The organism is Pseudomonas sp. Pmew2 (genome assembly GCF_058129885.1).
Genome location: NZ_CM176702.1, coordinates 4,276,749 through 4,387,918, shown reverse-complemented (window position 1 = coordinate 4,387,918; position 111,170 = coordinate 4,276,749). Strand labels below are relative to the sequence as shown.

Genomic DNA, 111,170 nt, shown 5'->3' with positions numbered 1-111,170 from the left:
CGTGAGGTCTTTGCCTTTGCCATCGCCTTGCAGAACCTTATGTGGGGTCTGGCGCAGCCGTTCGCCGGGGCGCTGGCAGATCGATTTGGAGCGGCCAAAGTCGTCTTCGTTGGCGGTGTGCTGTATGCGGCAGGGCTGTTGTGCATGAGTATGGCTGATTCGTCTCTGAGTCTTTCCCTTAGTGCTGGTTTGCTGATCGGTATTGGTCTGTCCGGCACGTCTTTTTCGGTCATTCTGGGTGTCGTCGGGCGCGCGCTGCCTGCGGAAAAACGCAGCATGGGCATGGGGATCGCCAGCGCGGCGGGTTCATTCGGCCAGTTCGCCATGTTGCCCGGCACACTGGGTTTGATCAGCTGGTTGGGCTGGTCCGGTGCCTTGCTGGTGCTGGGCGTAATGGTGGCGCTGATCCTGCCCTTGGTAGGCATGCTCAAGGATACGCCGAGCGTGTCTACCGGTATCGAGCTGACGCTGGGCGAGGCGCTGCGTGAAGCCTGCTCGCATTCGGGGTTCTGGCTGCTGGCACTGGGTTTCTTCGTCTGTGGCTTTCAAGTGGTGTTCATCGGCGTGCACCTGCCAGCCTATCTGGTGGATCAACACTTGCCCGCCAAGGTCGGTACAACGGTGCTGGCCTTGATCGGGTTGTTCAATATCTTTGGCACCTACACCGCTGGCTGGTTGGGCGGGCGCATGTCCAAACCTCGACTGTTGACCGCGCTTTATCTGTTGCGCGCTGTGGTGATCGTGTTGTTTCTCTGGATTCCGCTGAGCCAGACCACTGCCTATCTGTTCGGCGTAGCAATGGGCCTGCTGTGGCTGTCGACTGTGCCGCTGACCAACGGCACGGTCGCGACACTGTTTGGTGTGCGTAACCTGTCGATGCTGGGCGGTATCGTCTTTCTGTTTCACCAGTTAGGTGCATTCCTTGGCGGCTGGCTCGGCGGGCTGGTGTATGACCGCACCGGCAACTACGACCTCGTCTGGCAAGTCTCGATACTGCTGAGTCTGCTGGCCGCCGCGTTGAACTGGCCGGTGCGTGAGCGCCCGGTGGCCAGGTTGCAGGCGCAGGGTAGCCTGGCATGAGCCGTCGCTGGCCCCTACTGGCGGCGGTGCTCGCAGGCGCGGTGTGGTCTGGTGGGCCTGGCAGCACGTTGGGCTGGCTGCGTTGCAACTGGGAATGGGCGCTTGCTAGGCAGACAGCCTGGCATGGGGTAGCGTGTCGACAAACGACAACATTATCCAGGGCCGCCATGATGAACATTCGCTTTGTTTCGATACCTCTTCTGCTGCTGGCCATGAGTGGCGCTGCAATGGCTGCCGACTGTCCGCCGCTGCTGCAGGGCGAGTTGCCCAAGCTGCGCGCCAAGGAAAACATCGACCTGTGCAAACGCTTTGCCGGCAAGCCGCTGGTGGTGGTCAACACCGCCAGTTTCTGTGGCTTTGCCCCAGTTCAAAGGGCTTGAAGAGCTGAGTCAGCGCTACAAGGGGCAGGGGCTTGAGGTGTTGGGCGTGCCGTCCAATGACTTCAAACAGGAAGCCAAGGATGGTGAGGAGACCGCCAAGGTCTGCTACGTCAATTACGGCGTGACTTTCACCATGACCGAGCCGCAGGCCGTGCGCGGCGATGATGCGACCCATTTGTTCAAGGTGCTGGCCGAGCAAAGCAGTGCGCCGCGCTGGAATTTTTACAAGTACGTGGTTGATCGCCAGGGTAAGGTCATTGCCAACTTCTCCAGCATGACCAAGCCGGATGATCCTGAGCTGATCGCAGCCATTGAAAAGGCGATTGCGTCGAAGCCTTAGGGCGGGCTTGAGTGTTGTCTGAATCTGCCTGACATCGTAGAAGCCTTGTGTGACGCTGAGCGCCACAAAGAGGACGCAGAGCGTCCAGAACTGCATGCCGACGCGGAGCGTCGGCACGATAGTCAGTCATGAGGCAGAGCATCTGTACGGTAGCCAGTCAATGACGCGGAGTATCTGTACGGCAGTCAATCAATGCGGGTCTGAGCGCACCAGGCACGCAATAAAAAGCCCGTAACCATTACTGGTTGCGGGCTTTTTTCAGCCTGGCAGTTGCTATCAGAAGCGATAGGTAACCGAAGTGCCCAGGCCGTGAGCGGTGTTGCGGTAGTCAGCGCTGTACGAACCTTTGGTCGCGCTGGAGTCGCGGATCTTGGTTTCGTCTTCACGCAGGTACGAGTACGCCACGTCGATGGTCAGGTCGTCGGTCGGGCTCCAGCCTGCGCCGAAACTGATGATCTTGCGATCGCCAGTCGGGATGCGTGGGGAGCGGTTGACGTTGTTGGTCGGCGACTGATCAACGGAGAAACCTGTGCGCAGGGTCCACTCTTTATTGACCTTGTACGAGGCACCGATGGCGTGCGCCCAGGTGTCGTGCCAGTTCTGTTCTTCGGTGATGGTGCCGATTGGGCCGGCAGAACCGCCCAGCAGAGCAGGGACGCCATCGTTGTTGACGGTGATGTCCTGCAGGCGGCTCCAGCGAGTCCAGGTACTGCCTGCGTAAACAGTCCAGTTCTCGTCGAGTTGCTGGGTGATAGAGAAGTCCACCGACTCAGGCGTGGAGATGTCCAGCGAAGCATCGTACTTCTGGCCGCCGAACGGGCCGAAGCCCGAGCCTTCGATCTTGGTCTTGCCCTTGAGCTTGTAATCGACCTTGGAGTGGTAAGTCAGGCCCAGACGAGTGGTGTCGGTAGCCTGCACCAGGATGCCGGCATTGAAGCCGATTGCGGTGTCATCGCCTTCGATCTTCACCTTGCCGTCATTACGGCCCGGTGTTGCGGCGTTCAATGTTGCCGAGGTCAGTTCACCGTCGATGCGGTTGATGGTCGGGCCGAAACCGATGGAAACCTTGTCATTGAATGCATAGCTGACAGTTGGCTGGAAGGTCACGATCTGGACGTGACTCTTGTCGCCCCAGTAGCGGCCGGCGAAGCCTTTTTCGTAATCAGTGACCAGGCCGAACGGGACGTACACGCCCAGACCAAATGCCCAGTGATCATCGATAGGTTTGACGTAATAGCCCATTGGCACGCCGACCACCGGAACCATGTCACCGTCGTTGCTGCCGCCGAATGTGCCGCGACCGTTGTCGATGTCGGTCTTGGCAATCACGGCTGCGGCGCCGACGCTGATTTGTTCGCGTTTGATTCGGGACATGCCGGCAGGGTTGCCGAATACGGTGCTTGCATCATCGGCTGACGAGGAGCGACCTGCAAAGCCTGTGCCCATGCCGCTGATGCTTTGTTCGTTTAGGGCAAAACCGGCTGCAAGCAGTTGAGAAGAAGCCAGACCCAGGGCGAGTCCAAGTGTTGTCCGGTTCAGTGTTTTTGTCATTATTTTCATTATTAGAACTCCTTGTTGTTCACCGGTCGAAAATTACCAACATTTTCGATGGCGCGCTATAGGCTGAGGAGCCCGATTTAGAGCTATTCTTGTAGGACAATCTTGATAAAGCCGTGGGAATTGCAATTTAGACGAAGTCTCAGTGCTGCACATTGGTCAATGTCGTCAATTCAATATAGAGCGGGCATAAAAAAGCCCCGCTTTGCAGGGCGGGGCTTTTGGCGAGCGGTGAATCGTTTGCGTCAGGCGATGAGTGCTTGACGAGTACGCTCGATCACGGCTTGCAGCGGTTCGGCGCTTGCGTACTGATCGGGGTACAGGCGTTCGCTGTGACGGGCGATGCCGTGTTCGTTGACGATTGTAAAACTGAAACAGCCTTTGCGAGCGGCCATGATCAGGCAGTTCATCGGGGCAAAAGCATTGGTCAATGTGTGAATTGCGTGTTGGGTTTGAGTATTCATATTCAAGGTGTTTCCTGAAACAACACGGAACAATACCGTGCATAAATAAAGATTCCAGTAAACGCGGGCCGACATTTGATACAAAAGCCTGGCTGGGCGGAGAACCTGACTGGAACAAAGACAGGCAGTTGAAGCGCGCTTTATCGTATGGCGCTCTGGCTGACCGGTAGGTACTTAGGAGGGCAGGCAACACAACAGGAGCAAAGGTTCTACGCTCCGGGTGAAGATCCTGATCAATTGCAGGCTGGTTGAAGCAGACCATGAGAGCCATGACTGCACTGTCACCCCAAATGGTGCATCAGCGCGAAAGGTTCATGTCTGGAAACCATCGAGGTGGTCGATCCCTTGTTGCCAACATTCTCGTCGCATGGAGGAGTGTCTGTCGGGGGACTTGTCGACCGGAATTGATTTTCAGCTTGGTACTAACGGTCGTCATGCTACCCGCCATTTCGAAGTATTGCAAGCGTCGGTAAATAAAATTCACCAGTGCCCGACCATACGGTAGATCAGCACGGTCACGGATGCGACCATTGAGCACCCGAGCAGGTAGGCAGCGATGGTCAGCCGCAGGGACTTGCGGCCTTCGATGGCGCGCATGATGTCGCCTGTCTTGTTGATACGTCCATTGCTCAGGTCGCTGCAGATGATCAGCAGCAGGGCAATTGCAGACAACAGCACGCTGTAGGCGAAGACGCCGCCGTCCGGCGGTGGCAGGACAATACTGGTGGCCAGGGCGACGATGCAGACGGCCATCAGCAGCAGGAAGAACTTCACTATCTCCTTCATGGGGCCTTCACTGAATCCTTGGTGGCTGATATTTGGTCTTTTTTGGCAGTGCTTGGACAGCGAGATGCATGATTTGTCGCCTGCATTGTTTTCAAGACGTCTGGTGAGGTGTGGACTGCGTCGGCGACAGGTCGATCCCAGTGGTTGAAAGGCTGCTGAAAGCCACGTATTCATTGAGAATAAGATGCAATCGAGCAACAATCATATGATGCCCGAAATGGCTGAAAAGAGCCCCGGCAGGGAGTTGTGCACATTAGCTGAACAAGCTGCCATATCACTGTCACAAGCGTTGCTAAGAGTTTGATTTATGATGGTGAATTATTAAGTCAATGAAAAACATCGTTTTTTTAGTTGGTGAAAAAATCGTCAGTTTGAGCGCAGGCCGCATCCTGCTTGCGTTTGCGGAAGTTAAAGGGGGGTTGTCCACTGAGTTATCCACAGCTTCTGTGGATTGTCCCGGCTGAAATGTCCCCGAAATGGGGGCTGTGCGCGTTGCTGAAAGCGCGTATAATCCTTTCCCCCGATTTGCCCCCGCCTGTTGATCTTGCCTCGCCCTAGACGACGTTTCTGCTGCACTATCACGCGCTTACCCACACTGCCGCTGGCGATGATTCAGCCTGCATGGAGTCTTTATGGCACTGGACCTGAACAGCCTGTTACTGGGGCTTGCTGCAGCTGCTGTGCCCTTGTTGGCATTGCTCTGGCAGTTGCAGCGTCGTCTGGCACTTCGTCAGGCCGAGAGCGCGCTGCTGGACGAGCGCCTGAGCATGGCGCAGATGGCGCAGGAAGGCCTCAATGCGCAACTGGATGCCTGCCGCGACGAGGTGAGTGACCTCAGCCAGGCCAATGCGGCCAAACAGGCCGACCTTGCAGCGCTGCGGCGCGAGGTCGAGTTGCTGCGTCAGGAAGGCGATAGCGCTCGCGAAACGGCGCATGCCTGGAATCATGAACGTGCCGGCAGAGAAGCCGAGTTGCGTCGTCTGGATGCGCAGTGCGCGGCATTGAATGCCGAGTTGCGTGAACAGCAGGACAGCCATCAGCAGCGCCTGAATGATCTGCAGGGTTCCCGGGATGAGCTGCGCGCGCAGTTCGCCGAGTTGGCAGGCAAGATCTTTGATGAGCGTGAGCAGCGTTTTGCCGAAACCAGCCAGCAGCAACTGGGGCAATTGCTCACACCGCTCAAGGAGCGCATCCAGTCGTTCGAAAAGCGCGTCGAGGAAAGTTATCAGAACGAAGCCCGCGAACGTTTTTCGCTGGCGAAGGAGCTGGAGCGTCTGCAGCAGTTGAATCAACGTTTGAGCGATGAAGCCACCAACCTGACGCGCGCCTTGAAAGGGCAGAAGACCCAGGGTAACTGGGGTGAACTGATTCTTGAGCGGGTGCTGGAGCATGCCGGGCTTGAAAAGGGCCGTGAATACCAGACGCAAATAAGCCTCAAGGGGCCGGATGGCGAGCGCTTTCAGCCTGATGTGCTGATCATGCTGCCCGGTGACAAACAAGTGGTGGTCGATGCCAAGGTCAGCCTGACGGCTTATCAGCAGTACGTATCGGCTGATGACGACGTTATCGGTCAGGCTGCGCTCAAGCAACATGTGCTGTCGCTGCGCAATCACGTCAAAGGCCTCTCGGGCAAGGATTACAAGCGTCTTGAGGGGCTTCACAGTCTGGATTTCGTTCTACTCTTCGTGCCTATCGAAGCGGCTTTTTCTGCAGCCTTGCAGGCGGAGCCGAATCTGTTTCAGGAAGCTTTTGATCGCAACATCGTGATTGTCAGCCCCACCACACTGCTGGCCACCTTGCGGGTCATCGACAGCCTGTGGAAGCAGGAACGTCAGAGCCAGAACGCGCGCGAGATTGCCGAGCGGGCAGGTTGGCTGTACGACAAGTTTGTGTTGTTCATTCAGGATCTGGACGAGGTAGGCAACCGTCTGCAGCAACTGGACAAGGCCTACTCGGCGGCGCGCAACAAGCTGACGGAGGGGCGCGGCAACCTGATAAGCCGTAGCGAGCAACTCAAGCTGCTGGGTGCGCGTGCCAGCAAGAGTCTGCCCGCGGACTTGCTCGAACGGGCTATGACTGACAATGACGGCCTGATCAGTCCGCCTGAATGATCAGTTTGGCTCGTCGGCGCAACGTTCAGTAACAGGCCGTCCGTCGCAAAGACTAGAAGCGAGCCTGTACAAATGTCACATTGGCTCTATCGGAAAATTGTTTTCCGTAGCACTCGGCTAACGGTTCATTTGCTTCTATGATCTCTAGTGAGTGATGTGTACAGATTGACTGCCGGGTATTTCCCTCAAGGGGGCTCTATGAATAGCAAACTGCAAGAATGGCTCCATGACGCAGGCGTTGCATTGGGTCTTATAGAACGACCAAAACTGCAGCCCATTCCGGTTCGTGCCGATGATGATCGTCGTCGCCAACGCCGGTAAACCTCTCGCCTGACCCTCTTCGCTGGGCAGAGCGCATATTGAATCTGGTCGGGACGCACAGGAGTGTCCCGATACAAGGGCTGGCATTCAATGCCGATGTCCGGGTTTTATCCTGGTTTTGTTGCCTTCGTTTCCCATCAACAGAATTAGCTCGATGATCATGTGCAGGGAAAAGTCCTCGGGCTTTGTGATGGCCTGTTCCTTGATCTGGTCAGGAAACGCGAAGTTGAAGATGTCCCCCAGCGCCGCGAACAGACACTCTATGTCATCGTCCTCAAAAGCCAGGTCGATGAAGGTGGCACCTTCGTGAATCATGCTTTTATCCACTAGAATGATGCCTAGCGCGTCAAACACCTTCTGTTTGATTTCTTCGCGATTCATGAAAGCCCCTGAGGTTGATCTTGTCAGATTCAGCAGGCGTACTTCATTTCACCAGCCCAGACCTCAAGGCTAGCTCAAATCGCTGTTGCAGCTACGGTTCACCCCCGTGCAATGGGGGCTATCCGGTTAAACTGCGCCGCAGTTCGACAGGCGGTTGTGATGAGCTCAAGGTCATGGCGCAGCGCGGCATGTTTTAACCTTTTTGGATTGTCCGAGTAAGAACCGATGCCCCGCGCCCGCTGTAAACGTTGCCTGCGTCCCGTCCCGCACTGTCTCTGCGCCTTGATTCCGCAATTGGACAGCCGCACGCGAGTGTTGATCCTGCAGCATCCCGATGAAGCCGGCCATGCGTTGAATACGGCGCGACTGGCCGCACTGGGTCTGGTCAATGCGCAGTTGCGGGTGGGGGAAGTGTTCGATGATCTGCAAACGCTTTTGAACCCGCCCGGCTATCAGGCGCGGTTGCTGTTTCCGGGTGACGCTGCCGAGACGTTGCTGCCCTATGTGCAGAACTCGCTGCCCATGTTGCTGGTCGTGCCGGATGGCACCTGGCGCAAGGCGCGCAAACTGCTGCACCTCAACCCCTTGTTGGCGGGCCTGCCAAGGGTCACACCAGGCATTGTGCCAGTTTCGCGTTATCGCTTGCGCAAAGCGCCGGGTCCGGATGCCTTATCGACGCTTGAGGCTATCGTTCATACGTTGCAGACGCTGGAAGCGCCACGCTCTTTCGAGGCGCTGCTGAAGCCTTTCGACGCCTTGATCGAAGGTCAGATTCAGGCAATGGGCAGCGAGACGTATCAGCGCAATCACGGCGGTCAGGGGTAAAGAACACAATTGGCGGCGTTAACTGCGCCCAGCTGTAACTGTTGCTTTGCAGATCAGCGCCTAGAATGAGCAACTGGTTCTATCTCTTGCGGAAGGTTCAATGCACATCTCGTCTGGTCGCTGGGTCTATGGCCTTTGTCTGTCGCTGTTGACTGCGTTGCTCTGGGGCATTCTGCCAATCAAGCTCAAGCAGGTCCTGCAGGTGATGGACCCTGTCACTGTGACCTGGTTTCGCCTGGCTGTTTCCGGCGCGCTGTTGTTCATCTGGCTGGCGTCGGTCAAGCGCCTGCCCAGCTTCAAGGTGCTGGGACGCAAGGGTCAGGTACTGGTGGGGCTGGCGGTATTCGGCCTGGTCGGCAACTACGTGCTGTACCTCATCGGCTTGCGGCTGCTGAGCCCCGGTACCACGCAATTACTGGTTCAGGTCGGCCCGATCTTCCTGTTGATCAGCAGTATCTTTTTGTTCAAGGAACGTTTCAGTCTGGGGCAGGGCATTGGTCTGGCCGTCTTGCTGATCGGTTTCGGCTTCTTTTTCAATCAGCGTCTGGTGGAGCTGTTCACCTCGTTGGGCGATTACACCCTTGGTGTGCTGGTGGTGCTCCTGGCCTCGACCATCTGGACGTTCTATGGATTGAGCCAGAAGCAGCTCCTGACCGTGTGGAATTCGCTGCAGGTGATGATGGTGATTTACCTGTTCTGTGCGCTGTTGCTAACGCCTTGGGCGCACCCCGCCGAGGCGTTATTGTTGAGCCCGTTGCAGGGCTGGCTGCTACTCGCCTGCTGTCTGAATACACTGGTGGCCTATGGTGCTTTCGCTGAGGCGCTGGCGCATTGGGAGGCATCACGGGTCAGCGCGACGCTTGCGATGACGCCGCTGGTTACGCTGACCGCCGTGGCTGCCGCAGCGTGGCTATGGCCTGATTATGTGCAGGCAGAGGAATTGAACGTGATGGGTTACGGCGGCGCGCTGCTGGTGGTGACGGGGTCGGCGCTGACCGCGCTTGGTCCTTCACTGGTCGCTGGCCTCAGAGCGCGCAAGGCAAGGCTCGCACAGGCCTGAATTCACCGCTCGGACAGATCAGCGCTTGCCCAGTGCCTGCGCCTGGAGAATCCATTCCTGGCGTTGCTGTTCGCTGGCACTGTGCACCGGGGCAAATTCGCTAAGGCGTTTGGTTTTTATCCCGCAAAAGCCCAATATCGTCCGCACCATCTGCCGGTGAGCCGGCGCGCCGTAAATCCATTGAAAATAGCGTGGCGGCGTGTCCATGGCGACCAGCAGCTCCGCAGTGCGGCCTCGGAGCAGCTCATTGGAGGAATGCTTGCGGCCGTGGGTCTTGAACGCAAAACCGGGCGTCAGTACCCGGTCGAAAAAGCCTGTCAGTAGTGCCGGCAAGCCGCCCCACCAGACGGGATAGACGAATACCAGATGCTCGGCCCAGTGAATCTGGCGCTGGGCGTCAAGCAGGTCCGGTTCAAGTGTCTGGGTCTGATCGTAGCCATTGTGCAGAATGGGGTCGAAATCCAGCTCGCCCAGCTTGAGTTCCCGCACCACATGCCCTTCACTGCGCGCAGCCTGTGCATAGGCTTCGCCAAGGGCATGGCAGAGGCTGATGGCTTTCGGCGTACCGTAAACCATCAGAATCCGTTTGCCGTTACCTTCCAGTGGCGTTGCGCCGCTTCTGGCATCAGCCATTACTGCCTGCCTCGAGCATTTTGTCCGGACGCACCCAGGCGTCGAACTCCTCATCGGTCAGATAACCCAGCGCCAATGCGGCTTCACGCAGGGTCAGGCCTTCGGTGTAAGCCTTCTTGGCAATCTGCGCCGATTTGTCATAACCGATATGCGGATTGAGTGCAGTAACCAGCATCAGTCCGCGCTCCAGGTGCTCAGCCATTTTTTCAGCATCCGGCTGCATGCCTGCAATGCAGTGTTCATTGAAATTGCTGCAGCCATCGGCCAGCAAGCGGATCGATTGCAGCACATTGTGAATGATCACCGGCTTGTAGACGTTCAGTTGCAGGTGGCCCTGGCTGGCGGCGAAGCCGATGGTCACGTCGTTGCCCATGACCTGGCAGGCGAGCATCGACAAGGCCTCGCACTGGGTCGGGTTGACCTTGCCGGGCATGATCGAACTGCCGGGCTCGTTGGCTGGCAGCCTGACTTCGGCCAGCCCGGCACGCGGGCCGGAACCCAGCAGGCGCAGGTCGTTGGCGATTTTCATCAGGGTTCCGGCCAGGGTCTTCAGTGCGCCGGAAAGTGCTGCAAGCGGCTCGTGACCGGCCAGTGCGGCGAACTTGTTGGGCGCAGTGACGAACGGCAGCCCGGACAGTGCAGCCAGCTCTGCTGCGATGGCCTCGGCGAAGCCTTTCGGCGAGTTGAGCCCGGTACCGACCGCAGTACCGCCCTGAGCCAGCTCATAGACGGCGGGAAGCGCAGCGCGAATGGCCTTTTCTGCGTAATCCACCAGTTGCGCGACAAACCCCGACAGCTCCTGGCCAAAGGTGATAGGCGTCGCGTCCATCATGTGCGTGCGCCCGGTCTTGACCAGTTTCATGTGCCGCGCAGCCTGTTCGGCAAGCCCGCTGGAAAGCTCGGCGATGGCGGGCAGCAGCTGTTCCTTGACCGCTTGGGCAGTGGCGATGTGCATGGCTGTCGGGAAGCAATCGTTGGAGCTTTGCGAGCGGTTGACGTGATCGTTGGGGTGAACTGGTGATTTACCGCCACGGCCCTGACCTGCCAGTTCGTTAGCTCGGCCTGCGATCACTTCGTTGACGTTCATGTTGCTTTGCGTGCCGCTGCCGGTCTGCCAGACCACCAGCGGGAATTGCGCGTCGTGCTGACCGTCGAGCACCTCATCGGCGGCCTGTTCGATCAGGCGGGCAATGTCGGCGGGCAGATCGCCGTTACGGTCGTTGACGCGTGCCGCGGCTTTCTTGATCAGGGTCAGCGCGTGCAGAACGGGCAGTGGCATACGCTGATCGCCAATCGCAAAATTGATCAGTGAGCGTTGGGTCTGCGCGCCCCAGTAGGCATCTTCGGGGACTTCGATCGGGCCAATGCTGTCGGTTTCGGTGCGGCTCACTGTTCTTACTCCTTTAAGTGCGTTGCAGGGTTAGGTGTCCATATGCCTACAGGGTTCCCGCGCAGTGCTTTTTAACCGCTGGGTGAACCGGGGGTTGAGCCAAAAGCCCAGATAAGCGCAGAATGGTCGGCCCTGGGGTAATGCCTCGTTTGCTAGATAAGGAAACTCGATGACCCGTCTTCGTGCCATTTGTACCGCGGTAGCCCTGGTCTGTGCCAGCGGCCAGGTCTTCGCCGACACCGCCAGTCACAACGCGAGCGCCGAAACGTTCCTGAAACTTGCCAACGCCGATCGCCTGGGCGCTCCGGTCTATGCGCAGGTTCAGCAGATGTTCGCTCAGCGTTTTGCTGAAACCAAGGCACCTGCATCGAAAAAAGCCCTGCTTGAAACCTATCAGGCCAAGGCCAACACCGCTCTGGACCAAGCCATTGGCTGGAACAAGCTCAAGCCTGAGATGGTCAAGCTGTACACCGCCAACTTCACCGAAAGCGAGCTGAAGGACCTGGTTGCGTTCTACCAGTCTCCGCTGGGCAAGAAAGTGATGACCAAAATGCCTGAGCTGGCTCAGCAATCGGCCCAACTGACCCAAAGCAAGCTGGAAAGCGCAGTGCCGGTCGTCAACAAGCTTCTGGCTGACATGACTGCCGAACTGGAACCTGCCAAGGCAGCCGCTCCAGCTCCTGCCAAAAAGCCCTGACAGGCGATTGCTGCCATGACCATGCAACAACGAATCGAGTCGGCGCTTGCGCTGCTGCAACCGCACCATCTGCAAGTGCTCGACGAGAGCCACATGCACAGTCGTGGTCAGCAGACCCATTACAAGGCTGTTCTGGTCAGTGATCAGTTTCAGGGCCTGAATTCGGTCAAGCGGCACCAGAAGGTTTACGCCACGCTGGGTGCCCTGATGGGCGAGTTTCATGCGCTGGCGTTGCACACTTACACGCCTGAAGAATGGTCGAAGGTCGGTGCAGCGCCTGCTTCACCGACCTGTGCTGGCGGTCACTGATCAGGGTTTTTGGCTGATTTGCGCCCTTTTACCGGGGCTATTGATCCGCTGACCTGCCTGCTGCACTCCGGTTTTTGCTAGAATCCGCACCGCGCCGACTGGCCGGTGCTTTTTTTTGTCCGCACATTTTTACCCGGTAGGCCCTTTGCGAGGGTCGCCACTGGAGAGATACATGACTCAAGAGCCGATGACTCAGCCGATCGTCGTGGCCGCGCTGTACAAGTTCGTCACCCTCAGCGATTACGTGGAACTGCGCGAGCCCCTGTTGCAGGCGATGGTCGACAACGGCATCAAGGGCACACTGTTGATCGCCGATGAAGGCATCAACGGCACGGTGTCCGGCAGCCGCGAAGGCATCGACGGCCTGATGGCCTGGTTGAAGAGCGATCCGCGCCTGATCGACATCGATCACAAGGAATCCTACTGCGACGAGCAGCCGTTCTATCGCACCAAGGTCAAGCTCAAGAAAGAGATCGTGACCCTGGGCGTAGAGGGTGTCGACCCCAACAAGAGCGTCGGCACGTACGTCGAGCCCAAGGATTGGAACGCCCTGACCACTGACCCTGAAGTGCTGTTGATCGATACCCGCAACGACTACGAAGTCTCGATTGGCACCTTCGAGGGCGCCATCGATCCGAAGACGACGTCTTTTCGCGAGTTTCCGGAATACATCAAGGCGCATTTCGACCCGGCGGTGCACAAGAAGGTCGCCATGTTCTGTACCGGTGGCATTCGCTGCGAAAAAGCCTCCAGTTACATGCTGGGCGAGGGTTTTGAAGAGGTCTATCACCTCAAGGGCGGGATTCTCAAATATCTGGAAGAAGTCCCTGAGCAGGAAAGTCAGTGGCGCGGCGAGTGTTTCGTGTTCGACAACCGGGTTACGGTGCGCCACGACCTGACCGAAGGCGATTATGATCAATGCCATGCCTGCCGCACGCCGATCAGTGCCGAGGATCGCGCCAGCGAGCATTACTCACCGGGTGTCAGCTGCCCGCATTGTTGGGATTCGCTGAGCGAGAAGACTCGTCGCAGCGCCATCGACCGGCAAAAACAGATCGAACTGGCCAAGGCACGTAACCAGCCCCATCCGATTGGTCGCAACTATCGTTTGCCCTCCGAGGCCTGAGCCATGTCTGCCCGCCTGATCTATGTCATGGACCCTATGTGCTCCTGGTGCTGGGGCTTCGCTCCAGTTGCCGACGCGTTGGTGCAACAGGCTCGGGCAGCGGGCGTGCCGCTGCATCTGGTCATGGGCGGTCTGCGCTCTGAGGGTGCAGCGCTGGAGCCGGCCAAGCGTCGTTACATTATCGAGCACTGGCAGGCGGTCGAAGATGCCACCGGCCAGCCGTTTCTTCGCGAGGGTGCGCTGCCGGAAGGGTTTGTCTACGACACCACGCCTGCCTGTCTGGCCGTCACTGCGGCACGGCAGTTGGACCCGGACCGCGCCTGGGAACTGGTCGGGCTGATTCAGCGGGCTTTCTATAGCGAAGGTCGTGACGTAACACGCCCTTCATTGCTGGCCGAACTGGCCGAGCAGGCGGGGCTGTCGCGTCAGGCATTTGCCGATGAATTCGAGAGTAAGGAGCGGCAAGCTGCCACGGCAGCTGATTTCGCCTGGGCGCAGGATCTGGGCATCGCCGGTTTTCCGACCCTGCTTGCCGAGCGTAACGGCCAGTTGGCGCTGTTGACCAACGGTTATCAGCCGTTGAGCAGCCTTTCGCCCTTGCTGGGTCGATGGCTGGAGCGTGCAGCCAGTGCGTGATGAATCGCCCGATGCCGCCCGGCGGTCGCAAGCCAAGCATGGCGATGCGTTGAGTTGGGCCGAGATCCGGCGTCTTGCGTTGCGTCATAAAAAAGCCCTGTGGCTGGCCAATGGTGTCGCGGTTCTGGCGACACTGTGCAGCGTGCCGATCCCGTTGTTGTTGCCGTTGCTGGTTGACGAAGTGCTGTTGGGGCGCGGCGATGCGGCACTGAAAGTCATGAATCACTTGCTGCCTGACGGCCTGCAAAAGGCGGCGGGCTACATCGGCCTGATGCTCTTGCTGACTCTGGTGCTGCGTGTCGGAGCGCTGGTGTTCAACGTTCTGCAGGCGCGGCTGTTTGCCGGGCTGGCCAAGGATATCGTCTACCGTATCCGGCTACGTTTGATCGAACGGCTCAAGCGCATTTCCCTGCGTGAGTACGAAAGCCTGGGCAGCGGCACGGTGACTACGCATCTGGTGACCGACCTGGACACGCTGGACAAGTTTGTCGGCGAAACCCTCAGCCGACTGCCGGTAGCCACGCTGACCCTGGCAGGCACGGCGGGCATTCTGATGTGGATGCACTGGAAGCTGGCGCTGCTGATCATGCTGTTCAACCCGCTGGTGATTCTGCTCACGGTGAAGCTGGGCAAGCGGGTCAAGCATCTCAAGAAGCTGGAAAACGACAGCACGTCGCGTTTTACCCAGGCGCTGAGTGAAACACTGGATGCGATTCAGGAAGTCAGGGCGGGTAATCGACAGGGTTTCTTCCTTGGTCGGCTGGGCATGCGGGCGCAGGAAGTGCGTGATTACGCCATCAATTCGCAATGGAAAAGCGACGCCTCGGGGCGTGCCAGCGGGCTGCTGTTCCAGTTCGGTATCGATATCTTTCGTGCCGCCGCAATGCTCACGGTGTTGTTCTCGGACCTGTCGATCGGGCAGATGCTCGCGGTGTTCAGCTACCTTTGGTTCATGATGACGCCGGTTGAGCAACTGTTGAATCTGCAATACGCCTATTACGCGGCGGGTGGTGCTCTGACGCGTATCAACGAGCTGCTGGCGCGTGCCGATGAGCCGCAATATGTCGGCGGCACTGACCCTTTCGCAGGGCGCGAGACCGTGGGGGTCGAGGTGCGTGGCCTGAGTTTCGGTTATGGCGAAGACCTGGTGCTGGATCAGTTGAACCTGAGCATCGCGCCGGGTGAAAAGGTCGCCATCGTCGGTGCCAGTGGTGGCGGCAAGAGCACCTTGGTGCAGTTGCTGCTGGGCTTGTACACGGCCCGCACCGGAGTGATCCGTTTTGGCGGCGTCAGTCAGCAGGATATCGGTCTTGACACTGTGCGCGAGAACGTTGCCGTGGTACTGCAGCATCCCGCCCTGTTCAATGACACGGTGCGCGCCAACCTGACCATCGGTCGTGACTGCAGCGACGAAGCCTGCTGGCGTGCGCTGGAAGTTGCGCAACTCGATTCTGCGATCCTCGATCTGCCACAAGGTCTGGACAGCGTGGTAGGGCGCTCCGGGGTCAGAATGTCGGGTGGCCAGCGTCAGCGCATGGCCATCGCACGCATGGTATTGTCCGACCCTAAAGTGGTTATCCTCGATGAAGCTACCTCTGCACTGGACGCGGCTACCGAGTACAACCTGCATCAGGCCCTCGCACGTTTTCTGCGCAGTCGCACAACGCTGATCATCGCGCACCGCCTGTCGGCCGTGAAGCAGGCTGACCGGGTGCTGGTGTTTGATGGCGGGCGGATTGTCGAAGACGGCGGACACCAACAGTTGATTGCCGATGGAGGTCTTTACGCAAAGCTGTACGGACACTTGCAACAAATCTGATGTGCGATGCCTCGATCAGCGCACAGGTTGGCTCGATTGCGGGAGAATCACCTGCCATCATTTACGAATTTAGCCTAGGGTCTGTTCCCGTTTCGACGTAACCCATTGATCTCTATGAGAACAGGCCCGTATTGTTGGAGTTCTCACACAACACCAATACGAGCCTGCAATGCCCCGATTAATGCTCAGTGATGAGCACTGGCCGAAGCTTCGAGAAATTTTGCTGCACGAATCGATCTACAACAAGCGAGATTTGCGCACCACGGTTGAAGGCATGCTGTACCGCATGCGTGTGGGTTGCCCTTGGCGAGACCTGCCGAAAGCGTTTGGAAACTGGAGCAAGGTCTACAAGCGGTTCAATGCCTGGTCTGCTTCAGGCAAGTGGGTCAAGGTGCTTGAGGTGCTGATGACCGATCCTGACATGGAGTGGGTTTTCATTGATGGCAGTTATGTAAAGGCTCATCAGCACAGTGCAGGTGCTGCCAGCACGCAGGACCAGGCCATCGGAAAAAGCCGAGCCGGTAACACCAGCAAGATTCACCTGGCTGTAGACGCTTGTGGGCTGCCCATTGCATTTGACGTGACCGGAGGCCAGACCAATGATTGTTCGCAGGCGGCCTCGTTGATTGCCAAGATGCCCAATGCAGAAGTGATCATTGCGGACAAGGGCTACGACACTGAAGCGATACGCGCTCAGGTCGAGCAGCAAGGCAGCAAAGTGGTGATTCCACGAAAGCGCAATTCTCTGAAAGGGAACGCAGATCTGGACAAAGGGTTATATCGCAATCGACATCTCGTAGAAAACGCCTTTGCCCGGTTGAAGCATTTCCGGGCGGCGGCTTCTCGGTTCGACAAACTCAAGAGAAACTATGAAAGCGTCATAGCAATGGCCTGCGCTTTTCTGTGGCTGCCAATGTGAAACGGGAACAGACCCTAGTCTCTGCGCTAGACGTTTATTCAGGCATGTGGTGAGGTGAAACCCATGAATCAACCATGGACCTTCTCCAAGCCCCGTCTGTTGGGCATCGTATGGCCATTCATTGCCGTCGCGCTGTTTCAGGCGTTGCTGGGGTGTGTCAGTCTCTACACCATGTCTGCGGTGCGCAGCTATGTGGCGGGCGAGAGTCTCTGGTCCAAGGGCCAGAAAGACGCCATCCATTACCTGAGCCTATACGCCATCACGCATGATGAGCGTGACTATCTGAAGTATCAAAACGCCTTTTCCGTCCCTCAGGGCGGCCACGCCTTGCGCAAGGCGCTCGATCAGCCTATTCCGTCCATGGCGGATGCCAGGGCCGGGATCATTCAGGGCGGCAATCACCCCGATGACGCGAACGGCATCATCTGGATGTACCTGAACTTCCATAACTTCAGCTTCATGAAGCAGGCCATTCACTTTTGGGAGGTGGGTGATGGCTACCTCATGCAGCTCAATGAACTTGCGCGGAATATTCACGACCGGGTCGGTGAGGGTGAGGTGACTGCCGCCGAGGTCAATCAGTGGCGAGTGCAGATCAATGTCATCAATGAAGGGGTAACGCCCGCAGCGCGGGCGTTCAGTGATGCGCTGGGCGAGGGGTCCCGGTTCATCCTCAACCTGCTGATTGCGGTCAATCTGGTCACTGCCGTTTTACTGATTCTTCTGGCGCTGCTGCGTGTGCGTCGTCTGATTGTCCAGCGGCGCGTGTTTGCTGATGCTCTGCAACTTGAGAAAGAGCGCGCCCAGATTACCCTGGAGTCCATCGGCGACGGAGTGATCACCATCGACGTGGCCGGGGCCATTGTCTACATGAACCCCGCAGCCGAGGGCCTGACGCACTGGAAAAGCACCCAGGCCAGCGGGCTTCCGCTGACAGCGCTGTTCAATCTGCTGGATGAAAACGATCAGAAGGACACCTCGACGCTGGTCGAGCAGATCGTCACCGGCAAGCTCAAGGGCGGCAGCGCCAACAGCAAGCTTATCCAGCGGCTGGATGGCAGTACGGTCTCGGTAGCACTGGTCGGTACGCCGATCTACAACGAGGGCGTGGTCAGCGGGGCGGTGCTGGTGCTGCATGACATGACACAGGAGCGTCAGTACATCGCCGATCTGTCATGGCAGGCCGCCCATGATCCGCTGACCGGGCTGGTCAATCGCAGTGAATTCGAGCATCGCCTGCAGCGGGTACTGGATGGTATTGACGATCAGGCGAGCAGCCACTGTCTGATGTTTCTTGATCTGGATCAGTTCAAACTGGTCAATGACACCGGTGGTCATGCGGCGGGCGATGAGCTGCTGCGCCAGCTTTGCCGGGCATTGCCGCAGGGCTTGCGCGACGGTGACACACTGGCCCGGTTGGGAGGTGACGAGTTCGGCGTGTTGCTGGTCGATTGCCCTGCCGACACGGCCCTCGATATAGCCGAGGGGTTGCGCGAGATCGTGCAGACCCTGCATTTCATGTGGAAAGGTCGGCCATTCATGACTACCGTAAGTATCGGTCTGGTGCAGCTCGGCGATACACCCGCCACGCTTGAAGGGTCGTTGTCTGCTGCCGACATGGCCTGTTATATGGCCAAGGAGAGAGGCCGCAACCGGGTTCAGGTCTACAGTGTTGACGACCTGACCCTGTCGATGCGGTTCGGCGAGATGGCCTGGATACAACGTCTGCACATGGCAATGGATGAAAATCGCTTTTGCCTTTATGCGCAGGAAATCGCTTCGATCAAAGGTGAAGGCGGTGAGGTACGGCACATAGAAATCCTCCTGCGCCTGCGTGATGAGTCCGGACGAATGGTGGTTCCGGACAACTTTATCCCGGCTGCGGAGCGCTACGGTCTTATGACGACGCTGGATCGTTGGGTGGTGCACAATGTCTTCAAAGTGATCGCCCAATGCCAGAGTGATGATCGGCATCAGGCACCGCAGGCGCTATGTGCTATAAATTTGTCAGGTTCAAGTATCGGCGATGATACGTTCCTCGAATACCTGAAACAGCAGTTCAAGGCATTTGCCGTATCGCCCGGAATGATCTGTTTCGAGATCACTGAAACCAGTGCCATTGCAGACCTGGACAGCGCGATTCGCTTTATCAACGAGTTGAAGGGGCTGGGCTGTCAGTTTTCCCTTGATGATTTCTGTTCGGGCATGTCGTCCTTTGCCTATCTCAAACACTTGCCTGTGGATTTTCTGAAAATCGATGGCAGTTTTGTAAAGGACATGCTCGACAATCCGATCAACAAGGCTATGGTCGAGGTCATCAACAATATTGGTCATGTGATGGGCAAACGCACCATTGCCGAGTACGTAGAAACGCCGCAGATAGAGTTTGCGTTGCAGGAAATGGGCGTGGATTTTGCACAAGGGTATCTGATATCACGCCCTGAATTGTTCACTTGCGAGAGTCTGTACATTCAGCCCGTACGGCCTGACCCCCTGATGTTCGGCGCGCCAGGAACGCTACGTTAATCAGTTGAAATCCTATAAGGAGATACCCATTGATCGACACTTTCGAGAGAACCGGTCCGCTCATGGAAGCCAGCAGTTATCCGGCCTGGGCGCAGCAGTTGATCAAGGATTGCAGCGCTGCAAAGGCACGGGTGGTCGAGCACGAGTTGTACCAGCAGATGCGCGACGCGAAGCTGAGTCCGCAGATCATGCGCCATTACCTGATTGGCGGTTGGCCGGTTGTCGAGCAGTTCGCGGTGTACATGGCCAAGAACCTCACCAAGACCCGCTTTGGTCGTCATCCTGGCGAAGACATGGCGCGCCGCTGGCTGATGCGCAATATTCGCGTCGAACTCAATCATGCTGACTACTGGGTGAACTGGTGTGCAGCGCACGATGTGACGCTTGAAGACCTCCACGATCAACGGGTTGCGCCTGAGCTGCACGCACTGAGCCACTGGTGCTGGCAGACCAGCTCTTCGGACTCACTGGCTGTTGCGATGGCGGCCACCAACTATGCCATTGAAGGAGCGACGGGCGAGTGGTCGGCAGTGGTCTGTTCCAATGGTGCGTACGCCGAAGCATTCCCTGAAGAAACCCGCAAGAAAGCCATGAAATGGCTCAAGATGCATGCACAGTACGACGACGCGCACCCTTGGGAGGCGCTCGAGATCATTTGCACGTTGGTGGGTAATAAACCGAGCCTGCAGCTGCAAGCTGAGCTGCGTCAGGCCGTTATCAAGAGTTACGATTACATGCATTTGTTCCTGGAGCGCTGCATGCAGCTGGACAAGGTCAAGCCTGCGCGTGGGCGTGTTGCCGCGCTGGAAGTTTAGAGGCTGGGCGAGAAAGGCAGGAAAGAGTGCTAGCTGGCCATGGCAAGACGGTTGCGACCTTCGCGTTTAGCAACATACAGGGCGTTGTCGGCCCTGCGCAGCAGGCTGTCGGCGGTTTCTGCCGGCAGCAGTGTTGAGCATCCCAGGCTGACGGTCATGGTCAGGGCTGGGTCAAGCTCGCGAAACTCGAGGTTCCGCACGGCCTGACGCAGGCGTTCGCCGATCAGTTCAGCCGAACTGGCTCCGGTGTTGGAAAGAATCACCACGAACTCTTCACCGCCATAGCGGAACACACGATCGATATTGCGCAGTTGCGCTTTCAGGCTTTGCGCAACGGTTTTCAGTACATCATCGCCAGTATGATGGCCGTACTCATCGTTCACTTTCTTGAAATGATCGATATCCAGCATCAGCAATGAAAGCGGTTGCTTGTGACGACGCGATATCTCTATCTCGCGAGCCAGGCCCTGATCCATTGCGATACGGTTACCGGTACTGGTCAAAGGGTCGCGCAACGCCGTCTGTGTCGCAATGCGATACAGCAGGGCGTTCAGCAGCGGGTACACCAGACAGACCAGCAGCGATTCAAGGTCGCTCAGCTGCCGGGTATCAAATGGCTTGGCGCCTTGAAACTCCAGCTCACCGATGCACTTGCCCTCGTGACGCAGGTGAAAGGTGGCGCTGTCGGATGACATCTCGCCCAGACGCAGATTCAGGTCGCTTTCGATATGTCGATAGGCCAGACCACTCAATGGCAGGAACCGTTGCACACCCTGAAAAAACAGGGTCAGTATCCGCTCGGCTTCCAGGCTGGTCTGCAATTGTCGCCCAAGCTGATAAACCAGCTCGGGCAGTGACGGGGGTGGAAGTATGGCGTCGGGTCGATTTCGAAAACCCAGGCGTTGCAGTTCAGCCGTATCGAAATCGATTGCATGGGTCTGGGTAGGAAAATTCATCTCTTCGCTCCTCAGCACATATTGCTGGCTTGGCTGGGTTAGAGGGGATGTCGTGCCATTCGGTTCATTTTTGCCCGGACTTATTAAAATCAGTGGTTTAGCTGACGCCATCTCTCTGACAGTGAGGGCGAGTCGGCAATTCCTTGACTTAAAATGCCGCTAAAAACGCCTGCCGTGACAGTTTTCCGTCACGGCAATGTCTGGTTATTTTTGCTCACTGAGCATTCAGCGCCTGCCCGTTTATGCCCTTACTGTCCGGTCCCATCAAGTACAGGTAGACCGGCATGATGTCTTCGGGCGCGGGATTGTTCTGCGGGTTTTCGTCAGGGTAGGCCTGCGCACGCATACCGGTGCGGGTAGCGCCCGGGTTGATGCTGTTGGCCCGCACACTGGTGACGCCTTCAAGCTCGTCGGCGAGAGTTTGCATCAGGCCTTCGGTAGCAAATTTCGATACCCCGTACGCGCCCCATTGCGCGCGGCCTTTGCGACCAACGCTGCTGGAAGTGAAGGCCACCGATGCATCAGTCGAGCGCCGAAGCAGTGGCAGCAATGCCTGGGTGAGCATGAAGGTGGCATTGACGTTGACGTGCATGACCTGCATGAAGTCTTCGCCTGGCAGGTGTTCCACTGAAGTGCGCGGTCCGATGATCGAGGCGTTGTGCAGCAGCCCGTCAAGACGGCCGACTTTGCGCTCGATCATGGTCGCCAGGTCGTGATACTGCGCGGGGTCGGTGCTTTCCAGGTTGAAGGGTATGACCAACGGCAGCAGATGACCTGCTGCCTGTATCTCGTCATGGACCTGAGCCAGGCTGGCTTCAGTTCTGCCCAGCAGCAGAACAGTCGCGCCATGCGCTGCGTAGGTTTTTGCGGCTGCAGCACCGATGCCGCGAGCGGCACCGGTGACCAGAATGATCCGGCCCTTGAGCAGTTCCGGGTGCGCGGAGTAGTCAAACATGTAAAACCTCGTTCAGCATCTGCACAGTGCGTTATCCAGCACCTTGCGCAGTTCCAGCGGATGATCGACCACCACGTCGGCACCCCAGTGGTCAGGATTGTCGTCGGGGTGGATGTAGCCGTAGCGCACGGCAGCAGTCTTGGTGCCTGCGTCGCGACCGGACTCAATGTCGCGCAGATCGTCGCCTACGAACAGGACGCTGGCCGGGTCGAGGTCGAGCATCTTGCAGGCCAGAATCATCGGCTCGGGGTGTGGCTTGCTGTGCGTGACGTGGTCCGGGCAGATCAGTACGGCGGAGCGTTCGGCCAGGCCGAGCTGTTCCATTATCGGCTGAGCGAAGCGCACCGGCTTGTTTGTCACCACGCCCCAGATCAGGCCGGCCTTCTCGATGTCGACCAGCAACTCGCCCATGCCATCGAACAGTCTGCTGTGGACGGCGCAGTCACGCTGATAGCGCTCCAGGAACTCGAGGCGCAATGCTTCGAATTGCGGCGCTTGCGGCGACATCGCGAAGGTCGCTGCCACCATGGCCCTGGCGCCACCTGAAACTTCATCGCGGATCAGTTTGTCCGGTACGGGGGGAAGGCCGCGGTCGGCCAGCATCGCCTGAGCAATGGCGATGAAGTCCGGTGCGGTGTCGAGCAGGGTGCCGTCCATGTCGAATAAAACCGCTCTCAAACGCATGTCTCACGCCTCCCGCAGAGTCTGGATCATGTAGTTGACGTCGACGTCGGAGGCCAGCTTGTAATGCTTGGTCAGCGGATTGTAGGTCAGACCGATGATGTCCTTGACCTGCAAGCCTGCATCGCGGCTCCAGGCACCCAGTTCGGAAGGGCGGATGAATTTTTTGAAGTCGTGGGTCCCGCGTGGCAGCAGGTTGAGGATGTATTCGGCACCGACCACGGCGAACAGATAAGCTTTCGGGTTGCGGTTGATGGTCGAGAAAAACACCTGACCGCCCGGCTTGACCATGCGATAGCAGGCGCGGATCACCGACGATGGGTCCGGTACGTGCTCAAGCATTTCCAGGCACGTCACCACATCGAACTGCTCGGGCATCTCTTCGGCCATGTCCTCGGCGGTGATCTGCCGATACTCGACGCTGACGCCTGATTCAAGCTGATGCAGTTGTGCGACGGCCAGCGGCGCTTCGCCCATGTCGATGCCGGTGACCGTTGCGCCGCGCAGGGCCATCGCCTCGCTGAGAATGCCGCCGCCGCAGCCGACGTCGAGCACCTTCTTGCCTGCCAGGCCGACACGCTCGTCGATCCAGTTGACGCGCAGCGGATTGATGTCATGCAGCGGCTTGAATTCGCTTTCGCGGTCCCACCAGCGATGGGCCAAGGCCTCGAATTTAGCGATTTCTGCGCGGTCGACGTTGCTCATGGGTGTCCCTCTTGAACTCAAAATTCTTTTTCATCAGTCAGGCTTATAGATAAGCCTGACTGGCATGTGTTCGGTCCGAATCGAATTATTCGGCTTTACCGGAAATACGCTGGCCCCACGCAATCGCGGTGTCGCGCAGTGCGGGTTCATCCATGCGAGTCAGCCGGCGAGCGTCGAGCAATTGCTTGCCGGCCACCCAGACATGGCTTACGCAATCGCGGCCAGTGGCATATATAAGCTGCGACACCGGGTCGTAGATCGGTTGCTGGGCCAGGCCCGACAGGTCGAAAGCGACCATGTCTGCCGCCTTGCCGATCTCCAGCGAGCCGGTCTCTGCCTGAATACCCAGGGCGCGAGCGCCATTCAGCGTCGCCATGCGCAGCGCACGGTGTGCATCCAGTGCTGTGGCCGAACCGGCAACAGCCTTGGCCAGCAAGGCGGCGGTGCGGGTTTCGCCGAGCAGGTCCAGGTCATTGTTGCTGGCGGCACCGTCGGTGCCCACCGCAACATTCACTCCGGCCTGCCACAGCCGTTCGACCGGGCAGAAACCGCTGGCCAGCTTGAGATTGGATTCTGGGCAATGAATCACGCTGGTATTGCTTTCCACCAGCAGGGCCAGATCGTCGTCGTTGATCTGTGTCATGTGCACGGCCTGGAAGCGCGGGCCGAGCATGCCCAGCCGATTCAAGCGGGCGAGAGGGCGCTCCTGGCGCTGTTCGACAGCCTGTTCGACTTCGAATGCGGTCTCATGGACATGCATCTGAATCATGGCGTCCAGTTCATCGGCGATAACCCGGACCTTCTCCAGATTCTCGTCGCCCACGGTGTAGGGCGCATGCGGGCCAAAGGCGATCTTGATGCGTGGATGATGGGCGAGGTCGTTGAATAGCTCGATACCGTTGTGCAGTGCTTCATCCGTTGTGTGAGCCCCCGGAATCGGGAAATCCAGTACCGGAACGGTGATCTGCGCGCGCATGCCGCTGGCGTGGACGCGCTCGGCAGCCACCTTGGGGTAGAAATACATGTCCGAGAAGCAGGTGATGCCGCCCTTGAGCTGCTCGGCGATGGCCAGGTCGGTGCCATCGCGAACGAAGTCTTCGTTGACCCATTTGCCTTCGGCGGGCCAGATATGGTCCTGCAGCCAGGTCATCAGTGGCAGGTCATCGGCCAGCCCGCGAAACAGTGTCATGGCTGCATGACCGTGGGCGTTGATCAGGCCTGGGCTGAGCAGCATGCCGGGAAGCTCCTGCACCTGCACTGCGTTTTGCCTCAATGCCTCGGTCCGCGGCCCTATATAGACGATACAGCCGTCGCGCACGCCGATACCGTGGTCCTTGAGCACCACGCCTGCGGGCTCGACCGGCACCAGCCAGGCGGGCAGGAGCAAAAGGTCGAGCGGTGCTGTAGCGTTCGGCATGAGAAGGTTTCCATCGTTTATTACGTTGATGGCGAAGTATACCCGAGCGTCTTCGCAGGCGGCTCGCTATAATCAGCGGCTTTTGATGCTGGGTTTCGGATGTTCAAGATGGAGTTGGCGATGCGCGATCGACTGTTGGCTGCAGAGAAAGTTAAGGCCATCGATTGGCGAGACGACGCTCTGTACCTGCTGGACCAGCGGGTACTGCCGTTCGAGGAAGTCTGGCACCGCTATACCACCGCCGAGGGAGTCGCCGAGGCGATTCGCACGATGGTCGTGCGCGGGGCACCGGCCATCGGTATCAGTGCCGCCTACGGTGCGGTGCTGGGCGCACGTGCGCGCATTGCCCAAGGCGAAGACTGGTATCCGGCGCTGGAAGAAGACATGCAGTTGCTGGCCGACTCACGCCCGACCGCCGTGAACCTGTTCTGGGCGCTGAACCGGATGCGTGATCGTCTGATGCGTGTGAAGGACGGTGACGATCCGCTCGTGGCCCTTGAGGCAGAAGCCGTGGCGATTCACTTGAGTGATCGCGAGGCCAATCTGACCATGGCGCAACTGGGCGCCGACCTGATCCGCAGGCATCAAGGCAACTTGCAGACGGTGCTCACCCACTGCAATACCGGAGCGCTGGCCACCGGTGGGTTCGGGACTGCGCTGGGCGTGATCCGCGCAGCGCATCTGGAAGGCATGATCGAGCGGGTCTATGCCGATGAAACCCGGCCCTGGCTGCAGGGGTCGCGGCTTACCGCCTGGGAGCTGGCCAATGAAGGCATCCCGGTCACCCTGAATGCAGACTCCGCCGCTGCGCACCTGATGCGTACCAAGGGCATTACCTGGGTCATCGTCGGGGCTGATCGCATCACCGCCAATGGCGATGTTGCGAACAAGATCGGCACCTATCAGCTTGCCGTAGCCGCGATGCACCACGGGGTGCGCTTCATGGTGGTGGCACCGAGTTCGACCATCGATATGGAGATGGCCAGCGGCGACGACATCATCATTGAAGAGCGCGACGGCCGTGAGCTGCTTGAAGTGGGCGGTCAGCGGGTCGGTGCACAGGTCGAGGCCTTCAATCCGGTGTTCGATGTGACACCGGCAGACCTGATCGATGCGATTGTGACCGAGAAGGGCATTGTCGAGCGTCCCGATACAGCCCGGATGGCGCAATTGATGAGCCGTAAACACCTTCACTGATGCGGTCGGGCTCGAGCCGTTGCCGCTGTGCAATGCGGCTGGGCGGGCCTGTAAGCGTTTCTCAGGCGTCTTGCACGCCGGTGGCTCGTTTTCAGCGCCTGCAAAGGATGTGAGCGCCTCGGCGATTGTGGTAATATCCGGAGGTTATCGGGGACACTGATTGTAGTCGCCCACGCTGCGTAGATTCATGGCATAACTCGTTGATTTGTCGTAAGTCGCTGCCCTGCACATGCTGGCAGCGGCGAGCTTCGTATACCCCGAATGGGTTTGCGAGGTTTCACCAGAAAAAGGAATCAGGCTTCTCATGGGCGAACTGGCCAAAGAAATCCTCCCGGTCAATATCGAAGACGAGCTGAAGCAGTCCTACCTCGACTACGCGATGAGCGTAATCGTCGGTCGAGCACTGCCCGATGCGCGCGACGGCTTGAAGCCCGTGCACCGGCGCGTGTTGTTCGCAATGAGCGAGCTGGGTAACGACTGGAACAAGCCGTACAAGAAATCCGCCCGTGTGGTTGGTGACGTGATCGGTAAGTATCACCCGCACGGCGATACGGCCGTGTACGACACCATCGTTCGTATGGCTCAGCCATTCTCGCTGCGCTACCTGCTGGTAGACGGTCAGGGCAACTTCGGTTCGGTCGATGGCGACAACGCTGCGGCCATGCGATACACCGAAGTGCGCATGACCAAGCTGGCGCACGAGCTGCTGGCCGACCTGCACAAGGAAACCGTGGACTGGGTGCCGAACTACGACGGCACCGAAATGATCCCCGCGGTCATGCCGACCCGTATTCCCAACCTGCTGGTCAACGGTTCCAGCGGTATCGCCGTGGGCATGGCGACCAACATTCCGCCGCACAACCTCGGTGAAGTCATCGATGGTTGCCTGGCACTGATCGACAACCCAGAGTTGACGGTCGACGAACTGATGCAGTACATCCCCGGCCCGGATTTCCCGACAGCGGCGATCATCAACGGCCGTGCGGGTATCATCGAAGCCTATCGCACGGGTCGTGGACGCATTTACATGCGTGCCCGCTCCATCGTCGAAGACATCGACAAGGTCGGCGGACGTCAGCAGATCGTCATCACCGAGCTGCCTTACCAGCTGAACAAGGCACGTCTGATCGAGAAGATCGCCGAGCTGGTCAAGGAAAAGAAACTCGAAGGCATTACCGAGCTGCGCGACGAGTCCGACAAGGACGGTATGCGCGTGGTCATCGAGCTGCGTCGTGGCGAAGTGCCAGAGGTTGTTCTCAACAACCTTTATGCCCAAACCCAGCTGCAAAGCGTTTTCGGTATCAACATCGTTGCCCTGATTGACGGCCGTCCACGCATCCTGAACCTCAAGGACCTGCTGGAAGCCTTTGTTCGTCACCGTCGCGAAGTGGTTACCCGCCGTACCGTATTCGAGCTGCGCAAGGCGCGTGAGCGTGGCCATATCCTTGAAGGTCAGGCTGTTGCGTTGTCCAACATCGACCCGGTCATCGCCCTCATCAAGGCCTCTCCGACACCTGCAGAAGCCAAGGAAGCGTTGATCAAGACGCCTTGGGAATCAAGCGCAGTGGTCGAAATGGTCGAGCGTGCAGGTGCCGATTCGTGCCGCCCTGAGAACCTGGACCCGCAATACGGTCTGCGTGAAGGCAAGTATTTCCTGTCACCGGAACAGGCTCAGGCCATTCTGGAACTGCGTCTGCATCGCCTGACCGGTCTGGAACACGAGAAGCTGCTGGGCGAGTACCAGGAAATCCTTAACCAGATCGGCGAGCTGATCCGCATCCTCAACAGCGCAACGCGCCTGATGGAAGTGATCCGCGAAGAGCTGGAAGTGATCCGCTCCGAGTACGGCGATGCCCGTCGTACCGAGATTCTCGATGCACGTCTGGACCTGACCCTGGGTGACCTGATCACCGAAGAAGAGCGTGTGGTCACCATCTCCCATGGCGGCTATGCCAAGACCCAGCCATTGGCGGTCTATCAGGCTCAGCGTCGTGGCGGCAAGGGCAAGTCGGCCACCGGCATCAAGGATGAGGATTACATTGCTCACCTGCTGGTCGCCAACAGCCACACCACGCTGCTGATGTTCTCCAGCAAGGGCAAGGTGTACTGGCTCAAGACCTATGAGATCCCGGAAGCGTCCCGCGCTGCCCGTGGTCGTCCGTTGGTCAACCTGTTGCCGCTGAGCGACGGCGAATACATCACCACCATGCTGCCGGTTGACCTCGAAGCCATGCGCAAGCGTGCCGACGAAGAAGGCGAAGCCCTTGAGGGCGAGCTGGACGACGCGGAAAACAGCAGCGAGACCGAAGAAGAGCGCAAGGTCCGTATCAAGGCCGCCGACAAGAAGAAGGCTCCGTTCATCTTCATGTCCACCGCCAACGGTACAGTCAAGAAGACCCCGCTGGTTGCATTCAGCCGTCAACGCAGCTCGGGCCTCATTGCCCTTGAGCTGGACGAGGGCGACATCCTGATCTCCGCTGCCATTACCGATGGCGAACAGGAAATCATGCTGTTCTCCGATGGCGGCAAAGTGACCCGCTTCAAGGAATCCGATGTGCGCGCCATGGGGCGTACCGCTCGTGGCGTGCGTGGCATGCGTCTGCCAGAAGGGCAAAAGCTCATTTCGATGCTGATCCCGGAAGAAGGCAGCCAGATCCTCACCGCTTCCGAGCGCGGCTACGGCAAGCGTACGGCCATTTCCGAGTTCCCCGAGTACAAGCGTGGTGGTCAGGGTGTCATCGCCATGGTCAGCAATGAGCGTAACGGCCGTCTGGTTGGCGCAGTTCAGGTGCTTGATGGCGAAGAAATCATGCTGATTTCCGATCAGGGCACGCTGGTGCGTACCCGGGTGGGCGAAGTGTCCAGTCTGGGCCGTAACACTCAGGGCGTGACCCTGATCAAGCTGGCCAGCGACGAGAAACTGGTCGGTCTGGAGCGTGTTCAGGAGCCGTCGGAAGTCGAAGGCGAAGAGCTTGAAGGTGAAGAGGTTATTGACGGCGTGATCGTCGATGCCGCTGAAGTGGAAGTGGACGATGCCGGTGAAGACCTGCAAGCGGACGCTGCGCCAGATGAAGACGAACCGCAGAACTAAGCTGTAACGTAAATCAGGTAAGGGCTGGCTCGTCTGTGAGTGCATGTGCATTCCAGGCAAGTCCAGCCCTTGCGGCATTCGGCCAGCCCTGCAGCCGGATCAGAATTTCAGCAAGGAGCTGCCAGTCGCTGCGGCGTCTGTCTGCTCGTGGCAAGCAACCAGAAACAAGCGCGTACAGACCCAACGTATTTGACGAGAGTGGATATGAGCAAGCGAGCCTTTAACTTCTGCGCAGGTCCTGCTGCGCTTCCTGAAGCTGTTCTGCTGCGTGCCCAGGCGGAACTCCTCGACTGGCACGGCAAAGGCCTTTCCGTCATGGAAATGAGCCACCGCAGTGACGAGTTCGTCTCCATTGCCACCAAGGCCGAGCAGGATCTGCGCGATCTGCTGTCCATCCCCTCCAATTACAAAGTGCTGTTCCTGCAAGGCGGCGCGAGCCAGCAGTTCGCGCAGATTGCGCTGAACCTGCTGCCGGAAAACGGCAAGGCCGACTACATCGATACCGGCATCTGGTCGCAGAAGGCTATCGACGAGGCATCGCGCTACGGCACGGTCAACGTCGCCGCCAGCGCCAAGCCTTACGACTACTTTGCCATTCCCGGTCAGAACGAGTGGAAGCTGTCCAAGGATGCTGCCTACGTTCACTACGCGCCAAACGAAACCATTGGTGGTCTGGAATTCAACTGGATTCCCGAAACCGGCGACGTGCCGCTGGTTGCCGACATGTCTTCGGACATCCTCTCGCGCCCGGTGGACATCTCGCGTTTCGGCATGATCTACGCTGGCGCCCAGAAGAACATCGGCCCCAGCGGCATCGTGGTGGTGATCATTCGTGAAGACCTGCTGGGCCGCGCACGTTCGCTGTGCCCGACCATGCTCGACTACAAAGTCGCTGCCGACAATGGCTCGATGTACAACACGCCGCCGACCCTGGCCTGGTACCTGTCGGGGCTGGTCTTCGAATGGCTCAAAGAGCAGGGCGGTGTAGAGGCAATCGGCAAGCGCAACGAAATCAAACAGCGCACGCTGTATGACTTTATCGACGCCAGCGAGCTGTACAGCAACCCGATCAACAAGCCCGATCGTTCGTGGATGAACGTGCCGTTCCGTCTGGCTGACGATCGTCTCGACAAGCCGTTCCTGGCCGGTGCCGATGCAAACGGTCTGCTCAACCTCAAGGGCCATCGCTCGGTGGGCGGCATGCGTGCATCCATCTACAACGCAATCGATATCAACGCTATCAACGCGTTGGTGGCCTACATGAAAGACTTCGAGAAGGAGCACGGCTGATGTCCGAGCAAGAACTCAAGGCGCTTCGCGTCCGTATCGACAGCCTCGATGAGAAAGTTCTGGAGCTGATCAGCGAGCGTGCCCGCTGTGCCCAGGAAGTGGCCAGGGTCAAGATGTCCTCGCTGGCCGAAGGTGAAGTGCCTGTGTTCTATCGCCCGGAGCGCGAAGCTGCAGTGCTTCGGCGAGTCATGGAACGCAATCGTGGTCCGTTGAGCAACGAAGAGATGGCGCGGCTGTTCCGCGAAATCATGTCTTCCTGCCTCGCGCTTGAACAGCCGCTCAAGGTCGCCTATCTCGGCCCTGAGGGTACGTTTACCCAGGCCGCCGCGATGAAGCATTTCGGGCATGCAGTCATCAGTCTGCCGATGGCTGCGATTGACGAAGTGTTTCGTGAAGTGGTTGCCGGTGCCGTGAATTTTGGCGTGGTCCCGGTGGAAAACTCCACCGAAGGCGCGGTCAACCACACGCTCGACAGCTTTCTTGAACACGACATGGTCATCTGTGGCGAAGTCGAGCTGCGTATCCACCACCATTTGCTGGTGGGCGAAAGCACCAAGACGCAAAGCATCACGCGCATCTATTCCCACGCTCAGTCGCTGGCCCAGTGCCGCAAATGGCTCGATGCTCATTACCCGAATGTCGAACGTGTGGCCGTTGCCAGCAACGCCGAAGCCGCCAAGCGGGTCAAGGGCGAGTGGAATTCGGCGGCTATCGCTGGCGATATGGCGGCAGGCCTGTATGGTCTGACGCGTCTTGCGGAAAAGATCGAAGATCGCCCGGACAACTCCACGCGCTTCCTCATCATCGGCAACCAGGAAGTCCCGCCGACCGGCGATGACAAGACCTCGATCATTGTGTCGATGAGCAATAAGCCGGGTGCGCTGCACGAGCTGCTGGTGCCGTTTCACGAGAGCGGTCTGGACCTGACACGCATCGAAACCCGCCCGTCGCGCAGTGGCAAGTGGACTTACGTGTTTTTCATCGACTTTGTCGGCCATCACCAGGACCCGCTGGTCAAGGCCGTGCTGGAAAAAATCAGCAGTGAAGCCGTTGCCTTGAAGGTGCTGGGTTCCTACCCGAAAGCGGTTCTTTGAGGGCGTTGTGCATGATCCGTTTGTTTGTTGTCTTGTCGGGCTGTCAGGTGTGTTCGCGTGGTTGATGTAATTTCTGAACAACCGGCCCGGCCGTTGATCGGTCGTCTGGTGGTCGTGGGGCTTGGGCTGATCGGCGGCTCCTTTGCCAAGGGCGTGCGCGAAAGCGGCCTGTGTCGCGAAGTCGTCGGCGTCGATCTTGATCCGCAGTCGCGAAAGCTGGCTGTCGAACTGGGGGTAGTGGATCGCTGTGAGGCCGATCTTGCCGTGGCCTGTCATGGTGCCGACGTGATTCAGTTGGCGGTGCCGATTCTGGCTATGGAAAAGCTCCTCGCGCTGCTTGCGCCGCTGGATCTGGGTAACGCAATTCTCACCGATGTCGGCAGTGCCAAAGGCAACGTGGTCAGCGCTGCGCGCCAGGCATTCGGCCATATGCCGACACGTTTTGTGCCCGGGCATCCGATTGCCGGGTCCGAGCAGAGCGGCGTTGAAGCATCCAACGCGGCGCTGTTCAGGCGTCATAAAGTCATTCTGACCCCGCTGGCTGAGACCGATCCTCAAGCGGTGGCGATTGTCGACCGGTTGTGGTCTGTCTTGGGCGCCGATGTCGAGCACATGCAGGTCGAGCGTCACGATGAGGTGTTGGCTGCAACCAGCCATCTGCCGCATTTGCTGGCATTCGGTCTGGTCGACTCACTGGCCAAGCGTAATGAAAACCTGGACATATTCAGGTATGCCGCTGGCGGTTTCCGTGATTTCACGCGTATTGCAGGCAGCGATCCGACCATGTGGCACGACATCTTCATGGCCAATCGGCAAGCAGTACTGCGCACGCTGGACAGCTTTCGTACGGATCTCGATGCCTTGCGCGATGCGGTAGACGCTGGCGATGGCGCACAACTGAAGGATGTGTTCACCCGCGCTCGCGCAGCCAGGGAGCACTTCGGCAGAATTCTGGCCAGTCGTGCCCGGGTCGATACAGCGTCTGGCGACCATCGTGAGGTTCGCGGCGGGCCTACGGATGGCGTGAGCCACCACATCAAAGGGCCGGTGGATGTCATGTCTGCGGTGCTGTTCATGGTGGCAACGTCGATCAGCGAAGGGTGCGACTTGCTGCTCGAGGACGTTCCGGTCAGTTCCCTTGGTGAGGGGGCGATCGATATCCTGCGCCTGATGGGCGGCGACATCGTGCTGCAAAATATCCGCAAACTGGCGAGCGGGACGCTCGCAGGCCTGCATGTCCGCTCCGCCCGGCTGAAAGGGGCTGATATTCCTGAAGCGCTGGTGCCATTGGCGATCAATACATTTCCGGTGCTGCTTGTTGCCGCAGCGTGTGCAGAAGGGCGTACCATTCTGCGCGGCGCACAGGCGCTGCAAGCCGACGAGTCAGAGTGCGTCAGGCTGATGGCCGATGGTCTGCTGGCTCTGGGTATCGAGGCCGAGCCTGTGCTGGATGGCATTATTATCGAAGGCGGTGTGCCAGGTGGCGGCGAGGTTGATGCTCGCAGCGATCAGCGTATCGTCATGGCGTTTCGCGTTGCATCGTTGAGGGCTTCGGCGCCCATCCGTATTCAAGCGTGCGCGGATGCCGCCGCATCGTTTCCCCATTTTCTGGCGCTGTGCGCTCAGGTTGGCATGCGTGTAGCGCAAGAGGACAAAAAGTGAAAATCAAAGCTCCCGTTATCACCATCGACGGACCCAGCGGTTCCGGAAAGGGCACTGTAGCCGGGTTGCTGGCCAGAAAACTCGGCTGGTGCCTGCTTGATTCCGGTGCGCTGTATCGTCTTCTGGCTTTTGCCGCGCGTAATCATGGCGTCGACCTGACCAATGAAGAGGCGCTCAAGCTTCTGGCCGCTCATTTGGATGTGCAGTTCGAAGCGACTGCGGCAGGGCAGGGGCAGCGCATCATTCTGGAAGGCGAGGATGTCACCCATGCCATTCGCAACGAGCAGGTAGGCAGCGGCGCGTCGCAGGTGGCTTCGCTGCCGGCGGTGCGCGACGCCTTGCTGTTGCGCCAGCGCGCTTTTCAGGAGGAGCCGGGCCTTGTTGCAGATGGTCGAGACATGGGCACCGTGGTGTTCCCGGATGCACCACTGAAGATATTCCTCACTGCCAGTGCCGAGGAGCGTGCGCGCAGGCGTTACTTGCAGTTGAAGGCCAAGGGCGATGATGTTAGTCTGTCGAGTCTGCTAGATGAGATATGTGCACGCGACGAGCGTGACACCCAGCGAGCGGTAGCCCCGCTGAAGCCGGCGCACGACGCCATACAGCTGGATTCCACTGAATTGTCCATCGAGCAGGTGCTGGAACGCATTCTGAGCGAAATCGCGCTTCGCGGTATCGCCGGATGACGAAGAAGCGTGTGGGAGACCAGTCATAGTCCCGCAGGCTTTCTTTTACTTGAACGAAACCCACGTTGTCTGGAACGTGGCAGATGGGCGTATTCTTCGCCCTTGATCAACAGGAATTAAAATGAGCGAAAGCTTTGCAGAACTTTTTGAAGAAAGCCTAAAGACCCTCAACCTTCAGGCTGGTTCGATCATCACCGCTATCATCGTGGATATCGACTACCAGGCAGGTTGGGTTACGGTTCACGCCGGTCTGAAATCTGAAGGCCTCATCCCGCTGGAACAGTTCCACAACGACGCTGGCGAGCTGACCATCAAGATCGGCGATGAAGTTCACGTTGCGCTGGACGCGGTCGAAGATGGCTTTGGCGAAACCAAGCTGTCCCGCGAAAAAGCCAAGCGTGCCGAGTGCTGGATCGTTCTGGAAGCGGCTTTCGCAGCTGAAGAAGTGGTCAAGGGCGTTATCAACGGTAAGGTTAAAGGCGGCTTCACTGTCGACGTTAACGGCATCCGTGCGTTCCTGCCTGGTTCTCTGGTTGACGTCCGCCCTGTGCGTGACACGACTCACCTGGAAGGCAAAGAGCTCGAGTTCAAGGTCATCAAGCTGGACCAGAAGCGCAACAACGTTGTCGTTTCCCGTCGCAGTGTCCTGGAAGCCGAGAACAGTGCCGAGCGCGAAGCTCTTCTCGAGTCCCTGCAGGAAGGCCAACAGGTCAAGGGTATCGTCAAGAACCTCACCGATTACGGCGCATTCGTCGATCTGGGTGGCGTCGATGGCCTGCTGCACATCACCGACATGGCCTGGAAGCGCATCAAACATCCATCGGAAATCGTCAACGTTGGCGATGAGATCGATGTAAAGGTCCTGAAGTACGATCGCGAGCGCAATCGTGTTTCCCTGGGTCTGAAGCAACTGGGTGAAGATCCATGGGTTGCTATCAAGGCTCGCTACCCGGAAAGCACCCGCGTTACCGCGCGTGTTACCAACCTGACCGACTACGGCTGCTTCGCAGAGCTGGAAGAAGGCGTGGAAGGCCTGGTACACGTTTCCGAAATGGACTGGACCAACAAGAACATCCACCCTTCGAAAGTCGTTCAGGTTGGCGACGAAGTGGAAGTCATGGTTCTGGACATCGACGAAGAGCGTCGTCGTATCTCCCTCGGCATCAAACAGTGCAAATCCAACCCATGGGAAGATTTCTCTGGCCAGTTCAACAAGGGCGATAAAATCTCCGGCACCATCAAGTCGATCACCGATTTCGGTATCTTCATTGGTCTGGACGGCGGCATCGACGGCCTGGTTCACCTGTCCGATATCTCCTGGAACGAAGTGGGCGAAGAAGCCGTACGTCGCTTCAAGAAGGGCGACGAGCTCGACACCGTGATCCTGTCTGTTGATCCTGAGCGTGAGCGCATCTCGCTGGGTATCAAGCAGCTGGAAAGCGATCCGTTCTCCGAGTACGTCACTGTCAATGACAAGGGCGCTATCGTTCGCGGTATCGTTAAAGAAGTTGACGCCAAAGGCGCCATCATCACCCTGGCCGACGACATCGAAGCGACCCTCAAAGCCTCTGAAATCAGCCGTGACCGCGTTGAAGACGCGCGTAACGTTCTGAAAGAAGGCGAAGAGATCGAAGCCAAGATCATCAGCGTTGACCGCAAGAGCCGCGTAATCAGCTTGTCCATCAAGTCGAAAGACGTTGAAGACGAGAAAGAAGCCATTCAGAGCCTGCGTAGCAAGCCTGAAGTCGCTGAAAGCACTGGTCCTACCACCATTGGTGACCTGCTGCGCGCGCAAATGGAAAAACAGAACTAAGTTCTGCTTGACCACAAAAAGGACGACTTCGGTCGTCCTTTTTTATTTCTGCTGCTAAGGCCTTACAGGTTCTTGTTTCAGGAATGTCTGCACAGGCACTGCCCAGGCTGCCAAATGTCCTCAGTGGCCTCTCAGGCCGTCTCTATTCTTCGAATGCTCCAGCTCCCTTCCGATACGTCTCGCCTGTAATGTGGGTGTAATCTTTTCATGCCTGGTAGACAGTATTGAACATAAGTCAATAGATGGGCTGTTCAAATTCATCCGGTCATGCTAAAACCTTCCAAGCGCTGATCTAGCTGCTTGAAAAAGAAGGGAAAAATATGACGAAGTCGGAGTTGATCGAACGAATTGTCACCCATCAAGGGCTGCTCTCATCCAAGGATGTCGAGCTGGCCATCAAGACCATGCTTGAACAAATGTCCCAGTGCCTGGCGACCGGTGACCGAATCGAAATTCGGGGTTTTGGCAGCTTTTCACTGCATTACCGTGCACCGCGAGTAGGGCGCAACCCGAAGACCGGCCAGTCGGTTAGTCTCGACGGCAAGTTTGTCCCGCATTTCAAACCGGGCAAAGAGTTGCGGGATCGGGTCAATGAGGATGAAGAAGAGGGCTTTTGAAGCCATTTACCACAGGATCACCAGATGCGTATCTTCAAACGAGTCATTTTGATCGTCGCCGTGTTGCTTGCTGTTTTGGCAACAACCGTGTTCGTGCTTGAAAACCGGCAATCTGTCGCGGTAACTTTTTTCGGCTGGTCAGCGCCTCAGCTTCCGTTGGCATTGCCAGTTGTCCTGGCTCTGCTGCTGGGCATGGTTATCGGTCCGGTGCTGACATGGATATCCAGTCTTCGCAAAAAACGTACGCCTTCCCCTCGCTCCGTTTGAGCAGCGCTGATCAGGCGTCGCCGAAGGCATTTCTGGCGACGTAATATGCGTATTCTCCACGCCCTTGCACCCCATCGAATGGCATGCGGCGTTTCGAGGCTGGCATGTGCTTCACGCTTATCGTCGGTATTCTTCAAAAATCGGACTTATAATTCTGTCAGTTTATTCTTCTGTTGTACGAAGAGTAGTTACTTCAGTGTGTAGGATTAATCTCTTTTTTAATTCAGGTGCCCATTCTAAAGGGGTAGCCGGTTATCTTCTTTAGCAGCGCCGATTGCTGCTGTCCTGACAGCTTTGTGTCAAGTCTTGAAAATAAGCCTTTCACGTGCAGAATGCGCCGAAACTTACTGTTCAGATCCGATGCCGGATGTTGCAAACATCAAGTACAGGCTGGCAAGAAAAGGTAACTGCATGTCTTATCCGGAAATCATTCATCACGGTGCTGTCGATACGGTAACCGGTTCCTGTCATCAATTGTGTATGGACGTCTCGAGCAACCTGTTGATCGACTGCGGCTCGGTGCAGGAGCGCGGTGAGCGTGCCGCCTCGTTCGGGTTCGATCCCGAGACCATCAGAGCGCTGCTGGTCACCCATGTGCACAATGACCATGTCGGGCGTATCCCCGAGTTGCTGGCCTCTGGCTACAAGGGACCCATACTGTGCAGCGAGCCCAGCGCCCATCTGCTGCCACTGGTCATGGAAGATATTCTGAAGATCGAGTTTGCGCATGACCCCGAACAAATACAGCGTTACCTGGAGCTCATCAACAAGAGAATCATCGCGCTGCCATTCGATAACTGGTTCAGTCTGGTCGAACACGAAAAATTGCACTGCCGGGTTCGTCTGCAGCGTGCCGGACATATACTCGGTTCTGCCTATATCGAGTGCGATCTGCATTACCCTGCGCAAGGGCGTTCCCTGCGTGTAGTGTTCTCCGGTGATCTCGGCGCAAGTCACACACCGTTTCTGCCAGCCCCCAAGCCCCCGGAACGCGCGGATGTTCTGATTCTGGAAAGCACTTACGGTGATCGCCTTCACGAGGATCGCAGCATTCGCCAGCAAGCACTTGAGCAGATCATTGACAAGGCACTCGAAGATAACGGCACCGTTCTGATACCTGCGTTCAGCATCGGCCGTACTCAGGAATTGCTCTACGAGCTGGAGGACATTCTGCGGCGCAAAATGCCGTTGAATCACTCTGTCGAAAACAGTGCGCTCCCGGCTGGAGGTGAAGTACCGCCTGCCGATTGGTCGAGATTGCCGATCATTCTTGACTCACCTCTGGCGAGCCGGTTCACGAAGGTTTATCAGGCATTCGAAGACTATTGTGATGAGGATGCCCGGCTAAGGCTTGACGCTGGCAGAAAGCCGCTGGGTTTCGAGCAGCTGATCACCGTCGATACGCATGAGGAGCACCTGCGTACCGTCAACTACCTGACCAGCACTGCGCGTCCGGCCATCGTGATTGCCGGCAACGGCATGTGCGTCGGCGGCAGAATTGTCAATTACCTGAAAGCCATGTTGGGCGATGCCAGGCATAACGTGGTGTTTGTCGGCTATCAGGGCAAGGGCACACCCGGTGCAGCCATCCAGATGCATGGTCCTTTGGGTGGCTATGTCGAACTGGATCGTGAACGCTTTGATATCCACGCAGAGGTTCATACTGCCAAAGGTTACTCCGCCCATGCGGATCAGGCAGGACTTGTCAGTTTCGTGACCGGCATGAAAGAGTGGCCTGCGCAGATTCGACTGGTGCATGGCGAGGCAACTGCGAAAAAGATGCTGGGGAATATTCTGGGTCGTAAATACTCGCTTGAAAAAAGAACCGTGGAACTGCTTATTCCTTGAGGGGCGAGCGTGCTAGTTATGGTTGGGGGGTAATTGAATTTTCAAGGTGTGCACCTGACCCGGTTTAGTGTAAATCACCTCTGGCCCACACTGAAGGCCGGAGGGCACTGATGCAGGGATTTATACAGTTGATTCAGGTGCGTTGCCGAAAAGGGTTCTTACGCCAGCTGGAAAGTTATAAAATGAATTGAAGATATTTCAGTTGTCAAAAAGCGTCATATACGGAATATTTGGCTAATTTGGAAGGGCGTTCTTGCATGAGCGGTGATGTTGCATTGGTTGCAATAACAGGTGCGACAGGTTTCGTGGGCAGTGCTGTGGTGCGCCGATTGATTGAGCATACCGGTCATTCTGTTCGGGTCGCGGTGCGAGGGGCCTATAGCTGCTCTTCAGAACGCATCAATGTTGTCAGCGCAGAGTCTCTGGCCCCGGATAACCAATGGTCTGATCTTGTGGCCGGGGCGCATGTAGTTATTCATTGTGCTGCCCGGGTCCATGTACTCAATGAGACTGCTGACGAGCCGGATCAGGAATACTTTCGCGCCAATGTCACTGCGACGCTGAATCTTGCCGAGCAAGCTGCAGCAGCGGGGGTCAGGCGCTTTATCTTCCTCAGCTCCATCAAGGCCAACGGCGAGTTCACCCATCTCGGTGCGCCGTTCAGAGCCGACGATCCCTGTAATCCACTGGACGCTTATGGTGTTTCCAAGCAGAAGGCCGAGGAGGGGCTACGCGAGCTTTCTGCCCGATCCGGTATGCAGGTTGTGATTATTCGTCCGGTTCTGGTCTATGGCCCGGGGGTCAAGGCCAACTTCAAGAGCATGATGCGCTGGCTCGACAAGGGGCTGCCGCTTCCGCTCGGGTCCATCAACAATCGTCGAAGCTTGGTGGCGGTGGATAATCTGGCTGATCTGGCCATGGTCTGCGTCGATCATCCTGCTGCAGGTGACCAGACATTTCTGGTCAGTGACGGGGACGATCTGTCCACTACCCGACTTCTGCGTGAAATGGGCAAGGCCCTCGGAAAACCGGCACGCTTGCTGCCGGTGCCTGCAGGGCTGTTGAAAAGCGCTGCTGCATTGCTTGGCAAGAAAGCCTTTTCACAACGGTTATGCAGCTCGCTGCAGGTCGATATCAGTAAAACCTGTACGATGCTGGACTGGCATCCACCTGTGAGTATTGAACACGCTATGCAGGATACTGCTCGATATTATCTGGAACACGACAAACATGATTGAGTGGCTGTCAGTCATTGCTATTGCCTTTGTGTCTCTGCTTCTGACGGCGTTGCTGCGCAAGTATGCCCTCGCCAGAAGTTTGATCGACGTTCCAAATGCCCGCAGCTCACATTCCACACCTACACCCAGGGGCGGTGGCGTTTCTATCGTCGTTACCTTTGTCATGGCGATGGCAGTTCTGGCTTGGGCGGGGGGGCTATCTGCATCGGCTCTTGCTGCAATCGTCGGCTCGGGAGGGCTGGTCGCCGTGATCGGTTTCATGGACGATCATGGGCACATCGCCGCACGATGGCGCCTGCTGGGGCATTTTTTTGCCGCTGCCTGGGCGTTGTTCTGGCTGGACGGGCTCGCTCCGGTTGACATCATGGGGTGGACATTCACCCCTGGTGCAGTCGGCCAGGTACTCGCGGCGTTCTACCTGGTATGGATGTTGAATCTTTATAACTTCATGGACGGTATTGACGGGATCGCTGGTATCGAGGCAGTTACGGTGTGCCTGGGCATGAGCATCATTTATGCGCTCGGTGACTATGTCGGGCTGTCGTGGGAGGTGCTTTTGCTGGCTGCCGCCGTTGCCGGTTTCCTTTATTGGAATTTTCCGCCGGCGAAGATATTCATGGGCGATGCAGGCAGCGGATTTCTCGGAATAGTGCTCGGTGTGCTATCCATTCAGGGTTCCTGGGCCTCGCCTCAGTTACTCTGGTCCTGGCTGATTCTGCTGGGTGTGTTTATTGTCGACGCCACGGTAACGCTTGTCCGGCGTCTGTTGCGCAAGGAAAAGCTCTATGAGGCCCATCGCAGCCATGCTTATCAGTTCGCGTCACGTCATTACGGCAGGCATTCGCCGGTCACGCTGGCTGTGGGGCTGATCAATCTGGTCTGGTTGTTACCTATTGCGATGTGGGTGGCACTGGGCGATGGCGAAGGGCTGATATGGACGGTAATTGCGTACATCCCCCTTGTTTTTCTGGCGCTAAGGTTCCGCGCCGGTGAGGCGGAAATCAGGTAACGAAGCGGTTTTCTGGTTGTCTCAGGCTCGTAGCTGTTTCACAGATACTGGTATGAGGTGATGGTTCAGCCGGTATCATAACGGAGCATTAAACAATTGATGAGCAGGTTGCGGGCCAGTTTGCTGGCTCTACCACGCCGCAAAAAGCGAATAATTCAGGTCGCTGCTGACGTTCTTCTTGTCTGGCTCGCGCTGTGGATGTCGTTTGTCGTGCGCTTGGGAATTGATGAGTTGATCAATCCTCTGGAAAAACATACCTGGCTTTTCATCAGTGCGCCGCTGGCTGCTATCCCATTGTTCATTCGTTTTGGCATGTACCGCGCGGTGATGCGCTATTTCGGCAACGACGCCCTGATTGCGATCATCAAGGCCGTCACGATGTCCTCTCTGATCCTCGGTTGCATGGTCTACGTTTACAGCAATCACCAGCAATTGGTGCCGCGCTCGGTCATCTTCAACTACTGGTGGCTGAGCATGGTGATGATCGGCGGCCTGCGCCTGGCCATGCGGCAGTATTTTCTCGGCGACTGGTTCGCCGCAGCGCAACACGTACCCTTTGCCAAGAGTGACAACGGTCTGCAGAAGGTCGCCATTTACGGCGCTGGCGCGGCAGGAAACCAATTGGTTGCTGCCTTGCGCATGGGACGCCTTATGCATCCGGTGGCGTTCATTGACGATGACGAATCGATTTCCAATCGGGTGATTTCCGGCCTTCAGGTCTACAAGCCCCGAAATATCCAGCGAATGATAGATTCCACTGGTGCTCAGGAAATCCTGTTGGCGATCCCGTCTTCATCGCGCGGGCGTCGCCGGGAAATTCTGGGCTTTCTGGAAGGCTTTCCGCTCCACGTACGAAGCGTTCCCGGCTTCATGGACCTTGCCGCTGGCAGGGTCAAGGTAGACGATCTTCAGGAAGTCGATATCGCGGACCTTCTGGGACGCGATGCAGTTCCGGCCCGAGACAACCTGCTTGAGCACTGCATAAAGGGCAAAACGGTGCTGGTAACCGGCGCAGGCGGCTCGATCGGCTCAGAGTTGTGCCGACAGATATTACTGTTGCAGCCCACCCAGTTGCTGTTGCTCGACCACAGCGAGTTCAACCTCTACAGCATTCTTACCGAGCTTGAGCAGCGAGCGGCTCGCGAGTCTCTCTCGGTCAAGTTGCTGCCCATACTCGGGTCGGTACGCAATCACCCCAAGCTGCTGTCGATCATGAAAACCTGGAAGGTCGACACGGTCTATCACGCTGCAGCCTACAAGCATGTCCCTATGGTCGAGCACAATATTGCCGAGGGAGTCATCAATAACGTCGTCGGTACGCTCAATACCGCACAGGCGGCGTTGCAGGCGGGTGTTTCCAACTTCGTTCTGATTTCCACCGACAAGGCAGTGCGCCCGACCAACGTGATGGGCAGCACCAAGCGCCTTGCCGAACTGATACTGCAGGCGCTGAGTCGCGAGACCGCGCCGGTGATATTCGGTGACAAGGCCAACGTTTATCAGGTCAACAAGACGCGCTTCACAATGGTTCGTTTCGGCAATGTGCTCGGGTCGTCCGGTTCGGTTATTCCGCTGTTTCACAAGCAGATCCAGTCAGGCGGACCGTTGACGGTGACGCATCCCAAGATCACCCGTTACTTCATGACCATCCCCGAGGCCGCGCAGCTGGTCATTCAGGCGGGTTCCATGGGGCATGGTGGGGATGTGTTCGTTCTGGACATGGGCGAGCCGGTCAAGATTGTCGAACTGGCCGAGAAAATGATCCACCTGTCCGGTCTGTCCATTCGCTCCGAAAAAAACCCGCAGGGAGATATCTCCATCGAATTCACCGGGCTGCGTCCTGGTGAAAAGCTCTATGAAGAGCTGTTGATCGGGGACAACGTCGTTGCCACCGAGCACCCGATGATCATGAGTGCGAATGAAGATTTCCTGCAGTGGGATGTCTTGAAGGGCCGTCTTGTAAAACTGCTGGATGCGGTGGATCGCGACGATTACAACAGCGTGCGTCAATTGCTGCGAGAAACCGTAAACGGGTATGCACCGGAAGGTGAAATCGTTGACTGGATGTATCAGGAACGCAGCGGCGAACCGTGATTTGATCAACGATTACCGAGTGCCCGGCAACGGCAGACATACGTTGATTGATCTGGACATAGACAGCAACGCTCGACTTCTTTTCCAGGCGGCAGCAGTGCTCTAAGTTTCAGGCACAGCATGTGAAATGCTGCCTTTAACTGTTATGGAGCCTTATCTATGCGAACCCGTATCTTCAGTGCTTTGATCTTTGCCTTGCTTACCAGTGCCTCGGTTGCGGTCAACGCCACTGCGGCACCGTCTTCCTCCGCCGTGTCGCCCGCCACCATGGAAAACGCAGCGCCCGCCGCCGTTCACGAGCAACGTAACGATAAGGTCAATCTCAATACCGCTGATGCGCAAATGCTTCAGAAAGAACTGGCGGGTATAGGAAAAAACAAGGCCGATGCCATCGTTGCTTACCGGGACGCCAATGGCGAGTTTACCTCCGTCGATGAATTGATCGAAGTAAAGGGCATTGGCAAGGCTATTCTGGAGAGGAATCGCGAGAAGCTGGCAATTGATTAAGCCTCGCTCTATCCATTAAAAAAACAGGCCGATCAATGATCGGCCTGTCTGTTTATGCACGCTTTATCGAGAACGGATCTTGATAACGTTCTGTTTTCGATAAGTCAGTTGGCGCTCTTCTTTATCTCCTGTTTGAGATAGTCCCGGGTCGTGTCCAGAATGCGCTGCGACAATTCTTCGTTAAAAGCACTGCGGGCGAGTACCAGGCCGCCTACCAAGGTAGACAGCACCGGCAGGCTCTTGGATTCAGCACCCTTCTGCGCCAGAGACTGATCGAACAGTTCCAGCAAGTGAAGAATGATTTTATCCGTTGTTGCGCTGGGCTGGTCGCGCTGACCCAGTTCCAGGCACATGGTCGGTAGTGGACAACCGCCGTCTGGCGAATCGCGACTGTCTATAGAGAGGTAGAGATCAATGAATTCACTGAGCGAGTCCTGTCTGGCGAAAACGTCGCTGGTGATTCCTTTTACATTGTCGAGGGCGTGACTCAATGCCTGTTCAACAAGATCATCCTTGGATTTGAAATGCGCGTAGAAACCGCCATGGGTCAAGCCCAGTGCCTTCATCAAAGGTTGTAGGCCCGTAGCACCAATGCCATCGCGACGAAAGCGCATGGACGCTTCCTTGACGATACGTTGATGGGTTTGGGCCTTATGATCGAGCGCGTAACGCATGCGCTGAGTCTCCAGAGATGGGCCAATGTGTAACAGCATTTATACATGGATAGATGAATCGATGCAGCAGGCTTTCAATCGTGATGAGAACTTGTACCGGAATCAAGTGAAAGAACGCCTGTCTGCTTATCCAGCTAATGAGTGAGGCTGGCTGAAAAACGCAAACTGTTCCCGCGCAGAATGCAGGCACGGGTGCTCACTGAGCGCGCTGCCCTGTAAAACCACGACGTCGTCGACAAGAGGTCGATCATTCTCCAGCCCTTTGTGCAGAAGGCGTGCACGGGATTGCCTGCCTACAGTCCGGAAATTGTTGTCCTACAAGCCTTTGACTTCTGGCGTCAATCCCGGAGAATCTCGCCCGCTGTTTTCGAGGGGAGCGCTGAACTGCCGGCTTTTTCGACGCGCTGCCCTTTTTGATAAACCGGCCACGGAGAGTCGACCGGATGAATGATCAGGCTAACGGCGTCGTAGAACGCCTGGATGTAGCTCCCGAGAGCATCGCCTCTTGGAACCGTAATGACACCACCTGGATGCTCGGATTGTTCGGTACTGCCATTGGCGCAGGTACGCTGTTCCTGCCCATCAATGCAGGCATCGGTGGTTTCTGGCCACTGATGGTGCTGGCGTTGCTGGCGTTTCCCATGACGTTCTATGCCCACCGCGGGCTGACCCGTTTCGTACTGTCCGGGCGTGAAGGGGCCGATATCACTGAAGTGGTCGAGCAGCATTTCGGCAAAAGCGCCGGCGCGATGATCACCTTGCTGTATTTTTTTGCGATCTTTCCGATTCTGCTGATCTACAGCGTGGCCCTCACCAATACCGTGGGCAGTTTTCTTGAGCATCAGTTGCACATAGCGCCGCCGCCACGCGCAGCGCTGGCGTTCGTGCTGATCATGGGCCTGCTGGCCGTGGTGCGTTGTGGCGAGCGGATCATCGTCAAGGCGATGAGCCTTATGGTTTACCCTTTCATCGTCGCACTGCTGTTTCTGGCGGTATTCCTGATTCCGCACTGGACCGGTGGCATCCTGAGTACCGCGACCACCTTTCCCGAGCCTTCAGCGTTCCTGCCTACCCTGTGGCTGGCCATTCCGGTAATGGTATTTTCGTTCAACCACACGCCGATCATCTCGGCGTTTGCCGTTGATCAGAAACGTCAGTACGGCGAAAACGCCGAGGTACGCAGTTCGCAGATACTGGCCCGCGCCCACGGTTTGATGGTGGTGATGGTGCTGTTCTTCGTGTTCAGTTGCGTATTAACGCTCTCGCCAGCCCAATTGGCCGAGGCCAAGGCACAGAACATTTCGATCCTTTCCTACCTGGCCAACCACTTCAACAACCCGACCATCGCCTTCGTGGCGCCGCTGATTGCGTTCGTGGCTATTTCCAAGTCGTTTCTCGGCCACTACATCGGTGCAAGCGAGGGCCTGAAAGGGCTGGTTCTGAAAACCGGGCGTCGTCCTGCACCAAAGGCGCTGGATCGTCTGACAGCAGTCTTCATGCTGGTGGTGTGCTGGATGGTCGCAACGCTGAACCCGAGCATTCTGGGCATGATCGAGACCCTGGGCGGGCCGGTGATTTCGGCGCTGCTGTTCCTGATGCCGATGTATGCCGTCTACAAAGTACCCGCCATGCGCAAATATGCAGGTGCATGGTCGAACTACTTTGTGGTGGCCGCCGGTGTGGTGGCGATCTCTGCACTGATTTTTTCGCTGACACGCTGAACCCGGCAGACATGATCCTGGAAGCTGCGCCGATATACCGGCGCAGCCTTTGGCCAGGCTCTGCAATCAGGGTCAATCCACAGGTTCGGGATACAACGGCCTGGACAAATGCATGATGCTGGCATAGTCATAGACGTACTGGCGTCCCGCATGGCTGGTGGAACGCAATTGGTCGATCAGCTGTCGCTCTTTCTTGTTCAGGTATCTCAACGCCGGATCTTGACTGGACTTCAGGCGATCACGTTCATGGGCGTCAGGGAAAGCGATGACGTTCGTCATGAAAAATCTCCTTGGGTTTTAGTCCTTGTTTGCTTTGATGTTGCCCCGGTTGCGGTGATGATGGCGACGCTTCACCTTACCCACAAAAACTTGGTGCGATCAACCCTGTAGATGCCGGGTGTGTCACATCGTTTGTGTGATCTCGTAGGATTGTCCGCTGCCGTTGATGACAATCTGTACGGCATCGTCTTCGAATTTTCCCAGCAAGCTCTGCCCCAGCGGTGCCTTGGCAGTGATGACCGTGACCAGTTGTTCACCTGCGCTGACCTTCAGGCCAGCAGCATCAGGGCCGAGAAACAGGTATTGCGTCTGACCGCTCAAGGCTTCGACAGCGACAAGATCACCGGTCTGAATGCCGCGTGATTCATCGAATGGCTTGAGCGACCATTTCCGATACGCCGCCAGCGACTGGCGAATCTCCTCGACACGTCGTGCCTGGCCTGCTGCCAGATACGATGCTTCCAGCCCCAGCGTGTCGTATTTGTTCTCGGCAATATTCTCTTCGTGGGTTGCCGTTTCGTAGGCGGTCTGTGCCGCCCGTTGCGCGATGTCCAGATCGATTTCCAGCTTGTCGATGATCGATTGCAGCACGTCCTGCTTGTTCATGGTTTATCCGCAGTACTGATTGATGCTGGCGCGACTTTTTTCGCTCGGCGCAGTGCGGTCCTGCTGTATCCAGAAATCACACTTGGAACGGTTGAAGGTGCGCTGTTGTTGTTCCTGAGCCTGTTCACGGGCCTGACGGGCCTCGCTTTCACGCAGGCTTTGCTCGTATTTGCGGAACATTTCAGTCTCCGGGCCAGACGGCGCGGCAGTTTTTTGCGCAGGCGGGGCGGTGAGCTGGGCGGCGGCGTTTTCCAACGCCTGGGTTTGCGCCGGGGGCAGGCTTTTGTAATACAGCAGTGCGGTCAGAAACACCGCCATTACGCCCAGCCAGATACCCAGCGCAATGCAGACAATCAATTTCAACGACACATACAGGTCGCGACGGCGGGTAGTGGATGACATGGCTGAACTCCTTGCAGGGCAACAGATGCGATTGTGCCATGCCTGATGGCCGGGCATGAAAACTGTGCTGTCCAGTGGCATCAGGCTGGTGGCAACGGGGCGTTCTGAACGACAATCAACGTTTTTTGCCATCCAGCCTCAGGGAGCCACGATGAAAGTCTCGTGGGACATTTTTTGCAGCGTAGTCGACAACTACGGTGATGCCGGCGTGACCTGGCGTCTGGCACGCCAGCTGGTTGCCGAGCAGGGTCTGCATGTGCGTTTATGGATCGATGACCTGTCGGCTTTCGTTCGCTTGTGTCCCGACGCTGATCTTAAGGCTCAGCAGCAATGGCAAGAGGGCGTGAGGGTGTGCCAGTGGCCCGCTGAATGGGTAAACAGCGATATTCCTGACGTGGTCATCGAGGCCTTTGCCTGCCGCCTGCCGACGCCCTATACCGAATCGATGCTGCAGCGTTCGCCAAGGCCGCTGTGGTTGAACCTTGAGTACCTCAGCGCCGAAGACTGGGTCTCGGGTTGCCACGGTTTGCCTTCGCCACAGTTGAACGGTTTGAAGAAGTTCTTTTTCTTTCCCGGATTTTCCGACGCCACGGGCGGCTTGCTGCGCGAAAGAAACCTGATCGAACAGCGCCAGAGATTTCAGCAAGACAAGGCCGCGAGGCAAGGTTTCTTGCAGGGGTTGGGCGTCGAACCGTTGCCTGATGCCCGCTTGATCTCGGTATTTGCCTATGAAAATCCCGGGCTGGGCAGCTGGCTTGACGCGCTGGCCAGCGACAGTCGGCCGAATCACCTGCTGGTGCCGGAGGGGCGCATTCTCGCCGATCTGCGGCGCTGGCTGGGTGTCGACGATGAGTTACACGCAGGTTTCATGCAGGTAAGGGGAGGGCTGACGGTTCAGGTGTTACCGTTCATCCGCCAGGAACGCTACGACCAACTGCTGTGGAGCTGCGATTTCAACGTCGTGCGCGGCGAAGATTCATTCGTCCGTGCGCAATGGGCGGGGCGGCCGATGCTCTGGCACATCTATCAGCAGGAAGACGACGCGCACCTGCCCAAGCTTGATGCGTTTTTAGCGCTCTACCTGGCGGATCTTGCGCCTGAGGCAGCGCATGCTGTGAATCAGTTCTGGCAGAACTGGAATATCGGCAGCGACCTGGACGAAAGCTGGCTGGCACTCACCGAACACTGGGCTGAAATTGAAAAGCACGCCGGGCACTGGTGTCTGCAACAAGCCGCACAGACTGATCTTGCCACGGCGCTGGTGCAGTTTTATGGAAATTCGCTATGATACGCGGCCTTGATACAAGGCTCTGTACGAAAAAGGCCTGCGCAGGCTGTTTCTCGTACAGAGCCTTTGGTTAATTCCATCCAAATTCGGATATATGCAATGAAAACTGGTAAAGAGCTGAAACCCGGTACCGTGATCCGTCTCGAAAACGATCCTTGGCTGGTTCAGAAAGCTGAATTCACCAAATCCGGTCGTAACAGCGCGATCATGAAGACCAAGCTGAAAAACCTGCTGACCGGTTACAAGACCGAGATCGTTTACAGCGCCGACGACAAGCTGGACGATGTGATCCTCGATCGCAAGGAAGCCACCCTGTCTTTCATCAGCGGTGACACCTACACGTTCATGGACACCACTGACTACACCATGTACGAGCTGAACGCCGAAGACATCGAAAGCGTTCTGCCTTTCGTCGAAGAAGGCATGACTGACGTTTGTGAAGCCGTATTCTTCGAAGACCGTCTGGTTTCCGTAGAATTGCCGACCACTATCGTGCGTCAGGTCGACTACACCGAAGGCTCCGCTCGTGGCGACACGTCGGGCAAGGTCATGAAGCCTGCCAAACTGAAAAACGGTACCGAGCTGAGCGTTGCTGACTTCATCGAAATCGGCGACATGATCGAGATCGATACCCGTGAAGGCGGTTCCTACAAAGGCCGTGCGAAGTAAGCATGGTTTTGTAACCCCGTTACGCAAAAAACCCGCATTGCTGCGGGTTTTTTTACGGCTGAAGTTTGAGCGTCTGCCTTTATTTCAGGTGTTCTTTCAACTCCTGAGACGCCTGCAGGATGGCTGAGCGAACAGCCGGGACCTGGCTGACCACGTTGAGCAGACCGTAGTCATGGATCATGCCGTTGTAACGTACCGCCGTGACCGGCCCGCCCGCCTGGTCCAGCTTGCGCGCATAGGCTTCGCCTTCATCACGCAGCACGTCGGCACTGGCGGTCTGAATCAGCGCCGGTGGCAGACCTTTCAGTTGCTCGGTGGTGGCGCGCAGCGGCGAGGCGTAGATCTCGTTGCGTTGCGCGGCATCGGTGGTGTAGTTGTCCCAGAACCACTTCATCATGTTACGGGTCAGGAAGTGGCCTTCGGCGTATTGGTTTTATGAATCGTTATCAAAGTTGGCGTCAGTCACCGGCCACAGAAGCACCTGATACCTGAGCGCCGGAGTGCCTTTTTCTTTGGCCATCAGTGCAACGACCGCTGCCATGTTGCCGCCTACGCTGTTACCCGCCACAGCCAGGCGCTTACCGTCGACGTTGATTTCCTTGCCGTGCTCAGCTACCCATCTGGTTGCTGCGTAAGCCTGGTTGATCGCCGTCGGATAATGCGCTTCGGGTGAAGGCGTGTAATTGACGAACACCGCTACCACGCCCGAGCCCACGACCAGATCGCGGACCAGTCGCTCGTGGGTCTGGAAATCACCCAGTACCCAGCCGCCGCCGTGGAAGAACATGAAAACCGGCAAGGTCCCTTTTACGCCAGCAGGGCGCACGATATTCAGGCTGATCGGCTGGCCATCGACGTTGATGGTCTTTTCGCTGACATCGGCTTTGGGCAGCGTCAGTTTGACCCCTGCCTGTGCTCCTACCAGCACGGCCCTGGCATCTTTCGGCGACAACTGCTCAATGGGCTTGCCAGTGCCCGAATTCAAGGCATCGAGAAAAGCCTGAGTGTTGTGCTCGATGGCAGGATCGCCTGCGGCAAACGCGCTGCCGATGGACAGTGCGAGAAGCGTACCCGTCATGACTTTGCTGAAGGTCTTCATGTTCGTTCCCTTGCTCATGTTCGTATCTATGGCCGGTGGGTTAGACGGTTACATGCAGGCGCACATCGACGTTGCCGCGTGTGGCGTTGAAATAAGGGCAGACCACATGAGCGGCATCGACCAGTTGCTGAGCGTCGGCTTGTTCAAGGCCGGGCAGGCTTACATGCAGGTCGATGTCCAGACCGAAACCACCGGGAATCTGGCCAATCCCTACGTGGGCGGTGATCGAGGCGTCTGCCGGGATGCTGCGTTTGCTCTGACCGGCGACAAATTTGAGGGCACCGATGAAGCAGGCCGAATAACCGGCAGCGAACAGTTGCTCCGGGTTGGTGGCTGCGCCGCCAGCACCGCCAAGCTCTTTCGGAGTGGCGAGTTTGACGTCGAGAATCTTGTCGTTGGATACGGCACGACCATCACGGCCGCCTGTGGCGGTTGCAACTGCGGTGTAAAGAGTGTCCATGATTTTTCCTCGTTCGGTAGGGTTAATTGTGCAAAATACTTGCGCGCTAACTAAGTGCAGGGCAAAGGTAGTGCAAGGATAGTTAGCGCGCAAGCTAAATTTTGCGAAAAGTCGAAAGAGGTCTTTTCCGGAGGAGGAAAGCTACCAGGGCGGGCAGTTGGAAATCTTGCCAGCCCCTTGATGTGCGGGGCTTTGGCGAGACGAGCAACAGGTCAGTCCGGGGGGCGTGACCCTTTGTCTTAAAGGCTCTGGTGCAGATGGTCACGCAAGTCCAGCAACTGTGTCTGCAGGTCACGAAGCCTTTCCATGTTCAGGCCGCTCGCCGACAGAATACAGCCGGGTATGCTCAGTGCCTGGTGTTGCAGTGCACGACCTTGTTCAGTCAGGTGCAGCAATACCACGCGTTCGTCTTCCTTGCTGCGGGTGCGGCTGATAAAGCCCTCGCCCTCAAGACGCTTGAGCAAAGGTGTCAGAGAGCCCGGATCGGTGAGCAGGCGCGTGCTGACATCACCTACGGTAAGGCCGTCTTTTTCCCACAGCACCATCATTGCCAAGTACTGCGGATAGGTCAGTCCAAGCGCCTGCAGCAGCGGTTTGTAAACCTTGGTCATCATCAATGAGGTGGAATACAGGGCGAAGCACAATTGGTTATCCAGCAGCAGCGAATCGCAATCGGCAGGTGCAGCGTGGGCAGGGTTTTCTTCGGCACTCATATCAGGTCCTCAAACTCAGTCGAATGAGTTTAACTTAGTGTTGCATTCTTTAATGTGCCAGATAATTTCGAGCGTGCAGGCTCAAAGCGCTGACAGCTTGCGCCGCGCGCAAAAAAAAACAGGTAACACCGGGTGTTGGTTGCGCGCAGGACTGCGTAGCATTTGGCCATTGACTGGGCGGGGACGTAGTGTGATTGAAATTGTGATGTTTGTGTTACTGGGTGCAGCGATGGGCACCCTGGGGGGGCTGTTCGGAATCGGTGGTGGTCTTGTGGCGATTCCCGCGCTGGGTGTGCTGTTCGGTCTGGATCAGCAGCTGGCGCAAGGGACAGCGTTGTTGATGGTGCTGCCTAACGTGTTGCTCGCCTTGTGGCGCTATAACCAGCGCAACCGGATTTTGCTTCGTAATGCGTTGATGTTGATTGTTCCCAGTTTTATTTTTGCCTGGCTGACGTCGCTGCTGGCGGTGCGCGTGGATCCGCAAAGCATGCGCCTGGGCTTTGTCGGCTTTCTGGTGGTTCTGACCGTGTTCAACGTGGCGCAGATGTATTGGCGCGGCCATCAGGCCGGTAGCGGGTTGCGCCATGAAAAATGGCTATGGCTGCTGGGCGTCGGGTCCGGTATGACCGGAGGTCTGTTTGGCGTTGGCGGGGGAGTGGTGGCCACGCCGATTCTTACCAGCGTGTTTGGCACGACACAGGTTGTGGCGCAAGGGTTGGCGCTGTCCCTCGCAGCCCCGAGCACCGGAATCACGCTGGTTACCTACGCGCTGCACGATCACGTCAACTGGTCGATGGGCGTTCCATTGGCCATTGGTGGTCTGGCGAGCATCAGTTGGGGTGTCAAACTGGCGCATTCGCTGCCGGAGCGAACGCTGCGCCTGATGTTCTGCGTGTTTCTGGTGCTCTGCGCAGTCATTCTCGCGCTCAAGGTTTGAAGCCGTCGATGATGTAGTCGGCCATGCATTCGGTGATGGGCGAGGGGTTTTTCGGATTACGCAGCAGTACGATGCTTGCCGTTGGCAGCTCGGGCAATTGTTCGGCCGCGCCGATGATGCGCAAATCTGCAGTGATCAGGCTTTGAAACTGTGCAGTGACTGCCAGGCCCGCGCTGACCACTGCTGTGATTGCTGCCATGCTGGAGCTGCTGTAGGCGATGCGGTAATCACGCTCCACGCTGTCCAGTGCGTTGCATGCCCAGTCGCGACAGAAGCAGTGCGTATTGAACATCGCCAGCGGAATGGGGTTTTGCTCATGCGGAGCAAAACCGCTGGCTTCCATCCAGACCAGACGCTCATGACGCAACAGCGTACCGATCTCGGTGCCGGGCTTGCGCGTAACGATGGTCAGGTCCAGGTCATTGCGTTGCAGCAGCAGGTCGGACGGTTCGCAATGCACCTCTACCTGAACCAGCGGGTAGGCCTGCGCGAACTGCGAAAGAATGCCGGGCAAAAAGCGCATCACGTAGTCGTCGGGCGAGCCGATTTTTACCACCCCGATCATGTGTGGCTCGCGCAGCGTATTGAACACCTCACTGTGCAGCTTGAGGATGCGCCGCGCATAGCCAAGTAACACTTGCCCCTCTGCCGTCAGGTTCAGGGTCCGGCCTTCACGCTGGAACAGTTGACGCTGTACGACATCCTCCTCCAGACGCTTCATTTGCATGCTGACCGCCGATTGAGTGCGGTTCACGGCTTCACCTGCGCGGGTGAAACCGCCGTGGTCGGCAATTGCCACAAAGGTGCGCAGCAGCTCTGTATCGATGCCTGGATAGTTGGCCAAACCATCAATCTCCCAGATGGACTGAATAAGAAACATTCTTCAAGCTGATCTTATGCGTCAGCTCTGTTTTTTGCGATGACGACTTTTAGATGAGGACCGGTCAATGAGTGACTGATAGGCATGGACATAGTTTTCGGCCATTTGACGCGCTGAAAAACGCTTTTGAAACTGCTCGCGTATTCGCATGGCAGATAGCTGGTCCACCTTATGGACGGCGGCTACCGCTTCTGCTTCGTTGCGGACAACGAAGCCTGTGACTCCGTCTTCTATGACTTCCGGGACTGAGCCGGAGGGAAATGCGATCACTGGAGTACCGCACGCCATTGCCTCGATCATGACCAGACCGAAAGGCTCTGGCCAATCAATAGGAAACAAAAGTGCCAAGGCGCCTGACAGGAAAGTGGTTTTTTCCTGCTCATTGATCTCACCTATGTATTCGACCAGCGGGGAATCCAATAGCGGACGTATGTCTCGTTCAAAGTAAGCGCTGTCAACGGCGTCTATCTTGGCAGCAATCTTGATGGGGATATCGCATTGTTGGGCGATGCGAATGGCCGCATCGACTTGCTTCACAGGCGTGATTCGTCCCAGAAAAGCAAGGTATGTCCTTTCCACTTGCCGGGGTGTATGGAGTTGTAGCGGCAAGCCGTGATACACCGTGCCCACCCAGTTGGCGGCTGGCAGATCATTGCGTTGAGCGTTGGAAATCGAAATAAGCGGCATGTCTGCAAAGGTATTGAACACCGGTTTGAGTGCGGGCAGATCGACTCGACCATGCAAGGTGGTAACAAACGGTGTGGGCTGGCGGCTGAACAGGGAGAAGGGGTAGAAGTCCAGGTGGAAGTGAATAATGTCGAACTCCTGCGCACGACGCCTCACGCGTTCCATCATGACCAGGTGCGGGCTGATGACGTCGAAGCTTCCGTAATCGAGCCTCAGAGCGGCGGGCCAGACTGCATCAAGCTCTGCAGACGTCAATGAGTCGCCGCTGGCGAACAACGTCACTTGGTGGCCTAGTTCAACAAGTGCCTCAGTGGGGTAGGACACCACTCGCTCCGTACCTCCGTAGCGTTGAGGCGGGACCGCCTCGAACAAAGGGGCAACCTGGGCAATTTTCATAAGCGATCTCCGTTTTCGGGTACGTTTATCCATTCCCTGATTTTTTGAGCGGCCACTGCGTCACCTCCGCTGCCGAAGCGTTCGATCAGCCGAGAAGTCTTGCCGCCTGTGCACTGGCGCATGCGGGCAACTGCAACTGCCATTTTTTCATTGAGAACGGCACTTCGCTCAATGTCTCCCAGTGTTGAAATCGCCTCGTCGATGCTAGCCAGACAGGTTTGTGTGGACGTTGTGTAATCAATGTTGACGCCCAGCGTTTCCCAGCCTAGCTCCGCGTCAACCATACCGGCGTTGCGCAGATGAGCCAGCTGAAGGCCTTGCGTATTGTTGACCGGCGGCAGCCATATGACCGGTGTTTGCATAACAGCCGATTCGTAGATGTTGCCCAAGCCAGGTGTACAAACTGCAAATTGGCAGTCATGCATCATCCGGGCGACCTCCGTAAGGGGGTAAGTGGTGGCATCGTCTGATTCCAGTGCTTCTGCGATTGTTTGGCTGGTGGCGATGTGAAGCTTTACCCCCTGATCGAGTGCTGCACGCAAGGCGAGCGTAATCGCGCGGGCAAAGTCGATAAGCATCGCCTCATCGGTATAAGGGTTCTTAAGTCCGCCCAGATTAAGCAGGACAACGTTGGACTCACTATTTCGAGGTGCGTACCTGGTTCGGGATGTAATGGGCGGGACAACAAAGTGATTTTTTGATTTTATGCCCGCTAGGCGTTCAACTACGCCTATAAAGTTCTGGGCAATATAAAGCAAGCGAGGGCGGTGAATAAGTTCTTCGATGCGGGGCCAGCGTGTTTCTGCTTGCCAGCACCAGGTCAAGGCATCATAAAAAACAACGCGTTTACCTAAGGACAGTGATCGAATTGCTATGTCGAGATCCATGGCTGTTACAACGATATCGACATCAGAGATTATTTTATCCCAGTCTCTCGGGCTGCTTCCGGTCATGTCATGGATTTTTCGATAGGGAAGGTGCTTTTGCAGATCCAGTGAGTGCCCTTCACCCGCGTAGGCATGGCAGCCGCTGCCTATAAAGTAAGGTGCAATGGCGGCAATTGCCGCAGAGGGACCGAATCCAAATGGTTCGGCGTTGAATAAAATGCGATTGGCTTCCATGCCCATGTGTTTCTCCAGAACGCTACATATTACCGATGCACGTCTTCTCGTTTAGGGGGCGCCTCTTGGCACCCTCAGCGGTTAGCTATTATCTTCAATGGACGGGTGTCAGCCGTTTTTATAATGGGCATTGGTATAATGGTTGTTATAGTAGTTACCCAAGAAGCTGTTTTCAGAATTCTAGAACGTTCACGGGGCCTGTCAATCGAAACGCTAGTCTATTCTGTAATAACGAAAGCGCTTGGCTTGCTGTAAGGTCGCTGTATGTCTGGCTTGGGTTTTTATATAGTAGTTATATGTCTGTCGGGGCAAGTGGGCACTTAAATAATTATCGACTGCCGGTGTGAGCGGCAGCACATTTTGGTCGATCAATACATCAATTTTAAAGATGCATTGCATAAGAAACATTCGTTGGATTGATCTTGGGTCAGGCGCGAGACTTTAGTCATCTCACACGGAGGGCAAGATGATGAATGGTCAAAAAGAGTGTGTATTGATCGAAAGGCCTGCCGGGCATGCTCAGCCTGGCAAGGCGTTGGTGTGGTTGAAGCATCACTTGCAGCGCTGGCTGGAGCTGCACCGTCAGCGCCGCTATCTGGCGCAGATGAGTGATGGCACGCTGAAGGATCTGGGGCTGAGTCGAGCCGACATTCAGCAGGAAGTCGAGCGTTCGTTCTGGGATGACCCGCTCAAGCGCTGAGCGGGCGGCTTGCTCTGCTTAGCGCCTGACCTGCTTCAGGGTTTCGGCAATCAGGAACGCCAGCTCCAGTGACTGATCGGCGTTCATGCGCGGGTCGCAGTGGGTGTGGTAGCGATCCGAAAGACCATCTTCGGTGATGGGGCGGGCGCCGCCGATGCATTCGGTGACGTTTTGCCCGGTCATTTCGATATGGATGCCTCCGGCATAAGTGCCTTCAGCCTGATGCACTTGAAAAAACTGCTTCACTTCGCCGAGGATCTGCGCAAAGTTGCGGGTTTTGTAGCCGCTGCTGGCCTTGATGGTGTTGCCGTGCATCGGGTCGGAGCTCCACAGCACTTTGCGGCCTTCGCGCTCGACCGCACGAATCAGCTGTGGCAGGTGATCGCCGACCTTGTTTGCACCCATCCGCGCGATCAGGTTGAGACGGCCCGGATCGTTGTCAGGGTTGAGGATGTCGATCAGACGAATCAGGTCGTCGGTGTTCATGCTCGGGCCGACCTTGACGCCGATCGGGTTGTTCACCCCGCGCAGGAATTCGACATGCGCGCCGTCCAGTTGCCGGGTACGGTCGCCGATCCACAGCATGTGTGCCGAGCAATCGTAGTAATCATTGGTCAGGCTGTCGCGCCGCACGAAGGCTTCTTCGTAATTGAGCAGCAATGCCTCGTGGGCGGTGAAAAAACTGGTTTCACGCAGTTGCGGCGAGCTGTCCATGCCGCAGGCGCGCATGAACGCGAGCGTTTCATCGATGCGTCCGGCCAGCTGGCTGTATTTTTCGGCCAGCGCCGAGTTGGCGATGAAGTCCAGATTCCACTTGTGCACCTGATGCAGGTCGGCAAACCCGCCCTGCGCGAAGGCACGCAGCAGGTTTAGGGTGGCGGTGGACTGGTTATAGGCTTGCAGCAGGCGCTCCGGGTCCGGCACACGGCTTTTTTCATCGAAACCGATACCGTTGACGATGTCACCGCGATACGCCGGGAGCGTTACGCCGTCGATGATTTCGTCGTTTGCCGAGCGAGGCTTGGCAAATTGTCCGGCCATGCGTCCGACCTTCACCACCGGGCAGCCGGCGGCGAAGGTCATGACGATGGCCATCTGCAGCAGCACCTTGAACGTGTCGCGAATCTTGGCGGCGGAAAACTCCATGAAGCTTTCCGCGCAGTCGCCGCCCTGTAGCAGGAACGCGCGACCCTGGGTCACTTCGGCAAACTGGCGGCGCAACTCTCGGGCTTCGCCGGCAAACACCAGCGGCGGATAGCTGGCCAGGGTCTGTTCGACCTTCAGCAGGTGCGCGGCGTCAGGGTAGTGAGGTTGCTGCTGAATCGGCAGTGCCCGCCAGCTGTCGGGGCTCCAGGGTTGGCTCATTATTGGCTCTAGGGTTGTGCAATCGGGCCAGCATGTTAGCAGTTCGCCGTTGCTCTGCCAGCGTAGGGCAGACCACCGGGATGGCATAGCGCCCGGCAATGTGTGACAAAGCCGCGCGCTTGCCGGACAATTCGCGTTTTGCGCTCGGCGCAGCGATGACCAGGAACGGTAATGACGGAAGAGCGTGAGCGCGTAGAACGAATTCTGGCCGAGGTCCACGACGACTTCGGCATGATCCGCGTGCTGGAAGTGGAGGATTACCGCTTTCTGGAGTTTGGCGAGGCTATCGAGCAGAGCTGCACGTTTACGGCTGACCCGAGCTGGCTGGAATACGACTACACCCGCGCGATGCTGATCGGCGCACTGTGTCACGACGCGCCGGACAGCGCGCTGTTTCTGGGGCTGGGTGCCGGCACGCTGACCCAGGCCTGCATGAAGTTCCTGCCGCTTGAAGACGTTGAAGTCATCGAGCTGCGTCCGGACGTGCCGCGTCTGGCCATGGAGTTCATGGGGCTCGATGACGATCCGCGTCTGTATATCCGCATCGGCGATGCGCTGGAGTTGCTGGACAGCGCAGAGCCTGCCGACCTGATCTTTGTCGACCTTTACACCGATGTCGGGCCGGGCGTCGGGCATTTGGCCTGGAATTTTTTGCAGGGCTGCCAGCAACGCCTCAATCCCGGTGGCTGGCTGATCATCAACCAGTGGGCCACCGACGACGGTAAACCGCTGGGCGCGGCCTTGCTGCGGGGTTTGTACCACCGTCATTACTGGGAGCTGCCGGTAAAGGAGGGCAACGTCATTCTGATTGTGCCTGCCGACCTCGATCAGACGCTGGATATCGAGGCATTGAGTTCGCGTGCCGAGGCACTTGCGCCGCATCTGGGGTACTCGCTGGAGTCGTTGATCAGGGCGGTCCGTTCCGCGACTTGAGCGGGCGAGGCATGTGCTGGCTGGTCTGAAATCAGGGGTGAGACAATTCGCCACACCCCGCAGGTCGGGATACCGGCCATCCGCAAGAGCAGATTAAACGTTTAAGCGGCAACGCCCGCAATCTCGGGCCCGCGCCCTTGTCGGCCAGCCCTCTGCCCGGACCAAGGGGCTTGGGTTGCTCAAGGATGGCGCAATGTTTCGCAAAAAAAGACTCACTAAGGTGCATATTTCCGGTATAGTGCGCGTCGGCCTTAACAGGGCCCTCGTCAAGGTATTGCAGTACCCCGAAGCCAGCTTCGGTTGCTTGTTCGCACAACGGACTAGCCTGGACGATCCATTCATCAAACGTTTTCGCAAATCCCCGCCGACAAAGCAGCCAGGGTGACCTCAAGGTCGTACACGGCACGCGCAGCTTTGAAGCATGGGTCTTTGCGGATGCACTAGAGGCAGACCCATGACCCAGGAAATCGGCGGCTTCGCCGCTCTCGAACTTCATCCAAATATCGTTGCAGCAGTCGTCGCCACTGGCTACGAAGAGCCTTCGGCCATTCAGCAGCAATCGATCCCGATTATTCTCGCCGGTCACGACATGATTGGTCAGGCGCAAACCGGTACGGGTAAAACTGCCGCGTTCGCACTGCCTATCCTGCATCGCATCGACCCGAGCAAGCGCGAGCCGCAAGCACTGATCCTGGCCCCGACCCGCGAACTGGCACTTCAGGTTGCCACCGCGTTCGAGACCTACGCCAAACAAATGCCGGGCGTGACCGTTGTAGCGGTCTACGGCGGCGCGCCAATGGGCCCGCAGCTCAAGGCCATCCGCAACGGCGCACAAATCGTTGTCGCCACCCCGGGCCGTCTCTGCGACCACCTGCGTCGTGACGAGAAAGTCCTGGCAACCGTGAACCATCTGGTTCTCGATGAAGCGGACGAAATGCTCAAGCTGGGCTTCATGGACGACCTCGAAGTCATCTTCAAGGCCATGCCTGAAACCCGCCAGACCGTACTGTTCTCGGCAACGCTGCCACAGTCGATCCGTGCCATCGCCGAGCGCCATCTGCGCGATCCGAAGCACGTCAAGATCCAGACCAAGACCCAGACCGTTACCGCGATCGAGCAGGCTCACCTGCTGGTTCACGCTGACCAGAAGACCTCCGCTGTACTGAGCCTGCTGGAAGTCGAAGACTTCGACGCCCTGATCATGTTCGTCCGCACCAAGCAGGCGACCCTGGACCTGGCAAGCGCCCTTGAAGCCAAAGGCTACAAGGCTGCTGCACTGAACGGTGACATCGCTCAGAACCAGCGCGAGCGCGTTATCGATTCCCTCAAGGATGGCCGTCTGGACATCGTTGTAGCGACCGACGTTGCTGCCCGTGGTCTTGACGTTCCGCGTATCACCCACGTATTCAACGTGGACATGCCTTACGATCCAGAGTCCTACGTTCACCGTATCGGCCGTACCGGTCGTGCCGGTCGCGAAGGTCGTGCACTGCTGCTGGTAACTCCTCGCGAGCGCCGTATGCTGCAGGTGATCGAGCGTGTAACCGGTCAGAAGGTTGCTGAAGTCCGCCTGCCGGATGCCCAGGCCGTTCTGGATGCCCGCATCAAGAAACTGACCAACAGCCTGTCGCCACTGGTTGCCGATGCCGAATCGACTCATGGCGATCTCCTGGATCGTCTGACTGCCGACATCGGTTGCAGCCCGCGTGCCCTTGCTGCTGCACTGCTGCGCAAGGCTACCAACGGTCAGGCTCTGACCCTGGCAGCCATCGAGCGCGAGCGCCCGCTGGTTCCGAACAACGCCCCTCGCGGTGATCGTCCAGAGCGTAGCGGCAGCAGCGATCGCGGTGATCGTCCTGAGCGTGAGCGTCGTGCGCCGGTCCCGCTGGCCGAAGGTCGTGCTCGTTGCCGTACCGCGCTGGGTGCGCGTGATGGTATCGCTGCCAAGAACCTGCTGGGTGCCATTCTCAACGAAGGCGGCCTGGCCCGCGAAGCTATCGGCCGCATCCAGGTGCGTGACAGCTTCAGCCTGGTCGAGCTGCCGGAAGATGGTCTTGAGCGTCTGCTGACCAAGCTCAAGGACACCCGTGTTGCTGGCAAGCAGCTCAAGCTGCGTCGCTATCGCGAAGACTGATCGGCTTCTGAGCTGATAGGTCAATAAAAAAATCCCCGACTGGTTCGGGGATTTTTTTGCGCTGAATTCAGGATTCAGGCGGGAAGGCGTTTTCGGTATCAGCCGAACCGGTAGATGTCCATTCCGAGCGCACCCATGGTGAAGCCTTGATGGGCAACACTGAATGCTCCGCCTGCGCCCCGTGCGAAATACAGCGGCAGCAAATGCTCGTCACTCGGGTGTGCTCGCACCGCATGAGGAGCAAGACTGCGGTAGTGGTGCAGTGCGGCGTCATCGTCGTTTTGCAGCTTGTCGATCATCCAGTCACGAAACGTTGCAGCCCATGGCTCTGTGCTTCCAGGGCCGGCGTTCCAGTCCAGATCGCGCAGGTTATGCGTGATGCTACCGGAGCCGATAATCAATACACCCTGTGCGCGCAGGCTGGCCAGCGCGCGGCCCACCCGTGTCTGTAGCTCGGGGCCCTGGCGGCTGGGCAGTGAGACCTGAACCACCGGAATATCGGCATTCGGGTACATCAACGACAAGGGCACCCAGACACCATGGTCGAACGGTCGTCTGCTGTCGATGCGTGCGGGCAGATCGCTGGCGGCCAGCAACTCGACTATCGTGCGGCTCAGCTCAGGCAGACCTGGTGCCGGGTACTGCACCGCAAACAGTTCAGCCGCAAAGCCACCGAAATCATGCCAGGTCTCGGGCTCAGGGTTGGCGTTAACGGTAAGTTCGTGGCTTTCCCAGTGTGCAGACACCACTATGATGGCGCGAGGCCTGGGCAGGCTGGCGGCCAATCGCGTCAGGGCGGGGCCACTCTCGCCGGGCTCCAGCGCGAGCATGGGAGAGCCATGGGAAATAAACAGGCTTGGGAACATTTACAGCTCCAGAATATGAGAATGCCCCATAGTCGGTCATTCTCATGATCTAAATCTAATATAAGTTCTGGCGCTTTTTGATCTAATTTTCAGGAGGTTTCATGCAGGCGGAGTTTTGGCTGCAGCGTTGGAAGGCAGGGTAGATTGGCTTTCATCAGGCGCAGGTCAATCGGGACCTGCGACAGCACGATATTGGTCATTTCGCAGCCTTTTACGACCGTGCCGCCTTTCCTGCCGTGCCATTCACTCAGGACCGGACGCAGAGCGTCCATAACGGCGTGCCGACGCAGAGCGCCGACACGATAGTCATCTCGAAACCTGAATCAACCGCGGCGGCGCAGCGCCTCGATACGTTGCTCCAGCGGCGGGTGGCTCATGAACAGCCCTGCCAGGCCTTTCTTCAGGCCGGCGTTGATGCCGAACGCCGTCAGGCTGTCAGGCATGTTCACCGGTACGCCCTGCTCGGAACGCAGGCGTTGCAGCGCACCGATCATCGCGTCCGTACCGGCCAGTCGAGCCCCTGCGTCGTCAGCGCGGAATTCGCGTTTGCGCGAGAACCACATGACGATGGCGCTGGCCAGAAAGCCCAATACCAGCTCGGCGAAAATCGTCGTGATGTAGTAGGCAATACCCTGACCGTTCTCGCTCTTGAAGATCACCTTGTCGACGAAGTTACCGATGATGCGGGCAAAGAACATCACGAACGTGTTCACCACACCCTGCACCAGCGCCAGTGTGACCATGTCGCCGTTGGCAACGTGGCCGATTTCGTGCGCCAGTACGGCTTTCACCTCATCCGGCGAGAACCGCTCGAGCAGGCCCTGGCTTACCGCAACCAGTGCATCGTTCTTGTTCCAGCCCGTGGCGAATGCGTTGGCTTCATACGCCGGAAAAATACCGACTTCCGGCATCTTGATGCCCGCATCGCGGGACAGTTGTTCAACGGTCTGCAGCAACCATTGCTCATGGCGGGTGCGAGGCTGACTGATGATCTGAGTGCCGGTACTCATTTTCGCCATCCACTTGGAGATGAACAGCGAGAACAACGAGCCCGCGAAACCGAACACAGCGCAGAAAACCAGCAGCTGATTGAGGTTCAGATCAACCCCGTTGGCCGCCATGAACCCATTGAAGCCAAAAAGGCTCAGGGTGATGCTGGCAATCAGCACGACCGCAAGGTTAGTGGCCAAAAACAGCAAAATGCGCATCATGGTCGAAACGTTCTCCTCAGGTAAATATGTAACTCGATGCCGGGTATATAAGGTGATGCCCGCTGCTATTCAACAGAGGGACTATTTCAAACTGTGTCCTCTTCACGCAATCGATGGTAATCCTGCAAAGCTGAACGGGGCCTGAGCCAGAGTGGTCGATGCCTGAAGGGTTGAGGGCGGGGCGCTCATGCTGTTTTGGCAGGGCACAAATAAACTGCCCCGAACAGGTCGGGGCAGGGATGCGGCGCGAGAGGGGCGGTGTCTGTTTACTGACGATAACCCTTCAGAAAGTTACCGATGCGGCCAATGGCCTGCTCCAGCTCATCAACGCGCGGCAAGGTCACGACGCGGAAGTGATCAGGGTATGGCCAGTTGAACGCGGTGCCCTGAACTACCAGCAGTTTTTCCGAGAGCAGCAGGTCGAGGACGAATTTTTCGTCGTTGAAGATCGGGCACACCTTCGGGTCGATGCGCGGGAATGCATACAGCGCGCCCATCGGCTTGACGCAGCTGACGCCGGGAATATCGTTGAGCAGCTCCCAGGTGCGGTTGCGTTGCTCCAACAGACGGCCTGGCGGCAGGATCAGGTCGTTGATGCTCTGATAGCCGCCCAGCGCAGTCTGGATGGCGTGCTGGCTCGGCACGTTGGCACACAGGCGCATGTTGGCCAGGATGTCGATGCCTTCGATGTAGCTCTGTGCGTTGTGTTTCGGTCCGGAAATGGCAATCCAGCCGGAGCGGAAGCCTGCGACCCGATACGACTTGGACAGACCGTTGAAGGTCAGGCACAGCAGGTCCGGTGCCAGCGAGGCAGTGCAGATGTGCACGGCGTCGTCGTAGAGGATCTTGTCGTAGATTTCGTCGGAGAACACCACCAGATTATGCTGGCGAGCCAGCTCCAGCATGCCCAGCAATACCTCGCGGGAATATACTGCGCCGGTCGGGTTGTTGGGGTTGATGATCACCATGGCCTTGGTGTTCGGCGTGATTTTGGCCTTGATGTCTTCAAGGTCCGGCCACCAGTTGGCCTGCTCGTCGCACAGATAATGCACCGGGCTGCCGCCGGACAGCGCCACTGCCGCAGTCCACAATGGGTAATCGGGTGCCGGAACCAGCACTTCGTCGCCGTTATTGAGCAATGCTTGCATCGACATCACGATCAGCTCGGACACACCGTTGCCCAGATAGATGTCTTCGATGCCGACGCCTTCGACCTGCTTCTGCTGGTAGTACTGCATGACGGCCTTGCGGGCGCTGAACAGGCCCTTGGAGTCGCTGTAGCCCTGGGCAGTCGGCAGGTTGCGGATCACGTCCTGCAGGATTTCGTCCGGCGCCTCGAAACCAAACGGTGCCGGGTTGCCGATGTTCAGCTTGAGGATGCGATGGCCTTCCTCTTCCAGGCGTTTGGCGTGCTTGAGCACCGGCCCGCGAATGTCGTAGCAGACGTTTGCGAGCTTGTTCGATTTGTTGAACTGCATGGTGATGATCCCGAAAATGGACGAGCTGTTGCCGGCTTGCAATGAAGGTCGCAGCACGTTCGCCATGAAAATGGGTTTGTATGCGACAAACGCGGGTGCCAGACTGACGTCTGACCTGGCGCAATCATACGTGCCACCTGATCTGTGGAAAAGGTACAGATCGGGGTTTTTCGAATTTGGAGGTGTACCTGTGGACAAGTTGCAGAAAACGCTTGAAGAGTGGAAAGAGATGCTCGACCCGGCGCAGTATCAGGTTTGCCGCCTGAAAGGCACCGAGCGGCCGTTTTCCGGTAAGTACAACGAGACAAAGACAGAAGGCGTCTACCACTGCATCTGCTGCAATGAGCCGCTGTTCGATTCCACTACCAAGTTCGATTCGGGCTGCGGCTGGCCCAGCTTTTACGCGCCGCTGGAAGGTAGCGCGGTGGTCGAAGTGCGCGATGTCAGCCACGGCATGATTCGTACCGAAGTGGTCTGTGCCAAATGCGACGCTCACCTGGGTCATGTGTTTCCCGATGGTCCGCCACCGACCGGGTTGCGTTACTGCATCAACTCGGTGTGCCTGGACCTGGTCCCGCGCCAGTAGCCGGGCGATTGCTGTGCCGCTGCGCGCAGCGGCTCCGGGCTTATCGACCTGTATCAATACCGAAAATTGGCGTGCGCCGCACGCCGTTGCAGGCTAACGTCAGTGCTCACATTCCGATCCAGCCACCGCCTGGTCTTGAGGCCTCTTTTGATGAGCGAAAACCTGCTGAGTATCCCGGTCACTACGATCAAGGGAGAACAGAAAACCCTCGCCGACTACGCTGGCAAGGCGGTGCTGGTGGTCAATACAGCCAGCAAATGCGGCTTTACCCCGCAATATAAAGGCCTGGAAAAACTCTGGCTGGACTACAAGGATAAAGGGCTGGTAGTGCTGGGCTTCCCTTGCAATCAGTTCGGCAAGCAGGAGCCGGGTGACGAGGGCGCGATTTCCGGGTTTTGCGAACTGAACTACGGGGTCAGCTTCCCGCTGTTCAAGAAGATCGACGTGAACGGCGCTCAGGCCCATCCCTTGTTCGTTCAGCTCAAGCAGCAGGCACCGGGGTTGCTGGGGACCGAGCGAATCAAGTGGAATTTCACCAAGTTCCTGATTGGCAGGAATGGCGCGCTGGTCAAGCGTTTCGCCCCGTTGACCAAGCCCGAGGAACTGACCGGTGAAATCGAAGCGCTGCTGCGCTAAGCCGTTTCAGCGGATATCAGCGATGGGAATCCACTGGTCCAGAATGCCCGCCAGTTCGGCGCGCCGGAATGGCTTGGCCAGGTAGTCGTTCATGCCTGCCGCCTTGCAGCGCTCACGTTCATCGGGCATGGCGTTGGCGGTAAGCGCCACGATCGGCAGGTTTGGCCAGCGGCCGCTGCTGCGGATCTGGCGGCTGGCTTCATAGCCGTCCATAACGGGCATGTTGCAGTCCATCAACACCAGATCAAAGTGGCCTTGCTCCAATTGTTCCAAGGCCTCGCCGCCGTGACTGCTGATGATCACTTCGCACCCCAGCTTGCCAAGTATGCCCTTGGCCACCAGCTGATTGACCGGGTTGTCTTCCACCAACAGTACTCTGGCCATGCGCTGAGCCGTTTGCTCTGGCGCTTTTGTGTCCCTGACGCCTGTCTCTTCCTGACCCAGTACACGCCGCAGCGTGTGGTAAAGCGCGTTGCGCGCCAGTGGTCGAGCCTGCTGTTGCAGCGGGGCAAGGGCTGTAACCTGTTCGCCGGGCATGAAATTGCCATAGGCAGTGACCAGCAGGATCGGCACGGGTGTAGTGGGGCGAATCGCAAACAGGCATTCGGGGCAGTCGGTAATGACCAGGTCCGGGCTGCTGTCGAGGTCCACGTCTTCCGGGCGATCATCAATGCTGCGTCGCTTGAGATCGACCCCCCAGGTTGGCAGCAGGTTGCCAAGCAGCTCCACCAGGCCGCTGCCGGCCGAGCTGACCACAGTGACCCGGCCCCTGAGCGCGGTCTGAGTGACAGCGGACACATGCACCGGCAGCGGCAGCTCGGCGCAGAACTGACTGCCGAAGCCGGACTGTGACTGGATACTCAGCGTGCCATTCATGGCCTCGCAGAGATTGTTGGTCAGCGCCAGACCCAGCCCGGTGCCGCCATACTGCCGAGTGATGGCGGTTTCTGCCTGAGTGAACGGCTGGAATATTTTCGCCTGGGCGTCCTGCGCAATCCCGATGCCGGTGTCACGGACTTCGATGCGTACCCGGTTTTCTCCGCTGACATCTTTATGGTTAGTCAGACGCACATCCACGCGCCCAAAACGGGTGAACTTGAGTGCGTTGGACAGCAGGTTGCTGACGATCTGCCGCACCCGGGTAGGGTCGCCGGTAACCATGGCCGGAAAGTCCGGCGCAATCAGGCAGGTCAGCTCCACGCTGGGGGCCGCATTCTGTGACAGCAGGTTGGCGGTGTCCTCGATCAACACCCCAAGGTCGAAGGGAATGCGCTCGATCTCCAGATGACCTGCGTCGAACTTGGACATGTCGAGAATATCGTTAAGCAGTTCGACCAGCACCTTGCCGGAGTCGTGGGCGATCATCAGTTGCTGGCGCTGCTCGGCGCTGAGCGGGCTGTCCAGTGACAGCGCCAGCATACCAAGCAGGCCGTTGAGCGGGGTGCGGATTTCGTGGCTCATGTGCGCCAGAAACGCCGAGCGCGCATGGGCCATATCCAGCGCCGTACTGCGCGCTATCTGTAGTTCCTCGTTGGATTCGCGCAGGCGTATGTTGCTGGCCTTGAGCTCATTGGTGCGTGCCGAAACAATGTTTTCCAGTTCGTTGAGATGTTCGGTCAGCCGATCTTCGGCCGCGCGTCGTCTGGAGAACTCGCTGCCCATGGTTTCGAATTGACGGTTGAAGGTCGCGACCAGTACGCCGATTTCATCCTGCTCATGGTGAGGCGGGCAGGTTATTTTCCCTTGGTCGGGGTTGCGCGGGTCGCGACTGCTCAGTTCGCGGATCACCCTTACCAGCGGCTTGGTCAGGGTGGCGTAGAACAGAATGGTCAGAATGCCGGCCAGCGCCAGGCTGCGCACGAAGCCGTTGAGTAGAGTGATCTCGGCGCGCTGCAGAAAGTGGCTGCCGAAAGCGAAGGTGTCCACGGTCAGGTACAGTGTGCCGATGGTTTCATCGGGCAAATGGTTAAGGTGCAGTTTTTCCTGAAACTGACGGCTTTCACCGAACAGCCAATCGCTGAACACTCGATAGCGCCCTGTCGCCATGGGGCGTTCAACGCTTGCAAGCACGGCGTCATTGTTATCGGTCAGTCTGGCGCTGACCACGGCAGGCGAGCGCAGCAGCCCGAGTGTCAGCTCCTGAGCCAGCTCCGAGTCGATGTTGTAGGCAATGCGCGATGCCGGGTTCTGGATGATTTCCAGCAGTGATTTGATTTCACGATTGATGGACGCGTCTTCGCTGGCATAATCGATTGCAATCTGGAACAGGCTCAGCAAGGTCCCCAGCGCGAAGCCGATCAATACAGCCAGGCGCGCCTGCTTGAACGAAAGCCTGTTTTTGAGCGATATATCCATGAGTACTTACTGCCACTTCTGGTTGGCCAAGCATAGCTGATAGGCACTGCTGACCAATCAGTTAAATATAAGGGGATCCCGTGGATTCTCGGTTGGATGCTTTTCTGCAACGCGCCGATGCCGTGCTGGCCCGGCTGGAACCGCTGTTGCCAGCCGTGCGCGAGCCGGTCGACTGGTCACAGACGCTTGCGGCGCGCTGGGTTCAAGAGGGCCGTAGCGGCTACCTGATGCCGTTGCAGGTGAGCCTGGATACGCGCCTGACCGATCTGATCGGCGTCGACCTGCAGCGCGATCAGTTGGGGCGCAATACACGTCAGTTTATCGATGGCCTGCCTGCCAACCATGCCTTGCTCTGGGGCTCGCGCGGCACCGGCAAGTCGTCCCTGATCCGCGCTCTGCTGGCCGAGCACGCCTCGGCCGGTCTGCGCCTGATCGAGATCGAGCGTGATCATCTGGGCGACTTGCCGCGTGTGGTCGAACAACTGCACAAACTGCCGCAGCGCTTTGTACTGTTCTGCGATGACCTGTCGTTCGAGTCGGGCGAGGGTGATTATCGCGTACTGAAAAGCGTGCTTGACGGCTCGCTGGAGCAGGCACCGGATAACGTATTGCTGTATGCCACCTCCAATCGCCGCCATCTGGTGCCCGAAAAGGAAAGCGACAACGTTGACTGGAAGCACGTCGACGGCGAGCTGCACCCCAGCGAAGCCGTGGAAGACAAGATCGCATTGTCTGACCGCTTCGGCCTGTGGCTGTCGTTTTATCCGTTTACCCAGGAACATTACCTGAACGTGGTCGAGCACTGGATCACGCAGCTGGCAGACAAGGCCGGCTTGCAATGGCAGCGCGACGAAAGCCTGGAAAAGGCTGCGATTCGCTGGGCGACCGCGCGTGGCAATCGCAATGGCCGCTGCGCGTATCAATTTGCACGTTACTGGGTAGGACTTGAATTGTTGGAGCAACACACATGATCGATTTGCAAAACACCGGTGCCGGCCTCAATGGCTACGGTCTGCTGGCGGCCCAGCTTGAGGCATTGCTGGCCGACGAGCGCGACTTCATCGCCAATGCGGCGCAGTTCTCGGCATTCCTCTATACGCAGATCGACGATCTGAACTGGGCGGGTTTTTACCTCAATCGCAATGAAGAGCTGGTGCTGGGTCCGTTTCAGGGGCAGATTGCGTGCGTGCGCATTCCATTTGGTCGCGGCGTTTGCGGTGCAGCAGCGCAGAGTCGGCAAACCCAGCGTGTTCAGGACGTTCACGAGTTTCCCGGACACATCGCCTGCGACAGCGCATCGAACAGCGAGCTGGTGGTGCCGTTGGTCAAGGATGGGCGTCTGATCGGTGTGCTGGACCTGGACAGTCCGAGTGTGGGGCGTTTCAACGAGGTGGATCAGGCGGGGATCGAACGTCTGGCGGCTATCTTTCTGGCATCGACCGACTGTTGAGTCGCTCGACCTGCCGCTGTCCGGAGCACAGGTCCGGCAGCGGCGGGGCAGTCATCAATCGTAGATGACTTTCTTCTTCCATTCGGATTCGGTTTCGTCTGCCTTCAAGCCTTCGGTCAGCGCGTTGTCGTCGTCTTCGGATGGCGCGGTATTGGTCAGTACCATTGAGTTGGCGCGGGCCAGTTGTTTTTCCATCGCCAGCAACTGCTGTTGGTACGTCACCGGGTCCGGCTGGTTGCGCAGATACTGCACGCCGCGTTCGAACGCCAGACGAGCCTGGCCCGGCTGGTCCTGGCTGAGGGCCATCTGACCGAGGTTGTTGAAGAACTCGATGTGCAGCGTGACCAGAATCGTGCGGATTTCGCGGATCCAGTGTTTGGCTTCGCTGGTTTGCAGAAAGCCGTCATGTGCAGCTCGGGTCACCTGACCATGCAGGGCTTCCAGAAGGAAACGCACGTCCTTGGCCTTGGCTTCGGTCTGGATCGGCGTGACCTGGTTGGGGATGTCGATGCGTTCGCCTTTGCCGATCTGCTCTTCCAGCTCGCCGATGCGGTGCTTGAGTTGAGCGTTACCCTTGTCCAGGCTGAGCATGCGCTGCACGACGTTCAGTTCCAGACGCGTAAGCAGCAGCTTCAAGGCTGGTGACATCAACTGGCCGGGGAATACTTCGGTGATTTCGCTGCAGCGACGCAAGCGATCACTGAGTTCGACCTTGGTGCGGGCCTTTTCCAGTTTGCCGTTTTCAGCGACGTGATTCAGGTAGCCGATCGCGATGAGCAGAGCGATACCTGCTAATATCATCAGCGTGATCATGAGTGGAGTCACTGTGCAAACCTCATTTGTTCAATTAGTTTTAGTGCGAGTGTAGTGGCTAAGCACTACTGCGCATAGATGTCCCTCCTGGAGTTTGTCGGCATCTCTTCTATATAGATTAGGCAGCTGAACGATTGGCGACAGTCGGTCAGCGTCCGAACGGCATCGAAGTTATTGATTTCAATAAATTTTCACATGGGGGTTGACGACCCCTCAATCCATCCATAGAATGCGCGCCACTTACAGCGTAAAGCACACAGCGTAGCGCAAATAAGTAGTGAATGTTGTACGTGTGTCCCCTTCGTCTAGTGGCCTAGGACACCGCCCTTTCACGGCGGTAACAGGGGTTCGAGTCCCCTAGGGGACGCCATTGCGGGAATAGCTCAGTTGGTAGAGCACGACCTTGCCAAGGTCGGGGTCGCGAGTTCGAGTCTCGTTTCCCGCTCCAATTTTAAGCAGCTTTGCCTCAGGGCAGGGTTGAGTGAAACCAGAATACATCTTCGGATGATGTCTGGAACTGAAACACACACCATTGTGTTTCAGGCAGTGTCCCCTTCGTCTAGTGGCCTAGGACACCGCCCTTTCACGGCGGTAACAGGGGTTCGAGTCCCCTAGGGGACGCCATATTGCGGGAATAGCTCAGTTGGTAGAGCACGACCTTGCCAAGGTCGGGGTCGCGAGTTCGAGTCTCGTTTCCCGCTCCAAACTCACAAAAACGCCGCTCATCAGAGCGGCGTTTTTGTTTGTGTGTTTTGAGCATCTTTATAAAAGATCATCTTTCTCGCATGTCACGCTCAGTCCTGTCTGGATGCCAGTAACTCGTCGAGCTCCGGCATCAGGGTCACGCTCTCCTGCTCATTGGGATCAGTACGCGCGACCAGAACCGTTGCTTCGCGCTCGTTGCTGCGGTTATAGGGCACATGCGGCATTCCCGCCGGGATATAAAAGAAGTCGCCTTGTTCCACGATGGCATGCTTTTCCAGCGACTCGCCGTACCAGCAGCCGGTGGCTTCACTCAGGGCATAGATGGCGGTTTCATGCTCCTGATGTTTGTGAGCCTTGCCCCTGCCTCCAGGGGCAATTGTCATCAGCTGCATATGGATATGTCGGGCACCTGCACTTTGTGCGGAGATGCCGACCTGATAATCCATACCCTGCTTGCCTTGAGAGGGTTTGGCGGGTTTCAAAAGGATACAATCAAGTTGATCACTGGCCACGGTTTTCTCCTCGCCTGATGCTCGATAGCGCTGACCCACCCGGCCCGCTGCACGGCAAGGGCAGGGGGGAGTGAATACTATGCCTTGTAGGGCGAAGCGTGGCTCAGGCGCAGGCGTCGATCAAGTGAAAGAAACGCCATGTCGATCCCGGTAACGGGCCCGATACATCAGGGCATTTGCGGCAGTTCATTGGGCCGCATGTCAAAGACCAACACTTCTGCGTCAACGCCTTCGCTCAGGCTAATGACCTGTTCGTTGCGCAAACGCACCCCGTCACCTTCGTCAAGCGGCTGCCCATTGAGCACCACACTGCCACGGGCCACATGCACGTAGGCATATCGGTTGGCAGCCAGTTCCAGGGTCGCAGTTTCATTGCCATTGAACAGACCGGCATACACACGAGCGTCCTGACGGACCTTGAGCGCACCGTTCTCGCCTTCTGGCGAAATGATCAGCTGCAAATGACCGCGTTTCTGTTCAGCGCTGAAATGCTCCTGCTGGTAGTTCGGGGTTGCGCCTGCAACATTCGGCACGATCCATATCTGCAGAAAATGCACGCCCTCGGTGTGCGAATGATTGAACTCGCTGTGCGCCACGCCGCTGCCGGCACTCATCAATTGCACGTCGCCAGGGCGAATCACCGACCCGGTGCCCAGCGTATCCTTGTGTTCCAACGCACCTTCCAGAACGTAGGAAAAGATTTCCATGTCACGGTGTGGGTGCTGGCCGAAACCTTTGCCCGCAATCACGCGGTCGTCATTGATCACCAGCAGATCGGAAAAGCCCTGCTCCTGGGGGTTGCGATAACCGGCAAAGGAAAAGGTATGAAAGGATTTCAACCAGCCATGGTTGGCAGCGCCGCGGTCGGAAGCTTTACGAAGAGTCAGCATGATTCTTTCTCCATCCGTCTATCGACGCTGCACATTCAGCAATCGATCAAGTGAGACAAAGGTTACGGCTTATCGACTGTCGCAATAAGTAGCTGGAACATGAATGACTGTCTCGCTGTGGTTGACAGTGCCGGGTGGCACGTTACGCTCTGTCGAACAGCACCCAGCGTTCACTCAGGCCACGACACATGAACCCTTTTGAAGACATGCGGATTTTCTGCCAGGTCATGGAGTCCGGCAGCTTCACGGCGGCGTCCGACAAGCTGGGCCTGTCCAAGCAATTTGTCAGTCGGCGCCTGATGCAACTGGAGGAACGGCTGGGCGTACGTTTGCTCAACCGCTCGACGCGACGTCTGGATGTCACGCCGCTGGGGCAGAGTTACTACGAGTCTGCCCTGCGCCTGCTGGCCGAGGTCGAACAGGTCGAGCAGGGGATTACCGGGCAGAACAACGAGCCACGCGGCACCCTGCGCCTGAGTGCGCCGCTGTCGTTTGCCGTTGCGCATCTGGGCTGTCTGCTGCCGCTGTTTTTGCAGCGCTACCGCGACGTGGCGGTGGAGGTGGACCTGAGCGACCGTGCGGTGGACTTGATCAGCGAAGGCTATGACCTGGTGCTGCGTATCGGGGTGCTGGAAGACTCCAGCCTGATCGCCCGGCGCATTGCCTCGATTGATCGGGTCTACTGCGCCAGCCCTGCCTACCTGGCCGAGCGCGGTACGCCGCAAAAACCCGAAGATCTGCACGCTCATGATTGCCTGCCCTATGGCCACAGCCGTCAGGCGCAATGGCGTTTTCAGGTGCAGGGCAAGCCTTTGATATTGAACATCAGCGGGCGGATGCGCGCCAATAATGGCGAGCTGCTGAGAGACACGGCTGTGGCCGGGCTGGGCATCACCTACCTGCCGACGTTCATTGTTGGCGCGGCGCTGCGTGACGGCAGCCTGGTGCGGGTGCTAGATGACTTGCGGCCCGAGCCCTTGACGCTGTCAGCGGTTTATCCCCAGCACCGTCAGGCCTCACGTCCAGTGCAGGCATTCATCGAATTCCTGCGCGAGCGTCTGGAATCAGCTATCGAGCTCAATGAACCGCCTGGGTGAGCGCTTCGTCGGACAGGTTTAGATAATTTTTTTGCATCTTAGGATAGAACAAAAATGAATTTAGCTAATTTTTGTTCGGGTGTTAGGGTCGTTGCCGATCAATTCGATCTGCCCGATGCTTCTGGAGACCCTGCCTGTGCCGACAACTATCATCTGCTGGAGCCAACGCCTGCTGACGGGCCTGGCGCTGGGCCTTGTGGCCACGCTGAACACCCAGGCTGCCGACCTGATTGTCGGTGATCAGAGTTACAGCGCCCGGACCGTGATGGAAGCGGCCGGTGTACTCAAGGATCTGCCCTACGAGCTTGAATGGAAGCAGTTCACCGCAGGCTCCCCGGTCGCCGAAGCGTTGAACGTCGGTAGCCTGGACATCGGTTTGCTGGGCGATTCGCCTGCGCTGTTCATGGGCGCGCTGGGTGCGCCGATCAAGGTCATCGGCGTATCGCGGCAGAACCTCGACGGCGTTGCGATCGTAGTGCGCAAGGATTCGCCGATCAAAACCGTCGCGGATCTGGCCGGCAAGAAAGTCGCCATCTGGAAGGGCTCGTTCAGCCAGCAATTGATGCTCACCGCGCTGGACAGGGCGGGTGTCGCCCGCGATGCCGTGGACTATCGCTACCTTAGTGCACTGGATTCCTCTCACGCGCTGGATGGCGGCTCGGTGGACGCGATTGCGACCTGGGAGCCCTTATGTCACTCAACAGGAGCGTCAGGGCGCACGAATCATTGCAACTGCCGACGGCTTGATCCCTGCGCAAAGCTTTATTGTCGCCAACGATCAGGCCATCAAGGACAAGCGCGCGCAGATCAGCGATTTCCTGCAGCGCCTGCAAGCTGCGCGCGCCTGGTCGGTCAGCGACCCGCAGCACAATGAAATCTACGCCAACGCCTGGGCTGCGCTGACCAAAGCCGATGCTCAAGTAGCGCGCCGCTGGTTTTCCCGCGCTCAGGTCGTGGTGGTGCCGATCACCCCGCAAGTGGTGGCAGGCGCACAGCAGACTATCGATTTTTTCAACCACGCCGGGCTGACCAAACGCTATCCTGCTGCCAGCGTGTTTGACGAGTCGTTCAATGCGGCGCTGGACAGCCAGACGCAGGTTGCCCGCTGAACGACTGCCTTGTCCTGGAGCCTTCATCATGAGTTTTACGTCATTGCATTGGGGTGTTTATCGCCCGCAGGTCGAGGAAGGCAAGTTGAAAGCCCTGCTGCCTGCGGAGTGGGACAAGGACCCTTCACCGATTGGCGATTCGGTTGCCGATGCCATTACCTCGCCCACACGCGTCATGCGCCCGGCGATACGTCGCAGTTTTCTTCAGCAAGCCGGCGGGCGACCCGATCTGCGTGGGCAGGAGCCGTTCGTCGAGGTCTCCTGGGAGGTGGCGCTGGATCTGGTCGCCAGTGAGTTGCAGCGCGTCAAAGGCGAGTATGGCAATCAGGCAATTTTTGGCGGCAGCTACGGCTGGGGCAGCGCGGGGCGTTTTCATCACGCACAAAGCCAGCTGCATCGCTTCCTCAACTGCATCGGCGGTTATGTATTCAGTACCGACAGCTACAGCCTGGGGGCCGGGCGGGTGCTGATGCCGCACATTGTCGGCAACATGGACTGGCTGCTGGCGGCGCATACGTCCTGGAAGAACCTCGCCGAGCACTGCGAGCTGTTCGTCGCCTTCGGGGGGTTGCCCGCCAAGAATGCGCAAACCAGCCCCGGCGGTGCCAGTGACCATCTGCTCGCCGACGCTTTGCAACGCATGTCCGACGCGGGCGTGGAGTTCGTCAACGTCAGCCCGCTGCGTGATGACCTGGCTGGCCCGGCGCCCAACCAGTGGCTGGCGGTACGCCCCGGCAGCGACACGGCGTTGATGATGGCGCTTGCCTGGGTATTGATCAGCGAAGGGCTGCACAACGAAGATTTCGTTCAGCGCTACACCGTGGGCTATGAGCGTTTTCGCGATTATCTGCTGGGTCACGTCGACGGCCAGCCTAAGGGCCCGCAGTGGGCCGCTGCATTGACTGATATCGCTGCGCAGCAGATTGTCGACCTGGCGCGGCGCATGGCCAGCAAACGCACCATGATCAACGTCGCTTATTCATTGCAGCGTTCTATACATGGCGAGCAACCGTTCTGGATGACCGTCACCCTGGCGGCGTTGTTGGGGCAGATCGGTTTGCCCGGTGGCGGCTTTGGCCTGGGTTATGGCTGCATGAACAACACCGGCAGCGGCCGCAAGGCGTTCTCCGGGCCGCGCTTTTCCCAAGGCAGTAATCCGGTCAAGGACTTCATTCCGGTTGCGCGGGTGACAGATATGTTGCTCAACCCCGGCACACCCTTCGATTACAACGGGCAGCAGCAGACTTACCCGGATATTCGCCTGGTGTACTGGGCGGGTGGCAATATCTTTCACCACCATCAAGACCTCAATCGGCTGCTGGAAGCGTGGCAGCGGCCGCAAACCATCATCGTTCACGAGCAGTTCTGGACCGCTCAGGCACGCTATGCCGACATCGTGCTGCCAGCCACCACGGCGCTGGAACGCAATGACATCGGCAGCTCGGCGTCTGATCGTTTCATGATTGCGATGCAGCAGGCCATCGCACCGGTGGGCGAGTCTCGTGATGACTATTCGATTCTGGCCGGGCTGGCCGAGCGGCTGGGTGTGGCGCAGGCGTTTACCGAAGGACGTGATGTCCAGGCCTGGCTGCATTTTATTTACGATGAGTCTCGGCAGCGCGCTGAAACCTTTGGTATTACCCTACCGGATTTCGACCAGTTCTGGCGTGACGGATTACTGGAAATAGACTATCCCCAGACCGATAACGTACTGCTCAAGTCCTTTCGCGATGACCCTGACGCGCATCCACTGCCGACGCCGTCCGGGCGTATCGAAATTTTCTCCGAGCGCATCGCAGGCTTCGCTTATGCGGACTGTCCTGGCCATCCGGTATGGCTGGATAAACCTGCGCCTACCCACGCGCTGCACCTGCTGTCCAATCAACCCAAAACCCGCCTGCACAGTCAGTACGACCACGGCAGCTACAGCCGTTCCTCGAAAATTCAGGTACGCGAGCCGCTGACCCTGAACCCGCTGGATGCGCAAATGCGCGGGTTGGTCGATGGTGATGTGGCCAAGGTCTTCAATGAGCGGGGGGCGTTTCTGGCTGGAGTAATCGTATCGGACAGTATTCGGCCCGGCGTTGTGCAGATTGCCACCGGTGCCTGGTTCGATCCATTGGTGCATGGCGAGCCGGGCAGTCTGGAAAAGCACGGCAACCCTAATGTGATCACCCAGGACATCGGTGCTTCCAGCCTGTCGCAAGGGTGTGCGGCGCAGACCGCGTCGGTGGATATCGTCAAATGGGATCAGGCACTGCCGCCCGTGACGGCGTTCGAGCCGCCGTCACTGCTCTGAGCGCGTTTTACTGCTCTTTATTACGCGCCGCAAAAACCGCCTTGCCCACACCCGCCAATACCGCATCGTTCTGCGGCGTGTGCACCCGGCCGCACAGCACGTTGCGGTAATGGCGCTGCAGCGGGTTGCTGCGTGACAGTCCTGGATTCCCTGAGGCCTCGATGGCCAGTTCCACCGCACGGATAGCGTTGCCGGTCACCAGGTATTTGATCTGCGCAGCATGCTGTGCGGGCGTGTGGCCCTGGGCCGCGGATTGCAGCAGGCTCTGGTTGGCGAACAGCAAGGTGTCGATCTGCCCGACGGTTTCCTGAAAGCGCGGCAGGGTCGACAGCGCGGCCCCGAGGTTGGACGGCTTGCGCTGTTCCAGCCAGTGCACCAGCCAGTCGCGGGCGGAGTGGGCGATGCCGTCGTAGACTGACGACAGCAGCACCGACATCCACAGCATGCCCGACCCATCAAGTTCGGATTGCGGGGCGCTCCACGGGCTGACGCTGACGGCATGATCGAGCGGCACCAGCACGTCGTCGAAGCGGACTTCGTGGCTGCTGGTGGCGCGCATGCCCAAGTGGTCCCAGTCCTCGATGATCCTGATGCCCGGCGTGTCCTTGTGGACCAGCCAACTGCCCACCAGCGGGTCATCGTCGTCGCTGCGCGCCCATACGGCGAACCAGGTCAGGCCATGACTGCCGGTGGAGTAGATCTTGCTGCCGCTGATGCGCCAGCCGTCGGCGCTGCGGCGGGCGACGGTGCCCGGCAGGCCGCCACGCGCAGGGGTGCCCAGGTCAGGCTCGACGCGCAGGGCGTTGATCAGCGCACCTTCGCGTACCGCCTCTTCGGCAACTTGTACACGTAGATGGCTCGGCCAGTTACGGTTCTCTTGCAGCCTTGAATGCTGCAGGTATTGCATGACCAGAATCAGCGCCGTCGACGGTTCGCCCTTGGCCACTGCGCTGACTACTTGCTGCGCGCGCGGCAGATCGGCACCGCCGCCGCCCAGTTCAGCCGGTACGGTCAGGCCGAGCAGGCCGTGGGTGTGCAGTAACTGAAAGTTGGCATGCGGGAACTGGGCGCTGATGTCGTACTGCTCGGCAGTTTCAGCCAATGTGGCGGTCAGCGTAGCCAGTCGTTCGCTGAAGTCTTCAGCCGACTCGGCTGCCGGATAATGCTGGCGCGGGGTCGAGAGTGTCATGCGGGGTCCTTTTCGCAGCGGTTATGCAGCGGTCATTGCGTGGCGGCCTGAGCGATCTGCGCGCGCGAGGCGTTGAAGCTCTTGTCGAAGCCGGTTGAAACGTCGATTTTTTTAGTCAGGATGCCTTCAGCCAGATAGGTGTCCGCAGTGTTCTGCAGTCCCTGAACGATCTGATCATCAATCGGCGTACGTTGCATTTTCGTCGCCTTGGCCACCGCCAGATGCACCGCCAGCGGCAGGCCGGTGACTTTCGCCTGAGCGGCCGCGTACTCTTCGGGATGAGCATTGGACCAGTTGAAGGCGCGCTCCACGCGGGCTACAAAATCATCCAGTTGGGCACGTTTGCCTTCAATGGCCTTGCTGGTGGCGGCGAGGTAGAGGTGATTGCTCAGCAACTCGCTGCCACTGACCAGCACACGAGCGTCGCTTTGCGCGATGGAAATCGTCGTGTAAGGGTCCCAGGTCGCCCAGGCATCGGCGTCGCCGCTGTCCAGCAACAGACGCGATTCGCTGGGCAGCAGGTTGATGAAGGTGACGTCACTGGTTTTCAGCCCGGCTTCATGCAGGGCGCGGATCGCCAGGTAGTGGCCGATGGAGCCGCGCCCGGTGACGATGCGCTTGCCCTTGAGGTCGGCAACGGTCTTGATCGGCGAGTCCTTCGAGACCAGCACCGCCGTGGTGAAACGGCCCTGGGCATGGGTAATGCTGACCACTTTCAAGGGCGCACCCGCGCCCAGCGCGAACACATATGGCGCATCACCCAGCGCACCGATATCCACAGCGCCAGCGTTCAATGCCTCTCCCAGAGGGGCCGCCGAGGGGAACTCGGAAAACTGGATCTGGTAAGGCACGTCCTTGAGTTCGCCGGAGACCTGCAACAGTATTTTCAGCAGCGACTTCTGATTGGCGACCAACAGCGGAGCCTGCTCGGCAGCCACCACCTGCTGGCCTGCCAGCACACTGAGCAACGCGCCCAGCAGCAGGCTTTTGAGCGGTAGAGGTGATTTGAAAAAAGGCAGCATTGAGGTGTTTCTCCATTGAGTTGATCGGTCGGCCAGACACTTATCGTTCCTCACGCTCAAATCACGTAAAACCCGTGCGTCCCGTCCCGGCCCAATTGCTCCACCAGGCCAAACTCCCAGTCCAGGTAGGCCTGCATGGCTTCGCGCGGCGCATCGGTGCCTTCGTACGGGCGGCGATAGCGATCGATGCGTGGCGAGGCCAGTCGGCTTTCGACATGCTCCAACGGCAGGCCAGCCTTGATCCAGCTGGCGGTGCCGCCATCGAGCAAAAACACCGGCTTGTCGGTCAGCGCTTCGACGTCGGCCACGGCAAAGCGCGCCAGACGGCTGCTGCCACAGGTCAATACGTAGCGGTCGGCGGCAGGTATTTTTTCCAGCGCCTGTTTGAGGTCGGCGCGCAAGGTCCACCAGGCACCGGGAATGTGCTGGTTGACGTAATTGGCGCTGGCGGTGAAATCCAGCACCGCCACCTTGACCTGTGTCTGCCATTGAACAAGCGTCTCGACGCTGATCGCCTCCACTTGCGGTGGCGCAGGGAACGGCGCATCCCAGTCACCCGTTTCGCTGAAGTCTGCTGCATGCAGATCATCGAGCACCCACACGTCCCAGCCCAGTTGCGCCAGCCAGGAGGCCGACATGTTGGCGCGCACGCCGTCGTCGTCCACCAAGGCTATTCGTGCGCCGCGTACGCTGGCGAAGTGATCGGTTTCCTGCACCAGTTGCCCGCCCGGTGTGGAGCGCGCACCGGGCAGATGGCCTTTGGCAAACTCTTCCGGTGTGCGCACATCGAACAGGTACGGGGTGCGCGAAGTCTCGGCTTGCCAGCGTTGCAGGTCAGCGCGGCTGGCGCGTTTGACCTTGGCGCGATCAGCCACCTTGCGCGCATCGGCACTGGCGGTTTCGCGGGTTTCCTCACTGACTGCTGCAAAACGCCGGTCTTGACCATGATCCAGCGTCTGACCGGCCAGTAACCAGCCAATCGTGCCATTGCGCAGCGCATTGATCTGATTGGGCAGGCCCGCATTGACCAGTGACTGAGTGCCGATGATGCTGCGCGTGCGACCGGCGCAATTGACGATGATTCGCGTGTTCGGGTCCGGTGCCAGCTCCCGTGCCCGCAGCACCAGTTCCGCGCCCGGTACGCTGATGCCACCGGGGATGCTCATGGTCTGGTATTCGTCGTAGCGCCGGGCATCGAGCACCACTACATCGGCGTTGTTGTCGAGCAGGGCCTTGACCTCTTCAGCCGCCAGAGACGGGGTAGCACGATGGTGTTCCACCAGTTCGCCAAACGCCTTGCTCGGCACATTCACATCGATGAACAACTCGCCGCCAGCCTCACGCCAGCCTTGCAGGCCGCCGTCGAGCAGTCTCACATCGCTGTAGCCCAGCGCCTGTAAACGTTGCAGCGCAACCTGCGCCAGGCCCTCGCCATCGTCGTACAGGGTTATGGCTGTGTCGCGTCGCGGGATGCGCGGGAACACCTCCAGCTCCAGCTTCGACAACGGGATGTTCACCGCAAACAGAGGATGGGCCTGGGCAAAGGGTGCCTCTTCGCGGACGTCTACCAAGGCCAGTTCCTGGCGGTCCAGCAAGGCCTGACGAACGTCGGCAAATGATCGGGTGGCGGGTGTGGTCATCGGGCGGGGCTCCCTGTTGGCTGATCCTGAGTAGCGTGGGTGATGGCTGCGGCATTCGAATAGCCGGAGATGAACAGTTTTTCTGTGCCGTCCAGGTCGTAGACCGCACGTTTCACGGTGCCAATATCGGCGCCGTAAACGTGGATGCTGATCGACACTTGATCGTTGAAAGCATTGCTGACCTGATGCACATCGTTGCTTTTCGGTGACAGCGCTTCGACCTGGCCGGGTTGCAGGCGAATTGCCGGGCCGCTGGTTTCCAGGCGTCCTTGCGCGTTGCGGGTATAGCCCTGTGAATGCTCGGCACCGCGCAGCATGCCGATCAGGCCCCAGACTCGATGGTCATGAATCGGCGTGCGTTGCCCCGGTCCCCAGACAAAACTGACCACTGAAAAGCGCTGCTGCGGGTCGGCATGCAGCAGAAATTGCTGATAGCGGTCGGGGTCGGGTACGGCAAATTCTTCTGCCAGCCAGTCATCGTGGCTGACCAGTTGCGCCAGCAGCTTGCCGCCGCGACGCAACAGATCGCCTTCGTGCGGCTCGCTGCCAATCAGCTCGCCCAGCGCGTCGATAAAGGCCCCGAGTCGTTCCGGGTGTCGGTTCTGAGTCATGTCCATTTCCAGGTCAGGGTCAGGGAATGGTTTGATATAAGCATAATATGGATATTTAATATGCTATTTTTTAATGATTAGGTTATAACGAAAACGTCTTTTACTTCCGTGCTGCAATGCGTGAAATCTAGCGTCGGTCTGTTGGACGGGCTATGAATGGACGTCTGCCGGGACTATTCTTTTTGCCTGTGTTTCTTCTCTTCTTTATGTGCGGTCCGAATGAAAATTGATGATATCGATGCGTTCGTTGCAGTCATCCGCTGTCAGTCGATCAGCCATGCCGCTGAATCGCTGGATCTGACCCAGCCGGCGATTACTCGCCGGGTGCAGAATTTCGAGCAGGCCCTTGGGGTCGAGCTGTTCGATCGTAATACCAAGCCGCTCAAGCCAACGCCGATGGGCATCCAGGTGTACCAGAAGTGCCTGGCAATCCTGCGCGAGATGGATGCGTTGCGCGAGCTGGTGGCCAGCGACACGCCGCCCAGCGGCCTATTGCGTCTGGGTGTGCCGCAAACCATCGGTGACGTGGTGCTGCTCGATGCGCTCAAGCAGCTACGCGGAGAATTCCCGGATTTGCGCGCCCAGGTCAGCACCGGCTGGGGCAGTCACCTGATCGGCAAGATCGAAAACGGTGAGCTGGATGCTGCGGCAGCGCTGTTCCCTGCTGGCAAGATATTTCCGGACAACATCGTCGGTCAGTCCATCGGTAAGATGGAACTGGTGGTGGTCTGCGCCAAGGGACTGGTGTCGAAAAAGCCCGGCAAGCTGGCGGATTGCTACGAGCAGGGCTGGGTACTCAACCCCGACGGCTGCGGTTTTCGCGCAGGTTTGCAGCGTACGCTGACCGATCAGGGGCTGAGCATGAAGGTCAATCTGGAAACCTTCGGCACCGAGCTGCAACTGGGGCTGGTAGCCGATGGCATGGGGTTGGGTCTGGTGCCAAGGCCGTTGCTGGAGCGCAGCGCTCACCGCGAGCAACTGGCGGTGCTACCGCTCAAGGACTTCAAACCGGTGATGGACCTGTGGCTGTTCTACCCACGTTTTCTGGGCAATCTGCAAGCACCGGTCGAGGCTTTTGGCGCGCTGGTGGCGCGCTCCCTCAAGCCGGTTTCAGCAGCCGCCTGAAAACGTCATTGCGGGCGGGCAGTCTTCAGTCAGAAGCCTCGCCCGCCCGCATGGCGTTGAATCAGGCCACTTGTTCGCGAGCCTGCCGTTCACGCTGAGCCACCAGTGCGCGGGTCAGCGGGATCAGCTTCTTGCCATAATCGATAGCATCTTCCAGCGGGTCGAAGCCGCGAATCAGGAAGGTGGTAATCCCCAGGTCGTAATAGTCCAGCAGCGCTTCGGCGACCTGTTCCGGGGTGCCGACCAGCGACGTGGAATTGCCCTGCGCGCCGAGCAGGCCAGCGATGCCGGTCCACAGGCGCTTGTCCAGACGTGAACCTTGTGCCGCTGCGGCCAGCAGGCGACGCGACCCTTCGTTGGGTGGTTCGCGACGGACAAAGCCGTTGCGGTCTGCCAATGCCTTGGCTTTTTCCAGAATGCTGTCGGCGCGTGCCCAGGCTTGTTCTTCGGTGTCGGCCAGAATCGGGCGCAACGACAGGCTGAAACGAATGGTCCGGCCATGTTTGGCGGCTTCGGCGCGCACCTGTTTCACCACATCGCGCACCTGCTCGTACGTCTCGCCCCACAAGGCGTAGACGTCGGCGTGTTTGCCGGCCACCGCAATCGCCGCTGCCGAGGAACCGCCAAAGTACAGCGGGATGTGTGGCTGCTGTGGGGACTTGACCAGCGAGTGCGCGCCCTCGAACTGGTAGTAGGTGCCCTGATGATCGAACGGCTTGTCGCTGGTCCATTCCTGACGCACCACACTGAGGTATTCATCGCTGCGTGCGTAGCGCTCGTCCTTGCCGATGTGGCTGCCGTCGGCACGCAGTTCCTTGTCGTCGCCGCCGGTAATGATATGCACCGCAGTGCGCCCGCCATTGAACACGTCCAGCGTCGCAAATTGCCGGGCTGCCACGGTGGGGGAGATGAAACCGGGACGATGTGCGACAAGAAACTTCAATGTGCTGGTCACGCTGGCGGCATGCGCAGCCACCAGTGTGCTGTCCGGACTGTTGGAGTGGTACGCGATCAACGCACGATCAAAACCTGCGTCTTCATGAGCCTTGGCCACTGTCTTCACGTAGTCGGGCTGGATGGTCGCGCCGCTGCGCGGGTGGATTTCAGAACCGGGTTGCGTGGCGATATAGCCAATGAATTCGATGCTCATGAAAACTCCTGCCAATGGTTGAGGTCCGTTCGACCTTGTCGAGAAGCACCATAAAGGCAAGCAGACGGGGCTGTGAAATTCGATTTTGGTCTAAGTTAATTATAAAAAATATGCATTATAAGTTATGTCGGTAATCAAATATTTTAACTATTAGCTTAGAGCCAAATAGAATTTCACTCGGCTTTCTTATGCACATAGCATGGTGTTCATACTGCGTCGGGTGCGTCACGCCCGATTTGCCCAGAAAGGATGCGCCCATGTCCGACACAACGCTCAACCCCGCCGACCCCGGTTTTCTTGTGGTCAACAAGCCTGAACAGCGTCGCGCCTCTGAACAGCATCGTCAGCGTCGGCAAGTGCCGGGCTCTGTTTTGCGTCTGCTCAGCCCGCTGGCACTGTTGCTGCTCTGGGAGCTGGCCTCACAAACCGGTCTGCTGCCCAGCCGAGTGATCGCCGCACCGTCGCAGATCGGCGGTACGCTATGGTCGATGATTGTTTCAGGCGAACTGGCCGTGCACCTGTGGGTATCGCTGCAGCGCGCATTGCTGGGCTTGAGCATCGGCGTCAGTATTGGTGTGGTCGCTGCATTGATAACCGGGCTTTCCCGGCGCGGCGAAATCGCCCTCGACTCGCCGATGCAAATGCTGCGCACCATTCCGTCGCTGGCACTGGTGCCGCTGTTCATCCTCTGGTTCGGCATTGGTGAATTCACCAAAGTGGCGCTGATCGTGATGGGCACCACCTTTCCGGTGTACCTGAACCTGTTTTCCGGCATCCGCAACATCGACCCGAAACTGATCGAGGCCGCCAACACCTTGGGGCTGAGCCGTCGCGAGCTGATCTGGCACGTGATTCTGCCCGGTTCGCTGCCTTCTTTTTTTGTCGGACTGCGCTATTCGCTGGGTATCTCCTGGCTGGCGCTGGTGTTTGTCGAACAAATCAACACCACCGCAGGAATCGGCTTTCTGGCCAGCGATGCCCGCGACTTCATGCGCACTGATGTAATCGTTATCTGTCTGTTGATCTACAGCGTCCTGGGCCTGGTGATCGACGGCATCATTCGCACGCTGGAGCGCTATGCGCTGGCCTGGCGACCGACCTTCGTGAGGAATTGAGCATGGCGACCCTTGAGTTGCGTAACACTTCATCAGTCACGCCCCCGGTTCAGTTGCGTAACGTGGTTCGCCAGTTTGGCCCACAACGGGTGATTGACGGGCTGGACCTGGACATTGCCGCGGGCGAGTTTGTCGCTTTGCTGGGTGCCAGTGGCTCCGGCAAGACCACCTTGCTGCGCACTCTGGCCGGGCTGGACGACATCGACAGTGGCGAGCTGCGTGTGCCGGTGGCACGTGCCGCGGTGTATCAGGAACCGCGGCTGATGCCGTGGAAAAGCGCCTGGAAAAACGTGGTTCTCGGCCTGCGCATCAACGATGCCAAGGCTCGGGCCGAAGCAGCATTGACCGAAGTCGGTCTGGCCCATCGGCTGAATGCCTTTCCGGCCACATTATCCGGTGGCGAGGCGCAACGTGTAGCGTTGGCGCGCGGCCTGGTCCGTGAGCCGAAACTGCTGTTGCTCGACGAGCCTTTCGCCGCCCTCGATGCTTTGACCCGCATTCGCATGCACCAGTTGATCATCGACCTGTGGCGCAAGCACACCCCGGCGGTGCTGCTGGTAACGCACGATGTCGATGAGGCGATCCTGCTCGCTGACCGGGTCATCGTGCTGGCCGACGGTAAACTTGCCGATGACATCCGCGTTGACCTGCCACGCCAACGTGACAGCGGGCAGGCCGGGTTTCAGGCAATTCGTAGCCGCTTGCTGGGTTTGCTGGGCGTGAAGACGCAGGCTGCCGATACTGCAACGCAGGAGCCAGCCCGCGACGTGACGCTCAGCGCACTGCGTCGTTTCGCCAATGCTCGTTGATCCTGCGCAGGGTGCGTATCATGGGCGTCTGAATTTCTGGAGGGGACGTCCATGTCTGCCGAAAAGCCCGAAGTCATCATCACCTATTGCATTCAATGCCAGTGGCTATTGCGCGCCGCCTGGCTCGCCCAGGAGCTGTTGAGCACGTTCAGTGACGACCTGGGCAAGGTCTCGTTGCAGCCGGGCACCGGTGGTGTGTTTCGCATTACCTGCGATGGCGTGCAACTCTGGGAACGCAAGGCCGACGGCGGCTTTCCCGAGGCCAAGGTGCTCAAGCAGCGGCTCCGCGACCAGATCGACCCGGCCCGTGATCTGGGCCACAACGACCGTCATACTCCCGCCAGTCCTCAGTAATACAGGCCATTGTCACGACATCGCCACGCACGTGTCACATTCGGTTAACCGGCATGCTCCACTCTCTTGGAAACCCTGCCGGAGGTCATCCCATGACCAGTGCTCAGCTCGCCACACCCAGCCGCAAACAACGCGTGCGCACCTTGTGGATTTCCGACGTTCATCTGGGCACGCGCGATTGCCAGGCCGAGCACTTGTCCGCGTTTCTCAAGCGCTATCAGGCTGACAAGGTGTATCTGGTGGGCGATATCATCGACGGCTGGAAGCTGCGTGGCGGCATGTACTGGCCGCAGGCGCATACCAACGTGATCCGTCGGCTGCTGACCATGAGCAAGCGCGGCACCGAAGTCATTTATGTCACGGGCAACCACGACGAATTCCTGCGTCGTTACTCCAAATTGGTTCTGGGCAACATCCAGCTGGTGGACGAAGCCGAGCACGTGACGGCCGATGGTCGTCGTCTTCTGGTCATCCACGGCGATCAGTTCGACGTGATCACCCGTTATCACCGCTGGCTGGCCTTTCTCGGCGATTCGGCCTACGAATTCACCCTGACCCTCAACCGCTGGCTGAACCATTGGCGCGCCAAGTACGGCTATGGCTACTGGTCGCTGTCGGCTTACCTGAAGCACAAGGTCAAGAGTGCGGTGAATTTCATCAGCGATTTCGAGGAAGCCATCGCCCACGAATGTGTGAAGCGCGGACTGGATGGCGTGGTCTGCGGGCACATCCACCATGCGGAAATCCGCCAGGTGGGCGGCGTGGAATACCTCAATTGCGGCGACTGGGTTGAATCCTGTACCGCCCTGATCGAACACCTGGACGGCACTATCGAACTGTTTCGTCTGGCCGACGCGCACTTGAAAGCAAGCCAGCCGGTGGTTCAGGAGCCGGTCAGCGAAACGGTTGCCTGATTCAACCGGCTAGGGTCTGTTCCCGTTTCACATTGGCAGCCACAGAAAAGCGCAGGCCATTGCTATGACGCTTTCATAGTTTCTCTTGAGTTTGTCGAACCGAGAAGCCGCCGCCCGGAAATGCTTCAACCGGGCAAAGGCGTTTTCTACGAGATGTCGATTGCGATATAACCCTTTGTCCAGATCTGCGTTCCCTTTCAGAGAATTGCGCTTTCGTGGAATCACCACTTTGCTGCCTTGCTGCTCGACCTGAGCGCGTATCGCTTCAGTGTCGTAGCCCTTGTCCGCAATGATCACTTCTGCATTGGGCATCTTGGCAATCAACGAGGCCGCCTGCGAACAATCATTGGTCTGGCCTCCGGTCACGTCAAATGCAATGGGCAGCCCACAAGCGTCTACAGCCAGGTGAATCTTGCTGGTGTTACCGGCTCGGCTTTTTCCGATGGCCTGGTCCTGCGTGCTGGCAGCACCTGCACTGTGCTGATGAGCCTTTACATAGCTGCCATCAATGAAAACCCACTCCATGTCAGGATCGGTCATCAGCACCTCAAGCACCTTGACCCACTTGCCTGAAGCAGACCAGGCATTGAACCGCTTGTAGACCTTGCTCCAGTTTCCAAACGCTTTCGGCAGGTCTCGCCAAGGGCAACCCACACGCATGCGGTACAGCATGCCTTCAACCGTGGTGCGCAAATCTCGCTTGTTGTAGATCGATTCGTGCAGCAAAATTTCTCGAAGCTTCGGCCAGTGCTCATCACTGAGCATTAATCGGGGCATTGCAGGCTCGTATTGGTGTTGTGTGAGAACTCCAACAATACGGGCCTGTTCTCATAGAGATCAATGGGTTACGTCGAAACGGGAACAGACCCTAGAACGATACCTTGCCCAACAGCATATCGCGGTACATGACGAAATCGCCGAGCAGGCTGTAGAACGGATGCTTGAACGTGGCCGGCCGGTTTTTCTCGAAGAAGAAATGCCCGGCCCAGGCAAAACCGTAACCCGCGACGGGTAACAACCACAACAACCCCCAGCGACCGCTGCCCACACCGAACGCCAGCAGGAAGATCACCAATGAGGTGCCCACAAAGTGCAGGCGCCGACTGGTACTGCTGCTGTGCTCGGCGAGGTAGAAAGGATAGAACTCGGCAAAGCTTGAGAAACGCTTGATGGTATCCACGGCGCGCACCCTCGTGTTGGTTCTTCTTGTTATACACAAATTTAGCCGACTGTCGTGCCGATGTGGAGCGTGGGCACGATGGACGTGACTAGCTTGCTGATGTTTACGACTATCGTGCCAATGCTCCGCGTTGGCATAAGGCATTACCACGCTGAGCGTGGGAACGAGAATCTGAGCCGAACCTCAATCCACCTGACATCACAGAACCGCTGTGCAGCGCGGAGCAGTTCTCGACCCGTCAGCAAAAACGCAACAAAACATGGCACAGTTGCCCTGAAAAATGGCACATTGGCGCGCCTTGGTACGCGTGACACATCTTGTAATCATCCGTCCGGGGAACCCGAAAACCTTTTTACGGATGAATACCCATGGCGACCAGCGCTCAGCCCGTGACGGCGAAGGCCTCGACCCCCCCTCAAGCCAGCCCGCTGGTGATGCGCATTATTGGTGCCGTTGCCCTTGCTCACCTGATCAACGACCTGATTCAGGCCATTCTTCCGTCGATCTACCCGATGCTCAAGGCCAGCTACGACTTGAGCTTCACCCAGATCGGCCTCATTACCCTGACGTTTCAGATCACCGCATCGCTGCTGCAGCCGTGGGTCGGTTATTACACTGACCGCCATCCTAACCCGCTGGTACTGCCTGTAGGGTCGATCTGTACGCTGGTCGGCATTGTGATGATGTCGATGGTGGGCAGTTTTCCATTGATTCTGCTGGCTGCCGCCTTGATCGGCATCGGTTCTTCGACATTCCACCCGGAAGCCTCGCGTATCGCGCGACTGGCTTCCGGTGGCCGTTACGGGCTCGCGCAGTCGACCTTTCAGGTGGGCGGCAACACCGGCTCCGCGTTCGGGCCATTGCTGGCGGCGGCGATCATCATCCCGTTCGGCCAGGGCAACGTGGCCTGGATCGGCTTGTTCGCATTGTTCTCGCTGGGTTTGCTGTATGCGATAAGCCGCTGGTATCGCGCGCACCTCAACCTGTTCAAGCTCAAGGCAGGTCAGGCGGCCACTCATGGACTGTCCAGAAAACGCGTGATTGCCTCACTGGCAGTGCTGGCATTTCTGGTGTTTTCCAAGTTCTTCTACATGACCAGCCTGACCAGCTATTTCACCTTCTACCTGATCGAGAAGTTTGACCTTTCAGTCGCCAGTTCGCAGTTGCACTTGTTCCTGTTTCTGGGCGCAGTGGCGGCCGGGACCTTTTTCGGCGGTCCGATCGGCGACCGCATTGGCCGCAAGGCGGTGATCTGGTTTTCGATCCTTGGCGCTGCACCGTTCACCCTGGCCCTGCCTTATGCAGACCTGTTCTGGACCAGCGTTCTTAGCGTGATCATTGGCTTTGTACTGGCGTCGGCTTTTTCCGCCATCGTCGTCTACGCCCAGGAGCTTGTACCTGGCAACGTGGGCATGATTGCCGGGCTTTTCTTTGGCCTGATGTTCGGCTTCGGCGGCATTGGCGCAGCCTTGCTCGGCTATCTGGCTGACAGCCACGGCATTCTGTTCGTCTACACGTTGTGCTCATACCTGCCGCTGCTTGGCATCCTCGCTATTCTTCTACCCCGGACCAAATAATGCTGATAGCAACGCTGATCTTCCTGTTCACCATTACGCTGGTCATCTGGCAGCCCAAAGGCCTGAGCGTAGGCTGGAGTGCGGTACTCGGGGCGGTTCTGGCGTTGCTGACAGGGGTTGTGCACCTCAGCGACATCGCTGTGGTGTGGGGCATCATCTGGAATGCCACGGCGACGTTCATTTCGCTGATCATTATCACGCTGTTACTGGATGAGGCGGGTTTCTTTGCCTGGGCCGCGCTGCATGTGGCGCGCTGGGGCAAGGGTAAGGGACGTCGTCTGTTCGCCCTGTTCGTGCTGTTCGGTGCGCTGGTATCAGCCTTGTTCGCCAACGACGGTGCCGTGCTGATTCTCACGCCTATCGTCATTGCCATGATGCTGGCGTTGCGCTTCTCCGCTGCGTCGACCCTGGCGTTCGTCATGGCGGCCGGCTTCATTGCCGATACGGCCAGCCTGCCGCTGGTGGTATCGAATCTGGTGAACATCGTTTCGGCGGATTACTTCAAGATCGGTTTCAACCGTTACGCAGCCGTCATGGTGCCGGTGAACCTGGCCAGCGTCGCCGCCACTCTGGCCGTGCTGATGTGGTATTTCCGTCGGGATATTCCCAGCGAGTTCGAGCCCGAACATCTGGACAAGCCCGAAACGGCTATCCATGACCGCGCTACGTTTCTGGCCGGTTGGGCCGTGCTGCTGATTTTGCTGGTGGGCTGTTTCGCTCTTGAGCCGCTGGGCATCCCGATCAGTGCGATTTCGTCGGTCTGCGCGTTGCTGCTGCTCGCCATTGCCGCCAAAGGGCATACGATCAAGACGCGCAAGGTGATGAAAGAAGCGCCGTGGCACATCGTGGTGTTTTCGCTGGGCATGTACCTGGTGGTTTATGGTCTGCGCAACGCCGGACTCACCGGTTATCTGGCCAGTCTGCTGGACTGGTTTGCCGGCTATGGCATCTGGGGCGCAGCGATGGGCACCGGCGTCATGACCGCGTTTCTGTCTTCGATCATGAACAACATGCCCACCGTGCTCATCGGGCTGCTGTCCATCGATGCAAGCCATGCCAGCGGTGCCATTCAGGAAGCGATGATCTACGCCAACGTGATCGGCAGCGACCTGGGGCCAAAAATCACCCCGATCGGCAGTCTGGCGACGCTGCTCTGGCTGCATGTGCTGGAGCGCAAGGGGATCACCATCAGTTGGGGCTATTACTTCAAGGTCGGCATCGTACTGACCGTGCCGGTGTTGCTGATTACACTGGCTGCGCTGGCACTGCGATTGAGTTGAGCGGGTGGCTGGTGTCGGCCAGATTCGGCCACATGTCCGACACCAGAAACAGGCGCTCGGCTTCTTCCCAGTTGCCCTCGGTATTCTCTTTCAGGCGCACCAGCAATTGCGCCGGGGCCAGCGGGTCGAGTTCGGCCAGCCAGTCGCGTAGCTGCTGATCGCTCCACGCTTCGTCGTACAGCGCCGGTGCCAGCCAGGCATGACGCGGCAGGGGTTGCCAGCGTCCGGGGCTGCTTTGCGCCACAAACGGCTTCCAGTCACGTTGATGCAACCAGCGGCCCTTGAGATGCTGCGGGTGAACACCTGCGGGCGATTCGCATGAGCCTGGCCACGGATACAGCAGATAACCGCCCAGCCACAACTGCGCGCTGAAGGCCTCGACACCCAGCGCTGCCAGGGCCGCTCGGCTTTCCGGACGTGCAGACATCGGCAACTGATGCTGGCTCAGGTGGGCAAGCTTGCGGTCCAGCCGATCCTGGCAGCCAGGCCCCAGCCAGCTGGCCGGGTCGCGGCCGTCTCCGTCCTGCGGCCCTAGGTAGAGCTTGATTGCCAGTTCGACGTGATGCACGCCTTCACGATCACGCAGCAGCATGTCCAGTTCGCCCAGCGTCTGGCTGCCGAGCCGGATCGGCAGGTTGGCGGCAATGATTTCCACCCCCGGCGCGTGCTGCACCGCGAACTGCCAGAGCCGTTCGTAATAGCGGCCCAGCCGGCGTGTGGTTGCCAGCGCCAGCCAGTCTTCCAGCGGGCGACTGTCACGGTCGAGTTGCCAGAGAAAGTCCGCCAGTCGCTGCGGGTCCTGTACCCAGTCACTGCCGGCCAGCGGATGACGCTGTGGCCACGGCGCGACTTCCAGCATGGGCGGCGCGAGGATCACCCAGGCAAGGTCGCGTACTTCGGAGTGCCGTAGTTGGCGGGGGAGGTCGATCAGGCTGGGGAATAGAGTCATGTGCCGAGGATAGCGTGAGTTGAGGTTCAGGTGAGCTGATTGTGAAGGCGAAAAGATGCGGTGCTATTCAACGGGCCTGGCCAGTCCGAGAAAATCAGGGTCTTCACCACCGGGGCAGGGCGAGAATCGCTTGACGTCGGTTGCCCCCTTGACGTTCAGGTCGATGCGGCCGTTGGCATCTATGAAGATTGTAGTCTCTGGCCATTGCGGATCTATGTTTACGCAACCGCTGATTCCTGCGTTGTCCCACCATTGGAAATACATGAAGAAATCTTTTTTTTGAAATATATGGCCGCTGTCCCCAGTTGCTCCGCCAGGCCTTATGCCACCTCTGCTTATGCGGTGATCGGTAATCCATGTATAGCTAAGCTCTCCGTCTGCCTTGTCTGAGTAATAGACGCTTACGTAGGGCGTAGCGAAATCCCATAGTGCGAGGATGAGAAAGGTCGCCGTTAACTTCGGCCAGCGGGCTATGGCGTGTATCAGGATTTTTCGTTTCATGCAGTGCCCTCGCTTTCAGTCGCGTTGAAGCATGAGTGCACTCTTACTCCTTTACCCCAACTGCTCTTGGGTATCTGTGGTTCATCTCGTCAGCGATGTAGCGGGTCAGTTCTTCCATTTGATCCGGGTGGTTGCAGGCTGGCGCTATGGCCGTGTTGGAAGTTGCAGATGAGAACAGTGCTTCAGCCGCTTTGGCTTTCTCCTGCAACCCAGGGTCGTTCACAAGCTGATTCAGCTTCGGTTCGTCCAGTGTGCCGTCCTTGCGAAGGATGCCGAGCCTGGAGAAATCGATGGCTGGGCCAGCGGCATCGCCGAAGTCGGAGCCGCCACCCACATCGGGGCTGCCGGAAATGATCGTTCCGCCGTGGCTGGTCGGGCTGCCCAGGTGGGCCATCGGGCGACCGTTGATGAGGATCGAGGGAAAGCCGGTAACGATCACCGCGCCGCAGCCGCACATATCGCCTACTCTGGCGGCGGATATGCCGTTGATCAGGGTGTCGGAGGAGGCTGTGACAATCGGGGTGCAACCGTGGCCCGGCAACGGGCAGAGGTGCATGTCGCCCTGGCGGCCTGAGGGAATCATGTGTCGTCCTTAGGTGTATTGAAAACGGACGAAGCTAATGAATACCTTGTGTGGGGTATGTAAGGAAAATCCGGTTTTTTTGCGGGAATTCGCTCATTCGTTCAGAGCCAATCTGCTGATTGAAGCGCTTCGTGATGAGGCGTTTCGCTTGATCTTTACGTGCCGGTTTGCTGCTACCGGGCCGTTTCGCCCATAATCGCTGTTTTAAGTCGTCTCGAAACCGCAGCAGGAGCCTCATGGAGCAATTTCGCAATATCGGCATCATCGGTCGCCTGGGCAGTGTTCAGGTGCTCGATACCGTTCGCCGACTCAAGAGATTCCTGCTGGACCGCCACCTGCACGTCATTCTTGAAGAGACGATTGCCGAAGTCCTGCCCGGTCATGGCCTGCAAACCTCGTCGCGCAAGATGCTCGGTGAAGTCTGTGACATGGTCATCGTGGTCGGTGGCGATGGCAGCCTGTTAGGGGCAGCACGGGCACTGGCCAGGCACAACGTTCCGGTGCTGGGTATCAACCGCGGCAGCCTGGGCTTTTTGACCGACATTCGTCCTGACGAACTGGAGGTCAAATGCGCTGAAGTGCTCGACGGGCACTATCTGGTCGAAAACCGCTTCCTGCTTCAGGCCGAAGTGCGCCGCCACGGCGAGGCCATCGGTCAGGGCGATGCGCTCAACGACGTTGTGCTGCACCCCGGCAAATCCACGCGCATGATCGAGTTCGAGATCTATATAGATGGTCAGTTTGTGTGCAGTCAGAAGGCCGATGGCCTTATCGTCGCCACGCCGACCGGATCGACAGCCTATGCGCTGTCGGCGGGCGGGCCGATCATGCATCCCAAGCTCGACGCCATCGTCATCGTGCCGATGTACCCGCACACCTTGTCCGGGCGGCCCATCGTGGTCGACGGCAATAGCGAGCTGAAAATCGTGGTGTCCAAGGACATGACCATTTATCCGCAAGTGTCCTGCGATGGCCAGAATCACTTTACCTGCGCACCGGGTGACACCATCACGGTCAGCAAGAAACCGCAGAAGCTGCGTCTGATTCACCCGCTGGATCACAATTATTACGAAGTCTGCCGCACCAAGCTTGGCTGGGGCAGCAAGCTCGGCGGCGGGGGCGATTAATGCTCGATCCGGCGCGTGGCTACGATCTGATCGGTGACGTGCACGGGTGCGCCCATACCCTGGAGCACTTGCTGGAGCTTCTCGGCTACCGTCTGCAGGCTGGCGTCTGGCGTCACCCTGAGCGCGTTGCAATTTTCCTCGGCGACATCATTGACCGTGGCCCGCGTATTCGCGAGTCGCTGCATATCGTCCGCGATATGGTTCAGGCCGGTCATGCCCTGTGCATCATGGGCAACCATGAGTTCAACGCGCTGGGCTGGATGACGCCAGCCTTGCCGGAAAGCGGTCATGAGTTCGTGCGTGAGCACACCCCGCGCCATGCCCGGCTGATCGGCGAAACCCTGGCGCAGTTCGAGCGCTACCCGGATGAATGGAGCGAGTTCGTCAACTGGTTCTATGAGCTGCCGCTGTACATGGACGCCGGTCGCTTCAGGGTGGTGCATGCCTGCTGGGATGCGACTCTGATCGATCCGTTGCGCGGCCTGCATGGCACCGGCTGTATCGACAAGCATTTTGTCCAGGCCTCGGCAGTGCCCGGCAGCTTCGCCAGCAATGTCTTCAACCGTCTGCTGCGCGGCACCGACATGCGTTTGCCGCACGGTCTTACCCTGACCGGCGGCGACGGGCTGACCCGCGAGTTCTTTCGTACCAAGTTCTGGGAAGATGACCCGCAGACCTATGGCGACGTGGTATTTCAGCCCGACGCGCTGCCTGAAGGCGTAGCCAAGACCCCGCTGTCCACGTCGGAAAAAAACGCATTGCTGCGTTACGGTATCAATGAGCCGCTGCTGTTTGTCGGTCATTACTGGCGCAGCGGCGTCCCCGCGCCTATCCGGCCTAATCTGGCCTGTCTGGATTACAGCGCCGTGCTCTATGGCAAGCTGGTCGCCTATCGGCTGGATCAGGAAACACAGATCGACCCGGACAAGTTCGTCTGGGTCGACGTGCAGCGTCCCGAGGTTTCACAATGAGTGCTGTTGCAGTACTGCGGTTGCCGTTGACCACCAACCTGAGCGGCTTTGTCAGCCTGTTGCAGCGCTTGCGGATTCCCCACAGGGTCAGCGAAGAGGCTGGCGAGCAGGTGCTTTGGGTGCCGGATGCGCCGCAACTGGCCGATGAAGTGCGCGAGTTGTACACGCGCTTCCCTGAAGGGGACGAGCATTTTCAACTGGCGCAAGACGCCCCAAACGTGACGTACAAGTCGCCGGGCCTGATCGAGCAGCTACGCAACAGCCCGGTAACGGCCCTGGTGTTGCTGGTCACCCTGCTGGTGGCGGGCATGACGCTGCTGGGCGACAACCTCGAAGTCATCCGCTGGCTGACCTTTCAGGGTTTCCGGATCAGTGGCGAGTACGCGACGTTTCTGCCGTTGTCCGACAGCCTGGCCGCCGGGCAATGGTGGCGGATCGTCTCACCGATGCTGATTCACTTCGGCATCCTGCACCTGGCCATGAACGGCATGTGGTTCTGGGAACTGGGCAGGCGCATCGAAATTCGTCAGGGCGGTCTGTCTTTATTGCTGCTCACGCTGCTGTTTTCAGCTGTTTCAAATTACGTGCAGTACCTGTTCAGCGGCCCAAGCCTGTTTGGCGGACTGTCCGGCGTGCTGTACGGCCTGCTCGGGCATTGCTGGATTTTCCAGATGCTGGCGCCCAACCCGGTCTATCGCCTGCCGCGCGGGGTATTGATCATGATGCTCATCTGGCTGGCGCTATGCCTGTCCGGCCTGGTGAGCATGCTCGGTTTCGGCGAGATCGCCAACGGCGCGCATGTCGGCGGTCTGATCATCGGTTGTGCTACCGGCCTGGTCGGCGGTGCGATTGCGCGCCGCAAGTCGTAAAATTACCCGCTATTTTCTGGAGTGCGCCATGTCGTCTTTTATAGAAATGATCGAAAACATCACCCCGGATATCTACGAAAGCCTGAAGCTGGCCGTGGAAATCGGCAAATGGTCCGATGGCCGCAAGCTTACTCAGGAACAGCGTGAGCTGTCGTTGCAGGCGCTGATCGCCTGGGAAGTGCAGAACCTGCCGGAAGACCAGCGCACGGGCTACATGGGGCCGCAGGAATGCGCCTCCAAATCAGCGCCAGTGCCCAATATCCTGTTCAAATCGGATGCTATTCATTGATCGAAATTGGTCGCGGAGCAGTCAACAAAATGTCGGCGCGTCAGGATGATGCGTCATGTGTGCAATACGCTTTTCGTCTGGGCGAGACCGAGATTGCGGTCAACCCGCTGATCGGCAAGACGCTGCGCCTGGAGTTTCTTGGTGCCATTCATTGCAGTCATTGCGGGCGCAAGACCAAGTCCAGTTACAGCCAGGGCTACTGCTACCCGTGCATGCTCAAGCTGGCGCAATGCGACATGTGCATCATGAGCCCGGAAAAATGCCATCACGATCAGGGCACCTGTCGCGATCCGGCATGGGGCGAACAGTTCTGCATGACCGATCACATCGTCTACCTGGCCAATTCGTCAGGCGTGAAGGTCGGTATTACCCGGTCCACGCAGTTGCCGACCCGCTGGCTGGATCAGGGCGCAAGTCAGGCGTTGCCGATTCTGCGTGTGGCCACCCGTCAGCAGTCCGGCTTTGTCGAAGACCTGCTGCGCAGTCAGGTGGCCGACCGTACCAACTGGCGTGCGCTGCTCAAAGGTGATGCCCAGCCGGTCGATCTCAAGGCCATTCGCCAGGAATTGTTCGACAGTTGCGGCGCGGGCCTGCTGGGATTGCAAGAACGATTCGGTCTGCAAGCCATCCAATTGCTACATGACGCCGAGCCTGTCGAGTTTCGTTACCCGGTCGAGGCGTATCCGACCAAGATTGTCAGCTTCAACCTGGACAAGAACCCGATTGCCGAAGGCACGCTGCTGGGGATCAAGGGCCAATACCTGATTTTCGATACCGGCGTGATCAATATTCGCAAGTACACGGCCTATCAGCTGGCCGTGCATCAGTAGAAGGATTCCAGCATGCGCACCGAGCAACCGAAAATGATTTACCTGAAGGACTACCAGGCTCCCGAGTACCTCATCGATGAGACGAACCTGACCTTCGAACTGTTCGACGACCACTCGCTGGTCCACGCCCAACTGGTCATGCGCCGCAACCCCGAGCGTGGCGCAGGCCTGCCGCCGCTGGTGCTGGACGGTCAGCATCTGGAACTGGTCTCGGTCAAACTGAACGATGTGGAGCTGAGCGCTGCGGATTATCAACTGACAGAAGATCACCTGACGCTGCATCCGCAAGCCGAAAGCTTCACGGTCGACAGCACCGTGCGCATTCATCCTGAAACCAATACCGCGCTGGAAGGCCTGTACAAATCCAGCGGCATGTTCTGCACCCAGTGCGAGGCCGAAGGCTTTCGCAAGATTACCTACTACCTCGACCGCCCCGACGTGATGAGCAAGTTCACTACCACGCTCAGCGCCGACAAGCAGAATTTCCCTATTCTGCTCTCCAACGGCAATCCGATTGCCAGTGGTGAAGAAGAGGGTGGACGGCACTGGGCGACGTGGGAAGACCCATTCATGAAGCCGGCTTACCTGTTCGCGCTGGTGGCCGGTGATCTGTGGTGCATCGAAGACACCTTTACCACCATGGGCCAGCGGGAAGTCACCCTGCGCATCTATGTCGAGCCAGAAAACGTCGACAAGTGCCAGCACGCCATGACCAGCCTGAAGAAATCCATGCGCTGGGATGAAGAAACCTACGGTCGTGAGTATGACCTGGACATCTTCATGATTGTCGCGGTCAACGACTTCAACATGGGCGCGATGGAGAACAAGGGCCTCAATATCTTCAACTCCAGTGCCGTACTGGCGCGTGCCGAGACTGCGACCGATGCCGCGCATCAGCGGGTCGAAGCGATCGTTGCCCACGAATACTTCCACAACTGGTCGGGCAACCGCGTGACCTGCCGTGACTGGTTCCAGCTGTCGCTCAAGGAAGGCTTCACGGTGTACCGCGACGCCGGTTTCTCGGCGGACATGAACTCGGCCACGGTCAAGCGTATTCAGGACGTTGCTTACCTGCGAACTCACCAGTTTGCCGAAGACGCAGGCCCGATGGCCCACGCAGTGCGTCCGGACAGCTTCATCGAAATCTCCAACTTCTACACCCTGACCGTTTACGAAAAGGGTTCGGAAGTGGTTGGCATGCTCCACACCCTGCTGGGCGCCGAAGGCTTCCGCAAGGGCAGTGATCTGTATTTTGAACGCCATGACGGCCAGGCCGTGACCTGCGACGACTTCATCAAGGCCATGGAAGACGCCAACGGCGTCGACCTGACCCAGTTCAAGCGCTGGTACAGCCAGGCGGGTACGCCGCGTCTGGCGGTCAGCGAGTCGTATGACGCTGCTGCGAAAACCTACAGCCTGACTTTCCGGCAGAGCTGCCCAAGCACACCAGGCCAGCCTGGCGATCAGAAACAGCCGTTTGTGATTCCGGTCGAACTGGGGCTGCTGGACAGCAAAGGCGGCGAGATTGCTCTGCGTCTGGCGGACGAAACCGCAGCTTCCAGCACCACGCGAGTGCTCTCGGTTACCGGGTCCGAGCAGACCTTCACCTTCGTTGACGTTGCCGAAAAGCCACTGCCGTCACTGCTGCGCGGTTTCTCTGCGCCGGTCAAGCTGAGCTTCCCGTATGACCGTGATCAACTGATGTTCCTGATGCAACACGACAGCGACGGTTTCAACCGTTGGGATGCCGGTCAGCAACTGTCGGTTCAGGTATTGCAGGAGCTGATCGGTCAGCACCAGCAAGGTCAGGCACTGGTCATGGACCAGCGTTTGATCACTGCGCTGGGCACCGTGCTGGCGGATGAGCGTCTGGATCAGGCGATGGTCGCAGAAATGCTCTCGTTGCCGGGTGAGGCTTATCTCGCCGAGATCAGCGAGGTGGCGGATGTCGATGCCATTCACGCCGCTCGCGAATTTGCTCGCCAACAACTGGCCGATGGCCTGTTTGACAGTCTGCTGACACGCTACAAGGCCAACCGCGAGGTATCCAGGGCCACGCCATACGTCGCCGAGTCCACGCATTTCGCCCGTCGCGCGCTGCAGAACATTGCGCTGTCGTACCTGATGCTTAGCGGCAAACCTGAAGTACTGGCGGCGACCATCGACCAGTTCGATACCAGTGACAACATGACCGAGCGCCTGACTGCGCTGGCGGTGCTGGTCAATTCGCCGTTTACGGCCGAACGCGACAAAGCGCTCGCCGTGTTCGCCGAGAACTTCAAGAGCAACGCGCTGGTCATGGATCAATGGTTCAGCGTACAGGCGGCCAGCACTCAGCCGGGCGGCCTGCAACGCGTGCAGGAACTGATGAAGCATCCTGCATTCAGCATCAAGAACCCGAACAAGGTCCGCGCCCTGATCGGTGCATTTGCCGGGCAGAACCTGATCAATTTCCACGCAGCGGACGGCTCCGGCTATCGCTTCCTCGCGGACCTTGTGATCGAGCTGAACGCCCTGAACCCGCAGATCGCCTCCCGCCAATTGGCACCACTGACCCGCTGGCGCAAATACGACAGCGCCCGTCAGGCGCTGATGAAGGCCGAGCTGGAGCGTATCCTCGCCTCCGGCAAACTGTCGGCGGACGTGTATGAAGTGGTGAGTAAAAGCCTGGCTGAATAAGGGTTGCCCAGTGCCTGACAGGCACTTGTGAGAAAGGCGCTGTCCGCTGATGCGGACAGCGCTTTTTTTTGGAGTGTGCGTCGCCGTGCGGTGTTTTGACTATCGTGCCAACGCGGGGCGTGGGAACGAGAATTTTGGCGTCCATAAAAATCTCACATGTGATGCGTATCTATCTTCAAAAACATCTGATACGTTGCTCACCTGATCCACGGCCAGCAGCAAGGGGGAAGCGCCAATGCCTCGTAAAACCCAGGGCGATAACGCAGCGGTCCCGGCCAAGGCTCCGAAGAGCTCCACCGATTACATGCGTGAAATGCGTCTGCGACTCAAAGAGGCGGGGCTGGTCAAGCGGGAATTCTGGATCCGGCCCGAGAACGTCGATGCCCTGCGTGGCATTGAAAAAGCCTTAAGACAGCCCTTTTTGGGCGACAGAATAAAACTGGAGGATTTCATGACCGAGAATACCCACTGGACCATCAGCTCTCTGCAGAAGGCACTTTGCGAACTGGAGCTGGTGACGAATGGAAAGATCGAGCTCGATGTAACCGAGGGTGATGCCTCGGGCATCAGGCTGACCATGGCCGAGTATGGCGATCTGCCGATTTATATCGCGGTGGAAGGCGAGCAGATTCTGGCTGACGCGACCTTGATCGAGGTGAACAAGATCAAGAACGTGCAGGCGTTCAACGATGTCGTCCTGCGCAGCCGCGATCTGTTTCCGCTGTCATCGGTCGGTATCGAAAAGCTGGGTGACGGTCAGGAAGTCTACTGCCTGTTTGGCGCGTTGAGCGCAGCATCGTCGCTCACAGTAGTCGTGCAGGAAATCCTTACCCTCGCGGACAACGTGATCCGTGCGGCCGATGCTTTTGAAGATCATTTCATCTACTGAACAGCGCTGTCAGGCGGAGAACATTCATGACTACGAGTATCTGGAAAAAACTGGTGACCGCCGTTCGTGGTGGCGCTTCCGAAGTGGGCGAGTCGATTGCCGATGCCAATGCCATCCGCATTCTGGATCAGGAAATTCGTGACGCCGACAATGCGCTGGTCAAGGCCCGCGACGGGCTGATTACCATCAAGGCCAAGCACAAGCTTTCGGCACAGCGTCTTGAAGAACACGCCACCAGCATCGCCAACTGGGAAGGCCGCGCCATGCAGGCTCTGAACAAGGGTGAAGAAGCGCTGGCTGTGGAGTGCGCGAACAAGATCGCCGAGATCGAGGCCCTGCGTGATCAGGAGCAGGAACTGGCCGATCAGTTCAACAAGCAGGTCAGCCTGCTGCAAGAACAGGTGGTCAAGGCCGAATCGCGAATCAAGAGCCTCAAGCAGCAGGTCGAGATGGCCAAGGCCCGTGAAACCGTGCAAAAAGCTCGCGTTGCAACGGCCACTGCAACCGGTGGTGCCAGCGGCGCAGTCGAAACCGCAGTAGGCTCGCTGGCGCGTCTCAAGCAACGTCAGGATGAACAGGACGCCAAGCTCGAAGCGGCCGAAGAACTGGCCAGCCAGTCCAGCGGCAGCGATCTGGAGCGTCGTCTGCAGGATGCCGGTATTGGTGCCAAAAGTGGCGGTGCGCAAGATGTGCTGGCACGTCTGAAAGCCAAAAACCAGACGCCGGCTCAGTAAGCGAAGCCACAGGGCAGGCGAGGGTGGTGAATGGAGTTTTCCAAACGACTCAAGGTCATCCTCGCCCTGGCAGCAGTTATGATTGCGGTGCAAGTGCTGAACTCGATCACCGGCAACGGCCTGATTCATTTCGGTATCATTCCGCGCAATGCGACCGGGTTGCGCGGCATTGTGTTTGCGCCTTTTCTGCACGGTTCGATTCAGCACTTGCTCAGCAACCTGCTGCCGTTCATTGTGCTGAGCTGGCTGGTCGCCACTGAGGGTGTCAGGCGTTATGCATGGGTCGCCGGGCTGGTCTGTCTGCTGGGCGGGTTGCTGGTGTGGAGCTTCGGTCGCAGCAATATCCATGTCGGTGCGAGCGGTCTGATTTTTGGTTTGTGGGCTTACCTGCTCGCGCGGGCATGGTATCAGCGCAGTATCGCCAGCGTGCTGGTCGCGCTGTTGGTACTGGCGGGCTACAGCGGACTGGTTTTCGGCTTTGTCCCGGTAGCTGGCATATCGTTTGAATCACATATTGCCGGCGCACTGGCGGGTATTTGTGTAGCGTGGCTGATGCATTCCAAGGCATTGCTGGCGCAGAAGTGAGCCAGTCTTTTGAACAGTGTGTTTATTCCGGTTAAAGACATGTCCATACCGGCTCCAGTCGACTTCAAGGGAACTGCACTATGAGTTGGTTCAAACGTGCCATGGGGCTGGAAGCACCCAAGGCATCAGGTCGTGATGGCGTGCAATCCGTCAGCACGGTCAGCCCGTTAGGGTTGGCGTCCGGTCGCATGTTATGTCTGGACAGCTCGTTGAAGCTGTTGCTCGACGGGCATTCGCAAGTGGTTGTCCCAGACGATGAAAAGGTCTGGGCCGTGGGGCGCGTAGATCTGGGCCAGTCGATGGCGTTGCATCGCTTCTACCTGGATAATGAGGACTACTTCCTGCAGGTGGTCAGCAACGGCCCCAATCCGGAAGACGTGCAGGACATTATTCTGTTCGGTTACTACAGCGCCGAGCCGATCACCAGCAAGGATGAGTTGCTGCGCCTGACCGGTCCGTCGTCGAAGATCGGCCTGCCCACCTACGAACACGATGGCGAGGTATTCGAACGGCAATGGGGCACGTCGCCCGGCCAGACCGAGCTGACGCCACTGGATGAGGACATTGTCAGCCCTGATGCTGCGTATCGCGTCAAACACCTGAGCATGCTGTATGCCCGCGAAACGGGGCTGATCAACCGCCGCGAGTTTCTGCTGTTTTCCGTCGAGGAAGACGAAGAGGGCAGCATTACCCTCACCACGGCCGTTGGCATAACGCTGCAATCCACTGATATCAACGTTCTTTGACAAGGAAATCTTCATGATCGACGCGCTGCGTATGTCGCTCAATGCCCCTGCCGTGATTGGCTTCGTCATGTACATTCTGGTTGCGGCCATTCTGTTCGCCCTGTTCCAGTTCATCTACAGCAGGATCACGCCGCACAAGGAATTTGCGCTGATTCGCGAGAACAACAGTGCTGCCGCGTTGGCGTTGGGCGGTTCGCTGATCGGTTTCGCGCTGCCAGCCAGCAACATCATCAGTTACAGCATCAGCATTCTGGATGTGATCGTCTGGGTGGTGATTGCAGCCGTTGTGCAACTGCTGGCGTTCGGTGTTACCAGCCTGGTGCTCAAGGGCCTGTCGACACGTATTGCCAAGGGCGAAATGGCTGCCGCCATTTACTCGGCCAGCGTCGCAATCAGCGTCGGTCTTCTCAACGCAGCCTGCATGACCCCTTCGGTCTGACGGCAGCCTTGAACAAGGAGACTCACGATGAGACGCAGTTCAGTAAAGCTGGTACTTGCCAGCACGCTTCCGCTGGCCCTTGCCGGGTGTGGCCCGTCGCAAGACAAGGATACTTTCAACGCGCAGGCCAACTTCAGTTCGGTGCAGGAGTGCGTTGATGCCAAGGTGCCGGTAAATGTCTGTTCGGATGCCTACATGCAGGCGCTGTCCGACCATCGCCGCATCGCGCCGACCTATGATGACAAGGCGTCTTGCGACGCGGACTTTGTACCGGATTATTGCCAGGTCACTTCGGATGGCAAGTACATGCCGAAACTCGGCGGCTTTGAGCTGGGTTTTTCCGGGCGTGTGCCCAAAGAGGCGCTGGACCGGGCCAATCAGGAAGTCGCCCAGTCCGCTCCCGCAGGCATGAGCGGCACCACCGGGCTGATGGCCGGTCTGCTGATCGGTAATCTGCTCAGCAATGGCTTCGGCAACAATCGCTATTACTCGCAACCTATCTACCAGACGCGCGATGACCGCGGCGGTTACTACAGCTCGTCCTTGCCAAGTCAGATTGATCGCGGCAAAACCTTTGGCCGTTCGACCCAGGCGCAATCCAGTCCGGATCGCAGCTATGGCAAGAGCACACTGGGGCGAAACCTGGGCAGTTCGGGCTCTGGCTCGTCCTCGGTGTCGTCGACTATCTCGCGCGGCGGCTTCGGCAGCCAGGCCTCGGCACGCAGTGGCTGGGGCGGCAAGAGCAGCGGTGGCAGCAGCAGTTTCGGAGGCTGACGGTCCGGGCCATGAAAAAGATCAGTATCGAGGAACGCCCGGACTGGCGCGCAACGGCGGAACGTGAAGGGTTCAACTTTCATACCATCGATGGCGAGCGCTATTGGGATGAGCGCGGGTATTATCTATTCACCGAGCAGCAGATTACCCGCGACCTTGAAGTGCCTACCCAGGAACTTCACCAGATGTGTCTGGACGCAGTCGCGCGGGTGGTGGACAGCGAAGAGTTGTTGCACCGCCTGGCGATTCCGGAAGCGTTCTTTGATGTGATCCGCGCGTCATGGAAACAGGGGCATCCACACCTTTACGGGCGCTTCGACTTTGCCTACGACGGCACGGGCCCGGCAAAGATGTACGAAATCAATGCTGATACGCCCACCAGTCTGATGGAGGCAGGTGCGTTCCAGTTGCTCTGGCTGGACGAGCAGATGGCGCGCGGTGTTCTGCCCGCGCATGCCAGCCAGTTCAATTCGATTGCCGAGGATCTTGTTCGGGCGTTTGCCGAGTTTCCGGGGGCGAGCCCGTTCTACTTTTCGGCGATGTCCGGCTCTGTCGAGGACCGTGGTACTACCGACTTTCTGCGGCGCATGGCTGCGCACGTGGGCATTGATGCCCGGCATATCGATATCGAGGACATCGGGCTCAGTGCCGAGGGGCGTTTTGTCGACCTGGACGGACGCTGGATCGAGCGGCTGTTCAAGCTTCACGCCTGGGAACATATCTTTCACGAGGAGTTTGGCCAGCACGTTCCAGCCAGTGGCACTCAGTTCGTTGAACCTGCCTGGAAGTCGATTCTCAGCAACAAGGGAATTCTGCCGTTGTTGTGGCAGTTCAATGAGGGCCATCCGAACCTGCTGCCTTCGCGCGTCGATCAGGACCCGAGCAGACCGGTTCCCAAGGGCTGGGTACGCAAACCCTACTTTTCTCGTGAAGGTGCCAACATTGAAATGCGCACGCCTGGCGATCAGGTGATTTCAGTCGATGGGCCTTACACTGATGCGCCTTATATTTTGCAGGCGTACTCGCCGCTGCCGCGATTCGGTGACAGCTACACGCTGATCGGCTCCTGGGTCATCGGCGACCTTGCCTCCGGAATCGGCATTCGCGAAGACGACAGTCTGATCACCAAGGACACCAGCCGGTTCCTGCCCCACGTGGTCATCGACTGAACGCTGCTTATTCTCAATAAGTGTTACTTGTCCAATACACGTAACACCCTCGCTGTTACCGAACGTTTATCGAGTCCGCAATGACCGGTATCAACCGGTTATATTTTGATGCTATGTCTGACAATCAAACAGGCTGTACTCGTGTTTTTAATTCTGGCGATACAGAAGGTCCGTTAATGAATTGATCTGTACCGGCTCTCTATGTTGATCTGTATGTTGACGCTTATTGGCATTCGCGTTGCATTACTGCGGACAACTCTGGGTGCCTGCTGTGTCGGTCATCTTGTAAAGTATCGTAAGTTTAGGAAGTTTCCTACAGACTCTTGCCTGACCTCCACAGTGTTCGCGGGATCAATAATTACATTGACGGGTTCATCCGTTTAATAAGTCTTTATGAACGGACGGTAAGTTTATTCGTCTCTCACGACACCTCGTTTACATCGCAAATACTATCGGCCTGAGTTCGGACACTTGTCCCGGACAGGCCACGCAAGGAGAGCCCACATGCTCATGAAACAACTGCCGGGGTTCGCGCTGGCGATGCTGCTCGCGCTCAACACCAGTCTGGCAGCTGAGGCTACGCTGCTCGGAAACCGCCTGACACCGCTGGGAGGCGAGGTGGCGGGTAACGCAGCAGGGACCATCCCGCCATGGCGCGGCGGAATCACTCGGCCTCCGCCTGGATACAAGGGCTCAGGTACGCGGCATGTCGACCCGTATGCCGCAGACAAGCCCTTGTTCACTATTACGCACGCCAATATGCAGCACTATCGCAGCTACCTGACACCTGGGCAGGTGGCGATGTTCGAAACCTGGCCTGATAGTTATCAGATGCCGATATACACCACCCGACGTTCCGGGTCGGCACCGCAATGGGTGTACGATAATACACGGCATAATGCACAAAACGCCCGGTTGATCGGTGGCGGTAACGGTTTTATCGATGCCTATGGCGGCATTCCATTTCCTGTTCCGGAAAAGGGTATTCAGGCTGTGTGGAATCATATTGCCCGCTATCGCGGTCATTACGTGGTGCGAGGGACTTCGGAGGTCGCCATACAGCGTGACGGCAGTTTCAAATTAAACACCTCGCGTCAGAAAGTGCTGTTCCGCTTTTATGACCCCGCGGGCAGTTTTGCCAGTCTGGATAATGTGCTGTTTTATTACCTGTCGTTTATCCAGTGCCCGACCCGCATGGCCGGTTCCGCCGTGCTGGTCCATGAAACACTTGATCAGGTGCAGGAGCCTCGGCAAGCGTGGGCTTACAGTGCTGCGCAACGTCGGGTGAGACGGGCGCCGAGTCTGGCTTACGATATGCCGATCCCGGCCTCCGAGGGGTTGCGTACCGCAGATGATACCGACATGTTCAATGGTTCGCCGGACCGTTACGAGTGGACGTTGCTGGGCAAACGCGAAATTTATATTCCTTACAACAATTACCGGATATCCAGCCCTGATATTACCTACCGACAGTTATTGCAGGTCGGCCACCTCAACCCGGCTTATACACGCCATGAGTTGCATCGTGTATGGGTGGTGGAGGGCAGGCTCAAACCTACCGCGCGGCACGTCTACTCCCGGCGCACGCTGTACCTGGATGAAGACAGCTGGCAGGCCGCAGTTGTCGATCAATATGACGGCAGAGGGCAATTGTGGCGGGTCTCCATGGCGTACCTGAAAAACTATTACGAGCTACCGACCACCTGGTCTGCACTGGACGTTTTCCATGACTTGCAGGCACGCCGTTACCACGTACAGAGCCTGGACAATCAGGAGCCCGGCACCAGTGATTTCTCCCAGCCTGTGCCCAGCGTAAATGCCTTCAAACCCGCCGCATTGCGTCGCCGGGGTATTCACTGACAGGCGTCTGGGGAAGCTGCGCGATTAACCATCGTGATGATCCATCAATCACATTCGTGCGCTTAACAAAAGATAACGACATGTCGATTGTCAGGCATTTGCAAAGCTGCCTAGGATGAACGGTCTTCCACACAGGTAAAGCCGGACGGCTGTGGACGTCCGGGGCAATACGAGTCGGTTGATACCCGCAGTCGATAGCAGCCACCTGATAATAATAAGAGCGGAGAAGTTCATGCGTGCCCCTTTCCATCGACGCATCCGGTTATACGCGGGCCTGCCCCTGGCGATTTTTACTTCATGTTCTTTTGCCGTCCCTGCAACGGCCGGGTCCGACTCTGCATCGACATCAGCCGCTGCTGCAGACAAGGCTGTTTATGCTGTCGAATCGGCCAGAGCCTCACGCGGTTTGTTGCTGGACGTCGCCCATGCCGGCGCACGGCTGGTCGTGGTGGGTGATCATGGGCATATTCTGTTCTCCGACGATCAAGGCAAGACCTGGAGCCAGGCTCGCGTGCCGACCCGCCAGCTGTTGACGGCTGTGTTTTTCGTGGATGAACAGCATGGCTGGGCGGTGGGTCATGACGCACAGATACTGGCCAGTAACGATGGTGGCAAGAGCTGGGGCAAGCAGTTCGAGGACTTGAAGCGCGAGGCGCCACTGCTGGACGTCTGGTTCAAGGACCTCGACACCGGTTTTGCCGTGGGCGCTTACGGTGCGCTGTTGAGCACCGTTGATGGCGGTCAGCATTGGGAAGATGTCAGCGAGCGGCTGGACAACGAAGACCAGTATCACCTGAACAGCATTGCTCAGGTCAAAGACGCAGGCCTGTTCATTGTCGGCGAGGCGGGCAGCATGTTTCGCTCAAGTGACCAGGGGCAGACCTGGGAGAAACTCGAAGGCCCCTATCAAGGCTCGCTATTCGGCGTGATCGGCACGGCTCAGCCTTCTACGCTGCTGGCTTATGGTTTGCGCGGCAATCTGTTTCGTTCCAGCGATTTTGGTGACAGCTGGCAGCCTATAGAACTGAAGGGCGCACGCGGCCCGGTCGAGTTCGGTCTGGCCAGCGCCACATTGCTGGCCGATGGTTCGCTGGTGCTGGTCGGTAACGGCGGTAGCGTCATGCGCAGCAATGATGATGGCGAAACGTTCAAGGTGTTCAATCGGCCCGATCGCATCTCGCTGGCCGGGGTCACCGGCAACCTTCAAGGCAATCTGATTCTGGTAGGACAAGGCGGCGTGCGCGTCACCTCGCCGACGGGCGCCGATACGACCCAACAATAAGACCTTTCAGGGCGGGGACATTCCGGCATGAGCACTGTTCAACACACGCAACACTCGGACGAAAAGGCAACCTTCCTTGAACGCCTGATTTTCAATCATCGCCCTGCGGTGATTATCCTTTGTCTGCTGGCGAGTATTTTTCTGTTCTGGCAGGCCACGCAGGTTCGGCCTTCCACCAGTTTCGAAAAAATGATCCCCCTGTCTCATCCGTTCATTCAGAACATGATGAAGCACCGCAACGATCTGGCGAACCTGGGCAATACCGTGCGCATCTCTGTCGAGGCGGTGGATGGCGATATTTTCTCCAAAGAGTACATGGAGACCCTGCGCCAGATCAGTGACGAGGTGTTTTACATTCCCGGGGTGGACCGCTCCGGTCTCAAATCCCTCTGGAGCCCCAGCGTGCGCTGGACCGAAGTGACGGAAGAGGGATTTGCGGGGGGCGAAGTCATACCGCAGAGTTACAACGGCTCGGACGCCAGTCTGGATCAGTTACGCAACAACGTGCTCAAGTCCGGGCAGGTCGGGCGACTGGTCGCCAACGATTTCAGGTCGAGCATCATTGAGGTTCCGCTGCAGGAGTCTTACCCGGACCCGGCCGATCAGGGCAAGTTGCTGGCGCTGGACTACCAGCAATTCTCTCATCAGCTTGAAGAGAAGATCCGCGACAAATACCAGGTACAAAACCCCCATATCAAGATTCATATCGTCGGTTTCGCCAAGAAAGTCGGCGACTTGATTGACGGTCTGTTCATGGTGGTGATGTTCTTTGGCATCGCGTTTCTGATCACTCTGGTATTGCTGATCTGGTTCACCCGTTGTATCCGCAGTACCGTGGCGGTTCTGAGCACCACGCTCATTGCGGTGATCTGGCAACTGGGGCTGATGCACGTCGTCGGCTTCGGTATTGACCCGTATTCGATGCTGGTGCCGTTTCTGATTTTTGCTATCGGCATCTCTCACGGCGTGCAGAAAATCAACGGTATCGCCCTGCAATCCAGCGAGGCCGAAAACGCTCTGACTGCTGCGCGTCGCACGTTTCGTCAGCTGTTTCTGCCGGGCATGATCGCCATTCTGGCTGATGCCGTCGGGTTCATCACGTTGCTGATCATCGACATCGGCGTGATCCGCGAACTGGCCATCGGCGCGTCCATAGGCGTTGCGGTGATCGTGTTCACCAACCTGATTCTGTTGCCCGTGGCCATTTCCTACGTGGGTATCAGCAAACGGGCGGTGAGCCGTAGCAAGCAGGATGCGGTCTGCGAGCATCCTTTCTGGCGACTGCTGTCGAACTTTGCCAGTGCCAAAGTCGCGCCGGTGTCGATTGTGTTGGCGTTGCTGGCCTTCGGTTGCGGGCTCTGGTACAGCCAGAACCTGAAGATCGGTGATCTGGACCAGGGCGCCCCTGAGCTGCGCCCTGACTCGCGCTATAACAAGGACAACGCGTTCATCATTAATCACTACTCGACCAGTTCCGATGTGCTGGTGGTCATGGTCAAGACAGCCCCCGAGGGCTGCTCGGCGTATTCGACTATGTCAGCGATCAACGAACTGGCCTGGAAGATGGAAAACACCCAAGGCGTGCAGTCAGCCATTTCGCTGGTGACCGTTTCCAAGCAGGTCATCAAGGGCATGAACGAGGGCAACCTGAAGTGGGAAAGCCTGTCGCGCAACAAAGACGTGCTGAACAACTCCATCGCCCGCGCTGATGGTTTGTACAACACCGACTGTTCCCTGGCCCCGCTGCTGGTATTCCTCAACGACCATAAAGCCGAAACCCTGGACCGTGCCGTACATGCCGTCCAGGACTTCGCCAAAGAGAACGACACGCCGGACCTGCAGTTCCTGCTGGCCGCAGGCAATGCCGGGATCGAGGCCGCGACCAACGAGGTCATCAGGCAGTCCGAGCTGGTCATTCTGGTGCTGGTCTACCTCTGCGTGGCAGCCATGTGCATGATCACTTTCCGCTCATGGGCCGCGACCCTGTGCATCGTCCTGCCGCTGGTGCTGACCTCGGTGCTGGGTAACGCGCTGATGGCGTTCATGGGCATCGGCGTCAAGGTCGCGACCCTGCCGGTTGTGGCGTTGGGAGTGGGGATTGGTGTCGATTACGGCATCTACATCTACAGCCGCCTGGAAAGCTTCCTGCGCGCCGGTCTGCCGCTGCAGCAAGCCTATTACGAAACCCTGAAGTCCACCGGCAAGGCCGTGCTGTTTACTGGCCTTTGCCTGGCCATTGGTGTGTGCACCTGGATCTTCTCGGCAATCAAGTTTCAGGCCGACATGGGCCTGATGCTGACCTTCATGCTGCTGTGGAACATGTTCGGCGCACTGTGGCTGCTGCCCGCGCTGGCACGGTTTCTGATCAAGCCGGAGAAGATGGCGGGGAAGGTGGGCAATTCGTTGTTTTCGCATTAAGGCCGTGGCGGCCTGTAACTCCGGGTCCTTTTAACTATCGTGCCAATGCTCCGGCGTTGGCATGCAGTTCGTGACGCTCTGCGTCATTAATTCGTATCGCGCCGCTTACTTGGGACAGGATGCAGAGCTTCCAGAACGGCATTCCCACGCGGCACGTTGGAATGATGACTTACGCTTCAATATGACTTGCGTCTCTAATAAACACGGCGAATACACAGGCTCAACGAGTTATCGACTCAGTCGAGCCAATCAACCGCCACCCAGCACCACACTCAGCGCATTGCGCGCATCGTCCAGTTGCACCAGCGAAGCATGGCGTGCGCCCAGCGCGTCGCGGTTCTGGATGGCGGTGAGGATTGCCTTGTGACGAGGCATGGCCAGTTCGTGCAGGTTGGGGCGTTTGTTGGAGTATTTGAGCGCTTCACGCAACGCCAGCGACAGCATGTTGCACAAGTGCGCCAGCAGGTCGTTATGGGTGGCATCGGCGATGCGGCTGTGGAAGTCGAGATCGGGTTGCAGCAGGTCTTCCGGGGTCGGTGCGGCCTCCATACGCAGGTAGGCTTCGTGAATCGACTCGATTTCTGCGTCCGTGGCATGTTGCGCAGCCAGTGCTGCAACAGCCGGTTCGATGACTGCGCGAACACTGGTCAGCAGGTTGAAGAATTCATTCTGCGGCGAACTTTGCATCACCCAGTGCAGCACATCCGGGTCCAGCAGGTGCCATTCGCGTCGGGCCTTGACCACCGTGCCGACACGCGGCCGCGAGTAGACCAGCCCCTTGGCGACCAGAACCCGTGTGGCTTCGCGCAGTACCGGGCGGCTGACGGCGTACTCTTCACAGAGCAGCGCTTCGGCAGGCAGCTTTTCGTCAGGCTTGAAACGGCCGGATACGATTTGCATGCCCAGTTCCTGGACAATGCGCGCGTGCATGCTTTTTCGGTCGGAAGGCTTTCGATAATCCATGAGAGCGCAATTGGGTCCTGGCAGTGATTGCTGGGCATCATACCATCGCACAACAGTGACGGCGGTCGCCAGAACAAGGGACCGCCGCTTCTTTTAGTGCGAGTGGCGAGGCACTTCTGAACCTCTGCAACCGACCAGAAAGTCGAAGTCGCAGCCTTGATCCGCCTGCATCAC

Annotated in this window: 104 protein-coding genes, 4 tRNA genes and 4 pseudogenes (2 of these 112 cut by a window edge); 70 read left to right on the top strand and 42 right to left on the bottom strand. The window is 58.1% G+C overall.

Annotation, left to right across the window (positions count from 1 at the left end):
* Both AC4ANK_RS20145 and AC4ANK_RS20140 read left to right on the top strand, forming a co-directional pair.
* Positions 1 to 1,080: the 3' portion of an MFS transporter gene (locus tag AC4ANK_RS20145; RefSeq protein WP_002554592.1), read on the top strand. It extends 129 nt beyond the left edge of the window; the window shows 1,080 of its 1,209 coding nt (coding positions 130-1,209); its start codon lies off the left edge, out of view; it ends in the stop codon at positions 1,078 to 1,080.
* Positions 1,081 to 1,250: 170 nt separating this feature from the next.
* Positions 1,251 to 1,800: pseudogene (locus tag AC4ANK_RS20140) on the top strand (glutathione peroxidase).
* Between the two features lie 276 nt (positions 1,801 to 2,076).
* Here AC4ANK_RS20140 and AC4ANK_RS20135 read toward each other — a convergent pair.
* From AC4ANK_RS20135 to AC4ANK_RS20125, 3 genes are all read right to left on the bottom strand, one after another.
* The gene (locus tag AC4ANK_RS20135) at positions 2,077 to 3,360 is read right to left on the bottom strand and encodes an OmpP1/FadL family transporter (RefSeq protein ID WP_002554589.1); all 1,284 of its coding nucleotides are present in this window, start codon (positions 3,358 to 3,360) and stop codon (positions 2,077 to 2,079) included.
* Between the two features lie 242 nt (positions 3,361 to 3,602).
* Entirely contained in the window at positions 3,603 to 3,821 is a 219-nt protein-coding gene (locus tag AC4ANK_RS20130) for a hypothetical protein (RefSeq protein WP_002554588.1), read from the bottom strand.
* Positions 3,822 to 4,301: 480 nt separating this feature from the next.
* On the bottom strand, positions 4,302 to 4,607 hold the full coding sequence (locus tag AC4ANK_RS20125) for a hypothetical protein (RefSeq protein WP_002554587.1): 306 nt from the start codon (positions 4,605 to 4,607) through the stop codon (positions 4,302 to 4,304).
* 329 nt (positions 4,608 to 4,936) lie between these two features.
* Between AC4ANK_RS20125 and AC4ANK_RS20120 the strand changes: the two genes are divergently transcribed.
* From AC4ANK_RS20120 to AC4ANK_RS20110, 3 genes are all read left to right on the top strand, one after another.
* Positions 4,937 to 5,071: a hypothetical protein gene (locus AC4ANK_RS20120; RefSeq protein ID WP_256461760.1), complete on the top strand. Its 135-nt coding sequence runs from the start codon at positions 4,937 to 4,939 to the stop codon at positions 5,069 to 5,071.
* A gap of 282 nt (positions 5,072 to 5,353) precedes the next feature.
* Entirely contained in the window at positions 5,354 to 6,718 is a 1,365-nt protein-coding gene (locus AC4ANK_RS20115) for a DNA recombination protein RmuC (protein ID WP_162836993.1), read from the top strand.
* A gap of 198 nt (positions 6,719 to 6,916) precedes the next feature.
* Positions 6,917 to 7,039, top strand: coding sequence for a PA1414 family protein (locus AC4ANK_RS20110; RefSeq protein WP_101165338.1), 123 nt, complete (start codon positions 6,917 to 6,919; stop codon positions 7,037 to 7,039).
* 87 nt (positions 7,040 to 7,126) lie between these two features.
* Here the strand turns inward: AC4ANK_RS20110 and AC4ANK_RS20105 are convergent, their stop codons facing one another.
* Positions 7,127 to 7,420, bottom strand: coding sequence for a hypothetical protein (locus AC4ANK_RS20105; RefSeq protein ID WP_002554585.1), 294 nt, complete (start codon positions 7,418 to 7,420; stop codon positions 7,127 to 7,129).
* Between the two features lie 225 nt (positions 7,421 to 7,645).
* Here AC4ANK_RS20105 and AC4ANK_RS20100 point away from each other — a divergent pair, with 225 nt between their 5' ends.
* Together AC4ANK_RS20100 and AC4ANK_RS20095 are read left to right on the top strand one after the other, a co-directional pair.
* Positions 7,646 to 8,245 (top strand): tRNA-uridine aminocarboxypropyltransferase, encoded by a 600-nt coding sequence (locus AC4ANK_RS20100; RefSeq protein ID WP_002554584.1) that lies wholly within the window; start codon positions 7,646 to 7,648, stop codon positions 8,243 to 8,245.
* A 100-nt stretch (positions 8,246 to 8,345) separates the two neighbouring features.
* Positions 8,346 to 9,305 (top strand): DMT family transporter, encoded by a 960-nt coding sequence (locus tag AC4ANK_RS20095; protein WP_002554583.1) that lies wholly within the window; start codon positions 8,346 to 8,348, stop codon positions 9,303 to 9,305.
* A gap of 18 nt (positions 9,306 to 9,323) precedes the next feature.
* Here the strand turns inward: AC4ANK_RS20095 and AC4ANK_RS20090 are convergent, their stop codons facing one another.
* Positions 9,324 to 9,938 carry an NAD(P)H-dependent oxidoreductase gene (locus AC4ANK_RS20090; RefSeq protein ID WP_002554582.1) on the bottom strand — a complete coding sequence of 205 codons (615 nt, stop codon included), beginning with the start codon at positions 9,936 to 9,938 and terminating at the stop codon, positions 9,324 to 9,326.
* Positions 9,931 to 11,328, bottom strand: coding sequence for a class II fumarate hydratase (locus AC4ANK_RS20085; RefSeq protein WP_460384697.1), 1,398 nt, complete (start codon positions 11,326 to 11,328; stop codon positions 9,931 to 9,933). Before AC4ANK_RS20085 ends, AC4ANK_RS20090 begins: the two co-directional genes overlap by 8 nt.
* A 169-nt stretch (positions 11,329 to 11,497) precedes the next feature.
* Between AC4ANK_RS20085 and AC4ANK_RS20080 the strand changes: the two genes are divergently transcribed.
* From AC4ANK_RS20080 to AC4ANK_RS20045, 8 genes are all read left to right on the top strand, one after another.
* Entirely contained in the window at positions 11,498 to 12,025 is a 528-nt protein-coding gene (locus tag AC4ANK_RS20080; RefSeq protein ID WP_003314637.1) for a DUF2059 domain-containing protein, read from the top strand.
* A gap of 15 nt (positions 12,026 to 12,040) precedes the next feature.
* On the top strand, positions 12,041 to 12,334 hold the full coding sequence (locus tag AC4ANK_RS20075; RefSeq protein ID WP_002554579.1) for a BolA family protein: 294 nt from the start codon (positions 12,041 to 12,043) through the stop codon (positions 12,332 to 12,334).
* A gap of 187 nt (positions 12,335 to 12,521) precedes the next feature.
* Positions 12,522 to 13,460: an oxygen-dependent tRNA uridine(34) hydroxylase TrhO gene (gene trhO, locus AC4ANK_RS20070; RefSeq protein WP_002554578.1), complete on the top strand. Its 939-nt coding sequence runs from the start codon at positions 12,522 to 12,524 to the stop codon at positions 13,458 to 13,460.
* Positions 13,461 to 13,463: 3 nt separating this feature from the next.
* Positions 13,464 to 14,096, top strand: a complete 633-nt coding sequence (locus AC4ANK_RS20065) for a DsbA family protein (RefSeq protein ID WP_002554577.1) — start codon at positions 13,464 to 13,466, stop codon at positions 14,094 to 14,096.
* Positions 14,089 to 15,915 (top strand): ABC transporter ATP-binding protein, encoded by a 1,827-nt coding sequence (locus tag AC4ANK_RS20060; protein ID WP_002554576.1) that lies wholly within the window; start codon positions 14,089 to 14,091, stop codon positions 15,913 to 15,915. The genes AC4ANK_RS20065 and AC4ANK_RS20060 overlap by 8 nt, the downstream gene beginning before the upstream one ends.
* A 169-nt stretch (positions 15,916 to 16,084) precedes the next feature.
* Positions 16,085 to 16,834 carry an IS5 family transposase gene (locus tag AC4ANK_RS20055; protein WP_460382697.1) on the top strand — a complete coding sequence of 250 codons (750 nt, stop codon included), beginning with the start codon at positions 16,085 to 16,087 and terminating at the stop codon, positions 16,832 to 16,834.
* A gap of 63 nt (positions 16,835 to 16,897) precedes the next feature.
* Positions 16,898 to 19,360, top strand: a complete 2,463-nt coding sequence (locus tag AC4ANK_RS20050) for an EAL domain-containing protein (protein WP_005731280.1) — start codon at positions 16,898 to 16,900, stop codon at positions 19,358 to 19,360.
* 29 nt (positions 19,361 to 19,389) lie between these two features.
* Positions 19,390 to 20,175: an iron-containing redox enzyme family protein gene (locus AC4ANK_RS20045; RefSeq protein ID WP_002554574.1), complete on the top strand. Its 786-nt coding sequence runs from the start codon at positions 19,390 to 19,392 to the stop codon at positions 20,173 to 20,175.
* 29 nt (positions 20,176 to 20,204) lie between these two features.
* On the opposite strand, the gene AC4ANK_RS20040 is transcribed toward AC4ANK_RS20045, so the two are convergent.
* The 5 genes from AC4ANK_RS20040 to AC4ANK_RS20020 form a co-directional block, all read right to left on the bottom strand.
* A complete protein-coding gene (locus tag AC4ANK_RS20040) occupies positions 20,205 to 21,131 on the bottom strand; it encodes a GGDEF domain-containing protein (RefSeq protein ID WP_002554573.1) in 927 nt (308 codons plus the stop codon).
* Positions 21,132 to 21,345: 214 nt separating this feature from the next.
* Positions 21,346 to 22,086 carry a YciK family oxidoreductase gene (locus AC4ANK_RS20035; protein WP_002554572.1) on the bottom strand — a complete coding sequence of 247 codons (741 nt, stop codon included), beginning with the start codon at positions 22,084 to 22,086 and terminating at the stop codon, positions 21,346 to 21,348.
* Positions 22,087 to 22,098: 12 nt separating this feature from the next.
* Complete coding sequence (gene mupP / locus AC4ANK_RS20030; protein WP_002554571.1) at positions 22,099 to 22,770, bottom strand: N-acetylmuramic acid 6-phosphate phosphatase MupP; 672 nt, start codon at positions 22,768 to 22,770, stop codon at positions 22,099 to 22,101.
* Between the two features lie 3 nt (positions 22,771 to 22,773).
* Complete coding sequence (ubiG, locus tag AC4ANK_RS20025) at positions 22,774 to 23,472, bottom strand: bifunctional 2-polyprenyl-6-hydroxyphenol methylase/3-demethylubiquinol 3-O-methyltransferase UbiG (RefSeq protein WP_002554570.1); 699 nt, start codon at positions 23,470 to 23,472, stop codon at positions 22,774 to 22,776.
* Between the two features lie 85 nt (positions 23,473 to 23,557).
* A complete protein-coding gene (locus tag AC4ANK_RS20020; protein ID WP_002554569.1) occupies positions 23,558 to 24,889 on the bottom strand; it encodes a TRZ/ATZ family hydrolase in 1,332 nt (443 codons plus the stop codon).
* 120 nt (positions 24,890 to 25,009) lie between these two features.
* Between AC4ANK_RS20020 and mtnA the strand changes: the two genes are divergently transcribed.
* The 14 genes from mtnA (at position 25,010) to AC4ANK_RS19950 (ending at position 43,302) form a co-directional block, all read left to right on the top strand.
* Positions 25,010 to 26,086 (top strand): S-methyl-5-thioribose-1-phosphate isomerase, encoded by a 1,077-nt coding sequence (gene mtnA, locus AC4ANK_RS20015; RefSeq protein WP_002554568.1) that lies wholly within the window; start codon positions 25,010 to 25,012, stop codon positions 26,084 to 26,086.
* Positions 26,087 to 26,390: 304 nt separating this feature from the next.
* Positions 26,391 to 29,177, top strand: a complete 2,787-nt coding sequence (gene gyrA, locus AC4ANK_RS20010; protein ID WP_002554567.1) for a DNA gyrase subunit A — start codon at positions 26,391 to 26,393, stop codon at positions 29,175 to 29,177.
* 204 nt (positions 29,178 to 29,381) lie between these two features.
* Positions 29,382 to 30,467, top strand: coding sequence for a 3-phosphoserine/phosphohydroxythreonine transaminase (gene serC, locus AC4ANK_RS20005; RefSeq protein WP_002554566.1), 1,086 nt, complete (start codon positions 29,382 to 29,384; stop codon positions 30,465 to 30,467).
* Complete coding sequence (gene pheA, locus AC4ANK_RS20000; RefSeq protein WP_002554565.1) at positions 30,467 to 31,561, top strand: prephenate dehydratase; 1,095 nt, start codon at positions 30,467 to 30,469, stop codon at positions 31,559 to 31,561. Before serC ends, pheA begins: the two co-directional genes overlap by 1 nt.
* A 57-nt stretch (positions 31,562 to 31,618) precedes the next feature.
* Entirely contained in the window at positions 31,619 to 33,223 is a 1,605-nt protein-coding gene (locus tag AC4ANK_RS19995) for a prephenate dehydrogenase/arogenate dehydrogenase family protein (RefSeq protein ID WP_460384703.1), read from the top strand.
* Positions 33,220 to 33,909: a (d)CMP kinase gene (gene cmk, locus AC4ANK_RS19990; RefSeq protein ID WP_002554563.1), complete on the top strand. Its 690-nt coding sequence runs from the start codon at positions 33,220 to 33,222 to the stop codon at positions 33,907 to 33,909. The genes AC4ANK_RS19995 and cmk overlap by 4 nt, the downstream gene beginning before the upstream one ends.
* A 121-nt stretch (positions 33,910 to 34,030) precedes the next feature.
* The gene (gene rpsA / locus AC4ANK_RS19985) at positions 34,031 to 35,722 is read left to right on the top strand and encodes a 30S ribosomal protein S1 (protein ID WP_002554562.1); all 1,692 of its coding nucleotides are present in this window, start codon (positions 34,031 to 34,033) and stop codon (positions 35,720 to 35,722) included.
* Positions 35,723 to 36,042: 320 nt separating this feature from the next.
* Positions 36,043 to 36,339 (top strand): integration host factor subunit beta, encoded by a 297-nt coding sequence (gene ihfB, locus AC4ANK_RS19980; RefSeq protein ID WP_002554561.1) that lies wholly within the window; start codon positions 36,043 to 36,045, stop codon positions 36,337 to 36,339.
* A gap of 24 nt (positions 36,340 to 36,363) precedes the next feature.
* Positions 36,364 to 36,606 (top strand): lipopolysaccharide assembly protein LapA domain-containing protein, encoded by a 243-nt coding sequence (locus AC4ANK_RS19975; RefSeq protein WP_002554560.1) that lies wholly within the window; start codon positions 36,364 to 36,366, stop codon positions 36,604 to 36,606.
* A 411-nt stretch (positions 36,607 to 37,017) separates the two neighbouring features.
* Complete coding sequence (locus AC4ANK_RS19970) at positions 37,018 to 38,454, top strand: MBL fold metallo-hydrolase (RefSeq protein WP_460384707.1); 1,437 nt, start codon at positions 37,018 to 37,020, stop codon at positions 38,452 to 38,454.
* Between the two features lie 257 nt (positions 38,455 to 38,711).
* Complete coding sequence (locus AC4ANK_RS19965) at positions 38,712 to 39,692, top strand: UDP-glucose 4-epimerase family protein (RefSeq protein WP_002554558.1); 981 nt, start codon at positions 38,712 to 38,714, stop codon at positions 39,690 to 39,692.
* Positions 39,685 to 40,701 (top strand): MraY family glycosyltransferase, encoded by a 1,017-nt coding sequence (locus AC4ANK_RS19960; protein ID WP_031597146.1) that lies wholly within the window; start codon positions 39,685 to 39,687, stop codon positions 40,699 to 40,701. The genes AC4ANK_RS19965 and AC4ANK_RS19960 overlap by 8 nt, the downstream gene beginning before the upstream one ends.
* A gap of 99 nt (positions 40,702 to 40,800) precedes the next feature.
* The gene (locus AC4ANK_RS19955) at positions 40,801 to 42,795 is read left to right on the top strand and encodes a polysaccharide biosynthesis protein (protein ID WP_004665954.1); all 1,995 of its coding nucleotides are present in this window, start codon (positions 40,801 to 40,803) and stop codon (positions 42,793 to 42,795) included.
* A 159-nt stretch (positions 42,796 to 42,954) separates the two neighbouring features.
* The gene (locus tag AC4ANK_RS19950; protein ID WP_002554556.1) at positions 42,955 to 43,302 is read left to right on the top strand and encodes a ComEA family DNA-binding protein; all 348 of its coding nucleotides are present in this window, start codon (positions 42,955 to 42,957) and stop codon (positions 43,300 to 43,302) included.
* A 104-nt stretch (positions 43,303 to 43,406) separates the two neighbouring features.
* On the opposite strand, the gene AC4ANK_RS19945 is transcribed toward AC4ANK_RS19950, so the two are convergent.
* Positions 43,407 to 43,976, bottom strand: coding sequence for a TetR/AcrR family transcriptional regulator (locus AC4ANK_RS19945; protein ID WP_460384710.1), 570 nt, complete (start codon positions 43,974 to 43,976; stop codon positions 43,407 to 43,409).
* Positions 43,977 to 44,419: 443 nt separating this feature from the next.
* Here AC4ANK_RS19945 and AC4ANK_RS19940 point away from each other — a divergent pair, with 443 nt between their 5' ends.
* Positions 44,420 to 45,697, top strand: coding sequence for an aromatic amino acid transport family protein (locus AC4ANK_RS19940; protein WP_005731295.1), 1,278 nt, complete (start codon positions 44,420 to 44,422; stop codon positions 45,695 to 45,697).
* A 72-nt stretch (positions 45,698 to 45,769) separates the two neighbouring features.
* Here AC4ANK_RS19940 and AC4ANK_RS19935 read toward each other — a convergent pair whose 3' ends face one another.
* The 3 genes from AC4ANK_RS19935 to AC4ANK_RS19925 all read right to left on the bottom strand — a co-directional run bounded on the left by AC4ANK_RS19935 (position 45,770) and on the right by AC4ANK_RS19925 (position 46,984).
* On the bottom strand, positions 45,770 to 45,976 hold the full coding sequence (locus AC4ANK_RS19935) for a hypothetical protein (RefSeq protein ID WP_002554553.1): 207 nt from the start codon (positions 45,974 to 45,976) through the stop codon (positions 45,770 to 45,772).
* 123 nt (positions 45,977 to 46,099) lie between these two features.
* Positions 46,100 to 46,582, bottom strand: coding sequence for a GreA/GreB family elongation factor (locus AC4ANK_RS19930; RefSeq protein ID WP_005731296.1), 483 nt, complete (start codon positions 46,580 to 46,582; stop codon positions 46,100 to 46,102).
* A 3-nt stretch (positions 46,583 to 46,585) separates the two neighbouring features.
* Positions 46,586 to 46,984, bottom strand: coding sequence for a hypothetical protein (locus tag AC4ANK_RS19925; RefSeq protein ID WP_002554552.1), 399 nt, complete (start codon positions 46,982 to 46,984; stop codon positions 46,586 to 46,588).
* Between the two features lie 151 nt (positions 46,985 to 47,135).
* Here AC4ANK_RS19925 and earP point away from each other — a divergent pair, with 151 nt between their 5' ends.
* On the top strand, positions 47,136 to 48,272 hold the full coding sequence (gene earP / locus AC4ANK_RS19920; protein ID WP_031597151.1) for an elongation factor P maturation arginine rhamnosyltransferase EarP: 1,137 nt from the start codon (positions 47,136 to 47,138) through the stop codon (positions 48,270 to 48,272).
* A 99-nt stretch (positions 48,273 to 48,371) separates the two neighbouring features.
* Positions 48,372 to 48,941, top strand: a complete 570-nt coding sequence (locus AC4ANK_RS19915; protein WP_002554550.1) for an elongation factor P — start codon at positions 48,372 to 48,374, stop codon at positions 48,939 to 48,941.
* 79 nt (positions 48,942 to 49,020) lie between these two features.
* Here the strand turns inward: AC4ANK_RS19915 and AC4ANK_RS19910 are convergent.
* From AC4ANK_RS19910 to AC4ANK_RS19900, 3 genes and pseudogenes are all read right to left on the bottom strand, one after another.
* A pseudogene (locus AC4ANK_RS19910) lies at positions 49,021 to 50,040 on the bottom strand (alpha/beta hydrolase).
* 40 nt (positions 50,041 to 50,080) lie between these two features.
* A complete protein-coding gene (locus tag AC4ANK_RS19905) occupies positions 50,081 to 50,500 on the bottom strand; it encodes an organic hydroperoxide resistance protein (protein ID WP_002554547.1) in 420 nt (139 codons plus the stop codon).
* Positions 50,501 to 50,739: 239 nt separating this feature from the next.
* On the bottom strand, positions 50,740 to 51,213 hold the full coding sequence (locus tag AC4ANK_RS19900; RefSeq protein WP_002554546.1) for a MarR family winged helix-turn-helix transcriptional regulator: 474 nt from the start codon (positions 51,211 to 51,213) through the stop codon (positions 50,740 to 50,742).
* 190 nt (positions 51,214 to 51,403) lie between these two features.
* Between AC4ANK_RS19900 and AC4ANK_RS19895 the strand changes: the two genes are divergently transcribed.
* Positions 51,404 to 52,150 (top strand): sulfite exporter TauE/SafE family protein, encoded by a 747-nt coding sequence (locus AC4ANK_RS19895; RefSeq protein WP_002554545.1) that lies wholly within the window; start codon positions 51,404 to 51,406, stop codon positions 52,148 to 52,150.
* Here the strand turns inward: AC4ANK_RS19895 and AC4ANK_RS19890 are convergent.
* Genes AC4ANK_RS19890 through AC4ANK_RS19880 form a run of 3 tightly spaced genes read right to left on the bottom strand, consistent with a single transcriptional unit; the run spans position 52,140 to position 55,240 of the window.
* Complete coding sequence (locus tag AC4ANK_RS19890; protein WP_002554544.1) at positions 52,140 to 52,994, bottom strand: LysR substrate-binding domain-containing protein; 855 nt, start codon at positions 52,992 to 52,994, stop codon at positions 52,140 to 52,142. The genes AC4ANK_RS19895 and AC4ANK_RS19890 overlap by 11 nt on opposite strands.
* A gap of 57 nt (positions 52,995 to 53,051) precedes the next feature.
* Positions 53,052 to 54,113, bottom strand: coding sequence for a glycosyltransferase family 4 protein (locus AC4ANK_RS19885; RefSeq protein ID WP_002554543.1), 1,062 nt, complete (start codon positions 54,111 to 54,113; stop codon positions 53,052 to 53,054).
* Positions 54,110 to 55,240, bottom strand: a complete 1,131-nt coding sequence (locus AC4ANK_RS19880) for a hypothetical protein (protein ID WP_002554542.1) — start codon at positions 55,238 to 55,240, stop codon at positions 54,110 to 54,112. The genes AC4ANK_RS19885 and AC4ANK_RS19880 overlap by 4 nt, the downstream gene beginning before the upstream one ends.
* Positions 55,241 to 55,700: 460 nt before the next feature.
* Between AC4ANK_RS19880 and AC4ANK_RS19875 the strand changes: the two genes are divergently transcribed.
* A complete protein-coding gene (locus tag AC4ANK_RS19875; protein WP_002554541.1) occupies positions 55,701 to 55,934 on the top strand; it encodes a DUF1127 domain-containing protein in 234 nt (77 codons plus the stop codon).
* A gap of 18 nt (positions 55,935 to 55,952) precedes the next feature.
* On the opposite strand, the gene AC4ANK_RS19870 is transcribed toward AC4ANK_RS19875, so the two are convergent.
* Complete coding sequence (locus AC4ANK_RS19870; protein ID WP_460384715.1) at positions 55,953 to 57,299, bottom strand: class II 3-deoxy-7-phosphoheptulonate synthase; 1,347 nt, start codon at positions 57,297 to 57,299, stop codon at positions 55,953 to 55,955.
* Positions 57,300 to 57,470: 171 nt separating this feature from the next.
* On the opposite strand from AC4ANK_RS19870, the gene AC4ANK_RS19865 reads away from it, so the two are divergent.
* Together AC4ANK_RS19865 and AC4ANK_RS19860 are read left to right on the top strand one after the other, a co-directional pair.
* A complete protein-coding gene (locus tag AC4ANK_RS19865) occupies positions 57,471 to 58,232 on the top strand; it encodes a spermidine synthase (protein WP_002554539.1) in 762 nt (253 codons plus the stop codon).
* Between the two features lie 454 nt (positions 58,233 to 58,686).
* The gene (locus tag AC4ANK_RS19860) at positions 58,687 to 60,366 is read left to right on the top strand and encodes a DEAD/DEAH box helicase (protein ID WP_005731303.1); all 1,680 of its coding nucleotides are present in this window, start codon (positions 58,687 to 58,689) and stop codon (positions 60,364 to 60,366) included.
* 98 nt (positions 60,367 to 60,464) lie between these two features.
* Here the strand turns inward: AC4ANK_RS19860 and AC4ANK_RS19855 are convergent, their stop codons facing one another.
* The 4 genes from AC4ANK_RS19855 to AC4ANK_RS19840 form a co-directional block, all read right to left on the bottom strand.
* A complete protein-coding gene (locus AC4ANK_RS19855; RefSeq protein WP_002554538.1) occupies positions 60,465 to 61,232 on the bottom strand; it encodes a DODA-type extradiol aromatic ring-opening family dioxygenase in 768 nt (255 codons plus the stop codon).
* 89 nt (positions 61,233 to 61,321) lie between these two features.
* Positions 61,322 to 61,504 carry a hypothetical protein gene (locus AC4ANK_RS19850; protein ID WP_002554537.1) on the bottom strand — a complete coding sequence of 61 codons (183 nt, stop codon included), beginning with the start codon at positions 61,502 to 61,504 and terminating at the stop codon, positions 61,322 to 61,324.
* Between the two features lie 51 nt (positions 61,505 to 61,555).
* Positions 61,556 to 62,443, bottom strand: coding sequence for a protease HtpX (gene htpX, locus AC4ANK_RS19845; RefSeq protein ID WP_002554536.1), 888 nt, complete (start codon positions 62,441 to 62,443; stop codon positions 61,556 to 61,558).
* 266 nt (positions 62,444 to 62,709) lie between these two features.
* Positions 62,710 to 63,921: a pyridoxal phosphate-dependent aminotransferase gene (locus tag AC4ANK_RS19840; RefSeq protein WP_004657364.1), complete on the bottom strand. Its 1,212-nt coding sequence runs from the start codon at positions 63,919 to 63,921 to the stop codon at positions 62,710 to 62,712.
* Between the two features lie 190 nt (positions 63,922 to 64,111).
* On the opposite strand from AC4ANK_RS19840, the gene msrB reads away from it, so the two are divergent.
* Both msrB and AC4ANK_RS19830 read left to right on the top strand, forming a co-directional pair.
* A complete protein-coding gene (gene msrB, locus AC4ANK_RS19835; RefSeq protein WP_002554534.1) occupies positions 64,112 to 64,507 on the top strand; it encodes a peptide-methionine (R)-S-oxide reductase MsrB in 396 nt (131 codons plus the stop codon).
* Between the two features lie 150 nt (positions 64,508 to 64,657).
* Positions 64,658 to 65,143 carry a glutathione peroxidase gene (locus tag AC4ANK_RS19830; protein WP_004665941.1) on the top strand — a complete coding sequence of 162 codons (486 nt, stop codon included), beginning with the start codon at positions 64,658 to 64,660 and terminating at the stop codon, positions 65,141 to 65,143.
* 6 nt (positions 65,144 to 65,149) lie between these two features.
* On the opposite strand, the gene AC4ANK_RS19825 is transcribed toward AC4ANK_RS19830, so the two are convergent.
* Positions 65,150 to 67,498, bottom strand: a complete 2,349-nt coding sequence (locus AC4ANK_RS19825; RefSeq protein WP_002554532.1) for a hybrid sensor histidine kinase/response regulator — start codon at positions 67,496 to 67,498, stop codon at positions 65,150 to 65,152.
* A gap of 80 nt (positions 67,499 to 67,578) precedes the next feature.
* Here AC4ANK_RS19825 and AC4ANK_RS19820 point away from each other — a divergent pair, with 80 nt between their 5' ends.
* A complete protein-coding gene (locus tag AC4ANK_RS19820; protein ID WP_002554531.1) occupies positions 67,579 to 68,469 on the top strand; it encodes an ATP-binding protein in 891 nt (296 codons plus the stop codon).
* Complete coding sequence (locus AC4ANK_RS19815) at positions 68,466 to 68,948, top strand: GAF domain-containing protein (protein WP_002554530.1); 483 nt, start codon at positions 68,466 to 68,468, stop codon at positions 68,946 to 68,948. The genes AC4ANK_RS19820 and AC4ANK_RS19815 overlap by 4 nt, the downstream gene beginning before the upstream one ends.
* A gap of 54 nt (positions 68,949 to 69,002) precedes the next feature.
* Here the strand turns inward: AC4ANK_RS19815 and AC4ANK_RS19810 are convergent, their stop codons facing one another.
* On the bottom strand, positions 69,003 to 69,761 hold the full coding sequence (locus tag AC4ANK_RS19810) for a hypothetical protein (RefSeq protein ID WP_460384719.1): 759 nt from the start codon (positions 69,759 to 69,761) through the stop codon (positions 69,003 to 69,005).
* A 294-nt stretch (positions 69,762 to 70,055) separates the two neighbouring features.
* Here AC4ANK_RS19810 and AC4ANK_RS19805 point away from each other — a divergent pair.
* The 4 genes from AC4ANK_RS19805 (at position 70,056) to AC4ANK_RS19790 (ending at position 70,465) form a co-directional block, all read left to right on the top strand.
* Positions 70,056 to 70,131, top strand: a tRNA-Glu gene (locus AC4ANK_RS19805).
* A gap of 2 nt (positions 70,132 to 70,133) precedes the next feature.
* Positions 70,134 to 70,209, top strand: a tRNA-Gly gene (locus tag AC4ANK_RS19800).
* 100 nt (positions 70,210 to 70,309) lie between these two features.
* A tRNA-Glu gene (locus AC4ANK_RS19795) sits at positions 70,310 to 70,385 on the top strand.
* A 4-nt stretch (positions 70,386 to 70,389) separates the two neighbouring features.
* Positions 70,390 to 70,465 (top strand) — tRNA-Gly (locus tag AC4ANK_RS19790).
* A 90-nt stretch (positions 70,466 to 70,555) separates the two neighbouring features.
* Here the strand turns inward: AC4ANK_RS19790 and AC4ANK_RS19785 are convergent.
* Both AC4ANK_RS19785 and AC4ANK_RS19780 read right to left on the bottom strand, forming a co-directional pair.
* Positions 70,556 to 70,912: a cupin domain-containing protein gene (locus AC4ANK_RS19785; RefSeq protein ID WP_223216185.1), complete on the bottom strand. Its 357-nt coding sequence runs from the start codon at positions 70,910 to 70,912 to the stop codon at positions 70,556 to 70,558.
* A 233-nt stretch (positions 70,913 to 71,145) separates the two neighbouring features.
* Positions 71,146 to 71,868 (bottom strand): pirin family protein, encoded by a 723-nt coding sequence (locus AC4ANK_RS19780; protein WP_002554527.1) that lies wholly within the window; start codon positions 71,866 to 71,868, stop codon positions 71,146 to 71,148.
* Between the two features lie 188 nt (positions 71,869 to 72,056).
* On the opposite strand from AC4ANK_RS19780, the gene AC4ANK_RS19775 reads away from it, so the two are divergent.
* The 3 genes and pseudogenes from AC4ANK_RS19775 (at position 72,057) to AC4ANK_RS19765 (ending at position 76,373) form a co-directional block, all read left to right on the top strand.
* Entirely contained in the window at positions 72,057 to 72,965 is a 909-nt protein-coding gene (locus tag AC4ANK_RS19775; RefSeq protein ID WP_002554526.1) for a LysR family transcriptional regulator, read from the top strand.
* Between the two features lie 115 nt (positions 72,966 to 73,080).
* A pseudogene (locus tag AC4ANK_RS19770) lies at positions 73,081 to 74,074 on the top strand (ABC transporter substrate-binding protein).
* A gap of 28 nt (positions 74,075 to 74,102) precedes the next feature.
* The gene (locus AC4ANK_RS19765) at positions 74,103 to 76,373 is read left to right on the top strand and encodes a molybdopterin guanine dinucleotide-containing S/N-oxide reductase (protein ID WP_031595464.1); all 2,271 of its coding nucleotides are present in this window, start codon (positions 74,103 to 74,105) and stop codon (positions 76,371 to 76,373) included.
* Positions 76,374 to 76,380: 7 nt separating this feature from the next.
* Here the strand turns inward: AC4ANK_RS19765 and AC4ANK_RS19760 are convergent, their stop codons facing one another.
* The 4 genes from AC4ANK_RS19760 to AC4ANK_RS19745 are packed head-to-tail and all read right to left on the bottom strand — an operon-like array spanning position 76,381 to position 80,835.
* Positions 76,381 to 77,562 (bottom strand): acyl-CoA dehydrogenase family protein, encoded by a 1,182-nt coding sequence (locus AC4ANK_RS19760; protein ID WP_460384722.1) that lies wholly within the window; start codon positions 77,560 to 77,562, stop codon positions 76,381 to 76,383.
* A 32-nt stretch (positions 77,563 to 77,594) separates the two neighbouring features.
* Entirely contained in the window at positions 77,595 to 78,584 is a 990-nt protein-coding gene (locus AC4ANK_RS19755) for an ABC transporter substrate-binding protein (protein WP_002554520.1), read from the bottom strand.
* A 56-nt stretch (positions 78,585 to 78,640) separates the two neighbouring features.
* Positions 78,641 to 80,224, bottom strand: coding sequence for a rhodanese-related sulfurtransferase (locus AC4ANK_RS19750; RefSeq protein WP_460384724.1), 1,584 nt, complete (start codon positions 80,222 to 80,224; stop codon positions 78,641 to 78,643).
* Positions 80,221 to 80,835 (bottom strand): cysteine dioxygenase family protein, encoded by a 615-nt coding sequence (locus tag AC4ANK_RS19745; RefSeq protein ID WP_002554518.1) that lies wholly within the window; start codon positions 80,833 to 80,835, stop codon positions 80,221 to 80,223. Before AC4ANK_RS19745 ends, AC4ANK_RS19750 begins: the two co-directional genes overlap by 4 nt.
* 219 nt (positions 80,836 to 81,054) lie before the next feature.
* On the opposite strand from AC4ANK_RS19745, the gene AC4ANK_RS19740 reads away from it, so the two are divergent.
* Positions 81,055 to 81,960, top strand: a complete 906-nt coding sequence (locus tag AC4ANK_RS19740; RefSeq protein ID WP_002554517.1) for a LysR family transcriptional regulator — start codon at positions 81,055 to 81,057, stop codon at positions 81,958 to 81,960.
* A gap of 61 nt (positions 81,961 to 82,021) precedes the next feature.
* Here AC4ANK_RS19740 and AC4ANK_RS19735 read toward each other — a convergent pair whose 3' ends face one another.
* Positions 82,022 to 83,110 (bottom strand): LLM class flavin-dependent oxidoreductase, encoded by a 1,089-nt coding sequence (locus AC4ANK_RS19735; RefSeq protein ID WP_002554516.1) that lies wholly within the window; start codon positions 83,108 to 83,110, stop codon positions 82,022 to 82,024.
* A 257-nt stretch (positions 83,111 to 83,367) separates the two neighbouring features.
* Here AC4ANK_RS19735 and AC4ANK_RS19730 point away from each other — a divergent pair, with 257 nt between their 5' ends.
* The 4 genes from AC4ANK_RS19730 to AC4ANK_RS19715 all read left to right on the top strand — a co-directional run bounded on the left by AC4ANK_RS19730 (position 83,368) and on the right by AC4ANK_RS19715 (position 86,302).
* Complete coding sequence (locus AC4ANK_RS19730) at positions 83,368 to 84,225, top strand: ABC transporter permease (RefSeq protein WP_002554515.1); 858 nt, start codon at positions 83,368 to 83,370, stop codon at positions 84,223 to 84,225.
* A gap of 2 nt (positions 84,226 to 84,227) precedes the next feature.
* A complete protein-coding gene (locus AC4ANK_RS19725) occupies positions 84,228 to 85,034 on the top strand; it encodes an ABC transporter ATP-binding protein (RefSeq protein WP_002554514.1) in 807 nt (268 codons plus the stop codon).
* A 51-nt stretch (positions 85,035 to 85,085) separates the two neighbouring features.
* Positions 85,086 to 85,388, top strand: coding sequence for an Rdx family protein (locus AC4ANK_RS19720; protein WP_002554513.1), 303 nt, complete (start codon positions 85,086 to 85,088; stop codon positions 85,386 to 85,388).
* Positions 85,389 to 85,480: 92 nt separating this feature from the next.
* Positions 85,481 to 86,302, top strand: coding sequence for a UDP-2,3-diacylglucosamine diphosphatase (locus AC4ANK_RS19715; RefSeq protein WP_002554512.1), 822 nt, complete (start codon positions 85,481 to 85,483; stop codon positions 86,300 to 86,302).
* A 27-nt stretch (positions 86,303 to 86,329) separates the two neighbouring features.
* Here the strand turns inward: AC4ANK_RS19715 and AC4ANK_RS19710 are convergent, their stop codons facing one another.
* Together AC4ANK_RS19710 and AC4ANK_RS19705 are read right to left on the bottom strand one after the other, a co-directional pair.
* Positions 86,330 to 87,079 carry an IS5 family transposase gene (locus tag AC4ANK_RS19710; RefSeq protein WP_460382697.1) on the bottom strand — a complete coding sequence of 250 codons (750 nt, stop codon included), beginning with the start codon at positions 87,077 to 87,079 and terminating at the stop codon, positions 86,330 to 86,332.
* 91 nt (positions 87,080 to 87,170) lie between these two features.
* Positions 87,171 to 87,482 (bottom strand): Mpo1-like protein, encoded by a 312-nt coding sequence (locus AC4ANK_RS19705; RefSeq protein ID WP_002554511.1) that lies wholly within the window; start codon positions 87,480 to 87,482, stop codon positions 87,171 to 87,173.
* Positions 87,483 to 87,850: 368 nt separating this feature from the next.
* On the opposite strand from AC4ANK_RS19705, the gene AC4ANK_RS19700 reads away from it, so the two are divergent.
* Positions 87,851 to 89,059, top strand: a complete 1,209-nt coding sequence (locus tag AC4ANK_RS19700) for an MFS transporter (RefSeq protein ID WP_002554510.1) — start codon at positions 87,851 to 87,853, stop codon at positions 89,057 to 89,059.
* Positions 89,059 to 90,339: an arsenic transporter gene (locus AC4ANK_RS19695; protein ID WP_004665931.1), complete on the top strand. Its 1,281-nt coding sequence runs from the start codon at positions 89,059 to 89,061 to the stop codon at positions 90,337 to 90,339. Before AC4ANK_RS19700 ends, AC4ANK_RS19695 begins: the two co-directional genes overlap by 1 nt.
* On the opposite strand, the gene AC4ANK_RS19690 is transcribed toward AC4ANK_RS19695, so the two are convergent.
* From AC4ANK_RS19690 to AC4ANK_RS19680, 3 genes and pseudogenes are all read right to left on the bottom strand, one after another.
* Positions 90,305 to 91,288, bottom strand: coding sequence for a DUF1853 family protein (locus tag AC4ANK_RS19690; protein ID WP_002554507.1), 984 nt, complete (start codon positions 91,286 to 91,288; stop codon positions 90,305 to 90,307). The two genes, AC4ANK_RS19695 and AC4ANK_RS19690, sit on opposite strands and share 35 nt — an antisense overlap.
* Before the next feature lie 63 nt (positions 91,289 to 91,351).
* Positions 91,352 to 91,789, bottom strand: a complete 438-nt coding sequence (locus AC4ANK_RS19685) for a hypothetical protein (protein WP_005731325.1) — start codon at positions 91,787 to 91,789, stop codon at positions 91,352 to 91,354.
* Between the two features lie 79 nt (positions 91,790 to 91,868).
* Positions 91,869 to 92,372 (bottom strand): annotated as a pseudogene (locus AC4ANK_RS19680) (PAAR domain-containing protein); the annotation flags it as partial.
* A gap of 236 nt (positions 92,373 to 92,608) precedes the next feature.
* Between AC4ANK_RS19680 and AC4ANK_RS19675 the strand changes: the two are divergent.
* The 16 genes from AC4ANK_RS19675 to AC4ANK_RS19600 all read left to right on the top strand — a co-directional run bounded on the left by AC4ANK_RS19675 (position 92,609) and on the right by AC4ANK_RS19600 (position 110,033).
* Positions 92,609 to 93,499, top strand: coding sequence for an NAD(+) kinase (locus AC4ANK_RS19675; protein ID WP_002554505.1), 891 nt, complete (start codon positions 92,609 to 92,611; stop codon positions 93,497 to 93,499).
* Complete coding sequence (locus tag AC4ANK_RS19670) at positions 93,499 to 94,470, top strand: metallophosphoesterase (protein WP_002554504.1); 972 nt, start codon at positions 93,499 to 93,501, stop codon at positions 94,468 to 94,470. The genes AC4ANK_RS19675 and AC4ANK_RS19670 overlap by 1 nt, the downstream gene beginning before the upstream one ends.
* The gene (locus AC4ANK_RS19665) at positions 94,467 to 95,339 is read left to right on the top strand and encodes a rhomboid family intramembrane serine protease (RefSeq protein ID WP_002554503.1); all 873 of its coding nucleotides are present in this window, start codon (positions 94,467 to 94,469) and stop codon (positions 95,337 to 95,339) included. Before AC4ANK_RS19670 ends, AC4ANK_RS19665 begins: the two co-directional genes overlap by 4 nt.
* A 28-nt stretch (positions 95,340 to 95,367) precedes the next feature.
* Complete coding sequence (locus tag AC4ANK_RS19660) at positions 95,368 to 95,628, top strand: YeaC family protein (RefSeq protein ID WP_002554502.1); 261 nt, start codon at positions 95,368 to 95,370, stop codon at positions 95,626 to 95,628.
* On the top strand, positions 95,625 to 96,458 hold the full coding sequence (locus AC4ANK_RS19655) for a DUF2797 domain-containing protein (protein WP_004665926.1): 834 nt from the start codon (positions 95,625 to 95,627) through the stop codon (positions 96,456 to 96,458). Before AC4ANK_RS19660 ends, AC4ANK_RS19655 begins: the two co-directional genes overlap by 4 nt.
* A 12-nt stretch (positions 96,459 to 96,470) precedes the next feature.
* Complete coding sequence (gene pepN, locus AC4ANK_RS19650; RefSeq protein ID WP_002554500.1) at positions 96,471 to 99,137, top strand: aminopeptidase N; 2,667 nt, start codon at positions 96,471 to 96,473, stop codon at positions 99,135 to 99,137.
* Between the two features lie 235 nt (positions 99,138 to 99,372).
* On the top strand, positions 99,373 to 100,026 hold the full coding sequence (locus AC4ANK_RS19645) for a YjfI family protein (RefSeq protein ID WP_002554499.1): 654 nt from the start codon (positions 99,373 to 99,375) through the stop codon (positions 100,024 to 100,026).
* A 26-nt stretch (positions 100,027 to 100,052) separates the two neighbouring features.
* Entirely contained in the window at positions 100,053 to 100,760 is a 708-nt protein-coding gene (locus AC4ANK_RS19640; protein ID WP_002554498.1) for a PspA/IM30 family protein, read from the top strand.
* A 30-nt stretch (positions 100,761 to 100,790) separates the two neighbouring features.
* Positions 100,791 to 101,345 (top strand): rhomboid family intramembrane serine protease, encoded by a 555-nt coding sequence (locus AC4ANK_RS19635; protein ID WP_002554497.1) that lies wholly within the window; start codon positions 100,791 to 100,793, stop codon positions 101,343 to 101,345.
* A gap of 80 nt (positions 101,346 to 101,425) precedes the next feature.
* On the top strand, positions 101,426 to 102,091 hold the full coding sequence (locus tag AC4ANK_RS19630; protein WP_002554496.1) for a DUF2491 family protein: 666 nt from the start codon (positions 101,426 to 101,428) through the stop codon (positions 102,089 to 102,091).
* Positions 102,092 to 102,104: 13 nt separating this feature from the next.
* The gene (locus AC4ANK_RS19625; protein WP_031595452.1) at positions 102,105 to 102,530 is read left to right on the top strand and encodes a DUF350 domain-containing protein; all 426 of its coding nucleotides are present in this window, start codon (positions 102,105 to 102,107) and stop codon (positions 102,528 to 102,530) included.
* Positions 102,531 to 102,557: 27 nt separating this feature from the next.
* Positions 102,558 to 103,304, top strand: coding sequence for a DUF1190 domain-containing protein (locus tag AC4ANK_RS19620; protein WP_002554494.1), 747 nt, complete (start codon positions 102,558 to 102,560; stop codon positions 103,302 to 103,304).
* Positions 103,305 to 103,315: 11 nt separating this feature from the next.
* Complete coding sequence (locus AC4ANK_RS19615; RefSeq protein WP_002554493.1) at positions 103,316 to 104,473, top strand: glutathionylspermidine synthase family protein; 1,158 nt, start codon at positions 103,316 to 103,318, stop codon at positions 104,471 to 104,473.
* A gap of 504 nt (positions 104,474 to 104,977) precedes the next feature.
* Complete coding sequence (locus AC4ANK_RS19610) at positions 104,978 to 106,333, top strand: DUF1329 domain-containing protein (protein WP_002554492.1); 1,356 nt, start codon at positions 104,978 to 104,980, stop codon at positions 106,331 to 106,333.
* Between the two features lie 232 nt (positions 106,334 to 106,565).
* Positions 106,566 to 107,615, top strand: a complete 1,050-nt coding sequence (locus AC4ANK_RS19605; protein WP_002554491.1) for a WD40/YVTN/BNR-like repeat-containing protein — start codon at positions 106,566 to 106,568, stop codon at positions 107,613 to 107,615.
* A gap of 27 nt (positions 107,616 to 107,642) precedes the next feature.
* Entirely contained in the window at positions 107,643 to 110,033 is a 2,391-nt protein-coding gene (locus AC4ANK_RS19600; protein WP_031595448.1) for an efflux RND transporter permease subunit, read from the top strand.
* Positions 110,034 to 110,282: 249 nt separating this feature from the next.
* Here AC4ANK_RS19600 and AC4ANK_RS19595 read toward each other — a convergent pair whose 3' ends face one another.
* Together AC4ANK_RS19595 and AC4ANK_RS19590 are read right to left on the bottom strand one after the other, a co-directional pair.
* A complete protein-coding gene (locus AC4ANK_RS19595) occupies positions 110,283 to 110,996 on the bottom strand; it encodes a FadR/GntR family transcriptional regulator (RefSeq protein ID WP_002554489.1) in 714 nt (237 codons plus the stop codon).
* A 93-nt stretch (positions 110,997 to 111,089) separates the two neighbouring features.
* Positions 111,090 to 111,170 carry the end of an IlvD/Edd family dehydratase gene (locus AC4ANK_RS19590; RefSeq protein WP_002554488.1) on the bottom strand. The gene runs 1,662 nt beyond the window's last position, so the window shows 81 of its 1,743 coding nt (coding positions 1,663-1,743); its start codon lies off the right edge, out of view; the stop codon is at positions 111,090 to 111,092.

What these genes read in the sequence shown, in the direction of transcription:
- AC4ANK_RS19955 (WP_004665954.1), top strand. Translation starts at nt 40,801, where the DNA reads ATGAGCAGGTTGCGGGCCAGTTTGCTGGCTCTACCACGCCGCAAAAAG.
- AC4ANK_RS19785 (WP_223216185.1), bottom strand. Translation starts at nt 70,912, where the DNA reads ATGGATTATCAGGTCGGCATCTCCGCACAAAGTGCAGGTGCCCGACAT.
- AC4ANK_RS20020 (WP_002554569.1), bottom strand. Translation starts at nt 24,889, where the DNA reads ATGCCGAACGCTACAGCACCGCTCGACCTTTTGCTCCTGCCCGCCTGG.
- AC4ANK_RS20105 (WP_002554585.1), bottom strand. Translation starts at nt 7,420, where the DNA reads ATGAATCGCGAAGAAATCAAACAGAAGGTGTTTGACGCGCTAGGCATC.
- AC4ANK_RS19665 (WP_002554503.1), top strand. Translation starts at nt 94,467, where the DNA reads ATGAGTGCTGTTGCAGTACTGCGGTTGCCGTTGACCACCAACCTGAGC.
- AC4ANK_RS19900 (WP_002554546.1), bottom strand. Translation starts at nt 51,213, where the DNA reads ATGAGTGCCGAAGAAAACCCTGCCCACGCTGCACCTGCCGATTGCGAT.
- AC4ANK_RS20110 (WP_101165338.1), top strand. Translation starts at nt 6,917, where the DNA reads ATGAATAGCAAACTGCAAGAATGGCTCCATGACGCAGGCGTTGCATTG.
- AC4ANK_RS20120 (WP_256461760.1), top strand. Translation starts at nt 4,937, where the DNA reads ATGAAAAACATCGTTTTTTTAGTTGGTGAAAAAATCGTCAGTTTGAGC.
- ubiG (WP_002554570.1), bottom strand. Translation starts at nt 23,472, where the DNA reads ATGAGCAACGTCGACCGCGCAGAAATCGCTAAATTCGAGGCCTTGGCC.
- AC4ANK_RS19775 (WP_002554526.1), top strand. Translation starts at nt 72,057, where the DNA reads ATGAACCCTTTTGAAGACATGCGGATTTTCTGCCAGGTCATGGAGTCC.
- AC4ANK_RS19605 (WP_002554491.1), top strand. Translation starts at nt 106,566, where the DNA reads ATGCGTGCCCCTTTCCATCGACGCATCCGGTTATACGCGGGCCTGCCC.
- AC4ANK_RS19685 (WP_005731325.1), bottom strand. Translation starts at nt 91,789, where the DNA reads ATGAAACGAAAAATCCTGATACACGCCATAGCCCGCTGGCCGAAGTTA.
- AC4ANK_RS19695 (WP_004665931.1), top strand. Translation starts at nt 89,059, where the DNA reads ATGCTGATAGCAACGCTGATCTTCCTGTTCACCATTACGCTGGTCATC.
- AC4ANK_RS20040 (WP_002554573.1), bottom strand. Translation starts at nt 21,131, where the DNA reads ATGAATTTTCCTACCCAGACCCATGCAATCGATTTCGATACGGCTGAA.
- AC4ANK_RS19855 (WP_002554538.1), bottom strand. Translation starts at nt 61,232, where the DNA reads ATGTTCCCAAGCCTGTTTATTTCCCATGGCTCTCCCATGCTCGCGCTG.
- AC4ANK_RS19645 (WP_002554499.1), top strand. Translation starts at nt 99,373, where the DNA reads ATGCCTCGTAAAACCCAGGGCGATAACGCAGCGGTCCCGGCCAAGGCT.
- AC4ANK_RS20050 (WP_005731280.1), top strand. Translation starts at nt 16,898, where the DNA reads ATGAATCAACCATGGACCTTCTCCAAGCCCCGTCTGTTGGGCATCGTA.
- AC4ANK_RS19620 (WP_002554494.1), top strand. Translation starts at nt 102,558, where the DNA reads ATGAGACGCAGTTCAGTAAAGCTGGTACTTGCCAGCACGCTTCCGCTG.
- AC4ANK_RS20130 (WP_002554588.1), bottom strand. Translation starts at nt 3,821, where the DNA reads ATGAATACTCAAACCCAACACGCAATTCACACATTGACCAATGCTTTT.
- AC4ANK_RS19840 (WP_004657364.1), bottom strand. Translation starts at nt 63,921, where the DNA reads ATGCAGTTCAACAAATCGAACAAGCTCGCAAACGTCTGCTACGACATT.
- AC4ANK_RS19885 (WP_002554543.1), bottom strand. Translation starts at nt 54,113, where the DNA reads ATGAAAATTGCCCAGGTTGCCCCTTTGTTCGAGGCGGTCCCGCCTCAA.
- ihfB (WP_002554561.1), top strand. Translation starts at nt 36,043, where the DNA reads ATGACGAAGTCGGAGTTGATCGAACGAATTGTCACCCATCAAGGGCTG.
- AC4ANK_RS19860 (WP_005731303.1), top strand. Translation starts at nt 58,687, where the DNA reads ATGACCCAGGAAATCGGCGGCTTCGCCGCTCTCGAACTTCATCCAAAT.
- AC4ANK_RS19960 (WP_031597146.1), top strand. Translation starts at nt 39,685, where the DNA reads ATGATTGAGTGGCTGTCAGTCATTGCTATTGCCTTTGTGTCTCTGCTT.
- AC4ANK_RS19780 (WP_002554527.1), bottom strand. Translation starts at nt 71,868, where the DNA reads ATGCTGACTCTTCGTAAAGCTTCCGACCGCGGCGCTGCCAACCATGGC.
- AC4ANK_RS20135 (WP_002554589.1), bottom strand. Translation starts at nt 3,360, where the DNA reads ATGAAAATAATGACAAAAACACTGAACCGGACAACACTTGGACTCGCC.
- AC4ANK_RS19630 (WP_002554496.1), top strand. Translation starts at nt 101,426, where the DNA reads ATGAGTTGGTTCAAACGTGCCATGGGGCTGGAAGCACCCAAGGCATCA.
- AC4ANK_RS19600 (WP_031595448.1), top strand. Translation starts at nt 107,643, where the DNA reads ATGAGCACTGTTCAACACACGCAACACTCGGACGAAAAGGCAACCTTC.
- AC4ANK_RS19745 (WP_002554518.1), bottom strand. Translation starts at nt 80,835, where the DNA reads ATGACTCAGAACCGACACCCGGAACGACTCGGGGCCTTTATCGACGCG.
- AC4ANK_RS19635 (WP_002554497.1), top strand. Translation starts at nt 100,791, where the DNA reads ATGGAGTTTTCCAAACGACTCAAGGTCATCCTCGCCCTGGCAGCAGTT.
- AC4ANK_RS19965 (WP_002554558.1), top strand. Translation starts at nt 38,712, where the DNA reads ATGAGCGGTGATGTTGCATTGGTTGCAATAACAGGTGCGACAGGTTTC.
- AC4ANK_RS19670 (WP_002554504.1), top strand. Translation starts at nt 93,499, where the DNA reads ATGCTCGATCCGGCGCGTGGCTACGATCTGATCGGTGACGTGCACGGG.
- AC4ANK_RS19825 (WP_002554532.1), bottom strand. Translation starts at nt 67,498, where the DNA reads ATGGATATATCGCTCAAAAACAGGCTTTCGTTCAAGCAGGCGCGCCTG.
- AC4ANK_RS19740 (WP_002554517.1), top strand. Translation starts at nt 81,055, where the DNA reads ATGAAAATTGATGATATCGATGCGTTCGTTGCAGTCATCCGCTGTCAG.
- AC4ANK_RS19710 (WP_460382697.1), bottom strand. Translation starts at nt 87,079, where the DNA reads ATGCCCCGATTAATGCTCAGTGATGAGCACTGGCCGAAGCTTCGAGAA.
- AC4ANK_RS19765 (WP_031595464.1), top strand. Translation starts at nt 74,103, where the DNA reads ATGAGTTTTACGTCATTGCATTGGGGTGTTTATCGCCCGCAGGTCGAG.
- AC4ANK_RS19730 (WP_002554515.1), top strand. Translation starts at nt 83,368, where the DNA reads ATGTCCGACACAACGCTCAACCCCGCCGACCCCGGTTTTCTTGTGGTC.
- AC4ANK_RS19975 (WP_002554560.1), top strand. Translation starts at nt 36,364, where the DNA reads ATGCGTATCTTCAAACGAGTCATTTTGATCGTCGCCGTGTTGCTTGCT.
- AC4ANK_RS19750 (WP_460384724.1), bottom strand. Translation starts at nt 80,224, where the DNA reads ATGACCACACCCGCCACCCGATCATTTGCCGACGTTCGTCAGGCCTTG.
- AC4ANK_RS19935 (WP_002554553.1), bottom strand. Translation starts at nt 45,976, where the DNA reads ATGACGAACGTCATCGCTTTCCCTGACGCCCATGAACGTGATCGCCTG.
- AC4ANK_RS20125 (WP_002554587.1), bottom strand. Translation starts at nt 4,607, where the DNA reads ATGAAGGAGATAGTGAAGTTCTTCCTGCTGCTGATGGCCGTCTGCATC.
- AC4ANK_RS20095 (WP_002554583.1), top strand. Translation starts at nt 8,346, where the DNA reads ATGCACATCTCGTCTGGTCGCTGGGTCTATGGCCTTTGTCTGTCGCTG.
- gyrA (WP_002554567.1), top strand. Translation starts at nt 26,391, where the DNA reads ATGGGCGAACTGGCCAAAGAAATCCTCCCGGTCAATATCGAAGACGAG.
- AC4ANK_RS20080 (WP_003314637.1), top strand. Translation starts at nt 11,498, where the DNA reads ATGACCCGTCTTCGTGCCATTTGTACCGCGGTAGCCCTGGTCTGTGCC.
- AC4ANK_RS19625 (WP_031595452.1), top strand. Translation starts at nt 102,105, where the DNA reads ATGATCGACGCGCTGCGTATGTCGCTCAATGCCCCTGCCGTGATTGGC.
- AC4ANK_RS19950 (WP_002554556.1), top strand. Translation starts at nt 42,955, where the DNA reads ATGCGAACCCGTATCTTCAGTGCTTTGATCTTTGCCTTGCTTACCAGT.
- AC4ANK_RS19700 (WP_002554510.1), top strand. Translation starts at nt 87,851, where the DNA reads ATGGCGACCAGCGCTCAGCCCGTGACGGCGAAGGCCTCGACCCCCCCT.
- pepN (WP_002554500.1), top strand. Translation starts at nt 96,471, where the DNA reads ATGCGCACCGAGCAACCGAAAATGATTTACCTGAAGGACTACCAGGCT.
- AC4ANK_RS20100 (WP_002554584.1), top strand. Translation starts at nt 7,646, where the DNA reads ATGCCCCGCGCCCGCTGTAAACGTTGCCTGCGTCCCGTCCCGCACTGT.
- AC4ANK_RS19945 (WP_460384710.1), bottom strand. Translation starts at nt 43,976, where the DNA reads ATGCGTTACGCGCTCGATCATAAGGCCCAAACCCATCAACGTATCGTC.
- htpX (WP_002554536.1), bottom strand. Translation starts at nt 62,443, where the DNA reads ATGATGCGCATTTTGCTGTTTTTGGCCACTAACCTTGCGGTCGTGCTG.
- AC4ANK_RS19810 (WP_460384719.1), bottom strand. Translation starts at nt 69,761, where the DNA reads ATGATCACGCTGATGATATTAGCAGGTATCGCTCTGCTCATCGCGATC.
- AC4ANK_RS19915 (WP_002554550.1), top strand. Translation starts at nt 48,372, where the DNA reads ATGAAAACTGGTAAAGAGCTGAAACCCGGTACCGTGATCCGTCTCGAA.
- serC (WP_002554566.1), top strand. Translation starts at nt 29,382, where the DNA reads ATGAGCAAGCGAGCCTTTAACTTCTGCGCAGGTCCTGCTGCGCTTCCT.
- AC4ANK_RS19615 (WP_002554493.1), top strand. Translation starts at nt 103,316, where the DNA reads ATGAAAAAGATCAGTATCGAGGAACGCCCGGACTGGCGCGCAACGGCG.
- trhO (WP_002554578.1), top strand. Translation starts at nt 12,522, where the DNA reads ATGACTCAGCCGATCGTCGTGGCCGCGCTGTACAAGTTCGTCACCCTC.
- AC4ANK_RS19595 (WP_002554489.1), bottom strand. Translation starts at nt 110,996, where the DNA reads ATGGATTATCGAAAGCCTTCCGACCGAAAAAGCATGCACGCGCGCATT.
- AC4ANK_RS19870 (WP_460384715.1), bottom strand. Translation starts at nt 57,299, where the DNA reads ATGAGCCAACCCTGGAGCCCCGACAGCTGGCGGGCACTGCCGATTCAG.
- AC4ANK_RS19610 (WP_002554492.1), top strand. Translation starts at nt 104,978, where the DNA reads ATGCTCATGAAACAACTGCCGGGGTTCGCGCTGGCGATGCTGCTCGCG.
- AC4ANK_RS20075 (WP_002554579.1), top strand. Translation starts at nt 12,041, where the DNA reads ATGACCATGCAACAACGAATCGAGTCGGCGCTTGCGCTGCTGCAACCG.
- AC4ANK_RS19865 (WP_002554539.1), top strand. Translation starts at nt 57,471, where the DNA reads ATGACGGAAGAGCGTGAGCGCGTAGAACGAATTCTGGCCGAGGTCCAC.
- AC4ANK_RS19640 (WP_002554498.1), top strand. Translation starts at nt 100,053, where the DNA reads ATGACTACGAGTATCTGGAAAAAACTGGTGACCGCCGTTCGTGGTGGC.
- AC4ANK_RS19875 (WP_002554541.1), top strand. Translation starts at nt 55,701, where the DNA reads ATGATGAATGGTCAAAAAGAGTGTGTATTGATCGAAAGGCCTGCCGGG.
- AC4ANK_RS20055 (WP_460382697.1), top strand. Translation starts at nt 16,085, where the DNA reads ATGCCCCGATTAATGCTCAGTGATGAGCACTGGCCGAAGCTTCGAGAA.
- mtnA (WP_002554568.1), top strand. Translation starts at nt 25,010, where the DNA reads ATGCGCGATCGACTGTTGGCTGCAGAGAAAGTTAAGGCCATCGATTGG.
- pheA (WP_002554565.1), top strand. Translation starts at nt 30,467, where the DNA reads ATGTCCGAGCAAGAACTCAAGGCGCTTCGCGTCCGTATCGACAGCCTC.
- AC4ANK_RS19755 (WP_002554520.1), bottom strand. Translation starts at nt 78,584, where the DNA reads ATGCTGCCTTTTTTCAAATCACCTCTACCGCTCAAAAGCCTGCTGCTG.
- AC4ANK_RS19925 (WP_002554552.1), bottom strand. Translation starts at nt 46,984, where the DNA reads ATGTCATCCACTACCCGCCGTCGCGACCTGTATGTGTCGTTGAAATTG.
- AC4ANK_RS19735 (WP_002554516.1), bottom strand. Translation starts at nt 83,110, where the DNA reads ATGAGCATCGAATTCATTGGCTATATCGCCACGCAACCCGGTTCTGAA.
- rpsA (WP_002554562.1), top strand. Translation starts at nt 34,031, where the DNA reads ATGAGCGAAAGCTTTGCAGAACTTTTTGAAGAAAGCCTAAAGACCCTC.
- AC4ANK_RS19760 (WP_460384722.1), bottom strand. Translation starts at nt 77,562, where the DNA reads ATGACACTCTCGACCCCGCGCCAGCATTATCCGGCAGCCGAGTCGGCT.
- AC4ANK_RS19660 (WP_002554502.1), top strand. Translation starts at nt 95,368, where the DNA reads ATGTCGTCTTTTATAGAAATGATCGAAAACATCACCCCGGATATCTAC.
- AC4ANK_RS19880 (WP_002554542.1), bottom strand. Translation starts at nt 55,240, where the DNA reads ATGGGCATGGAAGCCAATCGCATTTTATTCAACGCCGAACCATTTGGA.
- earP (WP_031597151.1), top strand. Translation starts at nt 47,136, where the DNA reads ATGAAAGTCTCGTGGGACATTTTTTGCAGCGTAGTCGACAACTACGGT.
- AC4ANK_RS19850 (WP_002554537.1), bottom strand. Translation starts at nt 61,504, where the DNA reads ATGGACGCTCTGCGTCCGGTCCTGAGTGAATGGCACGGCAGGAAAGGC.
- AC4ANK_RS19675 (WP_002554505.1), top strand. Translation starts at nt 92,609, where the DNA reads ATGGAGCAATTTCGCAATATCGGCATCATCGGTCGCCTGGGCAGTGTT.
- mupP (WP_002554571.1), bottom strand. Translation starts at nt 22,770, where the DNA reads ATGCGTTTGAGAGCGGTTTTATTCGACATGGACGGCACCCTGCTCGAC.
- AC4ANK_RS19930 (WP_005731296.1), bottom strand. Translation starts at nt 46,582, where the DNA reads ATGAACAAGCAGGACGTGCTGCAATCGATCATCGACAAGCTGGAAATC.
- AC4ANK_RS19940 (WP_005731295.1), top strand. Translation starts at nt 44,420, where the DNA reads ATGAATGATCAGGCTAACGGCGTCGTAGAACGCCTGGATGTAGCTCCC.
- AC4ANK_RS19970 (WP_460384707.1), top strand. Translation starts at nt 37,018, where the DNA reads ATGTCTTATCCGGAAATCATTCATCACGGTGCTGTCGATACGGTAACC.
- AC4ANK_RS20090 (WP_002554582.1), bottom strand. Translation starts at nt 9,938, where the DNA reads ATGGCTGATGCCAGAAGCGGCGCAACGCCACTGGAAGGTAACGGCAAA.
- AC4ANK_RS19830 (WP_004665941.1), top strand. Translation starts at nt 64,658, where the DNA reads ATGAGCGAAAACCTGCTGAGTATCCCGGTCACTACGATCAAGGGAGAA.
- AC4ANK_RS20065 (WP_002554577.1), top strand. Translation starts at nt 13,464, where the DNA reads ATGTCTGCCCGCCTGATCTATGTCATGGACCCTATGTGCTCCTGGTGC.
- AC4ANK_RS19690 (WP_002554507.1), bottom strand. Translation starts at nt 91,288, where the DNA reads ATGACTCTATTCCCCAGCCTGATCGACCTCCCCCGCCAACTACGGCAC.
- AC4ANK_RS19725 (WP_002554514.1), top strand. Translation starts at nt 84,228, where the DNA reads ATGGCGACCCTTGAGTTGCGTAACACTTCATCAGTCACGCCCCCGGTT.
- AC4ANK_RS19715 (WP_002554512.1), top strand. Translation starts at nt 85,481, where the DNA reads ATGACCAGTGCTCAGCTCGCCACACCCAGCCGCAAACAACGCGTGCGC.
- AC4ANK_RS20035 (WP_002554572.1), bottom strand. Translation starts at nt 22,086, where the DNA reads ATGTTTGACTACTCCGCGCACCCGGAACTGCTCAAGGGCCGGATCATT.
- AC4ANK_RS19720 (WP_002554513.1), top strand. Translation starts at nt 85,086, where the DNA reads ATGTCTGCCGAAAAGCCCGAAGTCATCATCACCTATTGCATTCAATGC.
- AC4ANK_RS19905 (WP_002554547.1), bottom strand. Translation starts at nt 50,500, where the DNA reads ATGGACACTCTTTACACCGCAGTTGCAACCGCCACAGGCGGCCGTGAT.
- AC4ANK_RS19815 (WP_002554530.1), top strand. Translation starts at nt 68,466, where the DNA reads ATGATCGATTTGCAAAACACCGGTGCCGGCCTCAATGGCTACGGTCTG.